Source organism: Paraburkholderia sp. BL10I2N1 (assembly GCF_004361815.1).
GTDB lineage: Bacteria > Pseudomonadota > Gammaproteobacteria > Burkholderiales > Burkholderiaceae > Paraburkholderia.
On record NZ_SNWA01000001.1, the window covers coordinates 2,338,275 to 2,452,141 of the forward strand.

Annotated in this window: 101 protein-coding genes, 1 other RNA gene and 2 pseudogenes (2 of these 104 cut by a window edge); 59 read left to right on the plus strand and 45 right to left on the minus strand. The window is 62.8% G+C overall.

Annotation, left to right across the window (positions count from 1 at the left end; translation table 11 throughout):
- From B0G77_RS11005 to B0G77_RS11015, 3 genes are all read left to right on the plus strand, one after another.
- Positions 1-1,208: the 3' portion of a beta-ketoacyl-ACP synthase gene (locus B0G77_RS11005; RefSeq protein WP_133662157.1), read on the plus strand. Its footprint begins 19 nt before the window's first position; the window shows 1,208 of its 1,227 coding nt (coding positions 20-1,227); its start codon lies beyond the left edge, outside the window; it ends in the stop codon at positions 1,206-1,208.
- A gap of 20 nt (positions 1,209-1,228) precedes the next feature.
- Complete coding sequence (locus tag B0G77_RS11010) at positions 1,229-2,452, plus strand: beta-ketoacyl synthase N-terminal-like domain-containing protein (protein ID WP_208116459.1); 1,224 nt, start codon at positions 1,229-1,231, stop codon at positions 2,450-2,452.
- A 115-nt stretch (positions 2,453-2,567) separates the two neighbouring features.
- Entirely contained in the window at positions 2,568-3,002 is a 435-nt protein-coding gene (locus B0G77_RS11015; protein WP_133662159.1) for an excinuclease ABC subunit A, read from the plus strand.
- A 104-nt stretch (positions 3,003-3,106) separates the two neighbouring features.
- Here the strand turns inward: B0G77_RS11015 and B0G77_RS11020 are convergent, their stop codons facing one another.
- Positions 3,107-3,832 (minus strand): class I SAM-dependent methyltransferase, encoded by a 726-nt coding sequence (locus B0G77_RS11020; protein WP_133662160.1) that lies wholly within the window; start codon positions 3,830-3,832, stop codon positions 3,107-3,109.
- A gap of 130 nt (positions 3,833-3,962) precedes the next feature.
- Here B0G77_RS11020 and B0G77_RS11025 point away from each other — a divergent pair, with 130 nt between their 5' ends.
- Entirely contained in the window at positions 3,963-5,210 is a 1,248-nt protein-coding gene (locus B0G77_RS11025; RefSeq protein WP_133662161.1) for an NAD(P)/FAD-dependent oxidoreductase, read from the plus strand.
- Between the two features lie 136 nt (positions 5,211-5,346).
- Here the strand turns inward: B0G77_RS11025 and guaD are convergent, their stop codons facing one another.
- From guaD to B0G77_RS11060, 7 genes are all read right to left on the minus strand, one after another.
- A complete protein-coding gene (gene guaD, locus B0G77_RS11030) occupies positions 5,347-6,678 on the minus strand; it encodes a guanine deaminase (protein ID WP_133662162.1) in 1,332 nt (443 codons plus the stop codon).
- 73 nt (positions 6,679-6,751) lie between these two features.
- Complete coding sequence (locus B0G77_RS11035; RefSeq protein ID WP_133662163.1) at positions 6,752-7,801, minus strand: adenosine deaminase; 1,050 nt, start codon at positions 7,799-7,801, stop codon at positions 6,752-6,754.
- Positions 7,802-7,869: 68 nt separating this feature from the next.
- On the minus strand, positions 7,870-8,877 hold the full coding sequence (xdhC, locus tag B0G77_RS11040; RefSeq protein WP_133662164.1) for a xanthine dehydrogenase accessory protein XdhC: 1,008 nt from the start codon (positions 8,875-8,877) through the stop codon (positions 7,870-7,872).
- Positions 8,878-8,974: 97 nt separating this feature from the next.
- The gene (gene xdhB / locus B0G77_RS11045) at positions 8,975-11,392 is read right to left on the minus strand and encodes a xanthine dehydrogenase molybdopterin binding subunit (RefSeq protein WP_133662165.1); all 2,418 of its coding nucleotides are present in this window, start codon (positions 11,390-11,392) and stop codon (positions 8,975-8,977) included.
- Positions 11,389-12,939: a xanthine dehydrogenase small subunit gene (gene xdhA, locus B0G77_RS11050; RefSeq protein WP_208116416.1), complete on the minus strand. Its 1,551-nt coding sequence runs from the start codon at positions 12,937-12,939 to the stop codon at positions 11,389-11,391. The genes xdhB and xdhA overlap by 4 nt, the downstream gene beginning before the upstream one ends.
- Before the next feature lie 369 nt (positions 12,940-13,308).
- Entirely contained in the window at positions 13,309-13,815 is a 507-nt protein-coding gene (locus B0G77_RS11055) for a disulfide bond formation protein B (RefSeq protein ID WP_133662167.1), read from the minus strand.
- A gap of 93 nt (positions 13,816-13,908) precedes the next feature.
- Entirely contained in the window at positions 13,909-15,285 is a 1,377-nt protein-coding gene (locus B0G77_RS11060; protein ID WP_133662168.1) for an amidase, read from the minus strand.
- A gap of 241 nt (positions 15,286-15,526) precedes the next feature.
- Here B0G77_RS11060 and B0G77_RS11065 point away from each other — a divergent pair, with 241 nt between their 5' ends.
- From B0G77_RS11065 to B0G77_RS11075, 3 genes are all read left to right on the plus strand, one after another.
- The gene (locus tag B0G77_RS11065; protein WP_133662169.1) at positions 15,527-17,284 is read left to right on the plus strand and encodes a cation:proton antiporter; all 1,758 of its coding nucleotides are present in this window, start codon (positions 15,527-15,529) and stop codon (positions 17,282-17,284) included.
- Between the two features lie 126 nt (positions 17,285-17,410).
- Complete coding sequence (locus B0G77_RS11070) at positions 17,411-18,793, plus strand: type 1 glutamine amidotransferase (RefSeq protein WP_133662170.1); 1,383 nt, start codon at positions 17,411-17,413, stop codon at positions 18,791-18,793.
- Between the two features lie 280 nt (positions 18,794-19,073).
- Entirely contained in the window at positions 19,074-19,793 is a 720-nt protein-coding gene (locus B0G77_RS11075; protein ID WP_133662171.1) for a DUF2968 domain-containing protein, read from the plus strand.
- Between the two features lie 70 nt (positions 19,794-19,863).
- Here the strand turns inward: B0G77_RS11075 and B0G77_RS11080 are convergent, their stop codons facing one another.
- Entirely contained in the window at positions 19,864-20,787 is a 924-nt protein-coding gene (locus B0G77_RS11080) for a hypothetical protein (protein ID WP_133662172.1), read from the minus strand.
- A gap of 236 nt (positions 20,788-21,023) precedes the next feature.
- A complete protein-coding gene (locus tag B0G77_RS11085) occupies positions 21,024-21,566 on the minus strand; it encodes a GNAT family N-acetyltransferase (RefSeq protein WP_133662173.1) in 543 nt (180 codons plus the stop codon).
- A 298-nt stretch (positions 21,567-21,864) separates the two neighbouring features.
- On the opposite strand from B0G77_RS11085, the gene B0G77_RS11090 reads away from it, so the two are divergent.
- Entirely contained in the window at positions 21,865-23,163 is a 1,299-nt protein-coding gene (locus B0G77_RS11090) for an MFS transporter (protein WP_133662174.1), read from the plus strand.
- A 95-nt stretch (positions 23,164-23,258) separates the two neighbouring features.
- Here the strand turns inward: B0G77_RS11090 and B0G77_RS11095 are convergent, their stop codons facing one another.
- From B0G77_RS11095 to B0G77_RS11110, 4 genes are all read right to left on the minus strand, one after another.
- The gene (locus B0G77_RS11095) at positions 23,259-24,821 is read right to left on the minus strand and encodes a SulP family inorganic anion transporter (protein WP_133662175.1); all 1,563 of its coding nucleotides are present in this window, start codon (positions 24,819-24,821) and stop codon (positions 23,259-23,261) included.
- A gap of 73 nt (positions 24,822-24,894) precedes the next feature.
- Complete coding sequence (locus B0G77_RS11100) at positions 24,895-25,497, minus strand: carbonic anhydrase (RefSeq protein WP_133662176.1); 603 nt, start codon at positions 25,495-25,497, stop codon at positions 24,895-24,897.
- 47 nt (positions 25,498-25,544) lie between these two features.
- Positions 25,545-27,059, minus strand: coding sequence for a winged helix-turn-helix domain-containing protein (locus B0G77_RS11105; RefSeq protein ID WP_133660315.1), 1,515 nt, complete (start codon positions 27,057-27,059; stop codon positions 25,545-25,547).
- Positions 27,060-27,912: 853 nt separating this feature from the next.
- The gene (locus B0G77_RS11110; RefSeq protein WP_133664100.1) at positions 27,913-29,760 is read right to left on the minus strand and encodes a tetratricopeptide repeat protein; all 1,848 of its coding nucleotides are present in this window, start codon (positions 29,758-29,760) and stop codon (positions 27,913-27,915) included.
- Between the two features lie 139 nt (positions 29,761-29,899).
- Between B0G77_RS11110 and B0G77_RS11115 the strand changes: the two genes are divergently transcribed.
- The 3 genes from B0G77_RS11115 to B0G77_RS11125 all read left to right on the plus strand — a co-directional run bounded on the left by B0G77_RS11115 (position 29,900) and on the right by B0G77_RS11125 (position 33,221).
- Complete coding sequence (locus B0G77_RS11115; protein WP_133662177.1) at positions 29,900-30,223, plus strand: metalloregulator ArsR/SmtB family transcription factor; 324 nt, start codon at positions 29,900-29,902, stop codon at positions 30,221-30,223.
- Complete coding sequence (locus B0G77_RS11120; RefSeq protein WP_243750969.1) at positions 30,220-31,410, plus strand: cation diffusion facilitator family transporter; 1,191 nt, start codon at positions 30,220-30,222, stop codon at positions 31,408-31,410. Before B0G77_RS11115 ends, B0G77_RS11120 begins: the two co-directional genes overlap by 4 nt.
- 77 nt (positions 31,411-31,487) lie before the next feature.
- Positions 31,488-33,221, plus strand: coding sequence for an FAD-dependent monooxygenase (locus tag B0G77_RS11125; RefSeq protein WP_133662178.1), 1,734 nt, complete (start codon positions 31,488-31,490; stop codon positions 33,219-33,221).
- A 66-nt stretch (positions 33,222-33,287) separates the two neighbouring features.
- Here B0G77_RS11125 and B0G77_RS11130 read toward each other — a convergent pair whose 3' ends face one another.
- The 4 genes from B0G77_RS11130 to B0G77_RS11145 are packed head-to-tail and all read right to left on the minus strand — an operon-like array spanning position 33,288 to position 38,550.
- Positions 33,288-33,530: a formate dehydrogenase subunit delta gene (locus B0G77_RS11130; RefSeq protein WP_133662179.1), complete on the minus strand. Its 243-nt coding sequence runs from the start codon at positions 33,528-33,530 to the stop codon at positions 33,288-33,290.
- A gap of 9 nt (positions 33,531-33,539) precedes the next feature.
- A complete protein-coding gene (gene fdhF / locus B0G77_RS11135; protein WP_133662180.1) occupies positions 33,540-36,497 on the minus strand; it encodes a formate dehydrogenase subunit alpha in 2,958 nt (985 codons plus the stop codon).
- A gap of 14 nt (positions 36,498-36,511) precedes the next feature.
- On the minus strand, positions 36,512-38,068 hold the full coding sequence (locus B0G77_RS11140) for a formate dehydrogenase beta subunit (protein WP_133662181.1): 1,557 nt from the start codon (positions 38,066-38,068) through the stop codon (positions 36,512-36,514).
- On the minus strand, positions 38,065-38,550 hold the full coding sequence (locus tag B0G77_RS11145) for an NAD(P)H-dependent oxidoreductase subunit E (RefSeq protein ID WP_133662182.1): 486 nt from the start codon (positions 38,548-38,550) through the stop codon (positions 38,065-38,067). Before B0G77_RS11145 ends, B0G77_RS11140 begins: the two co-directional genes overlap by 4 nt.
- Positions 38,551-38,691: 141 nt before the next feature.
- Here B0G77_RS11145 and B0G77_RS11150 point away from each other — a divergent pair, with 141 nt between their 5' ends.
- Together B0G77_RS11150 and B0G77_RS11155 are read left to right on the plus strand one after the other, a co-directional pair.
- Positions 38,692-39,771 carry a substrate-binding domain-containing protein gene (locus B0G77_RS11150; protein WP_133662183.1) on the plus strand — a complete coding sequence of 360 codons (1,080 nt, stop codon included), beginning with the start codon at positions 38,692-38,694 and terminating at the stop codon, positions 39,769-39,771.
- Positions 39,772-39,880: 109 nt separating this feature from the next.
- Positions 39,881-40,147 carry a hypothetical protein gene (locus B0G77_RS11155; protein WP_133662184.1) on the plus strand — a complete coding sequence of 89 codons (267 nt, stop codon included), beginning with the start codon at positions 39,881-39,883 and terminating at the stop codon, positions 40,145-40,147.
- Positions 40,148-40,171: 24 nt separating this feature from the next.
- Here B0G77_RS11155 and B0G77_RS11160 read toward each other — a convergent pair whose 3' ends face one another.
- A complete protein-coding gene (locus B0G77_RS11160; RefSeq protein ID WP_133662185.1) occupies positions 40,172-40,522 on the minus strand; it encodes a hypothetical protein in 351 nt (116 codons plus the stop codon).
- Positions 40,523-41,455: 933 nt separating this feature from the next.
- Here B0G77_RS11160 and B0G77_RS11165 point away from each other — a divergent pair.
- From B0G77_RS11165 to B0G77_RS11180, 4 genes are all read left to right on the plus strand, one after another.
- A complete protein-coding gene (locus B0G77_RS11165; protein WP_243750970.1) occupies positions 41,456-42,238 on the plus strand; it encodes a hypothetical protein in 783 nt (260 codons plus the stop codon).
- Between the two features lie 88 nt (positions 42,239-42,326).
- Positions 42,327-43,520 (plus strand): HlyD family efflux transporter periplasmic adaptor subunit, encoded by a 1,194-nt coding sequence (locus tag B0G77_RS11170; protein WP_133662186.1) that lies wholly within the window; start codon positions 42,327-42,329, stop codon positions 43,518-43,520.
- Between the two features lie 2 nt (positions 43,521-43,522).
- Positions 43,523-45,640 (plus strand): peptidase domain-containing ABC transporter, encoded by a 2,118-nt coding sequence (locus B0G77_RS11175; RefSeq protein WP_133664103.1) that lies wholly within the window; start codon positions 43,523-43,525, stop codon positions 45,638-45,640.
- Positions 45,633-46,997: a TolC family outer membrane protein gene (locus B0G77_RS11180; RefSeq protein WP_133662187.1), complete on the plus strand. Its 1,365-nt coding sequence runs from the start codon at positions 45,633-45,635 to the stop codon at positions 46,995-46,997. The genes B0G77_RS11175 and B0G77_RS11180 overlap by 8 nt, the downstream gene beginning before the upstream one ends.
- A 113-nt stretch (positions 46,998-47,110) precedes the next feature.
- Here the strand turns inward: B0G77_RS11180 and ssrA are convergent.
- The 4 genes from ssrA to ompA form a co-directional block, all read right to left on the minus strand.
- Positions 47,111-47,469, minus strand: a transfer-messenger RNA (tmRNA) gene (ssrA, locus tag B0G77_RS11185).
- Positions 47,470-47,554: 85 nt separating this feature from the next.
- A complete protein-coding gene (locus tag B0G77_RS11190; protein ID WP_133662188.1) occupies positions 47,555-48,268 on the minus strand; it encodes an HAD-IA family hydrolase in 714 nt (237 codons plus the stop codon).
- A 37-nt stretch (positions 48,269-48,305) separates the two neighbouring features.
- The gene (ubiG, locus tag B0G77_RS11195) at positions 48,306-49,004 is read right to left on the minus strand and encodes a bifunctional 2-polyprenyl-6-hydroxyphenol methylase/3-demethylubiquinol 3-O-methyltransferase UbiG (protein WP_133662189.1); all 699 of its coding nucleotides are present in this window, start codon (positions 49,002-49,004) and stop codon (positions 48,306-48,308) included.
- 225 nt (positions 49,005-49,229) lie between these two features.
- Complete coding sequence (gene ompA / locus B0G77_RS11200) at positions 49,230-49,877, minus strand: outer membrane protein OmpA (protein ID WP_133662190.1); 648 nt, start codon at positions 49,875-49,877, stop codon at positions 49,230-49,232.
- Between the two features lie 566 nt (positions 49,878-50,443).
- Between ompA and gyrA the strand changes: the two genes are divergently transcribed.
- Complete coding sequence (gene gyrA, locus B0G77_RS11205; protein ID WP_243750971.1) at positions 50,444-53,035, plus strand: DNA gyrase subunit A; 2,592 nt, start codon at positions 50,444-50,446, stop codon at positions 53,033-53,035.
- A gap of 118 nt (positions 53,036-53,153) precedes the next feature.
- Positions 53,154-53,753 carry a DUF2059 domain-containing protein gene (locus tag B0G77_RS11210; RefSeq protein WP_133662192.1) on the plus strand — a complete coding sequence of 200 codons (600 nt, stop codon included), beginning with the start codon at positions 53,154-53,156 and terminating at the stop codon, positions 53,751-53,753.
- A gap of 27 nt (positions 53,754-53,780) precedes the next feature.
- On the opposite strand, the gene B0G77_RS43150 is transcribed toward B0G77_RS11210, so the two are convergent.
- Complete coding sequence (locus B0G77_RS43150; RefSeq protein ID WP_166656085.1) at positions 53,781-53,999, minus strand: hypothetical protein; 219 nt, start codon at positions 53,997-53,999, stop codon at positions 53,781-53,783.
- On the opposite strand from B0G77_RS43150, the gene serC reads away from it, so the two are divergent.
- The 15 genes from serC (at position 53,962) to cysM (ending at position 69,593) form a co-directional block, all read left to right on the plus strand.
- The gene (gene serC / locus B0G77_RS11215) at positions 53,962-55,044 is read left to right on the plus strand and encodes a 3-phosphoserine/phosphohydroxythreonine transaminase (RefSeq protein WP_133662193.1); all 1,083 of its coding nucleotides are present in this window, start codon (positions 53,962-53,964) and stop codon (positions 55,042-55,044) included. The two genes, B0G77_RS43150 and serC, sit on opposite strands and share 38 nt — an antisense overlap.
- Before the next feature lie 56 nt (positions 55,045-55,100).
- Positions 55,101-56,183, plus strand: a complete 1,083-nt coding sequence (gene pheA, locus B0G77_RS11220) for a prephenate dehydratase (protein WP_133662194.1) — start codon at positions 55,101-55,103, stop codon at positions 56,181-56,183.
- Positions 56,184-56,245: 62 nt separating this feature from the next.
- Positions 56,246-57,364: a histidinol-phosphate transaminase gene (gene hisC, locus B0G77_RS11225; protein ID WP_133662195.1), complete on the plus strand. Its 1,119-nt coding sequence runs from the start codon at positions 56,246-56,248 to the stop codon at positions 57,362-57,364.
- 44 nt (positions 57,365-57,408) lie between these two features.
- Positions 57,409-58,347: a prephenate dehydrogenase/arogenate dehydrogenase family protein gene (locus B0G77_RS11230; protein WP_133662196.1), complete on the plus strand. Its 939-nt coding sequence runs from the start codon at positions 57,409-57,411 to the stop codon at positions 58,345-58,347.
- 12 nt (positions 58,348-58,359) lie between these two features.
- Positions 58,360-59,664, plus strand: a complete 1,305-nt coding sequence (aroA, locus tag B0G77_RS11235) for a 3-phosphoshikimate 1-carboxyvinyltransferase (protein ID WP_133662197.1) — start codon at positions 58,360-58,362, stop codon at positions 59,662-59,664.
- Between the two features lie 39 nt (positions 59,665-59,703).
- Positions 59,704-60,390, plus strand: coding sequence for a (d)CMP kinase (cmk, locus tag B0G77_RS11240; protein ID WP_133662198.1), 687 nt, complete (start codon positions 59,704-59,706; stop codon positions 60,388-60,390).
- A gap of 171 nt (positions 60,391-60,561) precedes the next feature.
- Positions 60,562-62,292, plus strand: a complete 1,731-nt coding sequence (gene rpsA, locus B0G77_RS11245) for a 30S ribosomal protein S1 (protein ID WP_133662199.1) — start codon at positions 60,562-60,564, stop codon at positions 62,290-62,292.
- A gap of 22 nt (positions 62,293-62,314) precedes the next feature.
- Entirely contained in the window at positions 62,315-62,638 is a 324-nt protein-coding gene (locus B0G77_RS11250; RefSeq protein ID WP_090528992.1) for an integration host factor subunit beta, read from the plus strand.
- Positions 62,639-62,853: 215 nt separating this feature from the next.
- Positions 62,854-63,147, plus strand: coding sequence for a LapA family protein (locus B0G77_RS11255; RefSeq protein WP_133662200.1), 294 nt, complete (start codon positions 62,854-62,856; stop codon positions 63,145-63,147).
- A gap of 63 nt (positions 63,148-63,210) precedes the next feature.
- Complete coding sequence (lapB, locus tag B0G77_RS11260; RefSeq protein WP_133662201.1) at positions 63,211-64,386, plus strand: lipopolysaccharide assembly protein LapB; 1,176 nt, start codon at positions 63,211-63,213, stop codon at positions 64,384-64,386.
- Positions 64,387-64,548: 162 nt separating this feature from the next.
- Entirely contained in the window at positions 64,549-65,964 is a 1,416-nt protein-coding gene (locus tag B0G77_RS11265) for a UDP-glucose/GDP-mannose dehydrogenase family protein (RefSeq protein ID WP_133662202.1), read from the plus strand.
- On the plus strand, positions 65,957-66,919 hold the full coding sequence (gene rfaE1, locus B0G77_RS11270) for a D-glycero-beta-D-manno-heptose-7-phosphate kinase (protein ID WP_133664104.1): 963 nt from the start codon (positions 65,957-65,959) through the stop codon (positions 66,917-66,919). Before B0G77_RS11265 ends, rfaE1 begins: the two co-directional genes overlap by 8 nt.
- A 75-nt stretch (positions 66,920-66,994) precedes the next feature.
- A complete protein-coding gene (gene rfaD / locus B0G77_RS11275) occupies positions 66,995-67,987 on the plus strand; it encodes an ADP-glyceromanno-heptose 6-epimerase (RefSeq protein WP_133662203.1) in 993 nt (330 codons plus the stop codon).
- A gap of 77 nt (positions 67,988-68,064) precedes the next feature.
- Entirely contained in the window at positions 68,065-68,421 is a 357-nt protein-coding gene (locus B0G77_RS11280) for a helix-hairpin-helix domain-containing protein (RefSeq protein WP_133662204.1), read from the plus strand.
- Positions 68,422-68,690: 269 nt separating this feature from the next.
- On the plus strand, positions 68,691-69,593 hold the full coding sequence (gene cysM / locus B0G77_RS11285) for a cysteine synthase CysM (RefSeq protein ID WP_133662205.1): 903 nt from the start codon (positions 68,691-68,693) through the stop codon (positions 69,591-69,593).
- 97 nt (positions 69,594-69,690) lie between these two features.
- On the opposite strand, the gene mltB is transcribed toward cysM, so the two are convergent.
- Positions 69,691-70,917, minus strand: coding sequence for a lytic murein transglycosylase B (mltB, locus tag B0G77_RS11290; protein WP_133662206.1), 1,227 nt, complete (start codon positions 70,915-70,917; stop codon positions 69,691-69,693).
- A gap of 197 nt (positions 70,918-71,114) precedes the next feature.
- Here mltB and B0G77_RS11295 point away from each other — a divergent pair, with 197 nt between their 5' ends.
- The 9 genes and pseudogenes from B0G77_RS11295 (at position 71,115) to B0G77_RS43155 (ending at position 77,948) form a co-directional block, all read left to right on the plus strand.
- Positions 71,115-72,038: a histone deacetylase family protein gene (locus B0G77_RS11295; RefSeq protein ID WP_133662207.1), complete on the plus strand. Its 924-nt coding sequence runs from the start codon at positions 71,115-71,117 to the stop codon at positions 72,036-72,038.
- A gap of 28 nt (positions 72,039-72,066) precedes the next feature.
- Positions 72,067-72,891: an enoyl-CoA hydratase gene (locus B0G77_RS11300; RefSeq protein WP_133662208.1), complete on the plus strand. Its 825-nt coding sequence runs from the start codon at positions 72,067-72,069 to the stop codon at positions 72,889-72,891.
- A gap of 210 nt (positions 72,892-73,101) precedes the next feature.
- On the plus strand, positions 73,102-74,136 hold the full coding sequence (locus tag B0G77_RS11305) for a methionine ABC transporter ATP-binding protein (RefSeq protein WP_133662209.1): 1,035 nt from the start codon (positions 73,102-73,104) through the stop codon (positions 74,134-74,136).
- Positions 74,126-74,779, plus strand: a complete 654-nt coding sequence (locus B0G77_RS11310) for a methionine ABC transporter permease (RefSeq protein WP_133662210.1) — start codon at positions 74,126-74,128, stop codon at positions 74,777-74,779. Before B0G77_RS11305 ends, B0G77_RS11310 begins: the two co-directional genes overlap by 11 nt.
- A gap of 51 nt (positions 74,780-74,830) precedes the next feature.
- Positions 74,831-75,625 carry a MetQ/NlpA family ABC transporter substrate-binding protein gene (locus tag B0G77_RS11315; RefSeq protein WP_133662211.1) on the plus strand — a complete coding sequence of 265 codons (795 nt, stop codon included), beginning with the start codon at positions 74,831-74,833 and terminating at the stop codon, positions 75,623-75,625.
- Positions 75,626-75,863: 238 nt separating this feature from the next.
- A complete protein-coding gene (locus B0G77_RS11320) occupies positions 75,864-76,613 on the plus strand; it encodes an electron transfer flavoprotein subunit beta/FixA family protein (protein ID WP_133662212.1) in 750 nt (249 codons plus the stop codon).
- Positions 76,614-76,626: 13 nt separating this feature from the next.
- Positions 76,627-77,562 (plus strand): FAD-binding protein, encoded by a 936-nt coding sequence (locus B0G77_RS11325; RefSeq protein WP_133662213.1) that lies wholly within the window; start codon positions 76,627-76,629, stop codon positions 77,560-77,562.
- A 33-nt stretch (positions 77,563-77,595) separates the two neighbouring features.
- Positions 77,596-77,827 (plus strand): annotated as a pseudogene (locus B0G77_RS43810) (hypothetical protein); the annotation flags it as partial.
- Positions 77,808-77,948 carry a hypothetical protein gene (locus tag B0G77_RS43155; RefSeq protein ID WP_166656086.1) on the plus strand — a complete coding sequence of 47 codons (141 nt, stop codon included), beginning with the start codon at positions 77,808-77,810 and terminating at the stop codon, positions 77,946-77,948. The pseudogene B0G77_RS43810 and the gene B0G77_RS43155, both read left to right, overlap by 20 nt.
- Positions 77,949-78,088: 140 nt before the next feature.
- Here B0G77_RS43155 and B0G77_RS11335 read toward each other — a convergent pair whose 3' ends face one another.
- Entirely contained in the window at positions 78,089-79,375 is a 1,287-nt protein-coding gene (locus tag B0G77_RS11335; RefSeq protein ID WP_133662214.1) for a D-amino acid dehydrogenase, read from the minus strand.
- Positions 79,376-79,519: 144 nt separating this feature from the next.
- On the opposite strand from B0G77_RS11335, the gene B0G77_RS11340 reads away from it, so the two are divergent.
- Positions 79,520-80,008: an Lrp/AsnC ligand binding domain-containing protein gene (locus tag B0G77_RS11340; RefSeq protein ID WP_133662215.1), complete on the plus strand. Its 489-nt coding sequence runs from the start codon at positions 79,520-79,522 to the stop codon at positions 80,006-80,008.
- Positions 80,009-80,061: 53 nt separating this feature from the next.
- On the plus strand, positions 80,062-81,222 hold the full coding sequence (locus tag B0G77_RS11345) for a PA0069 family radical SAM protein (RefSeq protein WP_133662216.1): 1,161 nt from the start codon (positions 80,062-80,064) through the stop codon (positions 81,220-81,222).
- 24 nt (positions 81,223-81,246) lie between these two features.
- Here the strand turns inward: B0G77_RS11345 and B0G77_RS11350 are convergent, their stop codons facing one another.
- Entirely contained in the window at positions 81,247-81,714 is a 468-nt protein-coding gene (locus B0G77_RS11350; RefSeq protein ID WP_133662217.1) for a TM2 domain-containing protein, read from the minus strand.
- A gap of 173 nt (positions 81,715-81,887) precedes the next feature.
- The gene (locus B0G77_RS11355; RefSeq protein WP_243751119.1) at positions 81,888-82,973 is read right to left on the minus strand and encodes a PQQ-dependent sugar dehydrogenase; all 1,086 of its coding nucleotides are present in this window, start codon (positions 82,971-82,973) and stop codon (positions 81,888-81,890) included.
- A 257-nt stretch (positions 82,974-83,230) separates the two neighbouring features.
- Here B0G77_RS11355 and rpsP point away from each other — a divergent pair, with 257 nt between their 5' ends.
- The 6 genes and pseudogenes from rpsP to B0G77_RS11385 all read left to right on the plus strand — a co-directional run bounded on the left by rpsP (position 83,231) and on the right by B0G77_RS11385 (position 87,436).
- A complete protein-coding gene (gene rpsP, locus B0G77_RS11360) occupies positions 83,231-83,485 on the plus strand; it encodes a 30S ribosomal protein S16 (protein WP_006050280.1) in 255 nt (84 codons plus the stop codon).
- Positions 83,486-83,578: 93 nt separating this feature from the next.
- Entirely contained in the window at positions 83,579-84,274 is a 696-nt protein-coding gene (gene rimM, locus B0G77_RS11365; RefSeq protein ID WP_133662219.1) for a ribosome maturation factor RimM, read from the plus strand.
- Between the two features lie 26 nt (positions 84,275-84,300).
- The gene (gene trmD, locus B0G77_RS11370) at positions 84,301-85,068 is read left to right on the plus strand and encodes a tRNA (guanosine(37)-N1)-methyltransferase TrmD (RefSeq protein WP_133662220.1); all 768 of its coding nucleotides are present in this window, start codon (positions 84,301-84,303) and stop codon (positions 85,066-85,068) included.
- 146 nt (positions 85,069-85,214) lie between these two features.
- The gene (gene rplS / locus B0G77_RS11375; RefSeq protein ID WP_133662221.1) at positions 85,215-85,601 is read left to right on the plus strand and encodes a 50S ribosomal protein L19; all 387 of its coding nucleotides are present in this window, start codon (positions 85,215-85,217) and stop codon (positions 85,599-85,601) included.
- Between the two features lie 96 nt (positions 85,602-85,697).
- Positions 85,698-86,379: pseudogene (locus B0G77_RS11380) on the plus strand (CoA pyrophosphatase).
- Between the two features lie 118 nt (positions 86,380-86,497).
- On the plus strand, positions 86,498-87,436 hold the full coding sequence (locus B0G77_RS11385) for a CobD/CbiB family protein (protein ID WP_133662222.1): 939 nt from the start codon (positions 86,498-86,500) through the stop codon (positions 87,434-87,436).
- 88 nt (positions 87,437-87,524) lie between these two features.
- Here the strand turns inward: B0G77_RS11385 and B0G77_RS11390 are convergent, their stop codons facing one another.
- From B0G77_RS11390 to B0G77_RS11400, 3 genes are read right to left on the minus strand one after another with little or no spacing between them, the layout of a single operon-like run.
- Positions 87,525-87,845, minus strand: a complete 321-nt coding sequence (locus B0G77_RS11390; RefSeq protein WP_133664105.1) for a DUF2007 domain-containing protein — start codon at positions 87,843-87,845, stop codon at positions 87,525-87,527.
- A 27-nt stretch (positions 87,846-87,872) separates the two neighbouring features.
- Complete coding sequence (rsgA, locus tag B0G77_RS11395; RefSeq protein WP_133662223.1) at positions 87,873-88,814, minus strand: ribosome small subunit-dependent GTPase A; 942 nt, start codon at positions 88,812-88,814, stop codon at positions 87,873-87,875.
- On the minus strand, positions 88,811-90,070 hold the full coding sequence (locus B0G77_RS11400; protein ID WP_133662224.1) for a M48 family metallopeptidase: 1,260 nt from the start codon (positions 90,068-90,070) through the stop codon (positions 88,811-88,813). Before B0G77_RS11400 ends, rsgA begins: the two co-directional genes overlap by 4 nt.
- Before the next feature lie 185 nt (positions 90,071-90,255).
- Between B0G77_RS11400 and orn the strand changes: the two genes are divergently transcribed.
- The gene (gene orn / locus B0G77_RS11405) at positions 90,256-90,873 is read left to right on the plus strand and encodes an oligoribonuclease (protein WP_133662225.1); all 618 of its coding nucleotides are present in this window, start codon (positions 90,256-90,258) and stop codon (positions 90,871-90,873) included.
- Positions 90,874-90,885: 12 nt separating this feature from the next.
- On the opposite strand, the gene mog is transcribed toward orn, so the two are convergent.
- Both mog and yjgA read right to left on the minus strand, forming a co-directional pair.
- Positions 90,886-91,506, minus strand: coding sequence for a molybdopterin adenylyltransferase (gene mog, locus B0G77_RS11410; RefSeq protein WP_133662226.1), 621 nt, complete (start codon positions 91,504-91,506; stop codon positions 90,886-90,888).
- Complete coding sequence (gene yjgA / locus B0G77_RS11415; protein ID WP_133662227.1) at positions 91,487-92,098, minus strand: ribosome biogenesis factor YjgA; 612 nt, start codon at positions 92,096-92,098, stop codon at positions 91,487-91,489. Before yjgA ends, mog begins: the two co-directional genes overlap by 20 nt.
- A 207-nt stretch (positions 92,099-92,305) precedes the next feature.
- Here yjgA and pmbA point away from each other — a divergent pair, with 207 nt between their 5' ends.
- Positions 92,306-93,682: a metalloprotease PmbA gene (gene pmbA, locus B0G77_RS11420; RefSeq protein ID WP_133662228.1), complete on the plus strand. Its 1,377-nt coding sequence runs from the start codon at positions 92,306-92,308 to the stop codon at positions 93,680-93,682.
- A 139-nt stretch (positions 93,683-93,821) separates the two neighbouring features.
- On the opposite strand, the gene B0G77_RS11425 is transcribed toward pmbA, so the two are convergent.
- The 9 genes from B0G77_RS11425 to B0G77_RS11465 all read right to left on the minus strand — a co-directional run bounded on the left by B0G77_RS11425 (position 93,822) and on the right by B0G77_RS11465 (position 102,490).
- Positions 93,822-94,322, minus strand: a complete 501-nt coding sequence (locus B0G77_RS11425; protein WP_133662229.1) for a dihydrofolate reductase — start codon at positions 94,320-94,322, stop codon at positions 93,822-93,824.
- Between the two features lie 89 nt (positions 94,323-94,411).
- Complete coding sequence (locus B0G77_RS11430) at positions 94,412-95,962, minus strand: sigma-54 dependent transcriptional regulator (protein ID WP_133662230.1); 1,551 nt, start codon at positions 95,960-95,962, stop codon at positions 94,412-94,414.
- A 24-nt stretch (positions 95,963-95,986) separates the two neighbouring features.
- Positions 95,987-97,441, minus strand: a complete 1,455-nt coding sequence (locus B0G77_RS11435) for a hypothetical protein (protein ID WP_133662231.1) — start codon at positions 97,439-97,441, stop codon at positions 95,987-95,989.
- Positions 97,442-97,545: 104 nt separating this feature from the next.
- Positions 97,546-98,382 (minus strand): peptidase C39, encoded by an 837-nt coding sequence (locus tag B0G77_RS11440; protein WP_133662232.1) that lies wholly within the window; start codon positions 98,380-98,382, stop codon positions 97,546-97,548.
- Between the two features lie 7 nt (positions 98,383-98,389).
- Positions 98,390-99,100 carry a C39 family peptidase gene (locus B0G77_RS11445; protein ID WP_133664106.1) on the minus strand — a complete coding sequence of 237 codons (711 nt, stop codon included), beginning with the start codon at positions 99,098-99,100 and terminating at the stop codon, positions 98,390-98,392.
- Between the two features lie 67 nt (positions 99,101-99,167).
- On the minus strand, positions 99,168-100,751 hold the full coding sequence (locus B0G77_RS11450) for a hypothetical protein (protein ID WP_133662233.1): 1,584 nt from the start codon (positions 100,749-100,751) through the stop codon (positions 99,168-99,170).
- A 28-nt stretch (positions 100,752-100,779) separates the two neighbouring features.
- Positions 100,780-101,427 carry a hypothetical protein gene (locus B0G77_RS11455; RefSeq protein ID WP_243750972.1) on the minus strand — a complete coding sequence of 216 codons (648 nt, stop codon included), beginning with the start codon at positions 101,425-101,427 and terminating at the stop codon, positions 100,780-100,782.
- A complete protein-coding gene (locus B0G77_RS11460; protein WP_133662234.1) occupies positions 101,424-101,927 on the minus strand; it encodes a hypothetical protein in 504 nt (167 codons plus the stop codon). The genes B0G77_RS11455 and B0G77_RS11460 overlap by 4 nt, the downstream gene beginning before the upstream one ends.
- Positions 101,928-102,010: 83 nt before the next feature.
- On the minus strand, positions 102,011-102,490 hold the full coding sequence (locus B0G77_RS11465; RefSeq protein ID WP_133662235.1) for a hypothetical protein: 480 nt from the start codon (positions 102,488-102,490) through the stop codon (positions 102,011-102,013).
- Positions 102,491-103,028: 538 nt separating this feature from the next.
- Between B0G77_RS11465 and B0G77_RS11470 the strand changes: the two genes are divergently transcribed.
- On the plus strand, positions 103,029-104,423 hold the full coding sequence (locus B0G77_RS11470; protein ID WP_133662236.1) for a sigma-54 dependent transcriptional regulator: 1,395 nt from the start codon (positions 103,029-103,031) through the stop codon (positions 104,421-104,423).
- A gap of 161 nt (positions 104,424-104,584) precedes the next feature.
- Positions 104,585-105,556 carry a thymidylate synthase gene (locus B0G77_RS11475; RefSeq protein ID WP_133662237.1) on the plus strand — a complete coding sequence of 324 codons (972 nt, stop codon included), beginning with the start codon at positions 104,585-104,587 and terminating at the stop codon, positions 105,554-105,556.
- 85 nt (positions 105,557-105,641) lie between these two features.
- On the opposite strand, the gene B0G77_RS11480 is transcribed toward B0G77_RS11475, so the two are convergent.
- Positions 105,642-108,251: a DUF6600 domain-containing protein gene (locus B0G77_RS11480; protein WP_133662238.1), complete on the minus strand. Its 2,610-nt coding sequence runs from the start codon at positions 108,249-108,251 to the stop codon at positions 105,642-105,644.
- 182 nt (positions 108,252-108,433) lie between these two features.
- Positions 108,434-109,153 carry a helix-turn-helix transcriptional regulator gene (locus B0G77_RS11485; RefSeq protein WP_133662239.1) on the minus strand — a complete coding sequence of 240 codons (720 nt, stop codon included), beginning with the start codon at positions 109,151-109,153 and terminating at the stop codon, positions 108,434-108,436.
- A gap of 203 nt (positions 109,154-109,356) precedes the next feature.
- On the opposite strand from B0G77_RS11485, the gene B0G77_RS43160 reads away from it, so the two are divergent.
- The 4 genes from B0G77_RS43160 to B0G77_RS11500 all read left to right on the plus strand — a co-directional run bounded on the left by B0G77_RS43160 (position 109,357) and on the right by B0G77_RS11500 (position 112,661).
- Positions 109,357-109,500: a hypothetical protein gene (locus tag B0G77_RS43160; RefSeq protein ID WP_166656144.1), complete on the plus strand. Its 144-nt coding sequence runs from the start codon at positions 109,357-109,359 to the stop codon at positions 109,498-109,500.
- Between the two features lie 108 nt (positions 109,501-109,608).
- Positions 109,609-110,853 (plus strand): MFS transporter, encoded by a 1,245-nt coding sequence (locus tag B0G77_RS11490; RefSeq protein ID WP_133662240.1) that lies wholly within the window; start codon positions 109,609-109,611, stop codon positions 110,851-110,853.
- Between the two features lie 28 nt (positions 110,854-110,881).
- The gene (locus B0G77_RS11495) at positions 110,882-111,928 is read left to right on the plus strand and encodes a helix-turn-helix domain-containing protein (protein WP_133662241.1); all 1,047 of its coding nucleotides are present in this window, start codon (positions 110,882-110,884) and stop codon (positions 111,926-111,928) included.
- Positions 111,929-112,142: 214 nt separating this feature from the next.
- A complete protein-coding gene (locus tag B0G77_RS11500) occupies positions 112,143-112,661 on the plus strand; it encodes an acyl-CoA thioesterase (protein WP_133662242.1) in 519 nt (172 codons plus the stop codon).
- A 96-nt stretch (positions 112,662-112,757) separates the two neighbouring features.
- Here B0G77_RS11500 and fumC read toward each other — a convergent pair whose 3' ends face one another.
- A protein-coding gene (gene fumC, locus B0G77_RS11505) for a class II fumarate hydratase (protein ID WP_133662243.1) crosses the window boundary here: on the minus strand, positions 112,758-113,867 show its 3' portion. The gene runs 291 nt beyond the window's last position; only the last 1,110 of its 1,401 coding nucleotides appear in the window; the start codon falls outside the window, past its right edge; its stop codon occupies positions 112,758-112,760.

Sequence of the window (113,867 nt, forward strand, 5' to 3'; positions counted from 1 at the left end):
CCGGCATGGGCGGCGTCACGGCGTTCGGCAGCGACTGGAGCGACATCGAGGCCAGGCTGAAGAGCGGCCGCAACGCCGTGCGGCGCATGCCCGAATGGGATTACTTCACGTCCCTGCATACGCGGCTTGCGTGTCCGTTGCCGGAATTCACGCTGCCCGCGCACTATCCGCGCAAGAAGACGCGCTCGATGGGACCCGTCTCGATGTACTCGGTGCGCGCGAGCGAATTCGCGCTGGCCGATGCCGGCCTGCTCGACGATGCCTCCATCAGCGATGGCCGCATGGGCGTCGCATACGGATCGTCGTCGGGATCCGTGCAGCCGATCCGCGCCTTTGGAAGCATGCTCGAAACCGGCTCGATGAGTGAGGTGACGTCGAACAGCTACGTGCAGATGATGCCGCACACCGCCGCGGTCAACGTCAGTCTCTTCTGGGATCTGAAAGGCCGCATCGTGCCGACGTCGTGTGCGTGCGCGTCCGGCAGCCAGGCAATCGGCTACGCGTACGAGACGATCGCGACCGGCAGGCAGACGCTGATGCTCGCGGGCGGCGCGGAGGAACTGTCGGGGCCGGCGGTGGCCGTATTCGACACGCTCTATGCGACCAGCACGCGCAACGACGCACCGCATCTGACGCCGCGTCCGTTCGACGTTGCGCGTGACGGGCTCGTGGTGGGCGAAGGCGCGGCGACGCTGGTGCTGGAAGACTACGACCACGCGATTGCGCGTGGCGCGAAGATTCACGCGGAGATCGTCGGGTTCGGCTGCAATTCGGATGGCGCGCACATGACGCAGCCGACCGCTGCAACGATGGCGCATGCGATGCAGCTTGCCTTGCGCGATGCGCAACTCTCACCCGAAGCGATCGCGTACGTGAATGCACACGGCACGTCGACCGATCGCGGCGATGTCGCTGAAAGCCAGGCGACCGCACAGACTTTCGGCGCACGGATGCCGATCAGTTCGCTGAAGAGTTACGTCGGCCACACGCTCGGCGCGTGTGGCGCGCTCGAAGCATGGTGGACCATCGAGATGATGAAGCGCAACTGGTATGCACCCACGCTCAACCTGACCGAGGTCGATCCCGCCTGCGCAACCCTCGACTACATCATGGGCGAAGGCCGCGTGATCGACGCGGAATACGTGATGAGCAATAACTTCGCGTTCGGCGGAATCAACACATCGCTGATTTTCAGGCGCGCACCGTGAGTGAGTTGAAGGGGCGCGGCATGTCACGTGTGGTCGTCACCGGGATGGGCATCGTGTCGTGCCTGGGCAACTCGCTCGACGACGTGTCGGCCGCGCTACGTGCGGGGCGCGGCGGCATCACGCGGATCGATGCGTGGCGTGAGCGCGGTTTCGAAACCCAGGTAGCGGGGGTTGCATCGGTGGCCGGCGAGACGCACTTCGACCGAAAGCTCGAGCGTTTCATGGGCGATACGGCGCGTTTCGCGGCACATGCGGCCCGCAAGGCGCTCGACGACGCCGCGCTCGATCCGGCCGCGCTTCGCTCGCCGCGCGCAGGCGCGGTGATCGGCTCGGGCGTCGGCACGATGTCGGCCTATGATGCAGCGATGGCGATCGCCAATGCACGCGGTGTCGAGAAAACCCCGCCGTACACGGTGCCGCAGGCAATGAGCAGCACCGCTTCGGCGAACGTCGCCCAGGTGTTCGGGGTGGAGGGCGTGACGTATTCGCCTTCGTCCGCGTGCACGACTTCATCGCTGGCGATCGGGCAGGCGATGCAGCTGATCCAGACCGGCCGCCAGGACATCGTACTGGCCGGCGGCAGCGAAGCGCTGCACGACAACATGACGCTGATGTTCGATGCGATGGGCGCGTTGTCGCGGCGCTTCAACGACACGCCTTCGCGCGCGTCGCGCCCCTACGACGTCGCGCGCGACGGCTTCGTGATCGCTTCGGGGGCTGGCGTGCTGGTGCTGGAGTCGCTCGCGCACGCGCTGGCGCGCGGTGCGCGCATATACGCGGAACTGACCGGCTTCGGCCATTGCACCGACGGCGCCGGCATGGTGACGCCGCACGCAGAGGGCATTGCGCGCGCGATACGCGGTGCGCTCGAAGAAGCAGGTACGCAGCCGGACTACATCAACACCCATGCGCCGTCGACGCCACGCGGCGATGCAGAAGAATTGCTCGCGCTGCAGACGGTCTTCGGCGAACAGTTGCCGGCGTTTTCGTCGACGAAAGGATTGACCGGGCATCCTCTTGGCGCGTGCGGCGCACACGAAGCGATCTATGCGTTGCTGATGATGCGCGACGGGTTCATCGCAGGCGCGACGGGAATCGAGACGGACGATCCCGATCTGGGCATTGAGCGTATGCCGCTCGTGAGGGCGTCGCGGGATGCGACGATCGAAGCGGCGATGTCGGTTTCATTCGGGTTTGGCGGCAGTTGCTCCAGCCTGATGTTTAGCGCCTGGAAGGGCGTTTGAAGTACAGAAGAAGACCGTAACCATAACGAGGGAAATAATAATGAAGTTTGGCCACACACTCGGCGCGCTGGCTGTCGCCGTACTCGAAGCAAAATAATCAATACGAGGAGAGACCATGAAACGCCAACTGATGCTTGCGACCCTGTTCGCCACACTTGCTACCTCGCACGCCTTTGCGCGCGATACCGTGCATGACTATCCGGTCGACGAAGCGCTGCAGAGTGAGCCGGGCAAGGTAAGCGACGATATTCCGTTATATTTCGCCGGTCAGCGTCATCCGGCTGTCGTGAAATCGCAGGGCGAATTCGCGACAAACAAGAAGACCAACGCGTTCGGCAAGAGCGATGAGGTAGCCTGCAAGCACGTGTTCCTGTCGGCCGTAATCGAGTTGCAGGAGCGCGCACGCAAGGAAGGCGGCAATGCCGTCATCAACATCAAGAGCAACTACCGGAACGAACTGCGCGAGAGCGCAACCCAGTACACGTGCGGCGCCGGTGCCGTCATCGCCGGCGTGGCGCTGATTGGCGATGTGGTTACGCTGAAGAAGTAACGACCTGCGGCAACCTGGGCGGCGACACACCGGGAGTCGGTGTTGCCGCCTCAGCGGTTTTATTGGCGCGTTGCGTCAGGTAACCCGGGACGTTTCAGGCCGCCTCAGGTCGATCGGATCGCGGCGACATTGACGAGCGTTTCGCGACGCTTGCCAGGTTGCGGACGATGCAGGCCGAGCCGTTCGAAAAGGCCGAAATCCTTCGCCCGGCTCCACCAGAGATAAGGCAGGGAAATGTTCCGCGAAGAGAACGTAAAGCCCGCATGACGGATCATGTCGAGGTAACCATCGGCGCTTTTCTGCACATGCATCGGATGGCGGAACAGCAGGCGGATGACCCACGACTTGATGTACGCATCGGTCGATTCGGCGAACAGCAGCACGCCGCCCGGTTTCAGCACACGGCGGAATTCCGCGAGTGCGCGTTCCTGTTCGACGAGGTGATGGAACGTTTGGTGACAGAACACGATGTCCGCGCTGGCGTCGGCGAGCGGCAACTGCGCGCAGTCGGCATGCATGACTTCGATAGTGGTCTGCGGCGGGCAGGCGCGGCCCGCATGTTCTGCAAGCGCCAGCGACGGCTTGTGAAAGTCGATGCCGACGATGCGCTCGGGCTTGAATGCTTCGGCCAGAAGGCGAAACGAGATACCCTGGCCGCAGCCGACGTCCACGATGACGGGTGCGACGGGCAGTGGTGCGTCGATCAGTCGTTTGAGGTCGTTGATTGCGACGCGCAGGACGTGGTGTTCCCAGGTACGGGTACGCAGAAACCAGATGCCGAAGGCCGTTTCCGGCACGAAAGGCACGTGGGATGTTTCTGATGGCGACATGTGATCTCCTCGCCGGGATAGTGTTGTTGATTATTGATCCGCGCGCCATTGTAATGGCAAGCGGATGTATCGTGGGCGAAGAGATAGAGCGCAGGAAGCTGTCGAGTGAAGGCAACTAGAAGAGGGTGTGTTGAATACGATATCAGGCTCATCAGATAACGACGTCGATGTGGCTATCATTGGCGCGGGACCATCGGGTGCTGTTGCGGCGGCGTTACTCAGGCAAGCGGGGCGTTCGGTGCTGGTGCTCGAGCGCCAGCATTTTCCGCGTTTCTCCATTGGCGAGAGCTTGCTGCCGCAAAGCATGGCTTACCTCGAAGAGGCGGGCATGTTGCAGGCTGTGGTTGAAGCGGGCTTTCAGCACAAGAATGGAGCGCACTTCATTCACAGGGAGCGCTCATCCGCATTCGATTTCCGCGACAAGCATTCCGCCGGGTGGGGCACGACCTATCAGGTAGACCGCGCGACCTTCGATGACCTGCTGATTCGCTGTGCCGCGCAGCAGGGCGCCGATGTACGCTTTGGCCACTCTGTGCGTGCGATGCAGGCGGGCGATGCACCGGTGCTCGATGTCGAAGATGAGGCGGGCCACGTCTATCAGGTGCGTGCGCGGTTCGTGCTGGACGCGAGCGGATTTGGGCGCGTGCTGCCACGGCTGCTGAATCTCGAAGCGCCGACGCGGATGCCCACACGGGCCGCGATTTTTACGCACGTGTGCGATGGGATTCCCTTTGGCGCGATTGACCGCAACAAGATCGTGGTTGCTGTTCATCCCGAGCGGCGGGACGTCTGGTACTGGATGATTCCGCTAGCGGGAGGGCGATCTTCAGTGGGATGCGTGGCTGAGGCGAGCTTTCTTGATTGCCCCGATGAAGAGCGCGACGCGCGGTTGCGGGAGTTGATCCTGGAGGAGCCTACGCTGGGGGCTTTGATCGGCACTGCGCCGTTCTTGATGCCTGTGCGGCATATCGGTGGTTATGCGGCCAATGTGGCGCAGCTGCATGGACCTGGATATGCGTTGCTTGGCAATGCCGGGGAGTTTCTTGATCCTGTTTTTTCTTCCGGTGTGACTATTGCGATGCGGTCTGCGCATCTTGCCGTGCAGACTTTGTTGCGGCAGTTTGCGGGTGGTTCTGTTGACTGGCGGGTTGATTATGATTTGCCGCTGCGTAAAGGGATCGATACGTTTCGGGCTTTTGTCGAGCGGTGGTACACCGGCGAATTGCAGGAGATCATTTTTTATCCAGAGCAGACGGCTTCTATTCGGCGCATGATCAGCGCTGTGCTTGCTGGGTATGCCTGGGATGAGAGTAATCCTTATGTTGCTGATCCACAGCGGCGGTTGAATGCTTTGTATCAGGTTTGTGTGCAAGGGTGACGGGTGAGTTTGCTTCTGTTTTCGCGGTTCCTTGTTTTGTTAGTGGTTTATTGGCGTTGCCCCTGTGCGGGGCGACGCTAATAAACCAGAAGCAAATCAAGAAAAGGCAACTACAAAATCAAACAGAAGAAAAAACTCAAACAGCAGCAATACGAACAACCTGCTCCTTAACGACATCCCTCTGATGCACCCGCTTGCCAGCGGCATAAGTCTCGAACACAGTCCGATCATCCCCAAGCAACGCAAACGAAAACAACAGCTCCTCGAGCGACTCACATCGCGCATTCCGCCTTGCAAGCAAAGGCGTCGCCGCCGGATCGAGCACGACAAAATCCGCCTCCGCGCCGGCGCGAAGCGTCCCAACCTTGTCGGCAAGATCAAGCGCCTCCGCCGCGCCGGCGGTCGCAAGCCAGAACATGCGCGTCGCCGTCAGATGATGCCCATTGAGCCGGGCAACCTTATGCGCTTCGTTCATCGTCTGCAGCATCGAGAACGACGTGCCGCCACCGACGTCGGTAGCCAGCGCAACCGGCATTCCCGCTTCACCGGCCTTGTCGAAATCGAACAGCCCGCTGCCAAGAAACAGATTCGACGTCGGGCAATGCGACGCAACCGCGCCAGTCTGCGCCATCCGCCTGCGGTCCTCGTCGTCGAGATAGATGCAGTGCCCGTACACCGCGCGACGACGCAGCAAGCCGTAGTGATCGTAAATGTCGAGATAACTGCGATGCCCTGGGAACAGATCCGCGACCCATTTCACTTCGTCGGTGTTCTCGGCGACGTGGCTCTGGACAAACACATCCTGATGCTCGCGCGCGAGGACACCGCACGCTTCCAGCTGCGCTTCGGTCGAAGTGGGCGCAAAGCGCGGCGTCAACGCGTACATCTGCCGGCCGCGGTTGTGCCAGCGGTCAATCAGCTCCCTGCTGTCGTCGTATCCCGACTGCGCGGTGTCGCGCAGGAACTCAGGACAGTTGCGGTCCATCAACACCTTGCCCGCCACCATCCGCAGATTGCGCAGTTCGCTTTCGGCAAACAGCGCATCCGCCGACTGTTTGTGCACCGTGCAGTAGACCAGCGCGGTCGTCGTGCCGCACGCGAGCAGCTCGTCGACGAAGAACATCGCCGTGTCCCGCGCATAGGCCATGTCCTCGAACCGACGCTCGGTTGGGAACGTATAGGTGTCCAGCCACGGCAGAAGCCCGGGCGCCGGCGACGCAATCATGTCCGTCTGCGGATAGTGGATGTGCGTGTCGATAAAGCCCGGCACGATCAGCTTGCCGCGCATCTCTGTTACCTGCGTGTCCGGCGCGAGCTGCTTCGACAGGGCCGCATACGCGCCGCTCGCGACTACGTGTCCGTCCTCGACGATCAGCAGGCCGTCTTCGTTGAAGACCGCTGCGTTGGACGATTGCGCGGGATCGCCATTGAAGGTCAGCAGTTGTGCGCGGTAAGCCGTCTGATTCATGAGAAACACTGTCTCCGTAATAGCCTGGGATCGAGAGGCCGGCTGGCCTCCCCGTCACCTTCGATGCCTGCTGTCAGGCAGGCAATGCAGCACCGGCGGCATGCCAGTGCGCGTCGAGTCTTGCGATGAGCGCATCGCGCTCCGCCTGCGTGACGAACGACGCCTCGAAGCTGTTGCGCAAAATGGTGTAGACCTCCGCGTCGGTCAGCTTCAGCGCGTCGATGGTTGCCAGATAGTTCGCGTTGACGTAGCCGCCGAAATACGCCGGGTCGTCCGAATTCACCGTGACGGCCACGCCGTGGTCGAGCAGGTCCTTCAGCGTGTGCTTCGTCAGATCGTCGAACACGCATAGCTTGAGGTTCGACAGCGGGCACACGGTCAGCGCGACGCGCGTATCGGCGAGTCGCGTCACAAGTGCGGGATCTTCGATGCTGCGTACGCCGTGATCGACCCGGTCGACCTTCAGCAGATCGAGCGCTTCGTAGATGTACGACGGCGGTCCTTCCTCGCCGGCATGGGCGACGAGCTTCAGCCCCTTCGCACGCGCCCTGGCGAATACACGTTCGAACTTCGACGGCGGGTGGCCGCGCTCAGACGAATCCAGACCGACACCAATCAGGCGATGGCTGTACTGATCGAAAAGCGGCAACGCGGCGTCGAACGTCGCGAGCGCATCTTCTTCTGACAGGTGGCGCAGGAAGCACAGAATCAGCTTGCTCGTCAGGCCACGTTTTTCCGCGTCCGCCAGTGCGCGTTCGATCCCGGCGACCGCCGTCGCGATCGAAACACCACGCTCGGTATGGGTCTGCGGATCGAAGAAGATCTCGGTGTGCACGACGTTATCGGCAAGCGCGCGTTCGGCGTACGCCATCGTCATGTCGTAGAAATCGTGCTCGGTCAGGAGCACGCTTGCGCCCGCGTAGTAGATGTCGAGGAACGATTGCAGATCGGTAAAGGCGTAGGCGGCCCGCAGCGCGTCGATCGAGTCGTACGCGAGCGTCACGCCGTTGCGCTCCGCGAGCTTGAAGATCAGCTCGGGTTCGAGCGAGCCTTCGATGTGGATATGCAGTTCTGCCTTCGGTGCGCCTGCCACCTTGCTGGCGAGAGAGGAAGTAGTCGTCATGGCTGGTATTTTGCTGGTTATGGTTTGAGGGAGCGAGTCTCGCTCCGGAGGTTCGAGGTGCTGCCGCGCTATGCAAGCTGCGCTGCATGGGCGTTGGCTTCGACAGCCTGCAGCAGTTGCGCGGCCGCCGAGATCGCGATGATCTCGGGCGACTTGTCGACGATGCCCTCGACGCCGAGCGGGCACCTCATCCGCGCGATCTGCGCCGGATCGATGCCGCGTGCGGCGAGCCGGTGCTCGAACTGCTTGCGCTTCGTGTGCGAGCCGATCATGCCGAAGAACGCATAGTCGCCGCGCCGCAGGATGCGTTCCGCGAGTGCGAGATCGACCCGGTGATCGTGCGTCATCACGATGAAATACGTGTTCGGCGCAGCCTGATCGACGGCTTCGTCAGGAGCGTCGTTGGCGTCGATCGTGAGGTTCGGCGCAGCGAGCGTGGCGGGTGGAGGAAACTGCGCGTCACGTTCGTCGACCCAGCGTACGTGGCACGGCAAGGTGGCCAGTACCCGCACGAGCGCGGCACCGACATGGCCTGCGCCGAACAGCACGACGGCGAAGTCGCGCGGCGCGATGGTCTCGGTGAGGAGTGCGCTGCTTTCGTCGAAACCGGCGCCATCCCATAGCAGGCAGTCGGCGCTTTCGACGCCGGGCTCCGGGTCGGACAGCATCACGGCATCCGGGGCGGGCCCGAATGATACGCTACGGACCGTCGAAAGACCGGCGGCATTGCGCTTCGCAAGCGACGTCACCCAGCCGAGATCGCCGACATCGAGCCGCTCGAACGCGAGCACGACTGCACCACCGCAGCACTGTCCAAGGCTTGGGCCCAGCGCGAACCGTTCGAGACGCCGCATACGCGGTGTGCGCATGCCGTCCCTCAGCACCTGACGCGCGCTTTCGATGGCTTTCCATTCGAGATGTCCGCCGCCGATGGTATGCCGCGCCGAGTCGCGCGTCACGATCATCTTGGTGCCGGCCTCGCGGGGCGCGGAGCCTTCGACGCGCGCGACCGTCACGAGCACCGCGGCGTCGCCGTGAACGAGCAGTTGTTGCAGATCGGGTAGCCAGGCTTGCATCCGGCGTTTCTCCATACAGGGCCTCACGGGATCGCCGTGCGGCTGGTTGATCGTGGCGGCCTGCGCGCTTCATGTGCGCGCAGGCCGCCTGTGTAATCTAGGCAGTCGTATCGGCGGCTGCGGGCGCGGGAGCGGTTCCCGCAGCCGCCTTTGCGTCCGTCGCAGCCTGCAGTGTCTCGAGCGCGTCGAGAATCGCCTCGGGTGTCGCCGGCGCGCGCAATGACGGTGCGCTCGGCGCATCGGGCACGGCGGCCGCGATCGCATCGCGCAGCGCCAGAAACACCGAGAACGGCAACAGCAATGGAGGCTCGCCGACAGCCTTCGAACGGAACACGGTTGGCTCGGCGTTTTCGTTGCGATACAACTGGACGTGGAACGCGGCCGGTGTGTCGCTGATCGCCGGAATCTTGTACGTCGATGGCGCATGCGTCATCAGACGGCCATCGCGATTCCACCAGAGTTCTTCGGTGGTGAGCCAGCCCATGCCCTGGATGAATCCTCCTTCCACCTGGCCGATATCGATGGCCGGATTGATCGACTGCCCGACATCGTGCAGGGCGTCGGCGCGTATGAGCTTCCATTCGCCTGTCAGTGTATCGATCACAACCTCCGACACCGCAGCGCCATAGGCGAAATAGTAGAACGGATGACCGGTCAGCGTCTTGGCGTCCCAGTGGACTTTGGGTGTCGTATAGAAACCGTCGGACCACAGTTGCACGCGGGCCAGATACGCGGCGCCCGTCAGCTGTTCAAACGGCATGGCCGCGCCGTTGACGCTCACCATGCCGTCAGCGAACTGCACGTCTTCGGCCGCGCCGCTGAGTTCTTTCGCAGCGAGTGCCGCGAGCCGCTCGCGTATCGTGCGCGCGGCCGCTTCGGCGGCCTTGCCGTTCAGGTCGCTGCCCGTCGACGCCGCCGTCGCCGATGTGTTCGCGACTTTCGACGTATCGGTCGCGGTCACGCGCACACGGGACAGCGCCACGCCGAATTCGCCGGCGACGACCTGGGCGACCTTCGTGTTGAGTCCCTGGCCCATCTCGGTGCCGCCGTGATTGACGAGGATCGAGCCATCCTTGTAGATGTGCACGAGCGCGCCCGCCTGATTCAGGAACGGCACGTTGAACGAGATGCCGAACTTCACAGGCGTCAAGGCTATCCCGCGCTTGAGCACCGGGCTTGCCGCGTTGAATGCGGCAAGGGCGGCACGCCGCGCACGATAGTCGCTGGTTGCGAGGAGTTTGTCGGTGAGCGGCGCGATGATGTTGTCCTCGACGCGTTGTCCATACGGTGTCACGTCGCGCTCACCGACGCCGTAGAAGTTGGCAAGTCGCACGTCGAGTGGATCGCATTTCAGCTGCCGCGCGATGCTGTCGAGCATCACCTCCATCACGAGCGCGCCCTGCGGGCCGCCGAAGCCGCGAAAGGCGGTGTTCGACTGCGTATTCGTCTTGCAGCACAGCGCGACGATGTCGACGTCGGACAGGTAATACGCATTGTCGAAGTGACATACGGCGCGTGTCGCTACGGCACCCGACAGGTCCGCCGAATAGCCGGCCCGCAACGCGATTTCGACGCGTGCGCCGAGAATCCGGCCGGTGTCGTCGAACCCGGCTTCGTATTCGTAGAAGGCGTCATGGCGCTTGCCGGTGATCATGAAGTCGTCGTCGCGGTCGGCGCGCAGTTTCACCGGACGCCGCAGCTTGTGCGCTGCGAGCGCCGCGACGCAGGCGAACAGCGCCGACTGCGATTCCTTGCCGCCGAACCCCCCGCCCATCCGCCGACATTCGCAGATCACGTTGTGCGTCGGCCAGCCGAGCATGTGCGCGACGACGTGCTGCATTTCGCTGGGATGTTGCGTCGAGCTGTAGACGAGCATGCCGTCCATCTCTTTCGGCAGCGCGTACGCGACCTGTCCTTCGAGATAGAACTGCTCCTGGCCACCGACCTCGAACGTGTCCTTGATCCGGTGCGGCGCTGAGGCGATCTTCTCGACAGGCGCGCCGCGCGTCAGATGCAGTGGCGGCAGTACGAACTGCTTTTTCGCTTTGGCTTCGGCCGGCGTAAGCACGACTTCGAGTGGCTCATAGCGAATCACATCGTCGCTCCTTGCGAGCGATGCGGCGCGGCGCGCGAGTTCATGGCTCTGTGCGATCACGGCGAACACCGGTTGGCCGAGATACAACACTTCGTCGGTGGCGAGGATCGGATCGTCGTGCAGCACCGGACCGCAATTGTTTTCGCCGGGGATGTCGGCGGCGGTCAGGACCGCGATCACGCCAGGGGCATTGCGCACAGCGTCGAGATCGAGCGAGACGATGCGCGCATGCGCATGGCGCGAAAGACCGAGCGCGGCGTGCAGCGTGTCCTGGAGTTCGGGGATATCGTCGGTGTAGGTGGCTTCGCCACTCACATGCAGCGCCGCCGATTCGTGCGGCAATGCCGCGCCGATCGCAGTCGCGGCCGTTGTGTTGCGACCGCTGGCCTCGACGATGAATGCATCGGTCTGCCTGTTCATGGCGACGGCTCCTGTGCGGTTGCGGCCTTAGCCTGGTCTGCTTCAAATGCGAAGGCATTCACGTCGCACAGAGCGAGCGGCGCAGTGTCGCGCGTTTCAAGATGGAAGCGCCACAGCAGATTGCGCGCGACCTTCAACCGGTATCCGCTCGATGCCCGCATATCGGTCAGCGGCTGATAGTCGGCGGCGAGTGCATCCATTGCGTGGCGCACGGTTGCTTCATTCCAGATCGCGCCGCTGAGGGCCGCTTCGGCGTGACCGGCCCGTTGCGGAATCGCCGCCATGCCGCCGAATGCGATACGTGCATCGATGATCGCGCCGCGATCATCGATGCGCAGCGCGAACGCCGCGCATACGGCCGAGATGTCCTGATCGTACCGCTTCGAGACCTTGTAGGTGCGAAAGCGCAGATCGCGCGCGGGGCGCGGCACGCGGATGGCCGCGACGAATTCGCCCACGTGCAGCGCGCTTTTCTGATATCCCAGATAGAACGCGTCGAGCGGCAGCGTGCGTGTTCGGTCTGCCTGCCGCAGGACGACCTCGGCGCCGAGCGCGATCAACGCAGGCATCGAGTCGCCGATCGGCGACCCGTTCGCGACGTTGCCGCCGAGTGTGCCGGCATTGCGGATCGGCAGCGAAGCGAAGCGGGTCCACAGTTCGGCGAGTTCGGGGTAGTCGACGGCGAGCGCCGCATAGGCATCTTCAAGCGATGCCGCCGCGCCGATCGTCAGCGTCTGCGCATCCCGTTCGATGGTTTTGAGTTCGGCGACGTTGCCGGTGTACAGGATGTCGCCGAGATCGCGAAACTGCTTCGTCACCCACAGGCCGACGTCGGTGCTGCCCGCGAGAATGCGCGCGTGCGGATGCAGCGCGCGCAACATGGCAAAAGTGTTGATGTCGACTGGCGCGTAAAACGTCGACGCGTCGAATTCAGCGCCGCGTGCATCGGGCGCGGTGTACTCGAACGTGTCATGACGCTGGATGGCCTGCAGCGTTTCGGCGATCTTCGCGCGGTCGAACGGCACGCGCGGATATTGCCGGTAGTCGAACATTTTCTGCGCGGCTTCGACGATCGGCCGGTAGCCAGTGCAGCGGCACAGGTTGCCGGACAGGGCGGTGTTGATTTCATCGCGTGTCGGCAGGCCGGCCGCGGCCGGCTGGTTCTCATAGAGCGCCCACATCGACATGACGAAACCAGGCGTACAGAACCCGCATTGCGAACCGTGGCAGTCGACCATCGCCTGCTGGACCGGATGTAGCGCGCCGTCCGTATCGCGCAGGTCTTCGACGGTGAAGAGCGCGCGGCCGTCGAGCGTCGGCAGGAACTGGATGCACGCGTTGACCGCTTTCAGCTGGAGCGCGCCGTGCGCGTCGCATTCGCCGACCACGACCGTGCATGCGCCGCAATCGCCTTCCGCGCAGCCTTCCTTAGTGCCTGTGCAATGGAGATCCTCACGCAGATGCTGGAGCACCGTGCGCGACGCAGGCACGTCGCGTATTTCACGGACGGACCCACGGTAATAGAAACGGATGGTTTGCGTTGTCATGGCCAATCCAGAAGACATTGCGGACCGGGCGCGCGTTACGCTTGGGGTCGCGCCGTAGCCGGCCTCGCGCACGTAGATCGCCATCCATGACCGAAGATAGCACTGACGGGCTCCGGAAAGTATTTCCCGGCGATGATGCGGGTTATCAGCACGCAATCATGACAATCGTACGATTCGCGTGCGGCGCGGAAGTTGCGCGCCGGGGGAGATGGCGCGGGAGTGAGGCGGGACGGGGCACACAGCCTGTGTGGCTGGACCCCGTACCGGACGCAGAGGCGGGAATCGCAGCGACCGGGTATGCACACCCCCGGCCAGGTGTTTACGCGCAGGCGGCCCGGAGCCAGGCCTGCCTGCGCGATGTCGTTGCGCTTATCCGCGTCGGCGGTTGCGCAGCAGGCTCAGCGCGAGCGGCACAAAGGCGACCACGAACGCGATCAGCGACCAGCCCGGCAGCGAGATGCCGAAGATCGGCGGGTAGGGCGTTTCGCACAGGCCCGCCACCTTGAATACGCTGGGCAGCCAGTGCGCGGGAGGCAGGTTGTCGACGACGGGCTGCAACGCGTCGAAGCCGCAGCTGAAGCCAGGGTGGGCCTGCACATAGACATGGCGCGCGGCGGTGACGATGCCGCCGAGTGCCGACAGCGCAGCGAGGAATTCCAGCAGGCGTACACCGCGCCAGCTTTGGAAGCGCGCGCCGAGGAATGCGAAGATGGCGATCAGCAGGAAGAAATAACGCTGGATGATGCACAGCGGACAGGGATCCTGGTGCTCGACGAATTGCAGATACAACGCGCCGGCGACCAGCGCTACGCAGATCAGGCCAAGCAGGACCAGCAGGGTGCGCTCACGACGCAGCACGGGGTCGTGGTTCTTCATCAGATGGGTCAGGGCCATATATTTAATTTAGGGCTGAATTAGCGTGGTGGTGAGCGCGATTCTAGCGCGAACCCCGGTTGCATCGCGTTTTGTCTAGCGGATCGTGTTGAGGACGGCTTCAGTCGCCCGGCCGATGGCGAGCAGGGCATCGTCAGCGTGCGGCGCGCCGGCGAGCATCAGCCCGACGGGTGCACTGCTGCGCGGATGGCACGGCAGCGACAGGGCGCACGAATCGAGGAAATTGAACGCGCTCGGATTCCGCAGGATCAATGCGTTGACCCGGCCGAAAGCGTCGTCGTCGTGTTCCAGATCGGCGACGCGCGGCGGCAAGACCGGCACCGTCGGCGCGACGATCGCGTCGAAACGTTGCCACAGTGCGCGCGCAGCCTCGAGCAGCGCGTTGCGTTCGGCGACGAGGTCAAGATAGTCGGCTGCGCTGGCTGGCTGGCCTTTGAGAATCCGCGCCAGTACGCGCGGGTCGTACTCGTCACGGTGTTTCTCGAGCAACGGACGGTGCCATGCATAGGCCTCGATCGGCGAAAAGCCGAAGCGGTTAATCTCTGGCAGCCGGTCGAGCGGTGCGAAGCGAACCTCGCTGACAATCGCGCCGGCCGCTTCCAGATGCTTGAGCGCGGTATCGATTGCCTCGGCCACGGCGGGCTCCACGCCGTCCGTGACATGGTTCGTGAGCACGCCGAGCCGCACGCCTTCGAGCGGCCGCGCGGCTGGAATGCGCGGCTCGAGCCCGGCCAGCACCCGGTCGATCAGCGCGCAGCACGCCACCGAAACGCCGATCGGGCCGAACGAATCGAGCGTCGGCGAGAGCGGCACGCCGCCCTGTTTTGGAATGCGGTCGGCGGTCGGCTTGAAGCCGGTCAGGCCGCAGAGCGCAGCCGGAATGCGGATCGAGCCGCCGGTGTCCGTGCCGAGCGCGACCGCGGCCATGCCGTCCGCAACCGACGCCGCCGCGCCCGACGACGAACCGCCCGAGATGCGTTCGTCGCCTTTCACCCCGCGCCGGTAGGGCGACAGCGGGTTGCCGTAATGCGGATTGAGGCCGAGACCGGAGAACGCAAATTCGCTCATGTTGGTGCGGCCGACGATGACTGCGCCCGCCCGCTTCAGCCGGGCGACCGCCACTGCATCGGCGATTGCCGGGGCGGCGTTTTCGAGCGCGCGTGAACCGGCGCGCGTCACCTGGCCCTGAATGTCGAACAGGTCCTTCACCGAGACGGGGATGCCGGCGAGCGGCGACAGCACGGTGCCGGCGGCGCGCAGGCGGTCGTGCGCGTCGGCAGCGGCGCGGGCGCTGTCGGCATCGACGTGCATGAAGGCAATGGCGCCTTGGCCTGCCGGATCGGCGATCCTGTCGAGTGCGGCTTCGACGAGTGCGCGGCTGGTGGTGCGTCCGGCGGCCAGATCGGCGGCGAGTTGGGCGAGCGGCGGGAAGGGCGTGAATTCGGTGGCCATGGCAGTCCGGGTCGGTTGCATGATGCGTGGACCGGCTTCGCTACGTGCCGCGGGGCTGTCTCAATGACGTGGTACCAAGGGACAGGACAGGCGGGCGGCGGCGAAACCGTCAGGCGATATCGTCCGCATTGTAGATCGGCTCCCGCCAGCTGGCGGATGACTGAACCGTAACCGGCTGAAATCGATCCGCCGAGGGGATGGGTTACCATTCAAGTTTTACATATTGTAAGGATTCTCGCGCATGCATCACGGCATCGGCTTCATTCAGGACCTGGCGGTGGTGATGGCGATCGCGGGCGTCGTCACCGTGCTGTTTCATCGCCTGAAACAGCCGGTGGTGCTCGGATACATCGCAGCGGGCGTGATCATCGGGCCATACACGCCGCCGTTCCAGCTGATCCACGACGAGCAGACGATCCAGACCCTGGGCGAGCTCGGCGTGGTATTCCTGATGTTCTCGCTCGGGCTCGAGTTCAGTCTGCGCAAGCTTTTTCGCGTGGGGGCGACAGCGGTTGTCGCGGCCTTGTCCGAGATCGTCTTGATGCTGTGGCTGGGCTATGAAATCGGCAGCGCGTTCGGCTGGAACCCGATGGATTCGCTGTTCCTCGGCGCGATCCTCGCGGTATCGTCGACGACGATCATCGTCAAGGCGCTCTCGGATCTCGGTCTCAAGCGCGAGCGTTTCGCGCAGCTCGTCTTCGGCATCCTGATCGTCGAGGATATTCTCGCGATTGCGATGCTCGTCCTGCTCTCCGGCATCGCGCAGACGGGCCAGTTGAGCCCGGGCATCGCGTTCATCACGCTCGGCAAGCTGCTGCTGTTCATGACGGTGTCGTTAGTGGTCGGGATTCTCGTCGTACCGCGGGCGCTCAATTATGTCGCGCGTTCGAACAGCGACGAGATGCTGCTCGTGTCGGTGCTCGGCTTTTGCTTCGGCTTCTGTCTGCTCGTCGTGAAGCTCGACTACAGCATTGCGCTTGGCGCCTTCATGATCGGTGCGATCATGGCCGAGTCGCGTCATCTGCATCGCATCGAGCATCTGATCGCGCCGCTGCGCGATGCGTTCTCCGCGATTTTCTTCGTCACGATCGGGCTGATGCTGAATCCGGCCGTGCTGGTCGACTACGCATGGCCGATCGCCGTGATCACGGCCGCGGTAGTCCTGGGCAAAATCGTCTCGTGCGGGCTCGGCGCCTTTCTCGCCGGCAGGGACGGGCGCACGGCGATGCGGGTCGGCATGACCGTCTCGCAGATCGGCGAGTTCTCGTTCATCATCGCGTCGCTCGGCCTCACGCTGAAGGTGACGAGCGCGTTTCTCTATCCGATCGCGGTCGCCGTCTCGGCGCTCACGACACTCTTCACGCCCTACCTGATCCGCGCCGCAGACCCGCTGACGCGCCGCCTCGGCGCGGCGCTGCCGTCCACTGTCGTGAACGTCTTCGGCATGTACGGGCAATGGCTCGACAGCTTGCGGCCGGAGAGCGGCGGTCCGACCGTGTTCAGCATCACGCGACATATCGTCCTGCAGATCGCGGTGAATCTTGCGCTCGTCGCGGCGATCTTCCTGGCCGCTTCGTATGGCGCGCCGTATGCCGGGGCGTGGCTCGCGCGCTGGGTGCCATCCGAGCCGATCCAGCACGTCGTGCTGTGGAGCGCGGCGCTCGTCGTGTCGATACCGTTTCTTGTCGCGGTCTATCGCAAGACCAAGTCGCTTGCCTTGCTGCTCGCCGAAGTCAGCGTGCAGCCCGCGAAGGCGGGGCGCTTCACCAGTGCGCTTCGTTATGCGATCTCGGACCTCGTGCCGGTGGTCTCGATGATCGGCGTGTTTCTGCTCGTCGCGGCGCTCTCCGGCGCGATCCTGCCGCCGACTGGCCTGCTCGTCGCCGTGCTGGTCTGCGCGGCATTGCTGGTGGCGCTGCTGTGGCGCTGGTGCGTGAAGATCCACGCCTCGATGCAGATCGCGCTGCGCGAAACGCTCGACGAACAGCCCGACCCGTGATCCGGCGACGCCGAAAAAAACGCAACAATGTGAGTAATTGTTTGGAGGTTTGCCCGCCATCGCCCGGTGGCGGATAATCAGGGCTGGTCCATTCGTTCGCGTGCCCGGCGCGCCTGCCCCACAGTCATGAGCGAAAACAAGTCAGCCAATCCCGGCACACCCGGCGCTTCTCCGGCAACCGACCTGCCTGGCGTTTCGACGTCTGCCTCGACGTCTGAAACACAGCAGGGATCGACGGGGCCTTCCAGCGAAACCAGCGAGGCGGCGGCACGCGCCTCGACCGATGCGCCCGCAAGCGCATCGACCGTGACGCCAGCCGATCCTCCCAGGACCCAGCAACAGCTCGATGCAGCACGGGCCCGCGCCGCCGCCGTGGAGGCGACCGCGAAGCAGGAAGCCGAAGTGCATGAGCGGGACCGGGACAAGGCTGCGAGGCATGGCAGCCCGGCGTCGCCGGCTTCAGCCGCTCCGGCTGCGCAACAGGCTCACAAGGCAGCGGCGGACACCACCGAGGCAGCGGCGGACGCTTCGGCGAAACCCGCGCCTGGGTCGCCGCCCCCGGGCTTTACGTCGCAACCCGATTTCACTGCCTTCAACCCGCCGCCGGCCAGTGCGCTGCCGCCGTCAACGCCGCGCTATCTGCGGCAGAGCGATTCGGCCTGGTCGGTGTTCGGCCGGATCATCGCGGCACGTGCCCGGCAGCTGTTCGATCGCGCCGGTCAGAGGATTACCCAGCGCACGCTGCGCATCGGCGTGTCCGCGCGGATCTTTCACCCGGAACCGGGTGCGAGAGGGCTGCGCGGCAAGACGTTGCAGTACCTGGAAGAATCGATTGCCCACTGGGTGATGTCACGCGACGTGATCGTCTTCATGATCCCGACGGTCGGGCATCAAGGCATGCTGCATCCGAGCAACATCCGGCTGCGCGACTATGCAAAGCATCTCGACGGGCTGTTGCTGCAGGGTGGCGCGGACGTGTCGCCGCAGTCGTACGAGGAAGTCGCAACGCGGCCGGAATGGCCCGGCGACCGTGTCCGGGACATGTACGAACTCGAGCTGCTGCATGAATTCGTCGAGTCAGGCAAACCGGTGCTCGGCGTTTGCCGCGGTTGCCAGCTGATCAACGTCGCGTTCGGCGGCACGCTGTACCAGGACATCGCCACCGATGTGCCGACTGCCGGCGTGCACGTCAGCGAACATTACGACCAGCACCGTCACGCGATCCACTTCCCGGACGGCTCCACGCTGGCGAACATGTTCCCCGGGCGCCGCGAGGCGATCGTCAATTCGATCCACCACCAGGCGGTGAAGTCGCTCGGACGCGACCTGAACATCGAGGCGGTGTCAGCCGCGGACGGCATCATCGAAGCCGTGCGCTATCGTCGCGCTCCGTTCGTGATGGGCGTGCAGTGGCACCCTGAGTTTCACCGCGCCGGTGGTCCGGAACTGCTCGATTGCACGCCGTTGCTCGATACCTTCCTGCGGGTGGCGCGCGAGACCCGCTTCTAGCGTATGCCTTCCCGGGCGTTTCCGAGGCACCTGAAAAAGCCGGCTTCAAGCCGGTTTTTTCTTGTCGTTGTCCGTGATAGTTCAGCCGCTCGGCGCGGCGAAATTTCTATGCATCGCGGCGACGGCCGAGTGGGGCGGATCAATCGACAGCACCGCCGACATCACCGGTCTTTATCTTGATTTAAAGTCCCGCCGCGCGACTGTAGAACGCTTCGCTTTGCTACGAATCCGCGCGATAATAAGCGGCTCTACTGGAATTGTTTCGCTTGGAGCGTGCACGATGAAGTACTCCTTATCTCTGCGGCGCGTGGCATTGCTTGCCATGGCGGGCGCCTCGCTGCATGGCGCGTTGGCGCTGGCGCAGGAGAGCGAGGCGACGGTGCCCGTCGTCGGCACGCGGCCTGCGATGAGTGCACTGACGGCGCAGCCCGCCACGTCCGCGCCCGCACCGCAGGCCGCATCGGGCGTCGTAGCGGGAAATGACGCGGACGTGCAAGGCTACGTTGCCGAACTGATCCAGATGATCCACGACGCGAAGCTGGTCGAGTTGCGTACGACGTACAACGGCAGCTTCGGTGCGAGTCTCTTTTTCCATCCTGACGAAGTGACGTACTACGTCGCGCTGTTTCAGGACCGTCATTTCTGGCGCGTAATCAAGTCCCAGGACGAGGCGCGTGCCGAAGCGATCTATGCGGGCTTCGTGCAGCAAACGTCGCAGCTGGCTGAAATCGAGATTCACCGCACGCAGTTGCAGGCACAAAACGCGTTTCTCGATCGCGTGATTGCGTCGTCGGCAGATCGCGCACGGCGTCTGCAGGCTGATCTCGAAGTCGCTCGCACGCAACAGGCGCAGGTCAGCGATCGTCAGCGTCAGATGCAGGCCGAGGCCGTCGCGTTGCGTGTCGAGAAAGAGAAGGCCCAGGCACAGTTGCGCGATCTGCAGCGCCAGGTTCAGATGCTGCAACGTCAGAATGAGGCGGGTTTGCCTGCGACCAAGTAGCCACGCGCAATCGCGTGATCAAAAGAGAACAGCCCTGTGCGTACAGGGCTGTTCTGTTTTGCGCTGTCGGCTATGGTGCGAAGCGCTCAGGCACCTCGGTAACCCGACGTTGCTTCATGTGGTCCATCCAGCTGGTGTCGTCAGTTCGCGCTGCATGGTGCGACGGTGCAATATCGCCGCCGTGCGGGCGTGCCCACATCGTAATGGAAGCGTACTCGTCAGTGACAGCCGGCGTGTTTTCGCGCGATGAAAAGCGCCCCGCCGCCGACGGCATCGCGGTGGAACGATAGGTCGTTGAGCCTGCCGATGCGGTGTGGCGGCGAGTATCAACATTGTGGGCCGTGGCGCGATACTCTGCATTTCGCGCGTGAGCCGTGGGGTGGCGATTGCTGCGACGGGTGGGTTTGTCGGTGGCCTTTGCGTTTACGTGTGCGACGGTATTGTGCGCCTTCCGTACGTCGACTTCTGAATGTGCGCCCTGAGAGGTCGCTGCGGCTGTTTGCGCTTCAGGTTGCAACGGTTGTGCGACAGGGCGCGCTGTGGTGTCGGGTCTGGCAACGTCCTGTACCAGGTGAACCGGCGTGTTTTTCAATGCGATCCATGTCAGCAGCGCGATGCCTCCCGCTGCTGCGGCGCCGCCTGCGAGGGCGGCACGCTTGCGTGTCGACGGGGATGGTGCGACCGACGCCACGACAGTTTCCGTCGATGTGACCAGCCTGTCGCCCGTCGACACTAAAACAGCTGCTTGAGCGCCAACATTGGCTTGGTCGGCTGCGGGGTGCGACTCCCAGCGACACAGCGAACGTATCGCATCTGCGCTCAGACAGAACGTGCGCAGCATCGCGGCATAGAGCGCCTTGAGCTGCGGGCGAACGCTGAAGTTGGGCGGCAGGAGTGCCCATTCGCGTCCGAACGGAACCGGCAGGCCATCGAACGGGCGCGCTCTCGGGAGGGCTATGTGGCCTTCGATCAGGGTGAGGGGGATAGTCGACATCGACGTTTTAGCGACTCCTCGCAGCGGGATCCTGGAGCTTCACGGCGACGTGCGAAGCGGTATTGTTCAACGTGCGCATACCCGTTCAAGCGGCCACTGACAACTCACGCCAAGAGCCATATAGGAAGCAATGGATGATGCACCCAGCGAGGGGGCGTCAGCGATCAGACGCGTCTTAAAATGGCGGTCAAGTGAGCAGGAGTGCTGATATTCATAAAGGCATCAACTTCGCGGCATTAGCCGTCAACGCTGGTGCCTTCATTCCCCGCGTCGAGGCGGTACACATAGCGCAGCGCTGTAATGTCGACGCCACCCATGTGATCGGGCTCGGCGCCCGCGGGTTGCCAGCCTTGCCGTTCGTAGAACGCGATCGCTTGTGCATTGCCTTCGAGCACATACAGATAGACCTGCGCTTCGCCGTGCGCACGGGCCCAGTCGAATGCAGCGCGCATCAGCAGCTTGCCGACGCCGATGCCCTGATGGCCCGGCAGCGTATGCAGATTGTCGAGTAGCACGCCCCACGGCGAATCGACCTGCCGTTCGACGCACGCGAAGCCGATCGCTTCTCCCGCACGTTCGGCGATGACGACGAGGCGCCTGTCTGCGCCCGGGGCATTCAGGCGTGCCTGCCAGTGGGCCGCACGTTCAGTGACGACATCGTTGTCAAGAAACGCAGCGGGCAGCAGGCCACGGTAGGTCTCCCGCCAACTGGTGGCATGAATGGTCGCGATGAGCGCTGCGTCGTCGGTCGAGGCAGGACGCAGGTTGAGTTCGGACATTGCAAAAAGCTTTTAAAAGAGATCAGGCAGTTAGTGTACTGCTCGCGTACACAGCTGGTTTCGTAAGTATTTTGTATGAAATGCGAGTTGACAGCAGTGGCGGTAAGATCCTGCCAGGCGGGCGCTTCGAGCCCGCTCCTGGTATTGCCCGGATATCGCGTCGATGCCCGGCGCATCAAGATCAATTGCCTCTCTGCGCATTCGTCCTGATGTCTCGCCGCGCGCATCGACTTGCCGACGCCGTGGATTGTTTCAACTGCGCTTCGCCGGCACAGCGAAGCGCCAATCAGAGAATGTCATGTCTACTGCGTCCCACGCATCTTCGCCCAACGAATCAAAGGTCAAGACAGTATTCCGCGTTGTCAGCGGCAACTTTCTTGAAATGTATGACTTCATGGTCTACGGCTATTTCGCATCCGCGATCGCCAAGACCTACTTCCCGAGCGGCAGCGAGTTTGCCTCGCTGATGCTGTCGCTGTCCGTGTTCGGCGCGGGTTTCCTGATGCGCCCGATTGGTGCGATCGTGCTTGGCGCATACATCGACCATCACGGCCGTCGCAAGGGGCTGATTCTCACGCTCGGGCTGATGGCGCTCGGCACGCTCACGGTGGCCTCGGTACCAGGTTACGCGACAATCGGACTGCTCGCACCCGTGATGGTCCTGTTCGGCCGGCTGTTGCAGGGCTTTTCGGCTGGCGTCGAACTTGGCGGTGTGTCTGTGTATCTGTCCGAGATCGCGACGAAGGGCAACAAGGGTTTCTATTGCGCATGGCAGTCGGGTAGCCAGCAGGTGGCCGTCGTGTTCGCAGCACTGATCGGCGTGATCCTGAATAGCGTGCTGCCCGCCGAGCAGATGACGGCGTGGGGCTGGCGTGTGCCGTTCCTGATCGGCTGCCTGATCGTCCCGTTCCTCTTTCTGATCCGCCGCTCGCTGAAGGAAACGGATGAGTTCCTCGCGCGCAAGCATCATCCTTCGATGGGCGAGATCATGAAGACGATGGCGCAGAACTGGGGCATCGTACTGGCCGGCATGGGCATGGTCATCATGACGACGGTGTCGTTCTACATGATCACCGCCTACACGCCGACCTTCGGCAAGGAAGTGCTGAAGCTGTCCGCGATCGATGTGCTGGCGGTTACCGTATGCGTGGGCGTGTCGAACCTGATCTGGCTGCCGCTCGCGGGGGCCTTATCGGATCGGATCGGGCGTCGACCGGTGCTGCTGACGTTTACGATTCTCACGATCCTCACGTCGTATCCGGCGGTGCAGTGGCTGGTTGCCGATCCTTCGTTCCTGCGCCTGCTCGGCGTGCTGCTGTGGCTCTCATTCCTGTACGGCAGCTATAACGGTGCGATGGTCGTCTCGCTGACGGAAGTCATGCCGGTCGAAGTGCGTACCGCTGGCTTCTCGCTGGCGTACAGCCTCGCAACGACGGTTGGCGGCTTCACGCCGGCGATCTCCACGCTGCTGATTCATACCACCGGCAACAAGGCTGCGCCTGGGCTGTGGCTGGGCGTCGCGGCGATCATCGGCCTGATCTCGACGCTCGTGCTGTACCGCACGCCGGAGGCGCGCAATCAATACCGCACCGCCTGATGACGGGCACGCGCGGCGTCGCGCGATGACGTGCGCAGCCGCGTATGCAACTGGAGTCGAGTCGAATAGGGGCCGAAGGGCCCCTTCTTGAGCTCTTACCTGCTCTCGACGCCGGCGACCGCCGCCGCTGCGTCCACACGGCTTTCACGCGCCGGGCTTTGCAGTTGCCGGCATTCCACCGCGATACCCCTGCGCGGTGCGTCGAGAACAAACCGGTCGATCAGTTCGCGCACGTCCGGATCGATAAAGTCGGCGCGCGTCGCATCGACGATCACGAATGCATTGTCCGGAATCTGCTGCAGGTGTTGCCGCAGCGATACCTTGCCGAGGAACGACACGTCCTTACGAAACGACAGCAGAAAATGGTCGCCGTGTTGCGCGATAGTGATGGGACGCTGCAGATTGGCGCGGATCGCGAGCGCGATGCTGCATGCAATGCCTAGCAGGATGCCGATCAGCAGATCGGTCAGCAGCACACCGACGACCGTCACGACGAACGGCGCAAAACGCTCGACACCCTGTCGGGCAATCGAGGTAAACAGCGAAGGGCTGGCGAGTTTCAAACCCGTGAAAATGAGAATCGCGGCCAGGCAGGCAAGTGGAATCAGATTGAGCACACTCGTGAGCACGAACACGCTGCACAACAGCAGCATGCCATGCACCACCGCCGACCAGCGGCTTTGCGCGCCCGCGTGAACATTCGCGGAGCTACGCACGATCACCGAAGTGATGGGCAACGCGCCGATCGCACCCGCCATCATGTTGCCGATACCCTGCGCCTTCAGTTCGCGATCGGGATAGACGGGTCGTTTCTTCGGATCGATCTGCTCGACCGCTTCAAGACTCAGCAGCGTTTCGAGACTCGCGACGATAGCCAGCGTCATCGCCAGACGCCAGACGTCGGGGTTCATCAGCTGGGCGAACGCAGGAAATCTGAACATGTCGCTCACTGCATCGAGCGAATCGAGCGAAGGTAACGCGACGCGATGTTCGACCGGAGGCGCAAACGCCGGCGCGAAGGCATCGAGGACCAGCGTCGCCGCGATGCCCAGCATGACAACCACGAGAGGGGCCGGCATCGCCCGGACCGCCGCGAAGCGGCGCAGGGCCTTCGATTCCCAGCCCGCGAGTACCGCAAGCGAAAGCACTGCAATCAGGCTGGCCGCGATCGACATCGAACCGATCGGCGTATGAAGCACGCCGGCGTTCGCGCCGCCGACCGCTGCGCCGTCGTTCGCCAGGCCGGCCGCGAGAGGCAACTGCTTGATGATGAGCATCAGGCCGATCGCGGCGAGCATGCCCTTGATCACCGACGACGGCACATAGGCGGCAAAGCGCCCCGCTTTCAACATTCCGAAACCGAACTGGATGACACCCGACAACAGCACGGCGATCAGAAAAGCGGAAAAACCCCCGAGCCGGGCAATGCCTTCGACGACGATCACGACAAGCCCTGCCGCCGGTCCGCTCACGCTCAGCTGGGAGCCGCTCAAGAGCGCCACGACCAGCCCGCCGACGATGCCGGACAACAGACCCGCAAACGGTTCGACGCCGGAAGCATTCGCGATGCCAAGACAAAGCGGCATCGCGACCAGAAAGACAACGGTGCCGGCAAACAGATCGCGCGGCAAGGTCATAAAGGTTTCACGTAGGCTCATGTTTTTCCGGAGAGGTGAGAGTTCGCGGCGGCGGGCACCGCGCGGGTAGATTGATACGCGGCCGGTGGACGGCTTACGAGGCCGCGGCTATTTGACCGGATTCCCCGGTGAAGCCGGAGGCAAGGACCTTGATCAGTCCGTTGTGCAGGCCGAAGATCCAGCCATGCACGCGTGGCGCAGACTCGGCATCACACACGATCGGCGTTCTGCGCAGCTCACGGACCTGTTCCAGTACACTCAACTCGGCCAGGCGGTTGACCCGCGACTCGCCTTCGGGCAAGCCATCCAGTTCCCGCCGGTGTCGCGACGCCAGCGCACATAGCGGCGCAATCCGCCGGGTCACGTGCGGCAAATCCGGCGAGGGCATCAGCAGCGACGCGCGCACCCCGCCGCAACCGTAGTGGCCGCAAACAATCACGTCGTCGACCTTGAGTACGCGCACGGCATATTCGAGGACGCTCATCACGTTGTCGTCGGACGAAGAGAAGAGATTGGCGATATTCCGATGCACGAAGAGATCGCCGGGATTGGCGTGAGTGACCGTTTCAGCCGGCACGCGGCTATCCGAACAGCCGATCCAAAGCACCTTCGGATTCTGGCCTTGCGTGAGGCCGGAGAAGAATTGCGGATCGCTATCGGCGGTCTCACGCGCCCAGGCGACATTCTCGACGAGCATGCGTTTAGTAACTAAAAAGTTAAGTCTTCGCGATTTGTGAGAAGACTTCAGTGTGCTGCGGCCAGAATTGGAACGATGTTGAAACGGGTGAGAGAACAGGCAGCAGCGATGGCGGCGCGGCCCAGACGCGTGAGGTAGTAGCGGTAGGTATGGGCCACCTTCTTGATCAAGCCGAGTGTGCGCAGTCGCGAGAGCTGTCGGGACAGCACCGGGGCGCTCATGTCCACATGCCTGGCCAGATCGGCACGGCGCAGGCCATGCACGTTGAACTCGCCGCGCTGCAAGGCACGCAGCAGTGCTTGCTCGCCGCCGTTGAAGAAGTTGAGTCCTTTGACCCTGCGCTCATTACTGCCCACGCGGGACTGGCTCAAACGTTGAAGGTCGCGCTCACCTGCGCTGGGGTCATCCAGACTCGACAAAAACGCGAGGTAGCGCTGGTTGCAGCCCAGCATGATCTCGCGCAGGTCGAACAGGCTGTAGATGGTTTTCCTCAACGCTGCGAGTTCGTAGGTGCTTTGGCCATTCCTGTGTTCCACCTTGCGGTGGTGTTTGAAGAAGCTCACGTCGTTGATGGTGGTTTCTATCCGCAACACATGGGAGAACTTGTCGTAAACCTTGACGCTGGCAACGCCCATATGGTGCTTGATGCAGCGTCCCTCGATGCGGGTGGACAGCCGCGAGCCGATCTCCTGCGCCAATTGCGGCGTGACCTTCTTGCCCAGGAAGCCGGCTACTTTCCCGGCGTGCGCGGCCAGCACCGCCTGACGCGACAGCACGTCGTACAGCGGCACCAGCGTCTGTTGGCTGCGGAACATCAGGTCAGTGGAATACTCGGCCTGCCGCAGGCTCCAGTGGTAGGTCTGGCCGAACACGTCGAGCACCGGGCACAGCCACTGCGCGTAGCGGTCCAGTCGCTCATGCAGCATATCGGGGCTCAGCGCGTCGGCGATGGCCTGTGCACGGTCCATATCGGCAATGCGCAAAAAGGCGTTGTCGGCCTGCACGAACCCGATGCCCTCGCGCTTGAGCGCACGGGCCACGGCGCCGTGGCCATTGCAGTAGAACTGCAAGCCGAACGGTGCCCAGGTCGGGACCCTGAGGTAGCACAGCCCGAGTTCGTCATCGATGAAGTAGAAGTAGTAGTGCAGACACTTGCCCGTCTCGGGGCGCAGGTAGGTCTTGCCGCTGCTCTTGTCGTGCCACGGCTTGTAGCTCGGGCAGGCCTCCATCGCCGAGATGACGTGCACCAGCCCGGGTGCATCGCCACGCCCCTGCAGCACGCGTGCCACCAGATCTTCCTTGCGGATGTGGCTCTTGTTGACGTGCTCAATCTCGATGCCGGCGGCAGCGCAGACCTCTTGCGCGCGCACACGGATGCGTTCGCGCAGCGGTTCGGCGAACCTGGCGTAGTCGAATAGGCGAATGCCGTTGGCGTTCAGAAAACTCGTCATGCCCGCTGCGTAGCACGCGCCAGGCAGCGTGCCCGTGATCAGGATTCGGTCAAAGCACGACAGCACGCCGTGCAAATTCGCCGCGTAACGCTCAATCAGATCGGCCTTCATGGTTCACTTCGGCATCGGCTGGCTATATGGCTACGCATCGTACTACCTGTTTGGTTCCGGCTCGTCCGGCTTAGGATGATTCATCGACAGGCACTCCAGCGGAGAAAAGAACGGGCGTTATTGATCGTGCGTTTGCTGTTCGACGGACGGGGTTTTGTTGCAAATAACTAAATTCTTGTGAATTGCTTTGTAAAAGAGAGTTTCATCATTCTCAAATATGAAGAGCAATACCGTGTTTTATATAACCTGGTTCGCAAGTGGACTTACTCGTGCGTAATCGTCACCGCCTTCTCGATTTCCCGCTAGTCCCAAACACCAGGATTTGAAATTAGCCCTACGCCTCCACGAGGTAGGCGTGTGACGTCTTCTGAGGCTAGCTCGGCGGTCAATACACGTCGTGCGGCGCACAATGCTTGAACTCTGCAAGTGCTGGCTGGCAATCGTCAAACGCGCTTCAGCGCTGACGCTGTTGATATGTGATCCATTTTCTTCATATTAACAGCTTATACGCGGCAAAGTGTTGCACTTCGCATTTAAAAACAAATTTGACAATTACTTTATTTATTTGGGAATAATCCTATATTCACGCGCTCTATAAAAACAATTTAGGTGTTGAGTGTCCGCTATTGTTTAATCTGTGAAGCGGGGCTGTTGACTTGAAACGTTTTTATTTGGGCAGGTTATGAAATTTGCGTGCTCAATCGCATTTGTGCTCGCCGCTGCGATGTGATTCCGGCTGCTTCGTTTGCTGCTGACGGTTCAGTCACCAATGAACCGAGCTTGCCAAACCGGGGAAGTTCTTATAGGCGGTGTGTGAGGGGCGAGCCGCGAGCCCTGCCCCTATCCCGATTTTTCAGGCGTCGCGCAATGCGAGCGCAACGGATTCGATCACCTCGTCCCAGGCTCCCGGTTCCGGCTGGCGAACGAGTTGCACGCCCGGATACCACGGGCTGCGCGCATCACCGACGAACCAGCGCCAGTCGGCGGCGAACGGGAGCATCAGCCAGAGCGGCTTGCGCAACGCGCCGGCGAGGTGGGCAATCGACGTATCGGTCGACACGACCGCATCGAGCCGCTCGATGATCGCAGCGGTATCCGCAAAGTCTCCGATACGCTGCTCGAAGCGATGGATCGACGCGCTGCGCGGATGCGCGTCCAGCGCAGCCCGATCCGCTGCGCTGAGCTCGGGTTGCAGCACGATCCAGTCGATGCCCTCGAGCGCGAACAGCGGGTCGAGCGCGGCGAGCGACATCGTGCGGTTTTCGTGCTGCTGGATGCGGCCGGACCAGGCGAGCCCGATCTTGCGCTTCGCCTGCCCGCCGATCGACCCGCGCCACTTGCGTAGATAGGCCGGCGGCACAGTGAGATACGGCGTGCGCGCCGGAATGCTCTCGAGCGTCAGGCCGAGCGCGAGCGGCAGGCTCAACAGGGGACATTGCAGGTCCGCACGGGGCCGCGGGGCGCCCTGGGCAATCAGCATCACGCGCCAGTCTTGCGCCGCTGGAGCAAGGATCGGTAGCACTTGAGGCTGCACCTCGAGCACGATACGGACGGCTTGCTGCGCAACGAGCGGCACGAAACGCACGAATTGCAGCGTGTCGCCGAAACCCTGTTCGGCGTGAATGAAGAGGGTCTTGCCTTTGATCGGCTCGCCGCGCCAGCGGGGCAGCGTTTGCGTGCCAGGCTGTGCGGAGATTTCGAGCCGCCATTCGTATTCGGGCAGACCGCGCGCGAAGTCACCGAGCGTGAGCCACACGAGCGCGCGATTCATATGTGCGGACGCGAGTTCGGGGCGCAGCCGCAGGGCCTGGTCGAACGCGCGCACTGCTGCCTCATGCGCGCCGAGCGCATGGCGTGCGGTGCCAAGGCTAAGCCATGCCAGTGCGAATCCTGGATCGAGGCCGACAGCGCGCTCGAAATGTTGCGTGGCTTGCGCATGCCGCCCGTGTGCAGCAAGCGCATTGCCAAGACCGAATAGCGCAGGCACCAGATGTGGCTGCAACGAGAGCGTCGCTTCGAAAGCGGCGATGGCTTCCTCATGCCGGCCGACAGCGTCGAGCGTGTTGGCAAGATTGAATTGCGCAGCGACAAAGCGCGGTTGCGCGGCGAGCGCGGCCTGAAACTGCGCGATGGCGTCGTCGGCCCGGTTCAGCGCATTGAGCCCCATCCCGAGATTGTTGTGCGCGCCCGCATGACCCGGACGCAGTTCAAGGGCCCGCCGGAACTCGGCGATCGCATCCTCGTGCTGGCCGAGCGCGTGCAACGCGTTGCCGAGATTATTGTGCGACGACGCGTCGGCTGGTTGCAGGTGCAGGGATTTCCGGAACGCGTCGGCGGCATCTTCGTGCCTCCCAGCGGCCGCATACGCGTTGCCCAGGTTGTAATGCGCCATCGGAAAGGCCGGCGAGAGCGACAGCGCATTGCGAAAGCGCTCGATTGCGCCGTCCAGCTGGCCGAGCGCCTTCAACGCGTTGCCGAGATTCAGGTGCAACGCCGCATCGTTGGGGCGCAGGTCGACAGCGCGCCGGACGAGATCGGCGGCAGCGGCGTGCTGGCCTTGCTGGTGGCGCAGGACGCCCAGCAGGTGCAGGGCGTCTACATGGACGGGGTCGGCGGCGAGCGTCGCGAGATATTCGCGCTCGGCGTCGTCGAGCCGACCGTCGCGATGAGCCGTCCAGGCGCGGGAAAAAGCAGGTTCCATGACGGTGGGAAGACGGTTCGGGTGAGACAGACCGCGCATTTTCCCACACTCGGCGTGCCACACCCGGATTGACGCGGTCGGGGGCGAGATATAACATTTGAACAACTGTTCATATGTATGTCGATTTTGCGGATCGAAGATGACACCTTTGACCAACGATGACCGTGTCGTGCCGCTCGCGGACCTGTTCCGGCTGCTGGGTGACCCGACGCGTCTGCGGATCGTCCTCGCCTGCGTCGACGGGCCGCGCGCCGTGGGGGCGATTGCCGGATCGCTTGGCCTGTCGCCTTCGCTCGTGAGCCATCACCTGCGGCTCTTGCGGGCGGCGCGCATTGTGCGGGCAGAGCGGCAGGGCAAGCAGGTGTTCTATCTTGCCGCCGACCGTCATATCAGCGGGATGCTGGCGGAGATGCTCGAACACGTGGCAGAGCCGGTCACCGAATTTTCCCTGGATCAAGAATGATGAAAAACCGCAAGGGCGGCCAGCTTGCCGTGGAGCGTGAAGACGACCACGCGCCGGTATGGCCTGGCGGCGTCGGCGCCTGCGATGAAAAAGGCGCTTACCTGGGCGCACACGGTCGCGCGCAAGGGCACGCCGGGCATGGCCACGATCATGCGGATGGTCACGACGCAGGCTGCGGCCACGATCATGACCACGGCCATGACCAATACGACCATCACGATCACGGCAATCAGGCGCGGGACGCCCAAAGCCACGCCGGCCATCAGCATGGGCATGGCCACGGTCACCATCACCACCACGCCCCGGCGGCCGGACACGGCCGCTCATTCGCGCTGGCCGTCGCGCTGAACGTCGTGATCGTCGTTGTTCAGGGCATCTACGGCGTGCTCGCGAATTCCACGGCGCTGCTCGCGGACGCCGGCCACAATCTGTCGGACGTGCTCGGCCTGCTGTTTGCGTGGGGCGCGACGTGGCTCGCAACACGCCGGCCGTCGGCGCGCTATACCTTCGGGTTCGGCAGTTCGTCGATCCTCGCTTCGCTGGCCAACGCAGGGCTGCTGCTGTTCGCGTGCGGCGTGATCGTCGCGGAGGCGATCACGCGCTTGTTCAATCCGGAGCCGGTGGGGGGTCTCGACGTGTTCATCGTCGCGACGCTCGGAATTGTCGTGAACGGCTTTTCCGCGTGGCTTTTCATGCGTGGTCAGAAAGAAGATCTCAACGTTCGCGGGGCCTTCCTGCACATGGCTGCCGATGCGTTGATCTCGGCCGCGGTCGCCGTTAGCGGTCTGGTGATTCTCTTCACCAACTGGACATGGCTCGACCCGGTGATGAGCATCGTGGTGGTCGCGGTAATCCTGTATGGCACGTGGGGACTCGCGCGCGACTCGCTGCGGCTTGCGCTCGACGCCGTGCCGCCCGGTGTCGACATGCAGCGCATCCGCGACTACCTCACGTCCCAACCAGGCGTCATCGACGTGCATGACCTGCACGTGTGGGCGCTGTCGACCACCGGCAACGCGCTCAGCGTGCATCTCGTGATGCCGGACGGGCATCCGGGCGACGTGGTCGTCGACGGTATTGTCGCGACGCTGCGCGCGCGCTTCGCGATGCACCACGCGACGTTGCAGGTCGACCTCGGCACCTCGAACCATCGCTGCGTGCTCGACCATCCTCCGCACGGCCATTGAACGCATTGGATGCACCGCATGCCGGACAAAAAAACGGCGGCGTACACTAGGCGGCATGTCTGTGTCTGGAGCCCTGCATGCCCGCCGCTTTTCTCGACGCACCTGCGGTCCTCATCGTCGGCGCTGGTCCGACCGGACTCGCTGCGGCGATGAGCCTCGCACGCGCGCATATTCCGGTACGTCTGATCGACAAGGCGTTGCATCCTGCACCGTACTCGCGCGCGATTGGCATCCAGGCGCGCACGCTCGAACTGCTCGAACAACATCGCATCGTCGAGCCGTTTCTCGAACTCGGGCATCGGGCGCGTGCGGCCAATCTCTACTCGAACGGACAGCGGCGCGCGCGGCTCGATTTCGATCCGCTGCAGACGCGTTATCCGTATCTGCTGTTTCTCGATCAGTCGGTCACGGAACGCCTGATGACGGAGCATCTCGCGACTCTCGGTGTGACGGTCGAGCGCGGCGTCGAACTGGCCGCGTTCACGCAGGGGTCGGCGGGCATCAATGCGACACTTCAGCGCGCCGACGGTCGCACGGAGACGTTGCATCCATCGTATCTGGTCGCCGCCGACGGCGCGCACAGTGCGATCCGTCACCGGCTCGGCGCAGCCTTCGACGGCAAGACATTCGAGCAGACGTTCCTGCTCGCGGACGTACGGGCGGAGACCGACTGGCCCGACGATGAGTTTCATATCTTCGCGTCCGGCGACGGGCTTGCAGCGCTGTTCCCGATGGGTAACGAGCGTTACCGGCTGATTGCGGATCACCCGGCACCGCAGCTTGTCGTCGCCGCAGCGCAGAGCGCTGCGGCGACGCCCGTCTCGTTGCCGGGCGCGACGCTCTCTTCAGCGACACCTTCGCTCGATGAATGCAGGGCGATTGTCGGGCGTCGCGTGCAGCATCCGGTCGCCCTGTCGGGCATGACGTGGGCAGCGTACTTTCATCTGAACAGCCGGATGGTCGAGCAGTTGCGCGTCGACCGTGTGTTTCTTGCCGGAGATGCCGCGCATGTCCACAGTCCAGTCGGCGCCCAGGGGATGAACACGGGCATTCAGGAAGCGTTCAATCTTGGCTGGAAGATCGCGCGGGTTCTCTCCGGCGGCGCGCCCGACCGGCTGCTCGACACCTATCACATGGAGCGTCATCCGATCGAACGCGATGTGCTGCGGCAGACGAGCTTCGTCATGCACCTCGCGGAAGCCGATCACGGGCCGCTCAAGCTGCTGCGCGAACGGGTGATGCCGGTGCTGGCCGCACTCGGGCCGTTGCGCGATGCCGCACGGCGCACGGTCAGTGAGCTGTCGATCCAGTATCGCCGCAGTCCGTTGACGCTCGAGCGCGTGCTCGATGGCGGTCCGCGCGCAGGCGAGCGGGCCCCCGATGCGTGGGTGCACGTGCTCGATGGACCGCTCGGCAGGGCGCCGGGCATCGGTTGTCTGTTCGATCTGCACGACCCGGCGTTCTTTTCGCTGCTGGTGCTGGTCGCGCCGGATGCGCTGGACGAAGCGGCCACGCACGACCCGGTCACGGCGCGCCGGGCCGTCCGCGATGCCGATCTGAAGCGGTTTGTCGAAGAGGTCGAGCAGCTCTTGCCGGGCGCGGTGCGTGTCTGGCGTCTGACCGACGTGGAGGGCGAGGGCCGTCCGTCACTGACCGATGCATACGGGCGCACACGTCCGGCCTTTTATCTCGTGCGGCCGGATGGCTATATCGCCGCGCGGGGCCGCCCCGCATCCGACCTGAACGGACTGCTGCGTCACTGCGAGTCATGGTTCACCAAAAGCACGCAGCCGGAGCGGGAGATGGAGTGAAGGCGGCAAGAAAAAACGCCGACGCGATTCACGCGTTCGGCGTTGGTGCCTGGCTTCTCCTGCCGGTCAGGCCGCGACGGGTGTCAGTTCGTCCCGGTGCTTCAGCACGGCTTCCCTGACGATCGCGGACATCTCCACCTGAGTCGCGCCGGGTGTATCGAGCGCCACCAGCAACGCGCGCCGCATGCGCGGTTCCCAGAAACGGCGAATGTGGTCGGCGATACCGCTCAGCGCCTCTTCGTGGTCCGGCATCGATTCGAAGAAATCGCCGATCCGGTTCGCCATGTCGACCAGATTGTCTTTATCCATGGATCATCCTCACTTGCCAGCCGTTGCGTTGGCGGCTTCGTTGGCCGTCTCGCGCCGTTTCAGCAGATCGAGCTGCTCTGCGTTGAAGCGCGAATAGTTCTGTTGCCATTCCGACGGCTGAGCGACCGGCATCACCTGGACCGCCGTAACCTTGTACTCCGGACAGTTGGTCGCCCAGTCGGAGCTGTCGGTGGTAATCACGTTCGCGCCGGATTCGGGGAAGTGGAACGTCGTGTACACGACGCCCGGCTGCATCCGTTCCGTCACCTTCGCGCGCAGTACGGTCTGGCCTGCCCGCGATTCGATGCCCACCCAGTCGCCCGTCTTGATGCCGCGTTCCTCCGCGTCGTGCGGATGCACTTCGAGGCGGTCCTCATCGTGCCAGCGCGAGTTTTCCGTACGGCGCGTTTGCGCGCCGACGTTGTACTGCGACAGGATGCGGCCCGTGGTCAGCAGCAGCGGGAACTTGCGCGTGACCTTTTCCGGCGAAGCGACGAACTTCGTGATGACGAACTTGCCCTTGCCGCGCACGAACGTATCGATATGCATGGTCGGCGTGCCGTCAGGCGCGTTCTCGTTGCACGGCCACTGGATGCTGCCCAGCTGGTCGAGCTTGCGGTACGAGACGCCATGGAAGGTCGGAGTGAGACGCGCGATTTCGTCCATGATTTCCGACGGATGCGCGTAGTCCATCTCATAGCCGAGCGCGCGGGCGAGCAGCACCGTGACTTCCCAGTCCGCGTAGCCCGGCACCGGCGGCATCACCTTGCGCACACGCGAGATGCGGCGCTCTGCATTGGTGAACGTGCCGTCCTTTTCGAGGAAGGACGAACCCGGTAGCAGCACATGCGCATATTTCGCGGTCTCGTTCAGGAAGATGTCCTGCACGACGATGCATTCCATCGACGACAGTGCGGCCGACACGTGATGCGTGTTCGGGTCCGACTGCACGATGTCTTCGCCCTGGCAGTACAGGCCCTTGAAGGAGCCATCGAGCGCGGCTTCGAACATGTTCGGAATGCGCAGGCCGGGTTCCGGCTGCAGCGTGACGTGCCAGGCGTCTTCGAAGAGCGTGCGCGTAGTCGTGTCGCTGATATGGCGATAGCCCGGCAGTTCGTGCGGGAACGAGCCCATGTCGCACGAGCCCTGCACGTTGTTCTGGCCGCGCAGCGGGTTCACGCCGACGCCTTCGCGACCGATGTTGCCCGTTGCCATCGCAAGATTCGCGATGCCCATCACGGTGGTCGAGCCCTGTGCGTGCTCGGTGACGCCGAGGCCATAGTAGATCGCTGCGTTGCCACCCGTTGCATAGATGCGGGCGGCTTCGCGCACGGTTTGCGCAGGCACGCCGGTCACATCGGCGGTCGCTTCCGGCGCGTTTTCCGGCAGCGCCACGAACGCGCGCCACTGCTCGAACGCACGCGATTCGCAGCGTTCGGCAATGAACGCTTCGTCGAGCAGGCCTTCGGTGACGATCACATGCGCAAGCGCATTGACGATCGCGACGTTCGTGCCCGGACGCAGTTGCAGATGATGAACCGCCTTCACGTGCGGCGAGTTGACGATATCGATCACACGCGGATCGATGACGATCAGCTTCGCGCCTTCCCGCACGCGGCGCTTCAGACGCGAGCCGAACACCGGGTGGCCATCGGTCGGATTGGCGCCCATCACGACGATCACATCGGCCTTGTCCACCGACGCGAACGTCTGCGTGCCGGCCGACTCACCGAGCGTCGTCTTGAGCCCGTAGCCGGTCGGCGAATGGCAGACGCGTGCGCAGGTGTCGACGTTGTTGTTGCCGAACGCGGCACGTACGAGCTTCTGCACGAGGTAGGTTTCCTCATTCGTGCAGCGCGACGAGGTGATGCCGCCGATCGAGTCGCGACCGTATCTGGCCTGAATACGGCGGAATTCCGACGCGGCGTAATTGAGTGCTTCCTCCCAGCTGACTTCGCGCCACGGATCGGTGATCTTCGCGCGGATCATCGGCTTCGTGATGCGGTCCTTGTGCGTCGCATAGCCCCAGGCGAAGCGGCCTTTGACGCACGCGTGGCCTTCATTCGCGCCGCCGTTCTTGTACGGCACCATGCGGATCACCTGGTTGCCCTTCATCTCGGCCTTGAACGAGCAGCCGACGCCGCAATACGCGCATGTCGTCACGACCGAATGTTCAGGCTGGCCGAGCATCACGACGCTCTTTTCCTGCAAGGTCGCGGTCGGGCAGGCTGCGACGCAGGCGCCGCACGAGACGCATTCCGATTCCATGAACGGCACGTTTTCGCTGGCAGCGACGCGCGATTCGAAGCCGCGGCCTGCGATCGTCAGTGCGAATGTGCCCTGCGTTTCTTCGCACGCGCGCACGCAGCGGTTGCAGACGATGCACTTCGACGGGTCGTACGTGAAGTACGGGTTCGACTCGTCCTTTTTGTCCTTCAGATGGTTCGCGCCGTCAAAGCCGTAGCGCACCTCGCGCAGGCCCGTGACGCCCGCCATGTCCTGCAGTTCGCAGTCGCCGTTGGCGGGGCAGGTCAGGCAGTCGAGCGGGTGATCGGAGATGTAGAGCTCCATCACGTTACGGCGCAGCGACTGCAGGCGGTCGGTCTGCGTGCTGACCTTCATGCCGGCTTCGACCGGTGTCGTGCATGAGGCAGGATAGCCGCGCCGGCCTTCGATCTCGACGAGACACAGGCGGCACGAGCCGAACGGTTCGAGCGAATCGGTGGCGCACAGCTTCGGCACGTTGACGCCGACTTCGGCCGCGGCGCGCATCACCGACGTGCCGGCCGGCACCGTGACCGCCTGGCCGTCGATCTCGAGCGTTACATCGACGTCGGCGTGACGCAGCGGTGTGCCATAGTCGGTCTCGTCATAAGGATCACGCGCGGCCCGCTGCACAGCCTGCGACTTGCACGCACAGTTGCCGGAGCCGCAGCCGCCAGCTTTGGAGTTGAGAACATCAGACATGTGGTGCTCCATCGTCAGGCCGCTGCCGCTTTGGGCGCGGTGTCGAGACCGAAGTCTTCAGGGAAGTGGTCGAGTGCGGACAGCACCGGGAAGGGCGTCATGCCGCCCATTGCGCAGAGCGAACCGGACACCATCGTGTCGCACAGGTCACGCAGCAGTTGCACCTGCTTCGTCGATGTATCGCCGTTGCGGATACGGCCGATAACCTCGACGCCGCGCGTCGAGCCGATCCGGCACGGCGTGCATTTGCCGCACGATTCGAGCGCACAGAAGTGCATCGCATACTGGGCAAGTTCGGCGAGATTGGACGTATCGTCGTGCACGACGAGCCCGCCGTGACCCACCACTGCGCCGACAGCGGCGTACGCCTCGTAGTCCATCGGAATGTCCCACTGGCTTTCGGGCAGATACGTGCCGAGCGGGCCACCGACCTGCACCGCGCGTGCCGGCCGGCCGCTTGCCGTGCCGCCGCCGAAGTCGTAGAGCAGTTCGCGCAGCGTCACACCGAATGCGAGTTCGACCAGGCCACCCTGTTTCACGTTGCCGGCCAGCTGGAACGGCAGTGTGCCGCGCGAGCGGCCCATGCCGAAGTCCTTATAGAACGCCGCGCCTTTCGCGAAGATGATCGGCACGGTCGCGAGCGTAATGACATTGTTGATGACCGTCGGCTTGCCGAAGAGCCCGGAGAGTGCCGGCAGCGGCGGTTTCGCGCGCACGATGCCGCGCTTGCCTTCGAGCGATTCGAGCAGCGCTGTTTCCTCGCCGCAGACGTAGGCGCCCGCGCCTTTCGCGACGAACAGTTCGAAGCGATGCGGCGAGCCGAGCACGCTATCGCCCAGCCAGCCTGCAGCACGCGCTGTCTGGATGGCGGCTTCGAGCGTTGCGATCGAGTGCGGATACTCGCTGCGCACGTAAATGTGGCCGACCGTTGCGCCCGTCACAATCCCCGCGATGATCATCCCTTCGATCAGCACGAAGGGATCGCTTTCCATGACGAGACGATCGGAGAAGGTGCCCGAATCGCCTTCGTCCGCGTTGCAGACGATGTATTTCTGATCGGCCTGAGCCGCCCGCACCGTCCGCCATTTGATGCCTGCCGGGAACGCCGCACCGCCGCGACCGCGCAGACCGGATTCGATGAGCGCGTCGCAGGCCGCGGCGCCGTCGATGGCCAGAGCCTGCTTCAAGCCTTCGATGCCGCCATGAGCGACGTAGTCGTCGATCGAAAGCGGATCGGTGATGCCGATGCGGGCAAATGTCAGCCGCTGCTGCTTCTTCAGATACGGAATTTCATCGACCACGCCGACGCTGCGTGCGTGGTCTTTACCTTCGATAAAGCCCGCGTCGAAGAGCGCTGCGACATCCGTGCCCTCGACGTTCGCGTAGCCGATGCGGCCCGCGGCCGTTTCGACTTCGACGAGCGGCTCGAGCCAGAGCAGGCCGCGCGTGCCGTTGCGAACCAGTTCGATTGGAATGCCGCGGCGGGCGGCTTCGCTGACGATCGCGTCAGCGAGGGCGTCGGCGCCGAGCGCGAGCGCGGAAGAATCGCGAGGGACGTAGATGCGCGTCATGCTGTTTCCTCCACGCGTTTCATGGCTGCGGCGAGCAGCGCGTCGAATTTTTGCGGCGTGACTTTCGCGTGCAGCGTGTCGTTGATCATCATTGCCGGCGACAACGCGCACTGCCCCAGGCAATACACCGATTCGAGGCCGACTGCGTCAGCATGACCGTGAGGTTCATCGAAGCGGCAACCGGTGTGCGCTTCGATATGCTGCGCCAGCGCTTCCGTGCCCATGCTGCGGCACGCTTCTGCGCGACATAGCTGGACCGTCACGCGGGCAGCGGGCTGCGTGCGGAAATGGTGGTAGTAGGTGATCACGCCATGCACTTCGGCCCGCGACAGACCGCTCGCCCGCGCGAGCGGGGCGACGACCTCCGGTGGGACGAAGCCGGCTTCGTCCTGGATCGCGTGAAGGATCGCTAGCAGCGACATGCCCGGGCGCGCGTGGCGCTGCACGAGCTGTTCCGGATCAGCGACTTTTGTATTGTCCAAGCTGGGGCTCCTCCAAAGTCAAATATGCACTTGTTATTCATAATGTGTGCATCTATGCTTCGTCTTTACATGGGTCTTGAGCGAACAATAGGCGGCTCGCTCACCTGCTGCAATAGGAAATCTAATTTCATATATGAGCCGATGATCAGGATCGAATGCCAGGCGCAGCTGGTCGTGCGCGACGTGGACGGCCGGGAGGCCAGCCTGACGGATGTCGTGCCGCTGCTGGCGCTCGTCGACGAATCGGGCAGCATTGCGCAGGCCGCGACGCTTAAGGGTTTGTCCTACCGTCACGCATGGGGTTTGCTGCGCGCAATCGAGGATCGTCTCGGCGGCGCCTTGATCGCCAAGGAGCGCGGCCGCGGGTCGGTGCTGTCCGAACTCGGGCAGGCCGTGCTGCGCGCGCAGCGTCTGTGTGGCGAGCGGCTCGACGGCAACATGCAGGCCCTCGCGAGCGAAGTGGCGAGCGAACTGAACCGCTGGCTCGTGCCACCCACCGACGATCTGCGTATTCACGCGTCGCACGGCTATGCGGTCGCGGCACTCGTGACCGAGCTGGTGGCACGCGACATTCCCGTCGACATCAAATACCGCGATAGCGCCGAAGCCGTGACTGCGCTCGCACGGGGCGAGTGCGATCTCGCAGGCTTCCATTTGCCGCGAGGGGCCTTTCGCGAAGCCTGTGCGCACATCTATCGGCGCTGGCTCGATCCGCAGCATCACGTGCTCATCCACCTGACGCGCCGCAAACAGGGGCTCTTCCTCGCGAAGGGCAATCCGAAGCGGATCGCGGGTTTGAGCGACCTGTCGCGCGGCGACATCCGCTTCGTCAATCGACAGCCCGGGTCCGGCACGCGGATGTTGCTCGATCTCGCGTTGCGCCGCATCGGCATCGATCCGGACCGGGTGAACGGCTACGCGTCGGCGGAATTGACGCACTCCGCGATTGCCGCGTTCGTCGCCAGCGGGATGGCGGATGTGGGGTTCGGTGTCCAGCCGGCGGCGCATCACTTCGGGCTCGACTTCATTCCGGTGGTTGATGAAGACTATTACTTCGCGTGCGACCGCCAGGCGCTGGAGCGTGCGCCGCTAGCGTCGGTGGTCGCGTCGCTGCGCAGCGACGCGTTCCGTGCCGGCGTCGCGCGGCTCGCAGGATATGATCCGCTGCACTGCGGCGAAGTCGTCGATCTCGACCACGGTCTGGCAAGCATGGCGGAGTAAGCGCGCGTAATAAGTCAGCGAGCCCGTGGCGCTGCAGCGCGGTACGGATTGCGATACTCTCTACGCTTCGCACCAGCCTCAACGGCGCGCCAGGCCGCGCCGAATCGACATGAAATTCCTTCTCAACGCATGCGCAGCAGCCGTTACGGCTGGCGCGCTTCTCGGCACCGTCTCCATCGCGTTCGCACAAAATTCCCCCGGCGTGCCGGGCGGCATCCTGCAGGACGAATTCCGCCTGCGGGAGCATCCGCAGTTGCCATTCGCCGCGTCGGCGCCGTCGAAGAAGTATCAGAAGGACACGCCGTCGGCACGCCGCCGCAAGGGTGACGACGGGGATCCGAATGGCTGCAACCTTCAGTGCCCTGAAGATCAGTAAGCGCTTTCCGGCGTTACCGCCCGGCTACGGCTTCGCGATGTGCCATACGTCCTTGAAGCCGTCGCCTTTCATGTCTCCTGGGCTCGTGTCTTTCGCAAAGCGATAGAGCGGATGGCCCTTGTACGTCCACTGCTGCTTGCCGTCCGCAGACGGAATCACGCTCCAGGCTCCCGACGGCTTGTCATACGAATCCGCTGTGGCTGCGGGCCAGGCTTCCGCGCAACCACCCGTGCAGGCGCTCTTGCCGTCCTTGTCGAAGACATAGAGGGACATGCCTTTTTCGTCGACCAGATGGCCGCCGACCGTTTTGGGCATTTCGGCGAATGCCGTCTGCTGGATGGCGAGGACAGTGAGGAAAAGAATAGCCTTGCGCATGATGGTCGCTCCTGTCCTGGATGTTCTGTCTAAAAGCACACGATACGCAGGGTCGCGTGCGTGGAATAAACGGCTGAAAACATTGGTTTATTCCGCGCGGCCTCTTGTTTGCTGCGGGTTTTTTAATCGCGGGTCGGGTGCGGGCCGTACTTCTTATATCTCTGGATGCTGATTTTAACGTCATGGCGTCATGGAGCGATTGCGGCTGTCCGGAGTGTCTTTGTCGATCAGATAGTATCTCGCGGTCCCGTCGTGGATTTTTCCCGCGCGGTATTTTGGTTCAAGTCGTAAATTCCATATCGGATGTCCATCCTTCATCGATGAATCTGGCCCAGGCGGAGGCTTCCGGGAGATCTCCTTGCTCCGTGTTGTCGGTAGTGATTTGCGGGTCTGAATTAAATATGACTATTCCTAAAAGCAGATTCGAGGTGAAGTTTCATGGCATATTTAATTCCTGATTTTTATAGAATGGATGGTCGTAAAACAAGGTAAAGATATCTCATCCTGAAAAATATGGGTGCTACGATTTGCATCGCCTTGGGTAGTGTCATTATCCTGGGCTAAATCCGGTCAACCTCTTATTCAGAGCAATTCAATATGCAAAAAATCGATCGCAATGAACTGGCCCAATCCGCTGTCGCAGGTGGTTGCTGCAAGGGCTCCAGCGCTCCGGTCAACCCGCCGCCAACCAAGCCGGTCGCTTAACGGCTAGGTGTCTCGAGACGGCCCCGGCATGGGGCCGTCTTTCGCGCATCGATGAATATGTTCTTGAACAAAACCGTGCACCTGTTCCTTGCGTCGCTTCGCAGCGTGGTCATGCGGCAGGGGAATCGATTGAAGGGAGCCTTGATCGCACGGACGCCGCCAGAAGCGATCGAGCCATTCGCAATGGCGGGTTGTCGGCTATGGAGTCTTCTTGATATCAGGATGCGCATGAGGGCCGAGGAGCGCTGTGAAACCGGTCGACATATGCTGGCGCATGCTTCGTTCGACTCGTGGCGCGTGTCTGCTGGCGTCTTGCTCGAAAGCCTCATCGACCAGCGAATCTACTTTGGCAGACTGCTGCGCGGCAGTGAGGCGTGGCCCGATCTGCAGGCCGTGGCTGCGGCCCTCGCCGACAGCATTCGGCAACTGCGAGTCGACGAACCGGGACGTCCGGTTATTGTGTCGCCGTTTCACTATGTATCGCAGTACGCGAACATTTACGTCGTCGACGAATTGCGCGCATTGCTTGGGCTGGAGTCGATTGCGGTTGTGTCGGGGGTCCCGCGCGACCTGTATGGAGACGATCACGCGCAGATACCGGGCGTGAGCGTGCTTTACACGTACGACGACCACAACCGGAACGGACTCGGACTGCGCGTCGCCCGGGCGTTGAAGCGTAGCGGCGTGGTGGTGGTCTTCGCCGATGTGCCGCCGTTCACGATGCACCGGTTCCCGATGGAGACCGTCGGCGTCTCGATGTTCGGCCGCCGCGCGCGCATTCACCACGGCGTGTTCCGCCTCGGTAAACAGTTCGATGCGTTGTTGATGCCGTTCTATCTGCGCTTCGAGCAGGGGCGCTTCAGCGCCGAATTGCTGAAGCCGATGCCGCTTGCAGATCCGGGCGCACCTCAGCAGCTGGCTCACTACATCGAGGCAGCGCTGACTGACAACTATCCCCGCTGCCTGGTCGTCGGCCATCCCGCAATGTACGCGTTCGCGCCTGCCCGATAGGCGAGCGAATGCACGTCGCGCCGGCAGGTCATGCGCGCCAGTTCAGGCAGCCAGAGAGGGCCGGCTCGAACCCGGCACAAACGACGCTATGGAACCGATCAATCTCCCGCAATTCCACGACATTTCGTGGCGCTGGATCGCTTATGCGACGTCGGCGCTTGTCACCATTGGCATCGCTTTCGCGTTCTTTCACGAAGTCGAACTCAAGCAGGACGTGCGCGCCGAAATCGTGTCTCCCGCTGAAATCAAGATTCAGGGGCTGAGTGGTCTCGTGTCGGATGTCTACGTTCACCCGTCTACACCGGTAACGCCTGGGGCGCCGCTTTTCCGGCTCGAGCGCAACCTGTCGCTTGCGAGCGACGGCCGGCCGCGTCCGGTATTCGACGAGCGCATGCGAGACGAACAGGTCGGCGCGACGAAGTTGCAATACAAACAGCGTCGGGCCGAACTAGCCGCGCAACTGGAAACGTCCCGTCTGACGGAACAGAGCCGCCGCGCGGAAATAGCCGCGCTCGATGAGCAGACCGCCCAGAACCGGCAACTGATGGAAGAAGCCGGACAAAAGCTGGCTCGGCTGGAATCGGTCTCCGGGTATGTGACCGCGGACCGGATCGAACAGGCGAGGGCGGATACGCATCAGGCGAGAGTCGCGGTCGCGCAGGGCATGGCCCGGCGTCAGCAATTGCAGGCGGCACGGGGTGCTGCACGGAGCACACAAGCCGAACTCGATGCGCAACTGAAGCAGCTCGAGGCGAAGCAAGCGCGCGATCTGCAGGACATCCACATGCGCTTCGAAGAGAACAGACAGAACGCAACAATCTCCGCGCCGAAGGCGGGCGTCGTCACTTTTTCCGGACTGGTACCGGGCCGCACGCTGGCACCCACAGATGTGGCGCTCGTGATTGCCACTGGTTCCGGCGGCCCACTGCGCGCCGCGCTGCGCATTCCATCACGGCGGCGCGGTTTCGTGCGCGAAGGGCAGATCATCCGGCTCAAGTTCGACGCGTTCCCGTACGCAAAATTCGGCAGTTATGAGGCCCGTATCGATTCGATTTCGCGTACGACGGTCCGCTCGCCGATTTCGCCGTCGGGCGCCTCGGAGCCGGCCAATCCGGAAGGCGACTATATGGCATGGGCCACGCTGGCGGGCAACCAGTTCAATTTCGAGCGGCGGCATTTTGACATCCTGCCCGGCATGGGAGCGACGGCGAGCATCGTCATCGAACGCAGAACGATTGCCGAATGGGTGCTCGCGCCGTTGTACCGCATGGTGAGGGGCTGACGATGCGCGCCATCTATCAAAACGAAGTCGCCGAATGCGGCTACGCATGTCTGGCGATGGTGTTGTCGCACTTCGGACGCGCCACCGAAGTATGCGAACTGCAGGCCTTCAGAGCGATCTCGTCGAACGGCCTCACGCTGATGGATCTGTATGACGTTGCAATCGAGTTCGGTCTGGCCGTACAGGCGTACCGGTTCGATGCTGCCGATCTTCCCGGCGTCAAACGCGGATCCATCCTGCATTTCGGCGGTGCGCACTTCGTCGTCTTCGAAAAGTGCGGCCGCGGCTATGTGCAGGTGATCGATCCCGCCAGCGGCCGGCGGCGGGTTTCAATGGACACCTTCGTGGCCAACGTCTCCGGCTATCTGCTAGAGTGCGCGCCGACGCCTGCCATGCCGCGCATGCGCGACCGCTCGCGCGTGCCGGCAGCGCTCGCGCGCGTGCGGGCGCTCAACCCGGAACTGAACGCGCAGATCCTGAAGGTGATGTTCGTCGCACTGGGCAGCCAGTTCGCGATTCTGGCGATGCCGTATCTCGGCAACCTCGTGCTCGACGACGTCGTGGCGGCGGACAACGTGAATCTGCTGAACGTGCTGATCGTCACGTTCTCCGGTATTTTCTTCGTCGGTGCATTCAGTCAGTACGTACAGAGCTACCTGGTCGAGCTTTTGCACGGACTCGCTCAGGCAAACATGACAGAAGGTCTTCTCAGCCATCTGCTGCGCAATCCCATTCCGTACTTTGAAAAGCGCCATGTCGGCGATCTGTTCGCGCGGATCAAAGCGCAGGACGAGATCAGCATCTTCGCGACGCGCACAATGATTTCGCTGGGCATCGATGTCGTGGTGGGCACGCTCGCTCTGGCCTTGATGCTGGTGCAAAGCCCGCAATTGACGGTCGTCGCGTTGCTGATCTTCGGGGTCTACGTAGCGGTCTCGTTTCTTTTGTTCGCACGTATGCGCGACACGCACGCGCTCGTGATGGAGAAGTCGGCGCGCTGCGACGACACGCTCATCGAAACGATCCGCGCGGCATCGCTGATCAAGCTCTCCCAGGGCGAAACGAGGCGCACCGCAATATTCATGTCGAAGTACCGCGCCTATATCGCGGCGCTTGTGCAAAGCGGACGGCTTGGGAGCGCGCGTGATGCAATTCTCAAACTCTTGAATTACGCGGACATGATCGCCATTACCTGGCTGGCGGCGCGCTTGATGCTGCGCGGTGTTGTCTCGGTCGGCGTGTTTTATTCGTTTCTGATCTACAAATCGCTGCTGTCGGAACGCTTCGCGCGCTCGATCAATGCCGCGTTCGAGTACTTCATGCTGAGCGTACCGGTCGCTCGGGTTGGCGATATCGTCGACTGCGAAGGCGAGCGCTATACGCCCGCGCGGGACGTCCACAAGACCGTCGAAGTGCGGTCGTTCGAGCAGATCGACGTGCTTGACGTGACGTTCCGCTATGGCGTGTCTGATCAACCGGTGCTCAAAGGGGCGAGTCTCACCATCCGGAAGGGCGACAAGATCGTCATCACCGGTTCTTCCGGGAGCGGGAAATCCACGCTGTTCAAATTGCTCGCCGCGGCCGAACCGCTTCAGGAAGGGCAGGTCATGCTGAACGGGATCGCGTGGCCGAACCTCACCGTCGATGAAATCCGGCGCCACGCGGTCCACATGCGGCAAGGCGACCTGATCCTGCACGGCTCGATTGCCGAAAACGTGTCACTCTTCGCAGGTAACGCGGACGAAGCACGAATTCACGCGCTGCTCGACGACGTCGGATTGCTCACCGACGTGATGCGTCTGCCGATGCGCACACGCACCGTGATCAGCGACACGATCGCCAACATCTCCGCCGGCCAGCGCCAACGGCTCCTGCTCGCGCGCGCGTTGTATCAGCAGCGTGGGCTGATGTTGCTCGACGAGCCGACCTCGAACCTGGACCCCGTGTCGGTCCGCCATATCGTGGCGTTGCTTCAACGGCTCGACTGCACGATCGTGGTGATTACACATGACATGTCGCTGGCTGCGGCATTCGATACGCGTTATCGGCTGGTCGATGGTGCGCTGGTGCGGGAAGTGTCCCGCGACGAGACGGACACCGAGGTTGCCGCTCATGAATAAATACGCGCTATCGATCTGGGTGGCGCTGGTGTGTTTCGCTCATGCAGGCAGCGCAGTCGCAGTCGATCTGTTGACGGTCGTCGAACAGACGCTCGACCGTGACGCGGATCTCTCCGCCTTCCGTGCCGGTTCCAGAGCGGCGCAACAGGCTGTCCCCAAAGCACGCGCGGCGTTGCTTCCACAACTGGAGGGCGGATGGGGGCGGGCGTATAACAGCACCGTCACGGAGGGCGTGCCGCGCAGTACATATTGGCAGAACGGCTGGACGGTCAGCCTCACACAGCCGCTTTTTGACTGGAGCCGTTGGACGACGTACAAACAGGCGAAATTTGTCGAAGCGCGCGGCGTTGTCGAAGTAGCGCACGTGCAGCAGATCACGATTCTGCGCGCGGTGCGCGCCTTTTTCGACGAACTGGCCGCGGAGGACGAACTGGCGAGAGCGAGCGATTACAGACAGGCGCTCGATTCTCACCTGGATCAGCTTCGTCGCAGGCAGGCGGCGGGCGAGGCGACCGTAATCGACCTGCGCGAAGCCGAGGCAGCCCGGGAGCAGGCCGGCTTGCAGCAACTGGATGTGCTCAACGATCTGCGACTCAAGCGGCTTACCCTGGAAGAGCTGACTGGGCAGCCCTTTTCGGCGCTTTCGCGGATGTCGAGCGCGGCGACCATGCCGCGCCTCGATCCTGATGACATGGAGATCTGGGCGGCCGAGGCAGAGGCGCATGACTATCGGGTGCAATCAAGGCAGATCGACTGGCGGATCGCGAAGCTGGATATCGAGAAGGCGCGCACCGGGAATTTTCCGGTGGTGAGCATGACCGCGAGTCACACGCCCGCCGGTGCAGCAGCCGGGTACGTCCGTCCGACAACTACCAGCACGGCGATGCTGTCGGTGACCATTCCCATTTTTGAGGGGGGTGAAACGCAGGCGCGCGTAGACGAGGCGGTTGCGCTAGAGGAGAAGGCGCAGAACGATCTGCTGTCGGCGACCCGTCGGGCGGGCGCGACGGCACGGGAAAGCTGGTCGCGTTTTCACTCGGGCGTCGAGCGAACCGGCTCGCTGACGCGGCTGATGCAAACGTCGCGCGCGGCGCTTGCCGCGACGCAGGTGGGCTACAAGGTGGGCAGCCGCGCGAGTACCGACGTGCTGCGGGCATCGGACGTTTTTTACACGAATCGTCGTGACCAGATCCGGGCGCGGTACGAGACCGTCGTGGCGCTCCTGCAACTGAAGGCGGCGACGGCGGCGCTGAACGTCGACGAGGTGGCGCGAGTGAACACGCTGCTGGTTCCAGCCGGAAATGCGCCGGCGCCTGAGGAGGCGCGGCCCGTGCTGCGGGTGCACCCAGTGAAATGAACGGGAATACTGACGGGATACAAGCCGCAGCAACAAAAAGCCCCGCGAAGCATAAGCTGGGCGGGGCGTTCTGTTCAGATGCTGCAAGGTGCTGCTACTGCCAGGGTGTGTTCTGGTGGAGCCGGCGGGAATCGAACCCGCGTCCGTAAGTACTCCACAACCAGTTCTACATACTTAGTCCTGTCATTTGATTTAACCGCACCGACGCGGACGAACACGCTTCGTGACGGCGAGTCACTAGATTTTAGGCCCTGGCGTCGTGACACCACCAGGGATTAACTGACGTGAATGACCTTGCCGGGTCTTGCGACCCCTAACCCGTCAGTGAGTTAGTGCAAGGCTGGCGGGGTTAAGCCGCCAGTGCGTACGTTTCGTCGTTCGCAGTTACTAAAGTCCCATTGATTTACGAGGTGACGGGTCCTCGGTATGCCCTGAGTTGCTTTGCTACCCACGTCGAAACCAGGTCGGCCCCATGTGGAGAAATGATTATCCCATAGAACCCAAAATGAGGCTAACGCCGCGCGGAATCAAGGGCCGCGGCGTGGTGACCGGGTGATTCAGACGATGTCGCGCAGCAACTTCCGCAGTTCGGCCGTCGACTGGACGACGTGTTTCGCGTGCCACTTCGTGGGCGGCAGATCGTTGCCGCAATAGCCGTATGCCGCTGCGACGGTCACCATGCCGGCGGCGAAACCGGCCTGCACATCGCGCAGATCGTCTCCGACGTAGACGATGCGCTCCGGCGGCACCGCCAGTTCCTTCGCTGCGTGCAGCAGCGGTGCAGGGTGCGGTTTCGAATGTGGGGTCGTGTCGCCGCTGACCACGCATCCCGCGCGTTCATCCAGTGCCAACTGGGCGACGAGCGGTTCGGTCAGGCGTGCCGCCTTGTTGGTTACGATGCCCCAACGGACGCCGCGTGCGTCCAGTTCGTCCAGCACGGCATCGATACCTTGAAACAGCGTCGTCTCGATGCACAGGTCGGCTTCATAGTTCGCCAGGAATTCCTCGCGCATCGACGCGAATTCGTGATCGTCAGGGCCGATACCGAACGCGCCGCCGATCAGGCCACGGGCACCCGCTGAGGCCAACGGGCGGAGATCGTCGAGCGGCACCATCGAGAGGCCGCGCTCGTGGCGCATCTTGTTCACGGCGGCGGCGAGGTCAGGCGCCGTGTCGGCCAACGTGCCGTCAAGGTCAAACAGGACGGCCTGGCAGAGGCCGATCGACGTTTCGTCGTCTTCGCGTTGGGGCAGGGGCGTAGGGTCGCTCATGGGTACGGGCTTGGGAGGGAAGGCGAGGCCGGGCCAGTCAGACGTCGCGCCGGCAGGCGAGCATGTAATTGACGCTCGTGTCGTCGGACAGCGCGAAGTGCTTGCTGATCGGGTGGTAGACGATGCCCTTGATGTCGGCGGTGCGCAGGTCGGCGGCGCGCACGAAGCCGGCAAGTTCCGACGGACGGATGAAGCGCGCGTAGTCGTGCGTCCCCTTCGGCAGCATGCGCGCGATATATTCGGCGCCGATCACCGCAAACAGGTACGCCTTGAGGTTACGGTTAAGCGTCGAGAAAAAAACCCAGCCGCCAGGTTTGACGAGCGTCGCGCATGCGGCGACCACGGCTGCCGGCTCGGGCACGTGCTCGAGCATTTCCATGCAGGTGACTACGTCATAAGTGCCCGGTTCGCGGGCGGCGAGCGGCTCCGCGGCGATTTCTTCGTAATCGACGGTTACACCGCTTTCAAGGCTGTGAAGGTCGGCGACGCCAAGTGCCTCTCGTGAGAGGTCGATGCCCTTCACATCGGCGCCGAGTCCGGCCATCGACTCCGACAGGATCCCGCCGCCGCAGCCAATGTCCAGCACGCGTTTGCCCGGCAGGTGGGCATGCGCATCGATCCACTTGAGCCGTACCGGATTCAGTTCATGAAGCGGCTTGAACTCGGCGTTCGGGTCCCACCAGCGATGGGCGAGATCGCTGAATTTCTGCAGTTCGTGGGGGTCGGCATTGGTCATGTCGGTTACGGACCTTGAGGAAAGCGGGTGAACGGGCAGGCGAGGATAAACCCTGAGTATATAGGCCGTCTGAGACAGCGGCAAAATGGCGCGCACTCGTGGTGCGGCTGAGCCGCAGCCCGGCCTCGTAAGGGGATTTTCCGGTTGTGCGGGCGACACGAATGCGCATCGCACATAAAAAAAGCCCCGCCGAAGCGGGGCTTTGACACTGCGGTAACTCGTGGCTTACTGCTTTGCCGTACCCACAACCTCGACTTCCACGCGACGATCCGGTGCGAGGCAGGCGATGAGTTGCTTGTGGTTCTTCTGGTTGCAGCCCGTCGTGACCGGGTTGCGCTTGCCCTTGCCTTCCGTGTAGATACGGTTGGCTTCGACGCCCTTGCTGACGAGGTATGCCTTGACAGCTTGAGCACGGCGCATCGACAGACGGTCGTTGTAAGCCACCGAACCGATACGGTCCGTGTAACCCGTCGCAACCACAACTTCCAGGTTCAGAGCCTGGATTCGCGAAACGAGTTCGTCCAGCTTTTCCTTGCCAGCCGGCTTCAGGACAGCCTTGTCGAAGTCGAACAGCGTGTCAGCTTGATACGTAACCTTTTGGCTGGTGATGGCCGGAGCGACCGGCGCCGGTGCCGGCGGGGTCGGAGCCTGGGCTACCAGGGCGCCATCGCACTTCGCGTTAGCCGTTGCCGGCGTCCAGAACGCATCGCGCCAGCAAAGCTCGTTCGTGCCGTTCATCCACACGTATTCGCCGGTGCCGTTCACCCAGTTGTCGTTCGTGGCTTGTCGCGACGCCGGCACCGATTGTGCCGAAGCGGATGCAGCCATTACTGCGGTAGCTGCAATGAACGCGAGCTTTGAAAGTTTATTCATATTTCTCCTCTCGAAATTGAGATTACCGCAGGTTTACTGCGAGCCTGTTGACAGAACACAAGTCATACATTGCTCGAAGTATAACATTGGTGCGGAACAAAAGACGTGCTGTGTAGACTTCGAGCAGTGTCTAACTCTTTGTGCGTTGGCATTTTGCCATATCGTTCCCCTCGTACGATAAAAAAATCCTCCCCCGTTTCCCGCCCCTGGCCAATTGTGGTGCATGCGCAACAAAGAACCGTCAAGCCTTTTGCGCACGTCCGTTTTATTCCGACGGAAGGGGTGTCTCCGGAAAAATCTACCGCGGGATTGATCGCAAGATTGATCGACGGACTGACCGCCTGGCCGATCGCGTACGTCCACGCAGGAGCCGTTCCCGGCCATCCCTCTAGTAGGTATACGGACCCCGGTCGGGAGCGGATGCCGCGCATGTTAGAATCGCGGGATGCGTTGCGCCTGCAGCGTCTACGCGAGGTCGGGGTCTTGTTGCCGTCTTCGCATGTAAAAAGATACGGATAATGGATCAATTCGCCAAAGAGACTCTGCCAATCTCCCTTGAGGAGGAAATGCGCCGTTCGTATCTGGATTACGCGATGAGCGTGATTGTGGGGCGTGCGCTTCCCGATGTCCGCGACGGCCTGAAGCCGGTCCACCGGCGCGTGCTTTACGCGATGCACGAACTGAACAACGACTGGAACCGCGCCTACAAGAAGTCCGCGCGTATCGTTGGCGACGTGATCGGTAAATACCATCCACACGGTGACACCGCGGTGTACGACACGATCGTCCGGATGGCCCAGGACTTCTCGTTGCGATACATGCTGGTCGACGGGCAGGGTAATTTCGGTTCGGTCGACGGCGACAATGCCGCGGCGATGCGGTACACCGAAATCCGCATGGCGAAGATCGGCCACGAACTGCTCGCCGACATCGACAAGGAAACCGTCGACTTCCAGCCCAACTACGACGGCAGCGAAAATGAACCTGCGATCCTCCCCGCGCGCATTCCCAATCTGCTGATCAATGGCTCGTCGGGCATCGCGGTGGGGATGGCGACCAACATTCCGCCGCACAACCTGAACGAAGTCGTCGACGCCTGTCACCACCTCCTGAAAAACCCGGAAGCTACGATCGACGAGCTGATCGAGATCGTCCCGGCGCCCGATTTCCCGACGGCCGGCATCATCTATGGCGTCGCCGGCGTGCGCGACGGCTATCGGACCGGCCGCGGCCGTGTCGTGATGCGCGCGTTGACGCACTTCGAGGAAATCGACCGCGGCCAGCGGATGGCGATCATCGTCGACGAACTGCCGTATCAGGTGAACAAGCGTTCGCTGCTGGAGCGCATCGCCGAGCTGGTCAACGAGAAGAAGCTGGAAGGCATCTCCGACATTCGCGACGAATCCGACAAGAGCGGCATGCGCGTCGTGATCGAGCTGAAGCGCGGCGAAGTGCCGGAGGTCATCCTCAACAATCTGTATAAGGCAACGCAGCTGCAGGACACGTTCGGCATGAACATGGTCGCACTGGTCGACGGCCAGCCGAAACTGCTGAACCTGAAGGAAATGCTCACGTGTTTCCTGTCGCATCGGCGGGAGGTGCTAACTCGGCGCACTGTATACGAACTGCGCAAGGCCCGCGAACGGGGTCACGTGCTGGAAGGTCTGGCGGTTGCGCTCGCCAACATCGACGACTTCATCGCGATCATCAAGGCCGCGCCGACGCCGCCGATCGCGAAGCAGGAGTTGATGGCGCGTCCGTGGGATTCGTCGCTTGTGCGTGAAATGCTCGCGCGCGCCGAATCCGGGAACGCGTCTGCGGGCGGCCGCGAAGCGTATCGTCCGGATGGCCTGAATCCGGCGTTCGGCATGCAGGCCGACGGTCTGTACCGCCTGTCCGACGTTCAGGCGCAGGAAATCCTGCAGATGCGTCTGCAGCGCCTGACGGGCCTCGAGCAGGACAAGATCATCGGCGAGTACCGCGAAGTGATGGTCCAGATCGCCGATCTGCTGGATATTCTCGCCCGCCCGGAGCGCATTACGGCCATCATCGTCGACGAACTGACGTCGATCAAGACCGAATTCGGTGACGCGCGTCGCTCGAAAATCGAGCTGAATGCGACCGAACTGAACACCGAAGACCTGATCACGCCGCAAGACATGGTGGTCACCATGTCGCATGCCGGTTACGTGAAATCGCAGCCGTTGTCCGAATATCGCGCCCAGAAGCGCGGAGGTCGCGGCAAGCAGGCGACGTCGATGAAGGAAGACGACTGGATCGACACGCTCTTCATTGCGAACACGCACGACCATATCCTCTGCTTCTCGAACCGCGGCCGCGTGTACTGGGTCAAGGTGTACGAGGTGCCACAGGGTTCGCGCAATTCGCGCGGCCGTCCGATCGTCAACATGTTCCCGTTGCAGGACGGCGAGAAGATCACGGTCGTGTTGCCGGTGAAGGAGTTCTCGGCCGACAAGTTCGTCTTCATGGCGACCTCGTCAGGAACGGTAAAGAAGACGCCGCTGGAAGCCTTCAGCCGGCCGCTGCGCAAGGGTATTATTGCGGTCGGTCTGGACGAAGGTGATTATCTGATCGGCGCGGCCATCACCGATGGCCAGCATGACGTCATGTTGTTCTCGGATTCGGGCAAGGCCGTGCGTTTCGATGAGAACGACGTCCGTCCGATGGGCCGCGAAGCGCGCGGCGTGCGCGGCATGCAACTTGAGGACGGCCAGCAGGTCATAGCTCTCCTCGTCGCCGGCGACGAACAGCAATCGGTGCTGACCGCGACCGAAAACGGCTATGGCAAGCGCACGCCGATCACGGAGTACACGCGTCACGGACGCGGTACGAAGGGCATGATCGCCATCCAGACGTCCGAACGTAACGGTCGTGTGGTCGCCGCCATCCTGGTCGATCCCGAAGCCCAGATCATGCTGATTACCAATACCGGTGTGCTGATCCGCACGCGTGTGTCGGAGATCCGCGAAATGGGGCGTGCCACGCAAGGTGTTACACTCATCAGCCTCGATGAAGGCACGAAGCTCTCCGGCCTGCAGCAGGTAGCGGAAGCCGAGGCGGAGGGTGAGGGCGACGCCGAAGGTCCCGCAGACGGTGCCGATAGCGACACGAACGGCGAAGATGGCGGCACTGCCTGAACCATGTTCGCGGTTTGCAGGTGATGAGTGAAAGCCGCGTGAATTCTGTGTGCACGTTAGAACGTAGCAGCGCGACTCACGCGGCGGGTAGTTCGATAATTTCTCTTAGGGAGTAATGATGCAAAAACGATTCAAGCAGTTGATGTTGCTGGCAGCTTTCGTACCGACCTTTGCGATGGCGCAGGCACTTCAGACCCAGCAGGAAGCACCGGCCGCAGCGGCGGCACCGGCAGATCCGGCGAAGCAGGCTGCGATCAAGGAACTGCTGGAAGCGATAGACGCGCAAAAGCTCGTCGGCGCGATCGGCAACAGCGCACAGATGCAGGCAAAGCAACTCGTTCCGGCGATCCTGTCGGACGCACTCACCGAAAACAAGTCGCTGACGGACAAGCAGAAGCAGGCTTCCGTCCCGACGCTGCAGAAGACCGCCGTGCCGAAGCTGGTTGACTCGGCAGGCCAGGTGTTCGCGACGGACGCATTCCGCCAGGACGCCATGCAGGCTCAGTACGACGCGTACGCCAAGTACTACAGCACGCAGGAAATCAAGGACCTGACCACTTTCTACAAGAGCCCAACCGGCCGCAAGTTCATCCAGGTGCAAGACCAGGTGGGCCGCGACGTGGTGAATGGTCTGATGCAGAAGTACATGCCGCAATCGATCAAGGCAACGCGTGACCAGGCCGACAAGGAAGTCGCTTCGGTGAAGGCTCCAAAGTAATCTGGTCGAACGGGCTTTGCGGCATAGCTAGCCCGCCGGACGGGGCGTCGCGGAGTTTCCGCGAAGTTTGATCAAGGCGCCCGGGTTTGGCGGGTTGCCGGTGTCAGTGCGATAATGGTCGTTTGCGCGCACGCGCAGACGGCCATTTTCTTTTTGGGCGCGGATCCGGGCTTTTTTCTCCGCTGCGCCTGCTTCCGGGGTTTTCACGATGCGCGTCTTTAATTTCTCCGCCGGACCGGCGGCCATGCCCGAAGAAGTACTGCGCCAGGCGGCAGATGAAATGCTCGACTGGAACGGTAGCGGCATGAGCGTGATGGAAATGAGTCATCGCGGGAAAGAATTCATGTCGATCCACGAGGAAGCGCTTGTCGACCTGCGCGAACTCCTCGCAGTGCCGGCGAGCCACCGCATCCTGTTCCTGCAGGGCGGCGGTCTCGGAGAGAATGCGATCGTGCCGATGAACATGCTCGGCAGGAAGCAGAGCATCGATTTCGTGATTACCGGTTCATGGTCGCAGAAGTCCTTCAAGGAAGCGCAGAAATACGGCACCGCGCACATCGCCGCGACTGGCCAGACGGCTGATGGCTTTACGCGTGCGCCGTCGCGCGCGGAATGGCAGTTGTCGGACGATCCAGCCTACGTGCATTTGTGCACGAACGAGACGATCCACGGCGTCGAAACCTTCGAAATTCCCGATCTCGGCGATATTCCGCTTGTCGCGGACGCGTCGTCGCATATCCTGTCGCGCCCGATGGACATCGCCAAATATGGGGTCCTGTTTGGCGGTGCGCAGAAGAATATCGGCATGGCGGGCGTGACGGTCGTGATCGTGCGCGAGGACATGTTGAACCGCGCGCTCGCGATGTGCCCATCGGCATTCGAATGGAAGACCGTCGCCGAGAACAATTCGATGTACAACACGCCGCCCACGTATGCGATCTACATCGCCGGGCTCGTGTTCAAGTGGCTCAAGAAGCAGGGCGGCCTCGCGGCCATGGAAGCACGCAACCTCGAAAAGTCGAAGCTGCTCTACGAGGCGATCGATGCGAGCCGCTTCTATCTGAACAAAGTCGAGCACAAAGCGCGGTCGCGGATGAACGTACCGTTTTTTCTCGCCGACGAGTCGCGTAACGAAGATTTCCTGGCTGGCGCAAAAGCGCGCGGGCTGGTGCAGCTGAAGGGCCACAAGTCCGTCGGCGGCATGCGGGCGTCGATTTACAACGCGGTGCCGCTCGAAGGCGTTAAAGCGCTCGTCGAGTACATGAAGGAATTCGAACAGCGCAGTGCCTGATAGATCGGCGCGCGCATCCTTTTCCGCAGTTTTTTCGGCAGGGCCGTTTTTCACGCATGGACGACGAACTCAACTCACGACTCAAACCGCTGCGCGATCGCATCGATGCGATCGACGCGCAACTGATTGCGCTCCTCAACCAGCGGGCGGCTGTCGCGCTCGAGGTGGGCGAGGTCAAGAAGCATTTCAACGCACCGGTGTTTCGCCCGGAACGCGAACAGCAGGTCATCGCGCGTTTGCAGGGCATGAGTGATGGCCCGCTCGCCGACGACCACATCAGCGCGATCTGGCGCGAAATCATGGCAGCCAGCCGCGCGCTCGAAAAGCCGATTCGCGCGGCGTATCTGGGGCCGGTAGGTACCTATAGCGAGCAGGCGATGCACGAATACTTCGGTCAGTCGATCGAAGGTCTGCCGTGTCCGTCGATCGACGAAGTATTCCGTTCGGTCGAAGCCGGCGCAGCCGAATTCGGTGTGGTGCCGGTCGAGAATTCGACCGAAGGTGCGGTCTCGCGCACCCTGGATCTTTTGCTGCAGACGCAGCTTGTGATCGGCGGCGAGCTTGCCCTGCCGATCCATCACAACCTGCTGACACTCAACGGGGGGCTGACGGGCGTGACGCGCGTCTGCGCGCATGCCCAGGCGCTCGCACAATGCCAGCGCTGGTTGTCGACGCATGCGCCGCATCTCGAGCGCCAGGCCGTGTCCAGCAACGCCGAAGCCGCGCGCATGGCCGCGGAAGATCCCACCGTTGCAGCCATTGCCGGCGATCGCGCTGCGACGCACTACGGCTTGCAGGTCGCGTACTCGCTGATCCAGGATGACCCGCATAACCGCACGCGCTTCGTGATGATCGGCAAGGAGCCGTCTGGCGTGAGCGGCTACGACCAGACGTCGCTGATCCTGTCGGTGAAGAACGAGCCCGGCGCGCTCGTCAAGCTGCTCGAGCCGCTCGCGCGGCACGGCGTGTCGATGACGCGTTTCGAGTCCCGTCCGGCGCGTGTCGGGACTTGGGAGTACTACTTCTACATCGATATCGAAGGCCATCGCGACGATGCGGCAGTGGCCGTTGCACTGGCCGATCTCGAGAAGAAGGCGGCCTTTCTGAAGATTCTCGGCTCGTATCCGCGCGCGCGTTGATACGAAGCCGGTCCAACGCTCAATCCCATACGCCAACTGGCATCGTCGATCTGGAGTCACTCATGACAGCGCAATTCGGTCCTTCCTATGTCCGCGCAATCGCGCCTTACGTCGCCGGCAAGCCGATTTCGGAAGTTGCCCGCGAGTTTGGCCTCGATGAAGCGAACATCGTGAAGCTCGCGTCGAACGAAAATCCGCTCGGCATGCCCGAGTCGGCGAAGCGGGCGATCGCGCAGGCGGCGAGCGAACTGGGCCGTTATCCGGATTCGAACGCATTTGAACTGAAGGCTGCGCTCGCTGAGCGCTACGACGTGCCGGCCGACTGGATCACACTCGGCAACGGCAGCAACGACATTCTCGAAATCGCGGCACACGCGTTTGTCGAGAAAAACCAGGCGATCATCTATTCACAGTATTCGTTTGCTGTCTATGCGCTCGCTACGCAAGGTCTGGGCGCGCGCGCGATCGTTGTGCCCGCCGTGAAGTACGGCCATGACCTCGACGCAATGCTGGCCGCCATCACGCCGGACGCGCGTCTCATCTTCGTCGCGAATCCGAATAATCCGACCGGCACGTTCATCGATGGCCCGTCGCTCGAGGCGTTCCTCGACAAGGTGCCGCGCGATGTCGTCGTCGTCCTCGACGAGGCCTATACGGAATATCTGGCACCGGAAAAGCGCTACGACTCTATTGCGTGGGTGCGGCGTTATCCGAATCTGCTCGTGTCGCGTACGTTCTCCAAGGCGTATGGTCTGGCCGGATTGCGTGTCGGGTTCGCGATTGCCCAGCCTGAGCTGACCGATCTCCTGAACCGTCTGCGTCAGCCGTTCAATGTGAACACATTGGCCCAGGCCGCGGCGGTCGCTGCGCTCAATGACAAGGCGTTCCTCGAAAACAGCGCTGAACTCAATGCGCAGGGCTATCGTCTTCTGACTGACGCGTTCGACCGGCTCGGCCTCGAGTATGTGGCTTCCGGCGGCAACTTCGTGCTGGTGCGCGTCGGCAATGAGGACGGCGCGGGCAACCGCGTCAACGTCGAATTGCTGAGACAGGGCGTGATCGTGCGGCCGGTCGGTAACTATGGTTTACCGCAGTGGCTGCGTGTCACGATTGGCCTGCCTGCCGAGAACGCGGCGTTCCTCGCGGCGCTCGAAAAAACGCTGGCGACTGCATCGGCCTGAACGGCCGGACCCAATAACGCGCGCTGTAGAGGCGCGCTTTTTCTGTGACCGCTGTGGCCGCATTCTCTTTCAACAAGCTGGTGATTCTTGGGGTCGGGCTGATCGGCGGATCGCTCGCCCGCGCGTTGCGTGAGCGGGACGGCGTGGCGGGTGCCCGTGAGGTGATCGGCGTCGGTCGCTCGCCTGCGTCGACCGCGCGGGCGCTCGAACTCGGCGTCGTCGACGGCGCGGCGTCGCCAGGCGACGACGCGGCAATGCGCGCCGCGCTGAGCGGGGCGGACCTCGTGCTGCTCGCGGCTCCCGTTGCGCAGACCCTTGCGTTGCTGGAGCGTATCGCGCCGTTTCTCGATGACGCCACTATCGTGACCGATGCTGGCAGCACGAAGTCCGATGTCGTCGCGGCGGCTCGCACGGCGCTTGGCGCGCGAGTGAGGCAGTTCGTGCCGGGGCACCCGATCGCGGGCCGCGAATCGAGTGGCGTCGATGCCGCGCTGCCCGACCTGTACGTCGATCGCAATGTCGTGCTGTGCGCGTTGCCTGAGAATCCTCCGGAGGCCGTCCGGCGTATTGCCGCCATGTGGGAGGCAGCCGGTGCCTGTGTGCACGAGATGTCGGCGGAGCAGCATGATCGCGTGTTCGCAGCGGTGAGCCATTTGCCGCACGTGCTGTCGTTCGCGCTGGTCGAACAGATTCTCAATTCGCCGGATGCCGCACTGAAGTTTTCGTTTGCTGCGGGCGGATTTCGCGATTTCACGCGGATCGCGGCATCGAGCCCTGAAATGTGGCGCGACGTCTGCGTGGCCAACCGGGCTGCGTTACTCGATGAACTCGACGCCTATACAGCGGTGCTCGCGCGCCTGCGCGCGTCGATCGAAGCCGCCGACGGCGCCGCGCTCGAAGCCGTCTTCGCCCGTTCGCGCGTGGCGCGCACGGAATGGCAGGAGCGCGGCGCGAAGATGTCTGCCGGCGACGCCTCGAAATAACAGGACACACTCATGGACTACCTCGATCTCGGACCTTATACCCGTGCGTCCGGCACGGTCCGCCTGCCCGGTTCGAAGAGCATTTCGAACCGCGTGTTGCTGCTCGCTGCGCTCGCTGAGGGCGAAACGACGATCACCAACCTGCTTGATTCCGACGACACCCGCGTGATGCTCGCCGCTCTCGAACAACTCGGCGTGAAGCTGAAACGTGACGGCGACACCTGCGTCGTGTCCGGCACGCGGGGCGCGTTTACTGCGCGCACCGCCGACCTGTTTCTCGGCAACGCCGGTACAGCGGTCCGTCCGCTGACGGCGGCGTTGGCGGTGAACGGCGGCGACTATCGTGTGCACGGCGTGCCGCGGATGCATGAACGGCCGATTGGCGATCTGGTCGACGGCTTGCGGCAGATCGGCGCGAAGATCGACTACGAGGCGAACGAAGGCTATCCGCCGTTGCGGATCCGCCCCGCGAAGATTGCCGTCGACGCGCCGATTCGCGTGCGCGGCGACGTCTCGAGCCAGTTTCTGACGGCGTTGCTGATGACCCTGCCGCTCGTCAAGACGGAAAGCGGCGTGACGACGGTCGAAGTGGCCGGCGAACTGATCTCGAAGCCGTACATCGACATCACGATCAAGCTGATGGCGCGCTTCGGCATTGAGGTGGAACGCATCGGTTGGGAGCGTTTCACCGTCCCGGCTGGGCAGCGTTATAAATCGCCCGGCCAGATCATGGTTGAGGGCGACGCGTCGTCGGCATCGTATTTTCTGGCTGCCGGGGCGCTGGGTGGTGGCCCGTTGCGCGTCGAAGGCGTCGGACGGGCGAGCATCCAGGGCGACGTTGGCTTCGCGACGGCGCTCATGAAAATGGGGGCGAATGTCTCGATGGGTGACGACTGGATCGAGGTGCGCGGCGTGGGCCATGATCACGGCAAGCTTGAACCGGTCGACATGGACTTCAACCTGATCCCGGACGCTGCCATGACGATCGCTGTTGCCGCGCTCTTCGCGGATGGCACCACGCGACTGCGCAACATTGCGAGCTGGCGAGTCAAGGAAACCGACCGGATTGCCGCGATGGCGACCGAACTGCGCAAGGTCGGCGCGAAGGTGGAGGAGGGCGAAGACTACCTCGTCGTCACGCCGCCCGCCAGGCTGACGCCGGGCGCCGCTATCGATACCTACGACGACCACCGGATGGCCATGTGCTTCTCGCTGGTGAGCCTGGGTGGCGTGTCCGTGCGGATCAACGATCCGAAATGTGTCGGGAAGACCTTCCCCGACTATTTCGATCGATTTACCGCGCTTGCGAAACCCTGAACCTGATTTGACCTACCTGATTCGACGCGCGACTTTTAGATGAAACCGATCCGTCCCTTTCACCAGACGCCCGTCATCACGATCGACGGCCCGACTGCCTCCGGCAAAGGCACCGTGGCCGCTCTGGTCGCCGCGCATCTCGGCTTCCACCTGCTGGATAGCGGCGCGCTGTACCGGCTGGCTGCACTCGCCAGCCTGCGCTACAACATCCCCGCGGACGACCCAGAAGCGCTTGCAAATCTGATCAACGATCTGCATATCACATTCCGCGAGGGCCTCGCGCAACTCGACGGCGTTGATGTATCGACGGAAATCCGTCAGGAGGAGATCGGGAATCGGGCCTCGGCGATCGCCGTCCATGCACCCGTGCGGGCCGCGCTGGTGGCTCGTCAGCGGGCCTTTCGCAAGGAACCGGGGCTTGTCGCCGACGGCCGCGACATGGGGACGGTGATCTTTCAGGACGCCGTGCTGAAGGTGTTTTTGACGGCCAGCGTCGAGGCTCGCGCCGCCCGGCGGCATAAGCAATTGATCCAAAAAGGTTTTTCTGCTAATATAGATGACTTGCTTCGGGATTTGCGTGAGCGCGACGAACGCGATAGTCAACGGGCGGCCGCGCCGCTCAAACCCGCAGCGGATGCGAAGCTTCTCGATACCTCGGCGCTATCGGTCGACCAGGCGGTCGACCAGGTTGTTCAGTGGTTCCAGACCGTCAGTGTCAAAGCGTGATTGAAATCAGTGCGATTGAAGTCAGGCAGTAGATGTACAAGCTGTAGTGAAGTTATACCGTAGGTGCTCCGCGATGGTTGTGGAGCGTGTTTTAACCCCTTAACCCCGCGTGGTATTTGTTCCCTTGCCGAACTCGCTGGCCATTTCGGTCAGCCTGGCAGCGCGAACACCATGCAAATTCTGATTTTTATGTCCGACCTGCAAACCTCTACCCCGAATACCGAATCTTTTGCGGCTCTGTTCGAAGAGTCGCTGACCAAGCAGGACATGCGCGCTGGCGAAGTGATCTCCGCCGAAGTCGTGCGTGTCGACCACAACTTCGTGGTTGTTAACGCTGGTCTCAAGTCCGAAGCCTACATCCCGCTCGAAGAGTTCCTGAATGACGCGGGCGAGGTAGAAGTGCAGGCGGGCGACTTCGTTTCCGTGGCGATCGACGCGCTGGAAAACGGCTATGGCGACACCATCCTGTCGCGTGACAAGGCGAAGCGCCTGGCTTCGTGGCTGTCGCTGGAAAAGGCCCTCGACAACAACGAACTCGTGACCGGCACGATCACGGGCAAGGTCAAGGGCGGCATGACCGTCATGGTCAACGGCATCCGCGCGTTCCTGCCGGGCTCCCTCGTCGACACGCGTCCGGTCAAGGACACGACGCCGTACGAAGGCAAGACCCTGGAATTCCGCGTCATCAAGCTCGACCGCAAGCGTAACAACGTCGTGCTGTCGCGACGTGCCGTGATCGAAGCCACCCAGGGCGAAGAGCGCGCAAAGCTGCTCGAAACGCTGAAGGAAGGCGCGATCGTCGAAGGCGTGGTCAAGAACATCACCGACTACGGCGCGTTCGTGGACCTCGGCGGTATCGATGGCCTGCTGCACATCACCGACATCGCATGGCGTCGTGTGCGTCACCCGAGCGAAGTGCTGTCGGTTGGCCAGGAAGTTACCGCGAAGATCCTCAAGTTCGACCAGGAAAAGAACCGCGTTTCGCTTGGTATCAAGCAACTGGGCGACGATCCGTGGGAAGGCATCTCGCGCCGTTATCCGTCGGGCACGCGCCTGTTCGGCAAGGTCACCAACATCACCGACTACGGCGCATTCGTCGAAGTTGAATCGGGCATCGAAGGCCTCGTTCACGTGTCGGAAATGGACTGGACGAACAAAAACGTTGCACCATCGAAGGTTGTGCAACTGGGCGACGAAGTCGAAGTCATGGTTCTCGAAATTGACGAAGACCGCCGCCGTATCAGCCTCGGCATGAAGCAGTGCAAGCCGAATCCGTGGGACGACTTCAGCCGCAACTTCAAGAAGGGCGACAAGCTGCAAGGCGCAATCAAGTCGATCACCGACTTCGGCGTCTTCATCGGTCTGCCTGGCGGCATCGACGGTCTGGTTCACCTGTCGGACTTGTCGTGGAGCGAAACCGGCGAAGAAGCTGTTCGCAAGTACAAGAAGGGCGACGAAGTGGAAGCGATCGTGCTCGGCATCGATGTCGAGAAGGAACGCATTTCGCTGGGTATCAAGCAGCTCGAAGGCGACCCGTTCAGCAACTTCGTTGCAATGAACGACAAGGGTTCGATCGTCGACGGCGTGGTCAAGTCGGTGGACGCGAAGGGTGCAGTGGTTACGCTGTCGGCTGACGTCGAAGGCTACCTGCGCGCTTCGGAAATTGCACAAGACCGCGTGGAAGATGCGCGCAACGTGCTGAAGGAAGGCGACAAGGTCAATGCGATGATTATCAACATCGACCGCAAGTCGCGCGGCATCAACCTGTCGATCAAGGCCAAGGATTCGGCCGAACAACAGGAAGCGATCCGCGGCCTCGCAGCCGACACGAGCTCGGCAGCAACTGGCACGACGAACCTCGGCGCGCTGCTGAAGGCCAAGCTTGACGGCCAGAACCAGTAAGCCTTAAGGGGTCTGCTGCAGTATGACCAAATCGGAATTGGTCGCCCAGCTGGCTACGCGATTTCCGCAGCTTGTTCTTAAAGATGCGGATTTCGCGGTGAAGACGATGCTTGACGCGATGTCGGAGGCGCTTGCCAACGGTCATCGCATCGAAATTCGTGGCTTCGGCAGCTTCGGCCTGAACCGTCGTCCTTCCCGCGTCGGGCGTAATCCGAAGTCGGGTGAGAAGGTACTGGTACCGGAGAAGTACGTACCGCACTTCAAGCCAGGCAAGGAATTGCGCGAGCGTGTTGATGGCCGTGCGGGCGAGCCGTTGAAAGCCGAGTCGCCGGACGACGATCTGTGAGATTGAGCAGCGTCGTCGGCGGCCAGTGCCAGACGGCAAAAAAGACCAGAAAAGCGCCTGCGGGCGCTTTTTTTTTCGCCTTTCGCTTTTTCCCCGTTCGCGCCTCACGGGGAACGCTTCATTTACAATACGGGTCACTTCGGCGCGGGCAACACCGTGGCGCGACGCGCCATCAGGCCGGCGTCATCCCGCAACTGCCGTCAAGAGACCTATACATGAAATTTATCGTCTGGTTGATCCGCGTTCTGGTGTTCGTGCTGCTGCTGGTGCTCGCGTTCGCCAATACGCAACCCGCTACGCTGAATTTCGTCGGTGGTTTCGTCTGGACAGCGCCATTGATCATGATCGGCCTCGCATTTTTCGTGGTGGGGTTACTCGCCGGGCTGGCTTCGTCGATTCCGGCGATGTTTCGGTTGCGGCTCGAAAATGGCCGCCTGAAGCGTGAGCTACGTGTCGCGCGCGAGACGCCGGTGGTTGTCGAAGAACCGCCGCTGCCTCCGCTGATCTAATTTTCTTCCTGCCGCGCGTATTCGTGCCCGCCGGCGCCTGCCTCTTACTTCCGAACAAATCGCATGGATCTGGATTTCTGGTGGCTGCTCGTCATACCCGTCGCGTTCGCTTTCGGCTGGATGGCGGCGCGTTACGACCTCAAGGCGCTGCTGTCCGAAAGCGCAAGTCTGCCGCGCTCGTATTTTCGCGGGTTGAATTTTCTGCTCAACGAGCAGCCGGACCAGGCCATCGATGCGTTCATCGAAGTCGTCAAGCTCGATCCCGAAACGATCGAACTGCATTTTGCGCTGGGTAACCTGTTCAGGCGTCGCGGCGAGACTGACCGGGCAATTCGCGTTCATCAGAACCTGCTGGGCCGGGCGGATCTGCCGGTCAACGCGCGCGACCACGCATTGTTCGAATTGGGGCAGGACTTTCTAAAGGCGGGTCTGCTCGATCGCGCCGAGGAAACGTATCGCTTGCTCGAGTCGGGCGACTACGCGCTCGGCGCGCAACGCGCACTGTTGACGATCTACGAGATCGAAAAGGACTGGAACAAGTCGATCGATACCGCTCGACGCCTTGAAACGATGGGCGCGGCTTCACTGGAGAAGGAAGTCGCCCAGTTCCATTGCGAGCTGGCTCAGGAAGCGTTGCAGCAGAAGAATCCGGATGAAGCGCGCCGGCAGCTCGAACTGGCGCTGAAGGCGAATCCGCAGAGCGTGCGCGCGACGATCCTGTCCGGCGATGTCGATACTGCGGGCGGCGCGCAGGAAGCGGCCATCGTCCAGTGGCGACACGTCGAGGAGCAGAATTCAGCCTACCTGCCGCTCGTCGCAGAGAAGCTGATGAAAGCGTATCAGGCACTCGGTCGCGCGGAAGAAGGTGCGGATCTGCTGACGACATGGGTTGACCGCTATCCGTCGAACGATCTGCTGGACGTCGCCTATCAGTATGTTGCGTCGCTGCGCGGGTCGGACGCGGCGCATACCCTGGCGCGTACGCAGATGCAAAAGTCGCCGAATCTGGCGGGGATGACGCGGCTGCTGGAGGCGCAGCAGGCGACTGCGGAAGAACCGCGTCGCAGTGAGCTGGAACTGATGCGCACGCTGATCCGCCAGCGAACCAAGAATCTGCCGCGCTACACGTGCCAGAATTGTGGTTTTCGGGCGCGTCTTTTCTACTGGCAGTGTCCGGGCTGCAGCGGTTGGGAAACCTATGCTCCGCGCCGGGTCGAGCCGATTACCGCGTCGAACTGAGGGTGACATGCAGCATTTGATGACTAGTGCTGCGTCGATATGTGCCTTGCGCGGCGCTTAGCACTTGTTCAGCCGCTGCCAGCCTGTCGACGCACCGCATAGAACCATAACTACCGGATTCGCCAACCGAGTCCATTACCGGAACACACTACCGGAGCGCGTATGAAAATCACTATTATCGGCACGGGCTACGTTGGCCTCGTCACGGGCGCGTGCCTTGCCGAAATCGGCAACGACGTTTTCTGTCTCGACGTCGATCCGCATAAGATCGAAATTCTCAACAACGGCGGCGTGCCGATCCACGAACCGGGTCTGCAGGAAATCATCGCGCGTACCCGGGCGGCGGGCCGCATCACGTTTTCGACCGACGTCGAAGCGAGCGTCGCGCACGGAGAAGTTCAGTTCATTGCGGTCGGTACGCCGCCCGACGAAGACGGCTCCGCGGATCTGCAATACGTGCTCGAGGCGGCACGCAAGATCGGCCGCTTCATGACCGACTACAAGGTGATCGTCGATAAATCGACGGTGCCGGTCGGGACGGCGCAGCGCGTGCGCGCCGTAATCGACGAAGAACTCGCAAGGCGTGGTCTCCCCGACAGTGCGCAACATGCGTTTTCCGTGGTTTCGAATCCCGAGTTCCTGAAGGAAGGCGCGGCGGTCGACGACTTCATGCGCCCGGATCGCATCGTTCTCGGTAGCGACGACGACGAAGCCGGCATGCGTGCCCGCGAAAAGATGAAGCGCCTGTACGCGCCGTTCAACCGCAATCACGAACGCACGCTGTACATGGATGTCCGTTCGGCCGAATTCACGAAGTATGCGGCCAACGCCATGCTGGCCACGCGTATCTCGTTCATGAACGAGATGGCGAACCTCGCGGATCGCGTCGGTGCGGATATCGAAGCAGTGCGTCGCGGTATTGGCTCGGATCCGCGCATCGGCTACCACTTCCTCTACGCCGGTTGCGGCTATGGCGGTTCGTGTTTCCCGAAGGACGTACAGGCGCTGATACGCACCGCAAGCGAAACGGGCCCGGGGCTGCGCATCCTCGAAGCGGTCGAGGAAGTGAACCACGAGCAGAAGGAAGTGCTCGTGCGCAAGATTGCGAAGAAGCTCGGCGACGATCTGACTGGTCGCACCTTCGCTGTGTGGGGTCTCTCATTCAAGCCGAACACCGACGACATGCGCGAGGCCCCGAGCCGGTGCGTGATTGCGGATCTGCTTGCACGCGGCGCGACCGTGCGCGCGTATGACCCGGTCGCGGTCGACGAAGCACGTCGCGTCTTCAGGCTCGATCTGGCTGACGCGCCTGAGCAGATCGCGCGTCTGCATTTCGCCAGCACGCAGGATGAGACGCTCATCGGTTCCGACGCACTGGTGATCGTCACCGAGTGGAAAGAGTTCAAGAGTCCGGATTTCGTGCATCTAAAATCGGTGCTAAAGTCGCCGTTGATCTTCGATGGCCGCAACCTTTACGAACCCGAGGCGATGACCGAACTGGGCATCGACTACCACTCGATTGGACGTCCGCATGTCGAACTTTCCGAATCTGCGCTCAGCGCCTCAGCCAATGCCTGAGATTGCACCGCCGATCCCCGAGGTTGGAGCTGTGCCGCGCGCGCGGCTCGCAGGCGCGCGCGTTCTGGTTGTCGGCGACGTGATGCTGGACCGTTACTGGTTCGGCGACGTGAACCGCATTTCCCCCGAAGCACCGGTGCCGGTCGTGCATGTGCAGAGGCAGGAAGACCGTCTCGGCGGCGCGGCGAATGTCGCACGAAACGCCGTGGCGCTTGGTGCGCGGACGGGGCTGCTGTGCGTGGTCGGTTATGACGAACCGGGCGAGAGCATCGTCAAGCTGCTTGGCGAAAGTGGCGTGCACGCGCACCTCGAACGCGATCCCGCATTGCTCACCACGATCAAGCTGCGCGTGCTGTCGCGCCAGCAGCAGCTGCTGCGCGTGGATTTTGAAAACACCCCGGCACACGAGATCCTGCTGGCGGGCCTTGCCCGTTTCGATCAGCTGCTTCCGTCGCACGACGTGATCCTGATGTCGGATTATGCGAAGGGCGGTCTCACACACGTCACGCGGATGATCGCGAAAGCGCATGAGGCCGGCAAGCCGGTGCTGGTCGATCCGAAGGGTGACGACTGGGAGCGCTACCGTGGCGCAACGCTTATCACACCCAACCGCGCCGAGTTGCGCGAAGTGGTCGGCCAGTGGAAATCGGAAGAAGACCTGCACGCCCGTGTGGCGAAGCTGCGTGAGTCGCTTGCGTTCAAGGCGCTTCTCCTGACGCGCTCGGAAGAGGGCATGACGCTCTTCTCCGACGAGGGCGTTCTACACGCCTCGGCCGTTGCGCGCGAAGTGTACGATGTGTCGGGCGCGGGTGACACCGTGATCGCCACGCTCGCCGTGATGCTCGGCGCCGGACTGTCGCTCGTCGAGGCGGTCGCGCTGGCGAATCGCGCGGCCGGCATCGTGGTCGGCAAGCTCGGTACCGCCACCGTCGACTACGACGAACTTTTCCAGTGATATCGCGCGCCGCTTCGCGTTCCTTCGCGACGCGAGCGGTGTGCACCCGTTGAACCCCATTACCGCAGGACGACCATGACCATCATCGTCACCGGCGCAGCCGGCTTTATCGGCAGCAACCTCGTCAAGGCGCTCAACGATCGCGGCGAACAGCGCATCATCGCCGTCGACAACCTGACCCGCGCGGACAAGTTCAGGAATCTCGTCGACTGTGAAATCGACGACTACGTCGACAAGACCGAATTCGTCGAGCGCTTTGCGCGTGGCGACTTCGGCAAGGTGCGAGCGATCTTTCATGAAGGCGCGTGTTCGGACACGATGGAGACCGACGGCCGCTACATGATGGACAACAATTTCCGCTACAGCCGTGCAGTGCTCGACGCGTGCCTCGCTCGGGGGGGGCAGTTTCTGTATGCATCGTCGGCGGCTACTTACGGCGGCTCGAGCCGCTTCGTCGAAGAGCGCGAAGTGGAAAAGCCGCTCAACGTCTATGGCTATTCGAAGTTCCTGTTCGACCAGGTGATTCGCCGCGTGCTGCCCACCGCCAAAACGCAGATCGCCGGGTTCCGCTACTTCAATGTGTACGGCCAGCGCGAGACGCACAAGGCGCGCATGGCATCGGTCGCATTTCACAACTTCAACCAGTTCCGCGCCGAGGGCAAGGTCAAGCTGTTCGGCGAATACAACGGCTACGCCGCCGGCGAGCAGACGCGCGATTTCGTCTCCGTCGAAGATGTGGTGAAGGTCAACCTGTTCTTCTTCGATCATCCGGAGAAGTCGGGCATCTTCAATCTCGGCAGCGGCCGGGCGCAACCTTTCAACGACATCGCATCGACCGTCGTCAACACGCTGCGCGCACTGAAGAACGAGCCGGCATTGTCGCTCGCGGAGCAGGTTCAGCGCGGCTTGATCGAATACATTCCGTTCCCTGACGCGCTGCGCGGCAAGTATCAGTGCTTCACGCAAGCTGATCTCACCAGACTGCGTGCGGCCGGCTACGACGCGCCGTTCCTGAGCGTGCAAGAAGGTGTCGATCGCTACGTGCGTTGGCTATCTGGCCAGCTATAAAGCATTCGCGCGCGTCAATACACTGGAGTCTCCTGGTTGGCGGTCGTCGCTGGCCGGTTGTTCAAGGGAGATTCCATATGTTCAAAAAATTGCTTGTCGCGGCGGCGATGCTCGCCGCCTTCGGTCAGGTCTTCGCAGCGGTTGACGTCAACACGGCTAACGAAGACGCCCTTCGCGGCGTCAAGGGCGTCGGTCCGGCGCGCGCAAAGGCGATCCTCGACGAGCGCAACGCGCACGGTCCATTCAAGGACGCGGCCGATCTCAGCAAGCGCGTGAAAGGCCTCGGCGGGCACACCCTCGAGCGGCTGCAGGGTGAAGGCCTCGCGATTGGACCGGCCGGCGCGCAGACCACGGCTTCCGCGCAGGGTAAATCGACCCCTGCTGGAGCAACGGGCGCAAAGAAAGACAATTCAACCGTAGTGGTGAAGAAATAGCGTGACGTGGGTGGTCGCGTGCGTAAGCGGCCGCCCGAGAGTTCAGCGCAAGGTTCCCGTTCTGGTTGAGGCGTCAAGCGACACCCCTTCAGCCGTCATTCGGATGACTGGCTCCCGCGGTTTGTGCCGCGGGCTTTTTGCCTGAGCGGAGCGAAGTACCGGCAAAGCCGGAACTGCGTGCGTCCACACCGTAAAGAGGGGTGCGCGGCAGGGCCGAGCGTCGTAGTTTAGAATCAATGGATTCCGCGCACCGTTTACACGCATTCGATATGGCTTACAAAACTATTGAAGACACGATCGGTAACACGCCGCTCGTGCAACTCGTTCGCCTTCCCGACGACGAAATACGCAGTCGCAACAATGTGATTCTCGGCAAGCTCGAAGGGAACAACCCAGCCGGCTCGGTGAAGGACCGTCCGGCACTATCGATGATCAAGAAGGCCGAAGAGCGTGGGCGTATCAGGCCTGGCGATACGCTGATCGAAGCGACGAGCGGCAACACGGGTATCGCGCTGGCCATGGCGGCGGCGATCCGCGGCTACAAGATGGTGTTGATCATGCCGGAAGACCTGTCGGTCGAACGTCGTCAGAGCATGGCGGCGTACGGTGCGCAGATCATGCTCACGCCAGTTACGGGCGGCATGGAATACGCGCGCGACCTCGCCGAACAGATGCAGCGTGAAGGCAAGGGCACCATCCTCGACCAGTTCGGCAATCCCGACAATCCGCTCGCACACTACGAGACGACGGGCCCGGAAATCTGGAACGACACCGAAGGCCGCATCACCCACTTCGTCTCCGCGATGGGCACGACCGGCACGATCATGGGCGTGTCGCAGTACCTGAAGGAAAAGAACCAGGCGATCGAGATCATCGGCGCGCAGCCGGAGGAAGGTTCGCGCATTCCCGGCATCCGTAAATGGCCTGAAGCGTATCTACCGAAAATTTTCGATCGCAGTCGTGTGGACCGCGTCGAGAACGTCAGCCAGGCAGCATCGGAAGCGATGGCGCGGCGGATGGCCGCCGTCGAGGGCATCTTCTGCGGGATCTCATCCGCCGGCGCCTGCGAAGTGGCATTGCGTATCGCGCGTCAGGTTGAGAACGCGACGATCGTGTTCGTCGTGTGCGATCGCGGCGACCGTTACCTGTCGACGGGCGTGTTCCCCGCCTAAGGGGCAGGAGCGCTCACTGAAACGAAAAAGCGCCGGGTATTGCCGGCGCTTTTTTTATCTCACTGCGTGATCTGCATTGCAGATTACGTCCTCATGCTTACTCCGCGTTGTTATCCGGCGCTGCAGGCGGTGCGCTGCCCGCGGCGGCATCGGCAGCCACTTGCGCCTTGATTTTCTGGCCCAGTTGATACACCGCGAGCGCGTAGAAGAAGCTGCGGTTATAACGCGTCAACACGTAGAAGTTCTTCAGCCCCAGCATGTATTCGGTAGCGCGGCCCGGCGTCGGCAGATCGACTACCGTGACAGGTGTGCCGGCTTCGGACGCGACGTTCAGCTCCGGCTCGTTCATCAGCATCCCGGCGCGCAGTAGCTGCGCGAGCGGCCAGTGCGGTTCTGGCTGGCCGTCCGCGGCAGCCTGGGCGACGCCCTGGCTGCCGGTGTCCGGCGCAATCCTCCACACGACGGGCCTGCCGTTCTCCCAGCCGTTCTGTTTCAGATAGTTCGCCACACTGCCGATCGCGTCGGCCTGGCTCGTGCGCAAATCGATCTGCTTGTTGCCCTCGAAATCAACTGCATACCGGACGATGCTGCTCGGCAGGAACTGTGGAATGCCGATTGCGCCCGTGTAAGAACCGAGCACCGAGTTCGGATCGAGCTGCGCGTCGCGAGTCCAGACGAGGAAGTCTTCGAGGTTCTTGCGGAACGTCGCCTGGCGGTCGGCGCGATTGGGCGTGTTCGGGTAATCGAAGGTCAGCGTCGTGAGCGCATCGAGCACACGGAAATTGCCCATGTAGCGTCCATAAATCGTCTCGACGCCGATGATGCCGACGATCATCTCGGGCGGTACACCGAACTGCTCATAGGCGCGCTGCAGCGTGGCCTGGTTGGCGCGCCAGAACTTCACGCCCGCAGCGACGCGCACCGGATCGAGGAAGCGCGCCTGATAGGCCCGCCAGTTCTTGATCGAGGGCGACGGCGATGGCGTGACGAGCTTCACCGCCGTCGCCGAATAGCTCGCGCGCGCGAACAGCGCGTGCAGTGCGGCTGGATCGAAATCGTAGCGCGCGACCATGTCATCGATGAAGGCATTGACGTTTGGGTTGTTCGCGTAGCGCTGCGGGATGATTTCCTCTTCGAACGTCTGTCCCTGTGGCACGGCCTGCTGCGGCTGGTCTTGCGCGACGATGAGCGGCGGTCTTGCGGGCGCGGTCTGGGCCACGGCGGCATTGGCCGCAGCGAAGGCGCAGACCGCTACGGACAGTGCGGCGGCAAAGGACGTTACGCGCAGCCGGTTTCGTGCAGACAGAGCAAGCTTGACGGTCATAAGGGAGAGGAGCGGGTACGGTGCGAAGGGATTCGGCGCAGTATACCCGAGGCCATAGGCGGAACCATGACCAGAGCGCGTTTCGGCGTCCTGATGTGGTAACTTGATGGCTGGCTGGCGCACTATCCAGGGTGCGCTCATATGGAAGGAGACATGCTGCGCACGCTCGACGCGTCGTGTGGCAAAAGAACACGCTTATGGCAACTGGCTTCTATTCCCACGCTGACTGTCTGCTGCACGAGATGGGGCAATGGCATCCCGAATGTCCAGCGCGCCTGCAGGCAATCGAGGATCAACTGATCGCAAGCCGTATCGACTCGCTGATCGAACGCGAGTCGCCGCCGCTCGCCAATGAGGCCGCGCTGCTGCGCGTGCATACCCAGGCGCACGTCGATTACATCCGCAGCCGGTCTCCAGTCAAGGGGTATGCGGAGATCGATCCGGACACGTCGATGAATCCGCATACCTTGCAGGCGGCATTGCGCGCGGCAGGCGCGGTGGTCGCGGCCACCGATGCCGTGATCGAAGGTCGCTACGACAACGCGTTCTGCAGCGTGCGGCCGCCCGGGCACCACGCGGAACCGGCCCGCGCAATGGGCTTCTGCTTTTTCAACAACGTGGCGATCGCCGCGCGACATGCGCTGGAAGTTCACGGCCTGCAGCGCGTCGCGATCATCGACTTCGACGTGCATCACGGCAATGGCACCGAGGCCGCCTTCGCGGGCGATCCGCGCGTACTGATGTGCAGCTTTTTCCAGCATCCGTTCTATCCGTTCACGGGCGCGGACAATCAGGGGACCAACATGGTCAACGTGCCGCTCGCCGCGCGCACGACGGGCATGGTCATGCGCGAAGCCGTCGACCTCATGTGGCTGCCGCGTCTGCTCGCATTCAAACCGGAGATGCTGTTCGTGTCGGCGGGCTTCGATGCGCATCGCGAGGACGATCTCGGCAACATGGGACTCGTCGAGGACGACTACGCGTGGCTGACGGGGCAGATACGCGACATCGCCGAACGCTATGCCAAAGGGCGGATTGTGAGCACGCTGGAAGGCGGGTACAACCTGTCGGCGCTGGGGCGCAGCGTGGTCGCGCACGTACGCGCGCTCGCCGGTATCTGATACAGGGCGGTGAGAGAAGGGGCACGTCATGAGCAATGGGAACCCACAGGCTTCGCAGACAGCGAATGAGAGTGTGGAGCTTGTTGAAATCACGCACGATGCCTTTGGTGTTCCGGGCACCACGTGCTTGACGCTCAACCGTCCTGACGCGTTCAACGCACTGTCGGAGGCGTTGCTCGACGCGTTGCAGTCTGCATTGGCGTCGCTCGCGCAAACGGAGGTGCGCGTGATCGTCATTGCCGGTGCCGGCCGTGCGTTCTGCGCCGGGCACGATCTCAAGGAGATGCGTGCGGCGCCGTCGCTTGCGTATTACCAGGAACTCTTCGCACGCTGCACGAAGATGATGCTGACGATCCATCGGCTACCGCAGCCGGTGATCGCGCGGGTGCAGGGCATTGCGACGGCTGCCGGTTGTCAGCTCGTCGCGATGTGCGATCTGGCCGTGGCCGCCGATACCGCGCGCTTCGCGGTATCGGGCGTCAATCTCGGGCTCTTTTGTGCGACGCCGTCGGTGCCGTTGTCGCGCAATCTGTCGCGTAAGGCCGCGTTCGAGATGCTCGTCACCGGTGAATTTGTCGATGCGCACAAGGCGCAGTCGCTGGGTCTGGTGAATCGTGTCGTGGCCGCCGACGATCTCGACGCCGAAGTCGCAGCGCTCGCGGCCAGCATCTGCGCGAAATCGGCGCAAGCCGTGTTCGCGGGCAAGGGGCTCTTCTATCGCCAGCTCGAAATGGGCGTGGAAGCGGCCTACCAGCTGGCAGGCCAGACGATGGCCTGCAACATGATGGACAATTCCGCGCTCGAAGGCGTCGAGGCGTTCATCGAGAAACGCGCGCCGAAATGGCGTCGCTGATCTTGCGCTGCTTCTAGCCGGTGCGAGCCAGAATCCAGGCGGTCGAGAGCATGCCTCTAATTCTCTCAGGTTATAAAAAAGTCAAAATTGATTATTAAAGAGAATGTCGACGATGCGGTAGAATCGCGCTCCAAATCCCAATAAAAGCAACGGCGGCCGAGTGTCGGAGCGCAAAACGCTCGTCGGACAAGCCCGCCGTTTCGTTTTTTCATGATCGAACTACGCAATATTTCCCAGCGTTTCGAAGGTCCCCGGGGCTGGGTCGAAGCGCTGCATAACATTAATCTGTCGATTCCGGCGGGCGAGGTGTTCGGCATTATCGGGCGCAGTGGCGCGGGCAAGAGTACGCTCGTGCGCACCATCAACCTGCTGACCCGTCCTTCCGAAGGCAACATCGTCGTCAACGGCCGCGATCTCACAACGCTGTCCGCGGCGCAGTTGCGCGAAGCGCGGCGCGAGATCGGCATGATCTTCCAGCATTTCAATCTGCTCTCGTCGCGCACCGTCTACGAGAACGTCGCGCTGCCGCTCGAACTCGCCGGCATGAAGCGCGCCGACATCGAGGCGGCCGTGTTGCCGTTGCTCGATCTCGTCGGCCTGTCGGCGCAGAAGGACCGCTATCCGGCGCAGATCAGCGGCGGACAAAAGCAGCGCGTCGGCATTGCGCGGGCGCTGGCGAGCAAGCCAAAGGTGTTGCTGTCGGATGAAGCGACGTCCGCGCTCGACCCTGAAACCACCCGCGCAATTCTCGACCTGCTCAGGCGCATCAACCGTGAACTCGGCTTGACCGTCGTGCTCATCACGCACCAGATGGACGTGATCAAGCAGATCTGCGACCGCGTTGCGGTACTCGATGCCGGGCGCGTCGTCGAGGAGGGGAGGCTCATCGATGTGTTCCTCCAACCACACCATGAAGTCACGCGCGCGCTGATCGGTGACGTGATCGCGCAGGAACTGCCTCCCGCGATGAAGGCGCGCGTCGCCGAGCGTTTGAAGACGGGCCGCAGTCATCTGCTGCGTCTCGCGTTCACGGGCTCAGGTGTCGACCAGCCGATCCTGTCGGAGACGATTCGCCGCTACGAACTGGACTTCAACATCCTGCACGGCCAGATCGACGAGATCCAGGGGCAGGCGTTTGGCTCGCTTGCGGTGCTGGCGGGCGGCGAACCGCTGAAGGTCGCGCAGGCGCTCACGTATCTGCGCGAACAAGGTGTGGTGGTCGAGGAGATGTCGTATGTTGAGTGAAATGTTCGATATGTTCGTCCAGTCGTTCTGGGAAACGCTCGTGATGGTGGGCATTTCCGGACTGGTCGGCGCGGCGGTGGGTTTGCCGCTAGGCGTCCTGCTCTATCTGACGGACCGCAACGGCGTCCTGCAGAACATCGCCGTGAATCGCGTGATGGGCGTGATCGTGAACGCGGTGCGCTCGACACCGTTCATCATCCTGCTGGTCGCGGTAATTCCGTTCACGCGGCTGGTCGTGGGCTCTTCGATCGGTACGGCCGCCGCAGTGGTGCCGCTGACGATCGCCGCCGCGCCGTTCATCGCGCGTCTTGTCGAGACGGCGCTGCGCGAAGTGGACCGCGGCCTGATCGAAGCCGCGCAGGCGATGGGTGCGACAACCAGCCAGATCGTCTTCAAGGTGTTGCTGCCGGAATCGCTGCCGGGCGTGGTGGCCGGGCTGACGATCACCTTTGTTTCGCTGGTCGGTTATTCGGCGATGGCCGGAGCGATCGGCGGTGGCGGGCTCGGCGATCTGGGCATCCGCTACGGCTATCAACGTTTTTTGCCGGAAGTGATGCTGACGGTCGTCGTGATCCTGATCGTTTTCGTGCAACTGGTGCAGTCGTTTGGGGATTGGCTCGTGCGTCGTCTGAGCCATAAATAACAAGGGTTCCGTCAACGGACCCCGCTTGAACAGGTTGGAGAAAGGTTACTCATGCAACGTCGTTCTATTCTCAGGTTTGCGGCCCTGCTTGGCGCCGCGTCGCTCTTCGCTTCCGTGGCGCAAGCCGATGAAACGATCAAGGTCGGTGTTACCGGCGGTCCGCATGCGCAGATCATGGAAGTCGTGAAATCGGTAGCGGCAAAGAATGGCCTGAACATCAAGATCGTCGAATTCTCGGATTATGTGCAGCCCAACGCGGCACTTGCTGGCGGCGATCTCGATGCGAACAGCTACCAGCACGACCCGTATCTGCAGGCGCAGGTGAAGGACCGAGGCTATAAGCTCATCAAGGTTGCCGACACCGTGACTTACCCGATGGGCATCTATTCGAAGAAGGTGAAGTCGCTTGCCGAACTGCAACCGGGCGCGAAGATCGCGGTGCCGAACGATCCGACCAACGGCGGCCGTGCATTGTTGCTGCTGCAGAAGCAGGGTCTGCTGAAGCTGCGTGCCGATGCCGGCCTGAAGGCTACGCCGCTCGACATCGTCGACAACCCGAAGAAGCTGAAGATCGTCGAGCTCGACGCCGCGCAGATTCCGCGTTCGCTCGGCGACGTGGACGCGGCCGCGATCAACACGAACTTCGCGATGGAAGCGGGCCTGAAGCCGAAGCAGGACGCGATCGCCATCGAGGACGCGAACGGTCCGTATGTAAACATCATTGCGATCCGTGAAGCCGATCGCAACAAACCGTGGGTCGCGAAGCTCGTCGCGGCGTATCGCTCCGCGCAAGTGAAGCAGTTTATTGAAGGTAAGTTCGGCGGCGCGGTGATCACGGCGTGGTAAGCCGTGACGCCCGAATTCGTATGCTGAGCAAGCGCAATCTTGAAATTAGGGCGTCAGTAGGAACCCGGGCTTGTCGTCCGGGTTTTTTCGCCGTTAAAATAGTACGATCGTTCGATATTTCCGAGCCGCTGCAAAAGCGCGCTATCTTCGATGCAAACAGCCGGCGGGCGCGGTTGCCGCGAGGGCAGTCGTTATAATGTCCGTTGGGTTGACGTATTCGTAACTTTGGAGCGTGTGCATGAAAATCCTGGTGCCTGTGAAGAGAGTGGTCGATTACAACGTGAAAGTCCGGGTGAAGTCGGACGGCACGGGCGTCGACATTGCCAATGTGAAGATGTCGATGAACCCGTTCGACGAGATCGCGGTTGAGGAAGCCGTGCGCCTGAAGGAAGCGGGCGTGGCGACCGAAGTGATCGCGGTGTCCTGCGGTGTCACGCAGTCGCAGGAAACGCTGCGCACGGCGCTGGCGATCGGCGCGGACCGCGCGATCCTGATCGAGTCGAACGAAGACCTGCAGCCGCTGGCGGTGGCCAAACTGCTGAAGGCGCTGGTCGACAAGGAACAGCCTTCGCTCGTGATTCTCGGCAAGCAGGCCATCGACGACGACTCGAACCAGACCGGCCAGATGCTCGCCGCGCTGGCGAACCTGCCGCAGGCGACGTTTGCCTCGAAGGTGGTGGTGGCGGATGGCAAGGCGACGGTGTCGCGCGAAGTGGATGGCGGCGCGGAAACGCTGTCGCTGACGCTGCCGGCGGTGATCACCACCGACCTGCGCCTCAATGAGCCGCGCTACGTGACGCTGCCCAACATCATGAAGGCGAAGAAGAAGCCGCTGGAGACGCTCAAGCCTGAGGACCTCGGTGTCGATGTGACGCCGCGCCTGAAGACGCTGAAGGTGGTGGAGCCGCCGAAACGCAGTGCCGGCGTGAAGGTGGCCGACGTGAAGACGCTGGTCGAGAAGCTGAAGACCGAAGCCAAGGTGCTGTGAGGAGACGGACGAAATGACGAATCTGGTAATAGCGGAACACGACGGTGCATCGATCAAGGCGGCGACGCTGAACACGATCGCAGCGGCACAGAAGATTGGCGGTGATATCCACGTGCTGGTCGCCGGTCACAACGCGCAGGGCGCGGCTGAAGCGGCAGCGAGAATCGCGGGCGTATCAAAAGTGCTGCTGGCCGATGCGCCGCAACTGGAAGCGGGTCTGGCGGAGAACGTCGAAGCGACGGTGCTAAACATCGCAAAGGGTTACACGCACATCCTCGCGCCGGCCACGGCTTCGGGCAAGAACATCGCGCCGCGAATTGCGGCGAAGCTGGATGTCGCGCAGATCAGCGACATCACCGCCGTGGATTCCGCTGACACGTTTGAACGCCCGATCTATGCGGGCAACGCGATCGCCACGGTGCAATCCGCTGACCCGATCAAGGTCATCACGGTGCGCACGACCGGTTTCGACCCGGTTGCGGCAGAAGGCGGCAGCGCAGCGGTCGAGAAGATCGACGCGGCGGCAGACAGCGGCCTGTCGCAGTTCGTGAGCCGTGAAGTGACGAAGCTGGACCGTCCGGAGCTGACTGCAGCGCACATCATCGTGTCGGGTGGTCGTGGCCTGGGCAGCGGCGAGAACTATACGAAAGTGCTGGAGCCGCTGGCGGACAAGCTGAACGCAGCGCTGGGCGCCTCACGCGCCGCAGTGGACGCGGGCTTCGTGCCGAACGACTACCAGGTGGGCCAGACGGGAAAGATCGTGGCGCCCCAACTGTACCTCGCGGTGGGCATCTCGGGCGCGATCCAGCATCTGGCCGGGATGAAGGACTCGAAGGTGATCGTAGCGATCAACAAGGACCCGGAAGCGCCGATCTTCAGCGTGGCTGATTACGGCCTGGTGGGCGATCTGTTTACCGTTGTACCCGAACTCGTGAGCGAGCTCGGATGATGCAGCATCAGCGCCGCAGATAAGGCGTCAGGCAGCAAACGAAAGGGGCGCGCAGCGCCCCTTTTTTACACTGCAGGCAGGAGGCAGCCGGTGTCGATCATCCATCATCCGGACGTGCGCCGGATGCTCGCGACGATGCGCGCGCTCACCGAAGGCTCGCGCGGTGGCCTACGTGGCAGCCGCGCATTGCGACATCGCACACCGTCATGCGGATAGGGCGAAGCGCGCCGAACATCAGGCCATCTATGAATTCCTCGTGCCGGTCGATCGCGACCGCGCAGTTCTTCGCCGAACACGTGTTGCCGCAGGCGACGGCGCTCGAAGCGTCGATCGTGACAGGGAAAGGCGGCGAGAGGGTGCTGGCGCTGGCGGAAGATCAGTTCTGATGGCGCAAGTCGGTTCGCGTCGGCCACGCATCCGCGTCAGAAGAAGGCTGGTAATACAAACGGCGCCTTACAAGGCGCCGTTTGTATTGATCGACCTGGCCGGGAAATCTCCCCGACCGACGCAGACAACGAGATGACCGTCAGGCGTATGCCGGCCGACGCGTTTCTCCGGTCTCGCCAAGATAGCGATGCACCGACAGATCGCCTGACTGGATCGCGGGCTGTTTGCCAGATATCAGATCGGCGAGCAGTTGGCCCGAACCGCATGACATCGTCCAGCCAAGCGTGCCGTGACCCGTATTCAGGAACAGGTTCGAGACTGGCGTGCGGCCGACGATCGGCGTGCCGTCCGGCGTCATCGGGCGCAGGCCCGTCCAGAAAGTCGCCTTCGCTGTATCGCCACCGCCAGGGAACAGGTCGTTGACGCACATTTCGAGCGTCTCGCGACGCGCCTGGCGCAGCGTCTGGTCGAAGCCCACAATCTCCGCCATGCCGCCGACGCGAATCCGGTCGTCAAAGCGCGTGATGGCGATCTTGTAGGTTTCGTCGAGCACCGTCGACACAGGAGCCGAAGCTGCGTCGACGATCGGCGCGGTGATCGAATAACCCTTGAGCGGGTACACCGGAATCTTCACTATGCCGGACAGGAAGCGCGTGGAATACGAACCGAGCGCGACGACATACGCATCGGCACGTACCATTTCGCTGGCGCACTGCACGCCCACGATGCGGTCATGGGCCATGGCCAGTGCGTCGATCGGGGTGTTGTAGCGGAACTTCACGCCAAGCGCTTCGGCCATCGCCGCGAGGCGAGTCGTGAAGAGCTGGCAGTCGCCCGTTTCGTCGCCCGGCAGGCGCAGACCACCCGTCAGCTTGTGCGACGTCGCAGCGAGCGCCGGTTCGACGCGCGCGAGTTCAGCGGGCGTCAGCAGTTCATAAGCCACGTTGGCATCTTTGAGCACGGCGATATCTTTCGCGGCGCCGTCGAGTTGCTGTTGCGTGCGGAACAATTGCAGCGTGCCGCCCGTACGGCCTTCGTACTGGATACCGGCATCGGCGCGCAGCGCCTGCAGGCAGTCGCGGCTATATTCGGCGAGACGGACCATACGGCCCTTGTTCACTGCATAGCGCTCGGTAGTGCAGTTTTGCAGCATCTGCCACATCCACTTCAACTGGAATTGCGTGCCGTCGAGACGGATCGCGAGCGGCGCGTGCTTCTGGAACATCCATTTGACGGCCTTCAGCGGAACGCCAGGCGCCGCCCACGGTGCGGCATAGCCGGGCGAAATCTGCCCCGCGTTGGCAAAGCTGGTTTCGAGCGCCGGACCGGCCTCACGGTCGATCACGGTCACTTCGTGACCCGCGCGCGCAAGATAATAGGCGCTCGTTACCCCGACGACGCCACTGCCCAAAACGACGACTCGCATAGCTGCTCCAGAAAGGTCGAAAGGCTGACGGCGTCGGAATGTTCGATTAATGATGAATTACGCGGTCAACCCAGTGTTAACCGCTATACTATTGAGCTTCAGGTAGGTTTTGTTATTGTATTTTTTCGATTTTCAGTAAAAACCATGCGAACCCAACGTCAACCGGTCCGTGCTCTCGACAGGCTCGATCACAAGATCCTGAAACTGCTTCAGCAGGACGGCAGGATGGCGATGAAGGACCTGGCCGAGCAGGTCGGATTGTCGGTTACGCCGTGTATTGAGCGGGTCAAGCGCATGGAGCGCGACGGCGTCATCATGGGCTATTACGCGCGGGTCAATCCTGCTGAGCTTGGCGCGGCGTTGCTGGTGTTCGTGGAGATCACGCTCGACCACAAGAGCGGCAATATGTTCGACCAGTTTCGCCGCGAGGTTCAGAAGATCCCGGAAGTGCTCGAGTGCCACCTGGTGTCCGGCGACTTCGACTATCTGATCAAGGCGCGTATCGGCGAGATGGCCGACTACCGGAAGCTGCTCGGCGACATCCTCCTGCAATTGCCGGGCGCGGTGCAGTCGAAAAGCTATGTGGTGATGGAAGAAATCAAGGAAACGTTGACGATTGCGGTCGATGAATAGGCTGTTCGGACAGTCTCGACAAACGGCCCATATACTGTATATTTATACAGTATATGGGCCGTTTGATTTATCTTTCAGTGACCGATTCCGCCGACGAATTCCCCATCGCACCGCCTGCGCCCCACAAAGGGCGCGGTGCCGTCACGAATCTTCAGGGCCGCTATGAAGTCGACCAGCGCGAAGCATTCGACGATGGCTGGATCCTGTCGCCCGCCGATGACGATGGCGGTGTGTCCGCTTTGCGTACGCAGGTCTTCGAGGAGCGCGCGAAAAGCATCCTGACCCATAACGCGTCGCCGGATATTCCTTTTGGCGTGTCGTTGAATCCGTACCGGGGCTGCGAACACGGTTGCATCTATTGCTTTGCGCGGCCAACGCACAGCTATCTCGGTCTATCGCCCGGGCTCGATTTCGAGAGCCGGATCTACGCGAAGGTCAACGCGCCGGAATTGCTCGTGCGCGAACTGTCGAAGAAATCCTACGTGCCAGAGCCGATTGCGCTTGGCGTCAATACGGATGCGTGGCAGCCCGTCGAGCGCGATCTGCGTCTCACGCGGCGGGTAATCGAGGTATTGCACGAGCGCGGGCACCCGTTTGCAGCCATCACGAAGTCGTCGTTGATCGAGCGCGATCTTGATCTTCTGGCGCCGATGGCCGCTCGCGGTCAGGTCATGGCAGCCATTACGATTACCACGCTCGATGCCGACATCGCCCGCACGCTGGAACCGCGTGCGGCAACGCCCGCGCGGCGGCTGCGTACCATCAGGACATTGAGTGAAGCTGGCGTGCCGGTCGGCGTGAGCATCGCGCCGGTGATTCCGTTCGTCACCGAACCCGACATGGAGCGCTTGCTCGAAGCGTGCGCCGAGGCGGGCGCTTCGAGCGCGAGCTATATCGTCCTGCGCCTCCCATGGGAAGTGGCGCCGCTATTCAAGGACTGGCTTGCCGCTCATTTCCCGGATCGAGCCGATCGCGTGATGAGCCGCGTGCGTGATATGCGGGGCGGCAAAGACTACGACTCTTCTTTTGCGACGCGCATGAAGGGCGAAGGTCCGTGGGCGGATCTGCTCAAGCAGCGTTTTCACAAGGCTGTCCGGCGGCTCGGGTTGAACGAGCGCCGGCACGGAATTCTGGATATGTCGCAATTCCGTCATCCGGAGTTGGCGCCACGGCCAGCGCCGGGCGACCCGCAACTGGACCTGTTCCAGGACTAATGCCGTCCGGGCGTCGAAGGGTCGTTATTGCGACAGTTCCCTGGCCGCCTGAACCTGAGATTCGAAGTAGGTTTGAAACGACAGCGCAAGTCCGGTCATCAGCAAGAAAGCGCCAATCAGCAGCGAGAAAATCACAACGAAGATGACGGTCCAGCCGGAACGGCTGTGCTCCTGTGTCTGGGCATTGAACTGTGCATCCCACTTTTCATCGGGACGCAGTCCGTAGACGATCGCGGCAAGAAAGGCCGCCAGCAGCGATATCGCACCCGGAATGACGAGCACCCATCCGAGCGCCGATGCGCGTTCGGTTGCAGCGAGCAGAAGGAAGCCAGGGATGCCGACGATCGTGCCGAGCAGATGCGCCCAACCGTAGACGTCGCGCAGACCGTACAGATAGAAGCGATGTGCGCCGAGGCTACCGAAGAAGAACGCGAGTGCGCCGGCAAGGGTCTTGGATCGGAAGCGCGGGGAAGTCGAAGCAGCGGTGGACATGAGCGAAAGCAGGTGAGAGGCAGCGGTTTGACGCTTGCGGCGTGTGGGACACAGGGCGCGACGTGAGCGCGCGCGGGCCGACGCGCATTCTACGCCGGTCGCGCGGCGGTGGTCACGTGGCCCGGGGCCACATTGGCGCGTCTCTCGACTACTCGGTCCGATCGTGCGGGTGCTTAGGGCGCGGCATATGTCACGCGGTAGATCGCGCCGGCGTAGTCGTCGCTGATCAGCAGCGAGCCGTCGGGCATCGGCAGAACATCAGCGGGCCGGCCCCACACGCTATCGTCGGGCATCAGCCAGCCCTGGACGAAAACTTCTTGTCGCGGATTGCTGCCGTCAGCATTCACCATGACGCGGACGACCCGATAGCCCACCTTCCTGCTCCGGTTCCACGAACCGTGTTCGGCGATAAAAATATTGTCGCGGTAGCTGGCGGGGAACATTGAGCCTGTATAAAAACGCATGCCCAGCGACGCGACGTGCGCGCCGAGCCTGGCTACCGGCGGTGTGAATGTGCTGCAAGGGTGATCTTTTCCGTATTCGGGGTCGGATACTTCGCCGCCGTGGCAGAACGGGTAGCCGAAGTCCATGCCGGCGCTCGGTGCGCGGTTGAGCTTGTCGTCGGGAGTGTCGTCGCCGAGCAAGTCGCGGCCGTTGTCGGTGAACCACAATTCGTGGGTCGTCGGATGCCACGCAAATCCAACCGTATTGCGGATGCCACGGGCGATCGTTTGGTAGTGGCTGCCGTCGGCGTCCATGCGCCCAATCATTGCGTAGCGGTCGCGATCGGGCAGGCAGATATTGCAGGGTGCGCCTTGTGGTACGTACAGCTTGCCATCGGGCCCGAACGCAATGAATTTCCAGCCGTGGTGGCGGTCGGTAGGCAGGGCATCGGTGACGACCGTGGGTGTCGGAGGCTGGGCCAGATGGTCATCGATGGCATCGAAGCGCAAGATCTTCGAGACTGCCGAAACGTACAGCGCGCCGTCATGCCATGCCACACCAACCGGCATTTCCAGCCCCGACGCGATCACATGATGGGCGACGGCTTGCCCATCACGCAGTTCGAGCGCATAGACATGGCCGCCCATGCTGCCGATATACAGGATGCCTTTCGGCGAGAGCGCCATTTCTCGGGCAGCCGGTACGCCGTCGGACACGACTTCGATGCGGAAGCCCGGCGGCAATTTGAGGCGGTCAATGGGAAGTGCTGCCAGCGCGGGGGCCGCGGTCGCAACAAACAGAAAAAACGAGAACAGCGGACGGATCCAGCGGGGTGGGATCCCAAGCACCCTGTGGGCGGCTGGAATGGTTGCAAAAGCAGGTTTCACGAGATTCCTGACGCACATTGATCGACGGCTGGGTGGGCGGTTGCGGAGCCCTGTGGATGAAGAAATGATGGGCCTGCGCAACTACGCTTTCCAGATTATCCCGGTAAGTGTTTGTTATGGCGTTGCTTTCGGGCTATAATTGCCTGTTTCAGTGGTCCCGAACCCCGGTTTTCAAGGATTCTAGTATGGTCATCATCCGCTTGGCTCGTGGCGGCTCCAAGAAGCGCCCGTTCTACAACATCGTCGCAACCGATTCGCGTAACCGTCGTGACGGTCGCTTCATCGAACGCGTTGGCTTCTACAACCCGGTCGCTACGAAGGGTGAGTCGCTGCGTATCGCTCAAGACCGCCTGACGTACTGGCAAGGCGTTGGCGCGCAGCTGTCGCCGACTGTCGAGCGTCTCGTGAAGGAAGCGCAAAAGGCGCAGCCGGCTGCCTGATGGTAGCTTGTGTGCACATTGCGGGCGGGTCGCGTGAATGTTGCGGCGTGCCGGGTGCGCAGGTTTTTCTGAAGTTGGCTGCGAGGTCTGCTGATGTCCGCGAGTGATTCCGGCGGCTCAGGCCGCGCCAAGACTGCAAATCGCAGTCAGGCGTCGTTTGGCGCGTTCGTCCGTAAACCGGTCGAACGGGTCGCAGCCAAAGAAGTCGAGTCGAGTGCTGCAGAAATGCGTGCTGAGTCGGCGGAAAGCTGGCCGGACGACGCCGTCGAAGTTGGTGCGATTGTCGATGCGTACGGTCTCAAAGGCTGGGTAAAGGTGGCGGCACATGCGGACGCCGGGCGGGGAGGCGACGCCCTGCTGAGCGCGAAGCGCTGGTGGCTCATGAAGGGCCGCGAGAGGCGTTCTGCTCCAGTACTGCACTCCAAGGTCCACAGTAACAGCATCGTTGCCCACATGGGTGGCGTTGCCGATCGTGATGTGGCGCTATCGATACGCGGTTACACCGTGTACATTCGCCGCAGCGATTTCCCGACGCTCGACGCCGATGAATTTTACTGGGTTGACCTGCTCGGCCTGGGTGTCGTCAACGAAGCGGGCGTCGCACTCGGCACGGTTGCTGACATGATCGACAACGGTGCGCATTCAGTGCTGCGCGTCGAGTATCCGTCGACAGGCAAGGATGGCAAGCCGGTAACCGGTGAACGTTTGATCCCGTTCGTCGGTGTCTATGTCAAAACGGTGGATCAGGCGGCGAAGCAGATCATCGTCGACTGGGAAGCCGATTATTAAACACAATTCGCTGAACGGAGAGAGCGATGCAGTTCGATGTCGTTACGCTCTTTCCTGAGATGTTTCGTGCGCTGACCGATTGGGGCATCACAAGCCGAGCGGCGAAGCAGCAACGCTACGGTCTACGCACGTGGAATCCCCGCGATTTCACAACGGACAGCTACCGTACCATCGATGATCGCCCGTACGGTGGTGGCCCCGGCATGGTGATGCTGGCGAAGCCGCTGGAAGATGCGATCGGCGCGGCGAAAGCGGCGCAGGCAGAGCAGGGCGTGACCGGTTCGCGTGTTGTGATGATGTCTCCGCAAGGTGCGACGCTCAATCATGACCGGGTGATGCGATTTGCGCAGGAGCCTGGCCTCATTGTGTTGTGCGGCCGGTATGAAGCAATCGATCAGCGTCTGATCGATCGTTGCGTCGATGAAGAGGTCAGTCTTGGCGATTTCGTGTTGTCAGGCGGCGAATTGCCTGCGATGGCGCTAATGGATGCAGTTGTGCGCCAGTTGCCGGGTGTGCTGAACGACTCGCAATCGGCCGTGCAGGACAGTTTCGTCGACGTGTTGCTTGATTGTCCGCACTACACCCGGCCGGAAGAATACGACGGCGTGCGCGTCCCCGATGTGCTGCTTGGCGGCCACCATGCGGAGATCGAGCAGTGGCGTCGTCGTGAAGCATTGCGCAATACACTGGCGAAGCGCCCCGATCTGATCGAGCGCGCCAGAAAGTACAAGATGTTGAGCCGCGCCGATGAGGCGTGGCTTGCAAGTCTCGCGAAGGAAGCGTCGAAGGCGTAAAGCCTACGTCATTCCGGGCGAGCACCAGGCGGCGTCGTACATGCGTGTGCGGTGCCAGATGTGAACCCATCCTCTATCGGGGCCGTCGCCGCGCGTGAAACGCAAGGCAGGTACGAACGCCGACAAGATGGACTTAGGAGTCAGTGATGAATCTAATTGCAAAACTCGAGCAGGAAGAAATCGAGCGCGCGCTCGCAGGCAAGACCATCCCCGAATTCGCCCCTGGCGACACGGTGATCGTGAGCGTGAACGTCGTCGAAGGTACGCGTAAGCGTGTTCAGGCCTACGAAGGCGTCGTGATTGCCAAGCGCAACCGCGGCCTCAACTCGTCGTTCATCGTCCGCAAGATTTCGTCGGGCGAAGGCGTTGAGCGTACGTTCCAGACGTACTCGCCGCTTTTGGCAAGCATCGTCGTGAAGCGTCGTGGCGATGTGCGTCGCGCGAAGCTGTACTACCTGCGCGATCGTTCGGGCAAGTCGGCCCGGATCAAGGAAAAGCTGGTCTCGAAAGACCGCGCTGCTTCCCAGGCGTAAAAGCTGTAAGAAAAAGCACCCCTCGCGGGTGCTTTTTTCTTTGGTCAGTCAGAATAGCGGTATGTCTAATGCCACTCGCCAGTTCCGGGAATCCCGTTGATCCGCCCTGTTTTTGAACCCGAGGCCCTGCCTGTTGAATCGACGGGCGCCGATCTGCCGCCAGTTGCGCCCGAACGTCTGACGCCAGACGGGTTGCGCGCGCGGTTCGAGCAGCGTTTGCAGTGGGCGCCGGAGCCGATCGTCGAATCCCGTCTACGAGAGGGGGATCCGCGGCTCGCGGCTGTGTTGATGCCGCTTGTCGTGCGCGAAGAGGGTCTCACGGTGCTGCTTACACAGCGAGCCGACCACCTGAACGACCACGCCGGCCAGGTTAGTTTCCCGGGGGGGCGTCAGGAGCCGTACGACGCCGATGCGACCGCCACCGCATTGCGCGAGGCGCAAGAGGAAGTCGCACTGGATCCGGCGCGCGTCGAGATACTCGGGTCCTTACCGGACTATCTGACTGGCACGGGTTTTCGGGTCACGCCCGTGGTCGGTCTCGTCCACCCGCCATTTACCGTCGAAGCGGACACGCTCGAGGTCGCGGAAATCTTCGAAGTGCCGCTCAGCTTTCTGATGGATCCTGCCTGTCACGAGGTGCGTGTGTTTCGCTGGGAAGGCGGCGAGCGTCGTTTTTTTTGCGATGCCGTACCCGCGCGCTGAATCACAGGGTCATCACTTCATCTGGGGGGCAACGGCGGGCATGTTGCGCAATTTCTATCGCTTTCTCGTCGCCTGAGTTCCGGGGCTGGCCAACACGCCGGCAGTTTGCGGCCGCCGCACGCTCAGGCTCATCCGACCCTGTGCTATCGTTATAAAACAAAACCGAAATAAACTCGAAAAGCACGGCGCATCGCATGACTTTTTTCTCTGTATTGCTGGCTCTCATCATCGAACAGCTGCGCGCGCTGTCGCCGAACAACCCGGTGTCGGCGTTGCTTCAATACCATGCGGAATCGGCCGCGCAGGGCTTCGATGCGGGCAAGCAGAAGCACGGCGTTCTCGCCTGGCTGGTCGTCGTGTTGCCCTGGACGCTTTTCGTCGGTCTCGTCTACTACGTGCTGTACGAGATCAACTTCGTGCTGGCGTTCCTGTGGAACGTGGTAGTGGTGTATTTCACCCTCGGTTTCCGGCAGTTCAGTCACTACTTCACTGATATCCACCTGTCGCTCAACAACGACGACGTGCCGCGTGCACGTGAGATTCTCAATGAGTGGACAGGCCTCGATACCGTCGACATGCCGGTCAGCGAGATCGTGCGCCACACCTTGATTCATGCTGTCGTGGCTTCGCATCGTCACGTGTTTGGGGTGTTCTTCTGGTTCCTGATACCGGTGGGGCCGGCGGGTGCAGTGCTGTATCGCATCGCCGAGTATCTGGCCCGCACGTGGTCCAAACCCGCTGACAATCGCACGCCTGCGTTTGCCACGTTCGCGCAGCGTGCCTTCTTCGTGATCGACTGGGTGCCGGCGAGGCTGACGTCGCTGGGCTTTGCGATTGTCGGCAACTTCGAAGATGCGATTTATGCGTGGCGTAACCACGCGCGTCAGTGGCCAGATGCAAACGACGGCGTTTTGCTGGCCGCAGGCAGCGGTGCCCTGGGTGCGCGTCTGAGCGGGCCGCTCGCCGAGCCATCGAGCCTCGACGCATTGTCCACCGGCGACGGTGGTCCAATGTCTGTGGGTGACGACTGCACGCCGCGCACGCTGCAATCGGCCGTTGGCCTCGTGTGGCGTGCCGTGATCCTGTGGATGATTCTGCTGTTGATGCTGACGATTGCCGTCTGGCTCGCGTGACTGACTCGCCGGAGCGTTGATCCGTGGTACTGCGAAAAGCCGGCAATGCCGGCTTTCTCTTTTGTGCGACTCGCTCCGTGAGGGAGCGTCAGCCGTCCAGCGGATCCCGAGCGGTGCCGCACTGCCAGCACACGGTGAACTGCGCCTCGAGGATCTCGCCGCATTGATGACACCGCCACGGCGGCGTGCCGGCGGCCGGTCCGTTGGAAGCCGCGTCGATCAACTTTCTCGCCAGCATCTCGTCCCGCTCGTCGACGAGCCATAGCTCTGGCGCGCATTGCTCCGCCGGGATCTCGCCGAGCGCGCCGTTCAGATATCGGTTATGCAATTCGCATGAAATACCCGCTGCCGACAGCACATTGATCCAATGCTGTCCGATCAGCACATTCGGCGCACGCATCAGTTTCATCATGGTCGGGGAAGGGCGCGTTGATTGTCAGCGGACAATCTGGCCCGCCTCGTGAACGAGTTGCGCATACAGCGCTTGCCGCTCGCGCGCGATGCGGCCGTCTTCAACGGCTGCGAGAATCGCGCAGCCCGGTTCTTGAAGATGATGGCAGTTGTAGAAGCGGCAGTCAGCCAGCAGCGGACGAAACTCCGGGAATGCCCGTTCGAGACGACCTTCTGTCAGGTGATGCAGGCCGAATTCCTGAAAACCCGGCGAATCGGTCAGCGAGCCGCCCTCGGGCAGCGGATAGAGCCGGGTATAGGTGGTCGTGTGACGGCCACTGTTGAGCGCCGTGGATATTTCGCGTGTCGCAACTTCCGCATCCGGCACGAGCAGATTCACGAGCGTCGACTTGCCCATGCCTGACTGGCCCAGCAACAGCGTCGAATGACCATGCAGATGTTCAGAGAGTGCTGCGCGGGCGGCGTCGGGCTGCATCTTGATCGACACTTCGACCACCGGATACCCCAGCTCGCGATATTGCGCAAGCCGCGCCCGCGCGCCGGGTAACGCTGCTTCGACGTCGATCTTGTTCAGCACGATCAGCGGTTTGAGTTCGTTCGCTTCGGCGGCGACCAGCGCGCGACCGAGCAGATCCTCGCTGAAGTGCGGCACGGTGGCGAGTACGATCAGCAACTGATCGAGATTCGCGGCAAAGAGCTTCGACTTGTACTGATCCGATCGATAGAGCAGATTGCGCCGCTCGTCGATTGCGACGATCACGCCCTGGTCAGCGGAAGCCGCTTCATAGGTCACGCGATCGCCGACCGCCACCTCGCTGCGCTTGCCCCGCGGGAAGCACTGCAATGGGGCGCCGCCATCGTCTGGCACGACCAGGTAGTGGCGCCCATGCGCGGCGACGACGAGTCCGTGCACCCGCGCGAGCGCGCTGGCCGCGGCGCGCGCTGCCTTCGGCGAGCGGCCGCTCATGCGTGCCGCAGCAAGCGGTCGATCCGCTGCGACGCCGGCGGATGCGAGTAGTAGAACGCAGTGTAGAGTGGATCGGGCGTGAGCGTCGACGCATTGTCTTCATACAGCTTGACGAGCGCGTTGACGAGATCCTGGGCGTCGGTTTGGGTGGCGGCGAAGGCGTCGGCTTCAAATTCGTGCTTGCGCGAGCTGAGGCTGCCGAGCGGCGTCACGAAGAACAGAAACACGGGGACGGCGAGAAAGAACAGCACGAGCGCGAGCCCGCTGTTACCGCCGATGAGCGACGGCCGCACCCCCAGGCCTTCATAGAACCACGCGCGCTGCGACAGCCAGCCGAGCAGCGCCAGCATCGCGAGGCTGATCGCGAACGTGACGATCATCCGCTTGATCACGTGACGCCGCTTGAAGTGACCGAGTTCGTGGGCAAGCACCGCCTCGATTTCATTGCCCGACAGGCGTGCGAGCAGCGTGTCGAAGAACACGATGCGCTTTGCTGCGCCAAATCCGGTGAAATAGGCGTTGCCGTGCGCGGAGCGACGGCTGCCGTCCATCACGAAGAGACCTTTGGCGGCGAACCCGCAACGCTTCATCAGCGCCTCGATACGGTTTTTCAGAGCTTCGTCCTTGAGCGGCTCGAACTTGTTGAAGAGCGGCGCGATGAACGACGGATACAGCACCAGCACCAGCATCTGGAACACAACCCACACGACCCACGTCCACAGCCACCACAGGCTGCCGGCCTGATTCATCAGCCACAGCACGACGAACAGCAGCGGCAGGCCGAACGCCACACCGAGCAGCGTGCCCTTGATGCGGTCCACGAAAAAGATGCGCTTGCTCATCCGGTTGAAGCCAAACCGCTCTTCGATGACGAACTGCCGGTAGTACTCGAACGGCAGGTCGAGCACGCTCGTGATCGCGATCACCGCTGCCACCAGCGCGATCTGGCCGGCGTAGCCGCGGCCGAGCCAGTCGGAGACGGCCAGATCGAGCGCCTGCACGCCGCCGAGCAGCGTCAGCCCGATCAGCACCACGGCGCTGACGACGATTTCCATCATCGTGAGCCGGGTGCGTTCGACGGTGTAATCGGCGGCCCGCTGATGCGCCGCGAGCGGGATCGTCCCGGAAAACTGCGAGGGCACCTGATTGCGGTGCGCTGCAACGAAGCGGGTCTGCCGCGACGCGAGCCAGAGTTTGGTCGCGACCATCGCGACAACGGCGATGACGAACAGAACGGTGAAGTACAGGGTAGGCATCCGGGGAATCCGTGGTATCTATGCGAGAATTATATGTTTCTTCCGACGCGTGGGCGGGATGCGCTCATTCGAACTGTTTCAACGGCATTCGGGCGTGCCGCGGACCGCGAACGACGGCACGACGGCCTGGCCCTATGCCGCTCCTTATCCGACAACCCGTCCCGACCAAAGCAAGGTTGCCTTTCATGACTGACACCCTCGACCCCATCGATCAGCCGACGCTCGTACGCAGCGACATGAACCTCATCTGGCTCGACATGGAAATGACAGGTCTCGAGCCCGACACCGACCGTATCATCGAGATCGCCGTGGTGGTGACCAATTCAACGCTCGACAGGCTGGTCGAAGGGCCGGTGATCGCGATCCATCAGAGCGATGAAACGCTCGACAGGATGGATCAATGGAACAAAAACACGCATGGCCGCTCGGGTCTCATCGACCGGGTGCGCGCGTCGACGGTCAGCGAAGCCGAAGCCACCGAGCAGATCCGGGCGTTTCTCGGCGAATACGTGCCGCCGGGCAAGTCGCCGATGTGCGGCAACTCGATCTGTCAGGACCGCCGCTTCATGGCGCGCTGGATGCCGGAACTGGAGCAATTCTTCCACTACCGCAATCTCGACGTCAGCACGCTGAAGGAACTGTGCCGCCGCTGGCAGCCGACGATCTACAAGGGCTTCCAGAAGCGCGCAATGCATACCGCGCTCGCTGACATTCACGAATCGATCGACGAACTGAAATACTACCGCCAGCATTTCCTGATCCCCGAAGCCAGCGCCCCAGGTGCAGCGGCGGTGGCGATCTGAAGCAAGGTGCCGTTACCGGGGAGCGCGCTGCGCGCTCTTCGGCCGGAATGCCGTGACGACGGCGGTGTTCGTTTCCACGTACGGCCCGCCGATCAGGTCGATGCAATACGGCACCGCAGCAAAGATACCGGGCACTTTCACGTTGCCCGTTTCGTCGCGCAACCCTTCCAGCGTTTCACGAATCGACTTCGGCTGACCGGGCAGGTTGACGATCAGCGCCGCGCGGCTGGCAGTCTCGCGGATCACGGCGACCTGCCGCGACAGAATCGCGGTCGGCACGAAATTCAGGCTGATCTGCCGCATCTGTTCGCCAAATCCCGGCATTTCCTTCGTTCCCACCGCCAGCGTTGCCTCGGGCGTGACGTCGCGCCGCGCGGGGCCGGTGCCGCCGGTCGTCAGTACGAGGTCGCAGCCGGCTTCGTCGACCAGTTCGATCAGCGTCGCCGAGATCGTCGCGGCGTCGTCCTGGATCAGCCGGGTTTCAGCGCGCCATGGCGAGATCAAGGCGTTTCCCAGCCACTCCTCAAGCGCCGGAATGCCCTTGTCCTCATAGACGCCGCGACTGGCGCGGTCGCTGATCGACACGAGGCCGATCAGGATTTCGTCGGGATGGTTACGCGTGGGTATTGTCATCATTGTCACCAAGGGCGTCTGCATCGGCTTCGTCGTCGTCTTCGGCGCCTGCCTTGCTGGCGTCCTTGATCCACTGGAACAGCTCACGGAAATAGCGTGGCGGCTTGCCCTGCTCCGACTCCTTGCGCGCGTTGCGGATCAGCGTGCGCCCTTCCTGCGGATCGACGGCCGGGTGCTGGCGGATAAATTCGGTCAGTGCTACATCGTCGGCCAGCAGTTTTTCGCGGGTGCGCTCGATCCAGTGCAGACGCGCCGTTTCGGCCTTGTTGATGCCATGGTAGCTGTCGAGCGCGGTGCGCAGCGCGGCCGTTTCCCCGTCCAGCAGCGATCGCATCACGCGCCCGACATACTGAACCTGGCGCCGTTTGCCCTCGTGATCGGTAATACGGCGCGCTTCGCGGACGGCGTCGCCGAGCGCTTCGGGCATTGGCATGCGCTTGAGCGCGTCTTTCGGCAGCGCGATCAGCGCCTCGCCCAGCTCCTGCAGCGCGTGCATTTCACGCTTGAGCTGGGATTTGCTGGGACGGTCGTACCCGTTTTCGTCGACGACGGGTTCGGGATGGATGGGTTGAGTGCGGGTTTTGCGTGTCATGGCGATATTGTAGCGTGCCGTGCCTGCCGAACCGGCGGGCGGGAAGGCTAAACCTGACGAACGGCTCGCCGCGCGAAGGTGAGCCGAAGACCCGCGGAAGGCCAGGTGCGGCGGCGCGGACCTTGCTATGATCGCGGGATACGTAACTTCACCGATGCAAAAACAAAGCCGGGCCGCTTTTCGGCCCTAAACTGGACGGCAACGACGATGGCAGCAGACACCGACATGGACGTCAAACAGCGCTTTTTCCCGCACACGCAGGACGAACTGAAGCAGATCGCGGAAGACATTCTGCGTCACGCCAAGGCGATCGGCGGCACCGACGCGGCGACCGAAATCTCTGAAGGTGACGGTCTGTCGGTCTCCGTGCGACGTGGCGAAGTCGAAACGATCGAGCACAACCGCGACAAGATGGTCGGCGTGACAGTGTTCATCGGCAACAAGCGCGGCAATGCCAGCACATCCGACTTTTCGTCAGAGGCCTTGAAGGACACGGTGGCGGCCGCGTACAACATCGCCCGCTTTACCGCCGAGGACGATTGCGCCGGTCTCGCCGAACGCGAACTGCTCGAAACCGACCCGCGCGATCTCGACCTGTATCACCCGTGGAATCTCTCCGCCGACGAAGCAGTCGAGATCGCCCGCCGGGCCGAGGACGCCGCATTCGCCACCAGCCCGCAGATCCGCAATTCGGAAGGTGCGAGCGTGTCCGCCCAGCATTCGCAGTTCGTGCTGGCGACGTCGCGCGGGTTCCTCGCCGGCTATCCGTATTCGCGTCACTACATCGCCTGCGCGCCGATCGCGGGCAGCGGCCGCAACATGCAGCGCGACGACTGGTACACCTCGAAGCGCAGCGCCGACGAACTGGCGGATCCGGAAGCCGTCGGCCGCTATGCCGCCGAACGGGCGCTCGCGCGGACGGGCGCGCGCGGTCTGGATACCCGCAAGGTGCCGGTGCTGTTCGAAGCGCCGCTCGCCGCAGGCCTGCTTGGCGCATTTGTCCAGGCGACGAGTGGCGGCGCGCTGTACCGCAAGACGTCGTTCCTCGTCGACAGCCTCGGCAAGCCGGTCTTCGCGCCGCACGTGCAGATCGTCGAGGATCCGCATACGCCGCGCGCAATGGGCAGCGCGCCATTCGACGAGGAAGGCGTGCGCACGCGGCAGCGCTCGGTGGTGAAGGACGGTGTGGTCGAAGGCTATTTCCTGTCGACGTATTCGGCGCGCAAGCTCGGCATGCAGACTACCGGCAATGCCGGCGGCTCTCACAACCTGTCGCTCAGGAGCTCCCAGACCCGCCCGGAAGACGATTTCGAGGCGATGCTCAAGAAGCTCGGTACCGGCCTGCTGCTGACCGAACTGATGGGGCAGGGCGTGAACTACGTGACGGGCGACTATTCACGCGGCGCATCGGGTTTCTGGGTCGAGAACGGCAAGATCCAGTATCCGGTCGAGGAAATCACCGTGGCGGGCACCTTGCAGGAGATGTTCCATCACATAGTCGCCATCGGCTCGGACACGATTGTGCGCGGCACCAAGCAGACCGGTTCGGTGCTGATCGAGCGGATGACGATCGCGGGGCAATAAACGATTGCGCTACCGTCGAAGCTGCAGACGGCAAAAAAACGCCACGGAAAGCCGTGGCGTTTTTTATGCTTCGAGCGGCGCCGCGCGGTTGGGCGCACGCCGCACAGGTAACGTGGGATGCGACGATAAACGTCAAACCTCAAACGCCCCTGCGCCGATACCTGACGAATGCGTAATCGAATTCGTTCGGCGCATGCGCGCGATGCGTTTCGCGTGCGACTTCTTCCCACAAAACCGGATCGGGCGCGGGAAACGTCGCGTCGCCGTGGAAATCGGCGGAAATCTCGGTCATCACCAGCTCGTCGGCGAGCTGGAGTCCTTCGTCATAGAGTTGCGCGCCCCCGATCAGAAACGCCTCGGGCGCCTGATCCTGCGCGGCGAGCGCAAGGGCCTCATCGAGGCTCGTGACGGTGTCGCAGCCGTTGAAGCGCCGCGTGGCGTCGCGCGTGACGACGATGTTGCGGCGTCCCGGCAGCGCGCGGCCGATCGACTCATGGGTCTTGCGGCCCATGATGATGGGCGCGCCCATTGTCGTGCGCTTGAAGAAGGCGAGATCTTCGGGCAGCCGCCAGGGCAGCTGGTTGTCGCGGCCGATCACGCCGTTGCGGGCGCGAGCGACGATCAGGGTGAGCGTCGTCATTGAGTCAAAAGGAAACGTAGTCGATCCGATTCTACCTGACGGGCGCACCCCGTCCCACGGCCACCTGGCACCCCGGTCGTGGATACGCGTCACTCGTGATGCTCGCCGTCGCCAGTGAGCCCCTTGTCGTCCTGGCCGTTTGCTTCGCGCAGACCGTGCGCGCCCATCAGCCGGTATAGCGTGACGCGCGAAATGCCAAGGTCGGCAGCCGCTTCGTTCAGCCGGTGGCGATGACGCAGCAGCGCCGATTCGATCGCCCGCTTCTCGGCTGCTTCGCGCGCCTGCGAAAGGCTCATGGTCTGCTGCTCGGTGAAGTGCGCGAGATCGAGATCCTCCGCTGAAATCAGCTTGTTTTCGGCCATCACGATTGCGCGCCGCACGCGATTGATGAGCTCGCGCACGTTGCCCGGCCAGTTGTAGTTGTACATCGCCTCGATGGCCGACGGCGTGAAGCCGCGAATCTTGCGCCCGCTGTCGGTCTTGAACTTGTGCAGGATGTGATGCGCAAGAATCTCGATGTCCTTGCCGCGTGCGCGCAGCGGCGGCTCGTCCACGCGCAGCACGCACAGGCGGTGAAACAGGTCCGCGCGGAACCGTCCTTCGCGCATCGCATTTTCGAGGTCGATGTGGGTGGCGGAAATGATCCGCACATCGACTGCAATCGACTCGCGGCCGCCAAGCCGTTCGATCTTGCCTTCCTGCAGAAAGCGCAACAGGCTTGCCTGGCTTTCCATCGGCAGGTCGCCGATTTCGTCGAGAAAGAGCGTTCCGCCATTGGCCGCTTCGACGCGCCCGATCTTGCGCTGGTTGGCGCCCGTGAACGCGCCGCGCTCGTAGCCGAACAGTTCGGATTGCAGCAGATGGTGCGGAATCGAGCCGCAGTTGATCGGCACGAACGGCGCCTTGCGACGCGGTGAGCGTTCATGGATGGCAAGGGCTGTCAGCTCCTTGCCGGTGCCCGACTCGCCGGAGATGAACACGCTCGCGTCGGTATTGGCGACCTTGCGGATCGTGCGGAAGAGCTGTTGCATCGCTTCGCAGGTGCCGACCATTTCGTCGTCGCCGCACACCGGCACGCTCGCAACCATGTCGGGATCGCACAGCGACACCATGCCGAATGCATGACCGACCAGATAGTCGATCGTTGCGTTCGCGACCGGCGTCTTCACGTAATCGAAGCAGTAGTGGCGGATGAGGCGCCGGGCTTCCGGATCGGTGAGACGGTCCGCCGTGGCGAGCGCGATCCAGCCCACCTGCTGCTGCCGCAGACTGCCTTCGAGCGTCGGCAGGTCGCGTATGGCGAAGCTCGTCAGATCGATGATGCCGGCGCAGGCCACGTCGGGCTTCAGCAGCCGGCCGAGTTCGTGTGCGGAACGCGCGACCACCACCGTCCAGCCGCGGCCTTTCAGATGGGCGTTCAGCGTTTCGTCCGGCACCCGCGCGACATACACCAGCGTGCGTTCCAACGGGGCGCCCAGGCGTTCCGTACCGTTCATGAATTCCTGTCGGCCTTCCGTCTCTCGTCCGACCGGCGTTTCCTCTGGGCGTCCCGGCGGCGTCTCGTTCGGGATGGCCAACGACAGGCGCGTGCCGGCGCCTGAAAGCGGGGTGACGGTAGTCAGATGGGGTGATTCGCGCACGATCGGCCTCGTATCGTTGGCACGTCAGAAAGTGTAGGGAAAACGCACGCCGACAACAAAGTTCGGCGCGTCGGGTGTCATGCCCACCGATACCGCACCGTTGATCGTCAGATGCTTGTTCACTACGTGGTTCAAGCCAAAATTCAATACCGCTGCGGTGGTTTCGCTGCCCGGCACCTTCACGTAGTCGCCGCCCGGCGCTCTCGTTTTCGAAGCCGGTTGAATCGCCATCGTGTAGGAAATGCTCGCTGAATCCTTGTCCGAGAACGCGAGCGCGACGCCGCCGCCGAATTGCCAGATGTCGCCGAGCTTGACGGTCGCCGGTTCGGTCTGGCCAACCACCGACGAGATATCCGCAAACGAACGGGCGATGTTGTACGTGTAAGAGAGACTGCCGAACAGCACGACCGGATCGTACGTCTTCAGCACCGACATCCCGGCTGTCAGGTTCCAGAAGCCGGTGCCCGTGGGCAGCTTGCTCGGCGCGACGAGATTCGTGTTGTCCGGTTCAAGCTGGATGACCTTGATGCCAAAGGGCGAGGTACCGGTCGGCGACTTCACGCGCAGGCTGCCGACGATGTCCGGAATATCGTTGGTTTCCTTTACGAACTGATAGTAGACCCCGAAGTTTACGTCTCCAATCGCGTGCGAACTGACCGATGCGTCCGACAGCGTATTGGCCGCTCCGCCCGCACCCCCGACGATAAAGTTGCTGTAGCGATAGATATACGGCACGTCGACGTCGACGCTGATCCGGTCGGTCAGGCCGTAGCGCGTGTCGAGGTCGGCCATCACCTGGTGCGACTTCGTCTGTCCCAGGTTGATGTTGCCGAGGAAGATCGCGTCGAGCGCGAGGAACCCGGACAGCTGCAGCTGACGGCGGTCGTAGTACGTGTCGCTGATGCCCCAGTCGAGAGTCAGTTTGCGGTCGAAGAGCGGTGCATGTTCGCGCTGCACGACGGCCTGTTCTGCCTGCGTACGAACAGGCTCGGCTGCCCGCTGCGTCTGGCCGATCGTGCCGTCGGGATTTTCCGGCGCGCCAGGCGCGCCCGGTGCGCCGGTGGCGGCGGAACTGCCGGCCTCCGGTGAAGGGGGATTGACCGGCACGCCGGTTGCCGTGCCCGTGGCGCCGCCCGGCGCGGGTGCGCCCGGGGTCACCTGCGCGAGCGGCGGCAACGGCACTGGCAGGCCATCCTCGCCCGGCTGGTCGGCGACGGCCTCCGAGCCAGCGGGCGCGCCGTTGCCAGGTGCGCCGCGCCCGCGCTGGGCCATTTCCAGGTTCGTGACCTGGCGTTCTAGTGAACGGATCTGCTTCTGCTGCTCGTCGACGACGCGCATCAGCGTGTTCAGCCGGTCTTCGACCGACTGGCCTGCAAGCGCCTGCGCGCCGGCCCCCTGCGAAAGCGCGAATAGCATCACGGCGGTCGGAATGGCCGCGAGGGCACTACGCGGCCCTCTGGTCCATGAATAGTTCGTCATTCTTGTGTCCCCCGGTAAAACAGCCGCGCGGTGCCGGTCTCCTTGTGCATCGCGCGGTAGTCAAAGCCTTTTCGGCGGTCTCCTGTAGCGGGTGGCTGCCCGCCTTATCTCCTTGAGTTTTGCAGGGCTTGCAGAACGCCAAGCTGCTGCTGCATGAGTGGCGACATCTGCCGTGTCTGCAGATGCAGCTGCAACTGGTTGGCGACCTGCTGGTTGTTACCTGCGATCTGCAGCAGTTGCGCGATCGAGCCGACCTGTTGTGCGTTATTTGGCGCGATCGTCTGCGTGGCAAGACCAGCGGGCGTCTGCAAGGCGACTGTCACGCCGCCGCTGCTGAACGAAATGCCGGCTTTGATGGTGCCGGTCGAATTGGAGGTGCTCGCAGCCGGTGCATTCGTGCCTCCTGCGACGTTGGCGAGCTGCGCCGCGTTGTTGTTGAAATCGATCTGCGCAGCATTGACGCCGACGTTGCCGTCACCTGCCACCTGGGTGACCTGCGATACCCCGTTCACCGAAACGCCCTGTCCGCCGGTTGCGTGGGCGGCCGGACTGGCGCCGTTGTTGTGTCGGGCGGCGGCCACCCTGTCTTCTGTGACCTTCACCATCGTGTTCACCTTCGCGGTGATCTCGTTTTCCATGTTCTGCGCGACGGTGAGGGCGCCTTGCGCGATTGCGCTCGCGCCGTTGGGCATCTTCCATTGAGAAAGGACGCTCAGCACGAACCCGGAGATCATCGTTGCGCCGGCATATTTGCCGGTCTGATGAGCGAGGACGTCGTCGTCCACCGATTGCCAGCTGAGTTGTTGTGGGGCTACGTCATGCGCGGACAAAAAGTCGGGCACCGGCGGTCCACCGGTGCCGTCGGCGGCAAAAGCCCCGCTCGCGAATGCGCATGTCGAGGCGCAAAACGCAAAGCCGAACTGTGTGAAGATATGCTTCATGGTCGGGTCAGAACAGGTCTGCCTTGGACAAGCCGTATTCCACAAATGGAGTCGCCGCCGTCCCGTTCGCCAGCGCGTTCGCGCGCAGCTTCAAGGCCAGCGACTCGTTGTTCTGCAACAGCGGTGAATCCTCCAGAAACGGTTTTCCGAGGACCGCAAACACGAGACCGTTCCAGGTCTGCGCGAAGTCCTCTTCGAGCACGATGCGATTGCCGAGGGCAGGGTCCGCAATGAAAATGCGGCCGTCCTGCGCGTGCTTGACGATCACGAAATGCTCGTACCCTCCGATATTCATCAGAACCATGACGGGAATCTGCAAGTGGTACAGCGCCTCCGTATTGACCCGATATCCTCTCCCCCGCAAACCGATCGTCTCGACGAACTTCTTCATGTCGAGCATCGAGAAGCCGTTCTTCACAACGACGTCTGGCGATGAAAACACCATCATCCGGCGGATCAGTTCCGTCTCGGGGATGTCGATGCCGTAGCCGTACTTGAGAAGGGTGGCGAGCGCCGCTGCGCCGCAGCTGTAGTCGAACTGCTGGCTGACGATGTGGCCGTAGCGGATGTCCTTCATCGAGCGAACCGTTTTGGTGAGCGGAACGCCGGTCAGAGTAGACGTATCGATGACCGCCTGTGCGTGGGCTGCCGCACACAAGGTGCAAGTTCCCAGCGCAATGGCAAATCGTGATGCGAGAGGTGGGACAAGCCCGGACATGCTGGTCTCCTGCTGATGCGCGCCGGCCGCTTCGGTGGCGGCCGGCGCGTTTCCCGCTGTGATTCGATCAGTGACCGCTGTTAAGCGCGGCGATCGCCAGGCCGTTGTGCTGCAGGTTGCCAGCGCCACCGGCGATGTTCACACCGATGTTCCCCGTCGAATTGTTCAGTGCGCCGGCGCCCAGCATGGCGGTGCCCTGGAACTGACCTTTTACCGACATCGTTGCCGATTGCGAGTCTTCGTCCGTGGCGACCATGGCCGTCGTCTTCGCGGCGCCCGGGCTCGTCGTCGTGACCGCGCCCGCGAGGCTGTTGTTCTGGCCGTTGCCAATACCGGACGCGACGTTCACGCCGACATTGCCCGACACGTTTTGCAGCGAGTTATCGCCGATCGACGCGTTCAGATTGAAGTTGTTGATCTTCGCCTTGCCCGAAGTCGACTGCTTGTTGAAGATCTGCGCATTGCCGAACACGTTGCCGACGTCCACCGAAGCGAGCGACGTGTCGTTGCTTTGGGCGTTGTCGATGCCTTCGGCGATGTTGATGCCGAGATTGCCCGATACGCCTGAAGCCGCGCCGGCGCCCGTCGTGGCATTCAGCGTGCCGGCGACGCGCGTGTCATAGACCTGCGTGATATGACCCGTGGTCTTCTCGTCGGTGGTTGTCAGCGTGTCGTTGACGCTATAGCCCCAGGCATGCGAGGACTGCGTCTGCCTTGCGTACGAAGACGAACTGGTGCTTGCTTCACTGCGCGTTGACGAGTCGTTATGCGCGTACGTCCTGGTGGAGTTCTTCGACTTGTTGCCCGAGCCGCTATCAGACGCGGTTGCACTCCAGCTTTGAGTGGCATCCGCGTAGGCCGCGTGGTTGGCATCGGCGCTCTTCGTCGAGTTCGATGTGCTGTTCGAGTTGTAGCCCTCGGAAGCAGTGGTCGAACTGCCGTTGTTATGCTGCTTGTCGTAGCCCTTCGAAGTCTGCTCTGAACCGCTCAGCGTCACACTGGCGGAGCCGTTCTGGAAGTCGCCGCTGCTCGAAGTAGAGATGCCTACAGTCACGGTTCCCGATCCGTTTTGATTGTCGTGGCCGTTCGCATAGCTGGAATGGGCGTCGGTGCTCGCGTAGTTGCTGTTTTGCGATTTCGACTTGTTGCTCGACGACGCGCTGTTGCTGGCCCAGCCGGAGTCGCTCGTCATGTGCGCCTGGCTCGATTCCGACGCGCTCTCCGTATTGCCGTACGCGTAGTTGCTGGAGTAGCTCTTCGTCGTGGTCGAGTTGGACATGTCCGACGATGTCGACATGTGCGAGTGGGCCGACTGATGCGCCGTCGTGAACGAGCTGTTGTTGTAGGAACTGTTCGTGCCGGTGCCCACTACACTCTTATTGCTGTCGTTATAGGTCGTCGTGACGGCGCCCTTTACGTAGCTCTGCGCCTGCGGATCGAGCGAAGCATAGGTGTGGATGCTCTGGTTGTTATTGACTACCGCGCCGGCCGTGCTCGACACCCGCACGCAACCGAACAGCGTCACCCAGCCTTCGATGCCGACCTCCTCGCCCACGATCGTCGCATTGAAGATGTAAGGATTGTGTGGCGAAGCAAAGGCGGAACCCGTAGCTGCCGCAAAGACTGCCGCTGCAATAATAGTGCGTTTCATTTTTTCGCTCCGATACGAGTGTGGCTATTTAGAAAAGAGTGCCCGCCGGGGGACGGAGCACAAAACTGTTTGCCGTTGCATTACCGGCACCGGCAGTCTGGTTGATCTGGACGATCCCGCTGGCGTTCTTGAAGGCGTCACTGGAAATGTTTGCCTCGCGAACCCTCTCAACCCCGATGGATTGACCCCGACCACCGTTTTTCGGGGCCGCTGCGGATAACACCCCATCCGAGACGGTCTCGACTCCGAGCGCCGCGGTGCCGAGCTGCACACTGTTTTGCTGGAGATTCCCTGCGCCCGCAGACTGGTTCAGCATCACCGCTCCGGACGTGCTGGAAAACGCATTGCCTTCGATCGTGGCGCGCGCGGCCTTCACCTTCGCCGCGCCTGTCGCACCCTGCGCGCTCGCGTTGTCATTCGCTGTTGCGCCGCCTGTGGTGATCGTCATCTGGTTCGCCTGAACGTTATCGAGGCCGGCGGCTTCGTTGACCGCGATCGCGCCGTGCACGTTTGCCGCGGCGCCGTTGGCGATCGTCGCGTCGGCGCTGACTTGTGGAACGCGTGGAACGGCCTGCGCGTGCGCGGCCTGCGGCAAGAAGGCGGCGGCTGCGGTCCCCGCCACGCAGGCGCACGCGAGCACCGCACGCCGCAGGCTGGGAGTGTGGCGCGGGCTCATTTCAGGCCTCCCAGCGCGCCACCGAGAGCGGTTGACAGCGGTGCGAGCGCCCCCGATACCGACGAGGAAATCGTGCCGCCAATTCCTGGTGCCGCTTGCCCGATGCCGCCGTTGCCGAGCGCGACGTTGTTGCCCGTGGTATTGCCGCTCAGGATGCGCGTGACCGCCTGCAGTCCGGCTGACCCGACGCTGCCGTCAGCAAGGCCGGTCGAGCCGTGCGCGCCTGTCAGCTCCGCGTCGGACACCAGCATCGCGATCGCCGGATTGAAGCTGTTGGCCGGGAAGGTGGTCGCCCGCACCATCACCGGGTCGTCGCTCTTCGGGACGCTGTCGTAGGCGATGCGCGGGGTGACCTGACGCTCGACGATGATGTCGCCGGGATTGACGCTTTGCTGGGCGTTTGCCAGCGTCGCGGCGCTGGCCGCCAGCATGCCGACGAGCGCGGCGACGAATGGCGCGTACAGACTGCGCGCACGCATCGTCCGGATTGAAGCGGTCATGACAGTGCCCCCGTTAGTGAACCGAAGTGCCAAGTCAGGTGCTGTGGCGATCCGGACCATCATTCATTTACTTGCCGCTCAAATCACTTCCTGACATAACTTGCGACGTTGCTCTGCTGGGCGCGCGCCGCATCCACCGGAATCGGCAATGGCGTCGGCGGAGCGATCTCGTCCCACAACGTGACGGAGCCGCCGCGCAACTGCGGGGCCGCTGCGACCATCACCATGCCGGCGGCACCGCCGCGCTGCCGGGACAGCATCTGGTCGTCGAGCACAACATCGTTCACGGATGCAGCATCGGCGGGGACGCTTTGCGCCTCTTCGGTCGAGTCACCGCTTTGCGCAGACGTATCCACTGCCGCAGTGCTATCTGCCGAGGCTTTGAGAGCAGGTGCGGCTGCGAGCGCTGGGTCTGCAAGACTGGCCGATGGGACACTCGTGGCGGGCACGGAAGCCGCGTCGGCGGCGAACACGTCGATCGGCAATGCCATCGACGCCACCGCAACGCAAAGGGCGGCACCAAGCGCAGTAAAGTTAGGGTCGATGCGGAAAGGGAGTCGCATGATGTGTCTCCTTGGTGGAGGACATTTAGCGAAACGTGTGCCATCAGCCGCAATCCATTGGTACATCTGGACTGCTCTGTGTCGGACTCAGGTCAGAAAAGGCAAAACGCCTAAAAATGTTTCAGGCCTGAAACGAACGGAAGAAAATACCTGTATTTCTGAAAAAAGCGGTATCGGGGAAAAGTCGGACCAAAGGAGTGAGTGGTCTGTGAAAACGATTTATTAACAGTTTGCAGACAACGGCAACCGCCCGAGGAGCCTTATCTGTGGCGGATTTGCAGATTTAATTTGCATAAATGTTTTCCGGCGAGCGCGCGTATAGTAAGCTCTCGAAAAACAGCATCACTTTAAAAAAGCCCCATCGAGGGCCGTCTCAATACACACACGCCGCTTTTCGGGGATCCGCTGTCCGCACGGAATGGAATGGCCGTTCGGTTTTTGCCACACGGCGAAATCCCAACATAAGTCAGCGTGTCTGGAAACTGTTCAGGTGCGTGCCGTCATCCTTAACGTGTACGTTGACGAGAGGATCTGAATAATGGAACCCGCAACGCGGCAATTGATTTACGTTACTCGCGATCCCAGCGCGGATCTGAACACGCGCTTTCACCAGCGTGGCTGGCATGTCGAAGTCGTCACTTCGGCTCGTGATGTCCGTCGTGCCGTGCGTGCCGGGTCGGCGGCGGGTGGCTTGCTGGATCTGTCGAGCCGTTTCCAGCCACATGAGATTGTCGGTTTCGAAGCCTGTCTCACGATGCCCAACGTCGGCTGGGTCGCCGCGACCACGCCCGGGCAACTGCAGGATGCGGCGCTCCGCCGCCTTGTGCGCGACTACTGTTTCGATTACGTAACGGTCCCTTACTCCGGCGACAGGATCGTCGATTCGGTGGGCCACGCCTACGGCATGATCTCGCTCGGCGAGCCTGCCTCGAATGATTCGGGCACGACCGGCAACGAAGGCGAGATGGTCGGTTCGTGCGACGCGATGCTGGCGCTGTTCCGCTCGATCCGCAAGGTTGCCATGACCGACGCGCCGGTTTTCATCTCGGGCGAGTCGGGCACGGGCAAGGAGTTGACGGCGGTCGCCATTCACGAGCGCTCGGCCCGCCGCAGCGCGCCCTTTGTGCCGATCAACTGCGGTGCGATTCCGCCTCATTTGCTGCAATCGGAACTGTTCGGTTACGAGCGCGGCGCGTTCACGGGCGCCAACCAGCGCAAGATCGGACGCGTCGAAGCAGCCAACGGCGGAACGCTCTTTCTCGACGAAATTGGTGACCTGCCGATGGAAAGCCAGGCGAGCCTGTTGCGCTTTCTGCAGGAGGGCAAGGTCGAACGGCTTGGTGGCCACGGGTCGACTGCCGTCGATGTACGGATCATTTCCGCGACCCACGTCGATATGCATACAGCGATGATCGAAGGGCGCTTCCGCGCGGACCTTTATCACCGTCTGTGCGTCCTGCAGATCGACGAGCCGCCGCTGCGCGCGCGGGGCAAGGATATCGAGCTGCTGGCGCGCCACATGCTCGAACGCTTCCGCAAGGACGCGAGCCGGCGTCTGCGCGGTTTCTCACCGGACGCGATTGCCGCGCTGCATAACTACAGCTGGCCCGGCAATGTGCGCGAGCTGATCAACCGGGTGAGGCGCGCGATCGTGATGTCTGAAGGACGCGCGATCACGGCCCGCGATCTCGAACTCGCCGACTATGTCGAGATCGTGCCGGTATCGCTCGCGCAGGCCCGTGAAGCGGCTGAACGGCAGGCGATCGAACTGGCGCTGTTGCGGCATCGAGGTCGTCTTGGCGATGCAGCCCAGGAGCTCGGCATTTCGCGCGTGACGCTGTACCGGTTGTTGTGTTCGCACGGCATGCGGCACATGGACGGCGAGCCGCTCACGGGGCATCCCGACCTGCCCGCTACGATTCCGCATCTCTGAGCTTCTGCAGGCGCAGCCTGTACCTTCATCGGGTTCCGGACGGCTGGCTCATCTCCGATGATAAAAACGCGCGGCGCGGCGAGAGCCCGCCGCGCTTGCTAGAATCGGGGATTGTCGCCAGAAAATCCGGTGCGCATCGCGCCCGGCTGAAGGGAACCCGAATGAAACAATACCTCGACCTCGTCCGCCAGATCCTGGATACCGGCACGTGGCAGGAAAACCGCACGGGCATCCGCACGATCAGCATGCCCGGCGCGATGATGCGCTTCGATCTGCAGCAGGGTTTCCCTGCCGTCACCACCAAAAAGCTGGCTTTCAAATCGGCCGTGGGCGAACTGGTCGGGTTTCTGCGCGCATCGCGCAGCGCGGCGGAGTTTCGGGCGCTCGGCTGCAAGGTCTGGGACGCGAACGCAAACGACAATCCCCACTGGCTTGCGAATCCCTATCGCGAGGGTCCCGACGACCTCGGCGACGTTTATGGCGTGCAATGGCGCAAGTGGCCTGCCTACAAGGTGCTGGATGCGAGCAAGGCGGCGCAGATCGACGACGCGACTGCGCGCGGTTTTCACGTGATCACGGAGTTCGCGGAAGAGGGCGGCCGCAAGGTGCTGCTCTACAAGGCGATCGACCAATTGCGGCAGTGCCTCGATACGATCATGCAGAACCCGTCGGACCGCCGCATTCTGTTTCATGCGTGGAATCCGGCGGTGCTCGACCAGATTGCGCTGCCCGCGTGCCATCTGCTGTATCAGTTCCTGCCGAATGTGACGAAGCGGGAGATTTCCCTATGCCTGTATATACGCAGTAACGATGTGGGACTCGGCACGCCGTTCAATCTGACCGAAGGCGCGGCGCTGCTGCACCTCGTGGGCCGTCTGACGGGTTACACGCCGCGCTGGTTCACGTATTTCATCGGTGACGCGCACATCTACGAAAACCAGCTCGACATGCTGCAACAGCAGCTCACGCGGAAGCCGTTCGAGAGCCCGTCGTTTGCGATTTCAGACCGCGTGCCTGCCTATGCGCAGACCGGCGTCTATGAGCCGGAGTGGCTGGAGAAGATCGAGCCGTCGGACTTTTCGCTTGTCGGCTACCGGCACCACGAGCCGCTGACCGCGCCAATGGCCGTGTAGGCCGGTTGTGTCGAAATAAGAAAGCCCGCAGTTCACAGTTGAACTGCGGGCTTTTTTTCGTCCTGCTGCCATTAAAGGCCCGCGGTTAGCTCTTGCGGTGCTCTTCGTGACCGCCGTTCGCATGCTGATCCTGATGAGGCTGGGGCTGGGGATGCGGCTGCTGTACCTGCGGCGGCTGGGGATGCGGCTGTGGCTGAGGCGCCGGTTGCGGGCGCGGCTCGGGTCTCGGCTGTTGCGCCTGTTGCACCGGTTGCGGATGGAACTCGGGGCGCGGTTGAGGCTGCGGGCGCGGTTCCGGCCGTGGTTGCGCCTGCACCTGAGGCTGCGGGCGCGGTTCCGGCCGTGGTTGCGCCTGCACCTGAGGCTGCGGGCGCGGTTCCGGCCGTGGTTGCGCCTGCACCTGAGGTTGCGGGCGCGGTTCCGTCCGTGGTTGCGCTTGCGCCTGAGGTTGCGGACGGAATTCCTGCGCACGCGGCTCCGGCTGCGCGTGGACTTCCGGCGCGCGTGGCGCTTGCTGGGCTGACTGGGGCACGGGTGGTTGATGCGGTACCTCGCGTACCTGTTGGGGCTGCTGCGGGTGCAACTCCTGCTGGGGCTGCGGATGCAACTCCTGCCGCGGTTGTTGCGCAAAGGGCTGATTACCCGGCTGCTGAGGCGCACCACGCTGCTGCGGTTGCCCTTGCGCCTGGAGGGCCATGGGCGTGTGCTGCTGCGTCCAGACCGGCTCTCGACGCGGCTGACCCTGCCCATCCGGGTGCTGTCCTACAACGGCCGCCTGTCCGGCGTGTTCTGGTCCGCCGTTCTGAATGCCGCCGCCGGTCTGCGGCGGACGCGGCACACCGTTGCCCGGCTGTGGCCGCGCATTGGCCATCTGTGCCGGCGCCTCTGGACGCGGCTGTCCCGAAGCGCCTTGCTCGCGGGGCGCGCCGTTGGGTGCGCCGGCAAACGGCAGATGCCCGCCGTTCGGCCCAGCTTCGACTGGCCGCTGTGCAGCCTGGTCGTTGCGGCCCGGCATCGCGCCCGGCGCGTGCGACTGAACTACCCGCACGTTTTGCGCCGGTACGCCCGGCACGCCATGCGGCTGACCGTAATCGACGTGTGCTGGCATCGAAGTCCGCACAACGGGATTGCCAGCGCCCGGCACCCGGCCACCGCTCTGCGCAAAATGCTGCGCGAGATTATCGCGATACGCCGCAGGCACAACTGGATTACGCGTCGCGACGACCGTGCGAGCCGTTACGTTTGCCGGCGGCCGGTAATTGGCGTTGCGCATGCCCGGCCCGAAGCTTTCACGCACCGGTGCAATGCCCGGGGCGCCCGGATTGATCTGCGGGTTACGCCACTGGCGGGGGTCGACCTTTTGCGCATAGCGACCGGTTGGCTGGCCATGCACGAACGCGGTCGCCGGGACGGCCGTCACCGCGCCCGGCGCGCGGTAGTTGATGTACGTGTTGTTGTGGACGTTGATGTTGGTGATGTTCACCTGGCGGTTATAGCTGTTCGCCACGATCGACTGGTTGACGCGCTCGTAATAGTGCGGACTCCAGTCGCCGCCGCGCGGGTGCCACGGCTCGCCGGGGCCGAGCGGGAACCACGCGACACCTGCCGCGGCCACCGCGCCGCCGATCGCCAGATTGACGCCCCAGTTGTCGCCGTCGCCGACGAACGCCACGAGCGCGGGCGCATACACCGGCGGCTCGCTGACTTCAACCGGCCCGGGAGCCCAGGCCCATGTGTCGTCTACATAGGCCCAGCGGCCATAGTGGTAGGGCGCGAAGCCCCACGGGGCGTCGTCGACCCACGTCCAGCCCCACGGCGCCTGCCATACCCAGTGGCCGTCGTGATACGGCGCCCAGCCCTCCGGCACCGCGTTCGGCACCCACACCTCGCCGTATTGCGGGCTGCTGCGCCATGTGCCGTTCGCGTCGAGATCCTGATAGCCTGGCACGTCGCGCGACACGTAGCGCGCGGAGATCGAGCGGTCTTCGGCGGCGTCGCGGTTGGCGGCCCACTGGTCGAAGGCGTCGGCGCGCGGCGCGCCGTTGTCGGCGGCCTGTTGCAGGCTGGTGCCCGCGAACGTGATCTGTTGACCCGCCTGAAGCGGCACCTGCCCGCTGTCGCCATAGGCGGTTGCACTGCCGCTGCGCACGGTCACTGTGGTGCTGCTGCCGTCGGGGGCGACATCGACGCGGTAATCGCCCGGCGCCGTGATACCGAGGGCGAGATTCGGGGTGTCGAGTTCATATGACGAGCCCGGCTGCAGCGAGCGCACGCGCGTCGACAGGGTGCCTTGAGCGACTTTCAGCTGGGTGTTGCTGTCGTCGAGGTTGAGAACGTCGAGGCTCGTGGACTGGCCAAGCCGCACGGCTGTCGAGCCGATGTGCATTTCCGAGCGCGCGCCTTTGTCGTTCCAGAGCTGGTCGCCGGTCGTGAGCGGACGGTTGACCTGCGCGTAGGACCAGTCGCTTGCGCCGGCCGGCTCGGTCGTCACGGCGCCCGACGTGTAGTTCAGCCGCGCGACGCGCCCCGGCGGATCCGTGTTCCGCGAGGCCGCCGCCGATGCGTCAGGTGCCATGTCGGGCGGCGCGGCCTGTGCGAAAGCAGTCTGGGCGGCGAGCGTGAACGGGGCCACTGCAAGGAGGGCGTAGCCTGTAAGACGACGGAATGTCAGCAGAGACGTAGTGTGTGTTTTCATGTTTTCTCTCCATCGGGCGCGGCCGTCCGGCGGCGTCCCTGTGAGATCACTCTACCTGCCAGGTCTGTATCCAGGCTCGCTGATTTGTAAGCCCACCGGGCCGCGGTGTAACAAAAGTTATCCCGCGGGTCGCCGGTGAGCCATTGTCGGGCATGTGAAGTGTCGACGTACGTCTGCCGCGATCAGGCGGCAAGAAATCCGTCGAAATGACGATGCCCGGTGGGCGTAATCCTCAGGATGCGCGGCCGCTCGGTCCGCTCGACCCAGCCCTGCGTCGTCCACGCGTCGAGCAGTGCCGCGCCGAGCGCACCGCCAAGGTGCGGCCGTCGCTCGCTCCAGTCCGGGCAGGTACACGCGAAGCGTCGCCGGCGCGTTTGCAGGGCGTCGACCTCGATGCCCCAGTCGGCAAAGCGGGTGGCGCCTTCGGGTGTCGCATCGAGGGTATCTCCGCGCAGCGTCAGCATGCCATGGCCGACCATTCGCTCGAACACGCGCACGGCCAGTTCGCCGGCCATATGGTCGTAGCAGGTGCGCGCGTAGCGCATCTCGACCGGCACCGTGCGAGCGGGGCGCGGCACCGGCCGTTGCGGGGCGGTGGCCTGCGCGACATTGGCGAGCGCTTCGATGGAAGCGGCGATATCGGGCGACGCGATGCGGAAATAGCGATGTCGGCCGCGGACTTCCAGCGCCAGCAGGCCGCCGTCGGTCAGACGGGCGAGATGCGCGCTGGCGGCGGACGGCGACAGGCCCGCGATCAGCGTCAATTCGCCCGCAGGCCGCGCGCTGCCGTCCATCAGTGCCCACAGCATCGCGGCGCGGCCCGGGTCGGCAAGCAGGGCGCCAATGCGGCTCAGGCCGGGAAAGTGGCTTTGGTCCAGATCGTCGGGAAGCGAAGCGGGCATGGGCGTCTCCGTGTAAGGTGGTCTCGACGGCGGCTATGTTGGCGCGCCATGACGCCACTGTAGACCGCACTCACCATTCCATGTTTCATCCTGACGTGAAATATCGAGTGCAGCGTGTAGCGCCGCGGGACCGTCGTTTCGCGGCCAGAACCGGCGCCAGGCTAGAATCGAAATCCCCTTTAGCTACATCGCAAAGAGTGGTCATGAGATTTTTGCTCGCTGTTAGCGCGTTTGCCCTTGCCATGCTGTGTGCAGCTTGCGCGCAGGGCGGCGCCCCGTCGGAGACGGGATCGAACGGCATCACGATGTACGGCACCATCGACGAAGGCGTCACTTTCCACAAGTAGAGAGGGAACGCCCGGAAAATGGCGGAAATTGATGCATGATTGTCATTTCTGCCATAAGCGGTCATGTGACGATGTCGACATCGCCACTTTTGCCGCGTGAGGCCCCTCATGTCGTCGACCGCCGTTCCTCCCACCGCCATTTCCGCCGATGATCCGTCGGGCCGCCGTGCGGCGCGCGTGCTGGCCGTATGTCAGGCGCTCTACACGTCGTCGGTCTCGATCGACCTGACCTTGACCGGTCTTGTCGGCTACACGCTCGCCGATGACAAGGCGCTCGCAACGCTCCCGTTCTCGCTGATCACCATCGCCGCTGCACTGACGACGATCTTCGCGTCGTTCCTGATGGCGCGGATCGGACGGCGCGCGGGATTTGTCGTGGGCGCGGCCGTCGGCGCTGCGGGCGGCGCGATCTCGGTGTACGCGATTATTCATCACAGCTTCTGGGCATTCTGTGCCGGCACCGCGACCGTGGGCGTATTCCAGGCGTTCGCGCAGTACTACCGGCTCGCCGCTGCAGACGCCGTCGGCGTCCACGCCAAAAGCCGTGCGATCTCGACTGTGCTGGCCGGGGGCGTGGTCGCCGCAGTGCTCGGTCCGGCGCTCGCTGCCTGGAGCCGCGACTGGCTCGCACCGGTTGCGTTCGCGGGCTCATATGCGCTGGTGACGGTCTTCGGGCTGGCGTCGATCGTTCTGCTCGCGCTGCTGTATCGCGATGTCGCGCTGCCAGCGAATGTTGCCGCCGCGGTGGAGCCGGCGCGTCCGCTTGGCCGGATCGTCCGGCAGCCGATCTTCATTGCCGCGCTCGCCAACAATGCACTCGGCTATGCCGTGATGATGTTCGTCATGACCGCGACGCCAATCGCGGCGCTCGCCTGCGGACACACCATCGGCGACGGTGCACAGATCATCCAGTGGCACCTCGTCGGTATGTTCGCGCCGTCGTTTTTTTCCGCGCGTCTGATCCACCGGTTTGGGGTGCTGCGCGTGATCGGCGCCGGCATTGCGCTGTCCGCCATGTGTGGCGTGCTCGCGCTGCGTTCGACCGATCTGCCGCACTTTTATGTCGCGCTCGCCTGCCTCGGCGTCGGTTGGAATTTCATGTTCGTCGGTGGCACCACGTTGCTGTCCCAGGCATACCAGCCGTCTGAGCGCGCAAAGACACAGGCCGCGAGCGAGTTCACCACGTTCGCGTTTTCCGCACTCGGTTCGCTCTTCGCGGGACAACTGCTGGTCCGCTTCGGCTGGCAGACCATCAACGCGGCGATCTTTGCGCCGCTCGCGGTCGCTGCCATGGCTACGCTGATTTTTGCCTGGTCGCGCTCGCGTGGTCGCGTAGCTGCGGCCTCTTCCTGATCACCCGCTCTCCATCGATCAAAGATCCATGACCTCCGGCCCCACGGTTTCCGCTGTACGCCACATTGTTATCGCTGTGGCGCCCGATCTTGTGCTGCTCGACGCCTGCGGCCCACTGGAGGCGTTCTGGCGTGCCGAACTGACGATGGCCGAAGCGAGTGGCCAGAGAGGCGTTGCTGCCCGCGCTCCGTGCGAAGCACCGGTTGCCTATCGCGTCACGGTGGCGTCGATCGACGGCGGCGTTGTGCAGACATTTCCCGGCCTGCCGGTCGTCACGCAACGGCTCGACACACTCGACCACGAACCGGTCGACACGCTGATCGTGCCCGGCGTGCCCATTGACGACCGGCTTGCGTTGCAGCCTGAACTGGTCGCGTGGATTGCGCGGCGCGCGCCCGCTGTGCGCCGCGTCTGCTCGGTGTGCACGGGTGCCTTCTATCTCGCGGCGGCGGGCCTGCTCGACGGCCGCCGCGCGACGACGCATTGGCGCGATGTCGAACTGCTCGCGCGCCACTTTCGGGCGATCCATGTCGATGCCGACCCGATCTTCATTCGCGATGCGAGGGATGGCCGCGCCGTGTGGACCTCGGCGGGCGTGACGGCGGGCATCGATCTCGCGCTGGCACTGATCGAAGAGGACCTGGGTCACGCGGTCGCCATGCAGGCGGCGCAGCGGCTCGTGGTCTTCATGAAGCGACCTGGCGGGCAGTCGCAGTTCAGCGCAGCGCTGGCCGCGCAGGCGTCGGCAGGCGGCCCGTTCGACGCGTTGCATAGCTGGATGGCCATGAATCTGCGCGACGACCTGTCGGTGGAGCGGCTCGCCGAGCGCGCGCGGATGAGTGCGCGCACGTTCGCCCGGCGCTACGTCGACGAAGTGGGCCGCACGCCGGCGAAAACCGTCTCGGCGATGCGGCTCGAAGCGGCCGCGCGTTCGCTCGCCGAATCGCGCAACCCGTTGAAGCGGATCGCGCTCGATTGCGGCTTTGGCAGCGAGCAGAATCTGCGACGCGCATTCGTTCGACGTTTCGGGGTGTTGCCGCTCGACTATCGTGAGCGGTTTGCCTCAGCGGTGTGAAAGAGGGCTGCCGTCGCGCCCGCGGAAGTGACTATGCCCGTGCGGGCCAAGGCATTCCACTTCCGAACGGCGCGTTTCTGCATCCTCCCGGCGCGGCTTGCGCGCCTGCACGCGGGCCTGCAAGGCCAGCATGCCAGCGTCAGGCTCACGGACACCGGTTTCTGGCGCTCGTATAATCGGCTCCTTTCGATATCTCTGTCCGACCGGAGTCAAGATGAGCAGAGTCAAGACAAGCCCCCCCTCGGCCCCGCTGGACCGGTCCGAAACCACGTTCCGTTTTCTCGCCGAGCCGACCTCCGTCAACTTCGGCGGCAAGGTGCACGGCGGCGCGCTGATGAAGTGGATCGACGAAACGGCGTACGCGTGCGCAGCCGTCTGGTCGGGCCGGTACTGCGTGACCGTCAGCGTCGGCAACATCCGCTTCCGGCGGCCGATCCTCGTCGGCAATCTGGTCGAACTGCGCGCGCGCGTCGTCGCGACGGGGCGCACCAGCATGCATATCCACGTGTCCGTGCAGGCAGGCGACCCGAAGGGCGGCGAACTGCTGCAGACAACCGACTGCCTCGTCGTGATGGTTGCGGTCAACGAGAACGGCCATCCAGTGCCGGTGCCGGCGTTCGTGCCGGAAACCGAAGAGCAGAAGCGTCTCGCCAGGTACGCGATGGACGTGAAGGAAGCGCTCGACGCGATCGTCGAACTCAAGCCCGAAGAAGTGGTGAAAGGCGAGGTCTGAGATTGCCCGTGGCTCCTGATGTGCGAGGAGCCGACGCTACGAAAAAACGCTGCCCCGGAGACTCCCGGCGCAGCGTTTTTTATTGCCACTCTTGCATCACACTTTCACGGTGCCGACCATGTCGCCGGGCTTGACCCATTCGTCGAACTGCTGCTCCGTGACGTAACCGAGCGCAAGGGCCGCTGCCTTCAACGTTGTACCCTCCTTGTGCGCTTTCTTCGCGATCTTTGCGGCCTTGTCGTAGCCGATGTGCGGGTTGAGCGCCGTCACCAGCATCAGCGATTCGTTCAGCAACGTTTCGATGCGCTCGCGGTTCGGCTCGATGCCGACCGCGCAGTTGTCGTTGAAGCTGTGTGCGCCGTCGGCGAGCAGGCGGATCGATTGCAGCACATTGTGCGCAATCATCGGACGGAATACGTTCAGTTCGAAATTGCCGCTCGCGCCGCCGAAATTCACGGCGGCGTCGTTGCCGAACACCTGGCAGCACAGCATCGTGAGCGCTTCGGACTGCGTCGGGTTGACCTTGCCCGGCATGATCGAGCTACCGGGTTCGTTCTCCGGAATCGACAGTTCGCCAAGGCCGCAGCGTGGGCCGCTGGCTAACCAGCGTATGTCGTTGGCGATCTTCATCAGGCTTGCCGCCACGGTCTTCAACGCGCCGTGCGCGAACACGAGCGCGTCGGCGGCGGCCATCACCTCGAACTTGTTTGGCGCGGATACGAACGGCAGGCCGGTCAGCCTGCCGATCGCCGCCGCGACCTGGTCGGCGAACTGCGGATGCGCGTTGAGACCCGTGCCGACCGCCGTGCCGCCCTGAGCGAGTTCATACAGATGAGGCAACGCCGATTCGACGTGTTTGATGCCCTGGTCGAGTTGGGCCACGTAGCCGGAGAACTCCTGGCCGAGCGTGAGGGGCGTGGCGTCCTGCAGGTGCGTGCGGCCAATCTTCACGATATCGGCAAACGCTTTCGCTTTCGTATCGAGCGTATCGCGCAGGGTTGTCAACGCAGGCAGCAGATGTTTGACGATGCCATAGGCGGCCGCGATATGCATTGCGGTCGGGAATACGTCGTTCGACGACTGTCCGCGGTTCACGTCGTCATTCGGGTGCACCTTGCGCGCTTCGCCGCGCTCGCCGCCCAGCAGCTCGCTCGCGCGGTTCGCGATCACCTCGTTGAGGTTCATGTTGGTCTGCGTGCCGGAACC

Bases quoted from the DNA above. Each gene is read 5' to 3' on its own strand.
- rsgA (WP_133662223.1), bottom strand. From the start codon at position 88,814: ATGAGCGGCCGCTCGCCGAAGGCAGCGCGCGCCGCGGCCAGCGCGCTC.
- B0G77_RS11065 (WP_133662169.1), top strand. From the start codon at position 15,527: ATGCATCACGGCATCGGCTTCATTCAGGACCTGGCGGTGGTGATGGCG.
- B0G77_RS11320 (WP_133662212.1), top strand. From the start codon at position 75,864: ATGAAAATCCTGGTGCCTGTGAAGAGAGTGGTCGATTACAACGTGAAA.
- B0G77_RS11095 (WP_133662175.1), bottom strand. From the start codon at position 24,821: ATGAGCCTACGTGAAACCTTTATGACCTTGCCGCGCGATCTGTTTGCC.
- B0G77_RS11210 (WP_133662192.1), top strand. From the start codon at position 53,154: ATGCAAAAACGATTCAAGCAGTTGATGTTGCTGGCAGCTTTCGTACCG.
- B0G77_RS11450 (WP_133662233.1), bottom strand. From the start codon at position 100,751: ATGAAACGCACTATTATTGCAGCGGCAGTCTTTGCGGCAGCTACGGGT.
- B0G77_RS11250 (WP_090528992.1), top strand. From the start codon at position 62,315: ATGACCAAATCGGAATTGGTCGCCCAGCTGGCTACGCGATTTCCGCAG.
- rpsP (WP_006050280.1), top strand. From the start codon at position 83,231: ATGGTCATCATCCGCTTGGCTCGTGGCGGCTCCAAGAAGCGCCCGTTC.
- guaD (WP_133662162.1), bottom strand. From the start codon at position 6,678: ATGAATCAGACGGCTTACCGCGCACAACTGCTGACCTTCAATGGCGAT.
- B0G77_RS11385 (WP_133662222.1), top strand. From the start codon at position 86,498: ATGACTTTTTTCTCTGTATTGCTGGCTCTCATCATCGAACAGCTGCGC.
- fdhF (WP_133662180.1), bottom strand. From the start codon at position 36,497: ATGTCTGATGTTCTCAACTCCAAAGCTGGCGGCTGCGGCTCCGGCAAC.
- B0G77_RS11160 (WP_133662185.1), bottom strand. From the start codon at position 40,522: ATGCGCAAGGCTATTCTTTTCCTCACTGTCCTCGCCATCCAGCAGACG.
- rimM (WP_133662219.1), top strand. From the start codon at position 83,579: ATGTCCGCGAGTGATTCCGGCGGCTCAGGCCGCGCCAAGACTGCAAAT.
- B0G77_RS11150 (WP_133662183.1), top strand. From the start codon at position 38,692: ATGATCAGGATCGAATGCCAGGCGCAGCTGGTCGTGCGCGACGTGGAC.
- B0G77_RS11115 (WP_133662177.1), top strand. From the start codon at position 29,900: ATGACACCTTTGACCAACGATGACCGTGTCGTGCCGCTCGCGGACCTG.
- B0G77_RS43160 (WP_166656144.1), top strand. From the start codon at position 109,357: ATGAGATTTTTGCTCGCTGTTAGCGCGTTTGCCCTTGCCATGCTGTGT.
- B0G77_RS11280 (WP_133662204.1), top strand. From the start codon at position 68,065: ATGTTCAAAAAATTGCTTGTCGCGGCGGCGATGCTCGCCGCCTTCGGT.
- B0G77_RS11105 (WP_133660315.1), bottom strand. From the start codon at position 27,059: ATGAAGGCCGATCTGATTGAGCGTTACGCGGCGAATTTGCACGGCGTG.
- B0G77_RS11010 (WP_208116459.1), top strand. From the start codon at position 1,229: ATGTCACGTGTGGTCGTCACCGGGATGGGCATCGTGTCGTGCCTGGGC.
- xdhA (WP_208116416.1), bottom strand. From the start codon at position 12,939: ATGACAACGCAAACCATCCGTTTCTATTACCGTGGGTCCGTCCGTGAA.
- rfaD (WP_133662203.1), top strand. From the start codon at position 66,995: ATGACCATCATCGTCACCGGCGCAGCCGGCTTTATCGGCAGCAACCTC.
- rplS (WP_133662221.1), top strand. From the start codon at position 85,215: ATGAATCTAATTGCAAAACTCGAGCAGGAAGAAATCGAGCGCGCGCTC.
- B0G77_RS11480 (WP_133662238.1), bottom strand. From the start codon at position 108,251: ATGAAAACACACACTACGTCTCTGCTGACATTCCGTCGTCTTACAGGC.
- B0G77_RS11500 (WP_133662242.1), top strand. From the start codon at position 112,143: ATGAGCAGAGTCAAGACAAGCCCCCCCTCGGCCCCGCTGGACCGGTCC.
- B0G77_RS11140 (WP_133662181.1), bottom strand. From the start codon at position 38,068: ATGACGCGCATCTACGTCCCTCGCGATTCTTCCGCGCTCGCGCTCGGC.
- B0G77_RS11340 (WP_133662215.1), top strand. From the start codon at position 79,520: ATGCGAACCCAACGTCAACCGGTCCGTGCTCTCGACAGGCTCGATCAC.
- B0G77_RS11070 (WP_133662170.1), top strand. From the start codon at position 17,411: ATGAGCGAAAACAAGTCAGCCAATCCCGGCACACCCGGCGCTTCTCCG.
- xdhB (WP_133662165.1), bottom strand. From the start codon at position 11,392: ATGAACAGGCAGACCGATGCATTCATCGTCGAGGCCAGCGGTCGCAAC.
- B0G77_RS11170 (WP_133662186.1), top strand. From the start codon at position 42,327: ATGGAACCGATCAATCTCCCGCAATTCCACGACATTTCGTGGCGCTGG.
- B0G77_RS11440 (WP_133662232.1), bottom strand. From the start codon at position 98,382: ATGAAGCATATCTTCACACAGTTCGGCTTTGCGTTTTGCGCCTCGACA.
- B0G77_RS11305 (WP_133662209.1), top strand. From the start codon at position 73,102: ATGATCGAACTACGCAATATTTCCCAGCGTTTCGAAGGTCCCCGGGGC.
- B0G77_RS11100 (WP_133662176.1), bottom strand. From the start codon at position 25,497: ATGCTCGTCGAGAATGTCGCCTGGGCGCGTGAGACCGCCGATAGCGAT.
- B0G77_RS11080 (WP_133662172.1), bottom strand. From the start codon at position 20,787: ATGTCGACTATCCCCCTCACCCTGATCGAAGGCCACATAGCCCTCCCG.
- gyrA (WP_243750971.1), top strand. From the start codon at position 50,444: ATGCGCCGTTCGTATCTGGATTACGCGATGAGCGTGATTGTGGGGCGT.
- B0G77_RS11060 (WP_133662168.1), bottom strand. From the start codon at position 15,285: ATGGCCACCGAATTCACGCCCTTCCCGCCGCTCGCCCAACTCGCCGCC.
- xdhC (WP_133662164.1), bottom strand. From the start codon at position 8,877: ATGCAAGCCTGGCTACCCGATCTGCAACAACTGCTCGTTCACGGCGAC.
- mog (WP_133662226.1), bottom strand. From the start codon at position 91,506: ATGACAATACCCACGCGTAACCATCCCGACGAAATCCTGATCGGCCTC.
- B0G77_RS11155 (WP_133662184.1), top strand. From the start codon at position 39,881: ATGAAATTCCTTCTCAACGCATGCGCAGCAGCCGTTACGGCTGGCGCG.
- B0G77_RS11495 (WP_133662241.1), top strand. From the start codon at position 110,882: ATGACCTCCGGCCCCACGGTTTCCGCTGTACGCCACATTGTTATCGCT.
- aroA (WP_133662197.1), top strand. From the start codon at position 58,360: ATGGACTACCTCGATCTCGGACCTTATACCCGTGCGTCCGGCACGGTC.
- ompA (WP_133662190.1), bottom strand. From the start codon at position 49,877: ATGAATAAACTTTCAAAGCTCGCGTTCATTGCAGCTACCGCAGTAATG.
- B0G77_RS11295 (WP_133662207.1), top strand. From the start codon at position 71,115: ATGGCAACTGGCTTCTATTCCCACGCTGACTGTCTGCTGCACGAGATG.
- B0G77_RS11180 (WP_133662187.1), top strand. From the start codon at position 45,633: ATGAATAAATACGCGCTATCGATCTGGGTGGCGCTGGTGTGTTTCGCT.
- rpsA (WP_133662199.1), top strand. From the start codon at position 60,562: ATGCAAATTCTGATTTTTATGTCCGACCTGCAAACCTCTACCCCGAAT.
- B0G77_RS11485 (WP_133662239.1), bottom strand. From the start codon at position 109,153: ATGCCCGCTTCGCTTCCCGACGATCTGGACCAAAGCCACTTTCCCGGC.
- B0G77_RS11055 (WP_133662167.1), bottom strand. From the start codon at position 13,815: ATGAAGAACCACGACCCCGTGCTGCGTCGTGAGCGCACCCTGCTGGTC.
- B0G77_RS11470 (WP_133662236.1), top strand. From the start codon at position 103,029: ATGGAACCCGCAACGCGGCAATTGATTTACGTTACTCGCGATCCCAGC.
- B0G77_RS11015 (WP_133662159.1), top strand. From the start codon at position 2,568: ATGAAACGCCAACTGATGCTTGCGACCCTGTTCGCCACACTTGCTACC.
- B0G77_RS43150 (WP_166656085.1), bottom strand. From the start codon at position 53,999: ATGGCCGCCGGTCCGGCGGAGAAATTAAAGACGCGCATCGTGAAAACC.
- B0G77_RS11315 (WP_133662211.1), top strand. From the start codon at position 74,831: ATGCAACGTCGTTCTATTCTCAGGTTTGCGGCCCTGCTTGGCGCCGCG.
- B0G77_RS11390 (WP_133664105.1), bottom strand. From the start codon at position 87,845: ATGAAACTGATGCGTGCGCCGAATGTGCTGATCGGACAGCATTGGATC.
- B0G77_RS11325 (WP_133662213.1), top strand. From the start codon at position 76,627: ATGACGAATCTGGTAATAGCGGAACACGACGGTGCATCGATCAAGGCG.
- B0G77_RS11475 (WP_133662237.1), top strand. From the start codon at position 104,585: ATGAAACAATACCTCGACCTCGTCCGCCAGATCCTGGATACCGGCACG.
- lapB (WP_133662201.1), top strand. From the start codon at position 63,211: ATGGATCTGGATTTCTGGTGGCTGCTCGTCATACCCGTCGCGTTCGCT.
- B0G77_RS43155 (WP_166656086.1), top strand. From the start codon at position 77,808: ATGAATTCCTCGTGCCGGTCGATCGCGACCGCGCAGTTCTTCGCCGAA.
- B0G77_RS11350 (WP_133662217.1), bottom strand. From the start codon at position 81,714: ATGTCCACCGCTGCTTCGACTTCCCCGCGCTTCCGATCCAAGACCCTT.
- B0G77_RS11255 (WP_133662200.1), top strand. From the start codon at position 62,854: ATGAAATTTATCGTCTGGTTGATCCGCGTTCTGGTGTTCGTGCTGCTG.
- B0G77_RS11400 (WP_133662224.1), bottom strand. From the start codon at position 90,070: ATGCCTACCCTGTACTTCACCGTTCTGTTCGTCATCGCCGTTGTCGCG.
- B0G77_RS11425 (WP_133662229.1), bottom strand. From the start codon at position 94,322: ATGACGACGCTCACCCTGATCGTCGCTCGCGCCCGCAACGGCGTGATC.
- B0G77_RS11345 (WP_133662216.1), top strand. From the start codon at position 80,062: ATGGGCCGTTTGATTTATCTTTCAGTGACCGATTCCGCCGACGAATTC.
- orn (WP_133662225.1), top strand. From the start codon at position 90,256: ATGACTGACACCCTCGACCCCATCGATCAGCCGACGCTCGTACGCAGC.
- B0G77_RS11310 (WP_133662210.1), top strand. From the start codon at position 74,126: ATGTTGAGTGAAATGTTCGATATGTTCGTCCAGTCGTTCTGGGAAACG.
- B0G77_RS11490 (WP_133662240.1), top strand. From the start codon at position 109,609: ATGTCGTCGACCGCCGTTCCTCCCACCGCCATTTCCGCCGATGATCCG.
- B0G77_RS11265 (WP_133662202.1), top strand. From the start codon at position 64,549: ATGAAAATCACTATTATCGGCACGGGCTACGTTGGCCTCGTCACGGGC.
- B0G77_RS11020 (WP_133662160.1), bottom strand. From the start codon at position 3,832: ATGTCGCCATCAGAAACATCCCACGTGCCTTTCGTGCCGGAAACGGCC.
- rfaE1 (WP_133664104.1), top strand. From the start codon at position 65,957: ATGCCTGAGATTGCACCGCCGATCCCCGAGGTTGGAGCTGTGCCGCGC.
- B0G77_RS11125 (WP_133662178.1), top strand. From the start codon at position 31,488: ATGCCCGCCGCTTTTCTCGACGCACCTGCGGTCCTCATCGTCGGCGCT.
- B0G77_RS11460 (WP_133662234.1), bottom strand. From the start codon at position 101,927: ATGACCGCTTCAATCCGGACGATGCGTGCGCGCAGTCTGTACGCGCCA.
- ubiG (WP_133662189.1), bottom strand. From the start codon at position 49,004: ATGACCAATGCCGACCCCCACGAACTGCAGAAATTCAGCGATCTCGCC.
- B0G77_RS11110 (WP_133664100.1), bottom strand. From the start codon at position 29,760: ATGGAACCTGCTTTTTCCCGCGCCTGGACGGCTCATCGCGACGGTCGG.
- cysM (WP_133662205.1), top strand. From the start codon at position 68,691: ATGGCTTACAAAACTATTGAAGACACGATCGGTAACACGCCGCTCGTG.
- B0G77_RS11190 (WP_133662188.1), bottom strand. From the start codon at position 48,268: ATGAGCGACCCTACGCCCCTGCCCCAACGCGAAGACGACGAAACGTCG.
- trmD (WP_133662220.1), top strand. From the start codon at position 84,301: ATGCAGTTCGATGTCGTTACGCTCTTTCCTGAGATGTTTCGTGCGCTG.
- B0G77_RS11085 (WP_133662173.1), bottom strand. From the start codon at position 21,566: ATGTCCGAACTCAACCTGCGTCCTGCCTCGACCGACGACGCAGCGCTC.
- B0G77_RS11090 (WP_133662174.1), top strand. From the start codon at position 21,865: ATGTCTACTGCGTCCCACGCATCTTCGCCCAACGAATCAAAGGTCAAG.
- B0G77_RS11130 (WP_133662179.1), bottom strand. From the start codon at position 33,530: ATGGATAAAGACAATCTGGTCGACATGGCGAACCGGATCGGCGATTTC.
- serC (WP_133662193.1), top strand. From the start codon at position 53,962: ATGCGCGTCTTTAATTTCTCCGCCGGACCGGCGGCCATGCCCGAAGAA.
- mltB (WP_133662206.1), bottom strand. From the start codon at position 70,917: ATGACCGTCAAGCTTGCTCTGTCTGCACGAAACCGGCTGCGCGTAACG.
- B0G77_RS11455 (WP_243750972.1), bottom strand. From the start codon at position 101,427: ATGAGCCCGCGCCACACTCCCAGCCTGCGGCGTGCGGTGCTCGCGTGC.
- B0G77_RS11035 (WP_133662163.1), bottom strand. From the start codon at position 7,801: ATGACGACTACTTCCTCTCTCGCCAGCAAGGTGGCAGGCGCACCGAAG.
- B0G77_RS11120 (WP_243750969.1), top strand. From the start codon at position 30,220: ATGATGAAAAACCGCAAGGGCGGCCAGCTTGCCGTGGAGCGTGAAGAC.
- yjgA (WP_133662227.1), bottom strand. From the start codon at position 92,098: ATGACACGCAAAACCCGCACTCAACCCATCCATCCCGAACCCGTCGTC.
- B0G77_RS11165 (WP_243750970.1), top strand. From the start codon at position 41,456: ATGAGGGCCGAGGAGCGCTGTGAAACCGGTCGACATATGCTGGCGCAT.
- B0G77_RS11465 (WP_133662235.1), bottom strand. From the start codon at position 102,490: ATGCGACTCCCTTTCCGCATCGACCCTAACTTTACTGCGCTTGGTGCC.
- pheA (WP_133662194.1), top strand. From the start codon at position 55,101: ATGGACGACGAACTCAACTCACGACTCAAACCGCTGCGCGATCGCATC.
- B0G77_RS11175 (WP_133664103.1), top strand. From the start codon at position 43,523: ATGCGCGCCATCTATCAAAACGAAGTCGCCGAATGCGGCTACGCATGT.
- cmk (WP_133662198.1), top strand. From the start codon at position 59,704: ATGAAACCGATCCGTCCCTTTCACCAGACGCCCGTCATCACGATCGAC.
- B0G77_RS11335 (WP_133662214.1), bottom strand. From the start codon at position 79,375: ATGCGAGTCGTCGTTTTGGGCAGTGGCGTCGTCGGGGTAACGAGCGCC.
- hisC (WP_133662195.1), top strand. From the start codon at position 56,246: ATGACAGCGCAATTCGGTCCTTCCTATGTCCGCGCAATCGCGCCTTAC.
- B0G77_RS11445 (WP_133664106.1), bottom strand. From the start codon at position 99,100: ATGTCCGGGCTTGTCCCACCTCTCGCATCACGATTTGCCATTGCGCTG.
- B0G77_RS11300 (WP_133662208.1), top strand. From the start codon at position 72,067: ATGAGCAATGGGAACCCACAGGCTTCGCAGACAGCGAATGAGAGTGTG.
- B0G77_RS11435 (WP_133662231.1), bottom strand. From the start codon at position 97,441: ATGACGAACTATTCATGGACCAGAGGGCCGCGTAGTGCCCTCGCGGCC.
- pmbA (WP_133662228.1), top strand. From the start codon at position 92,306: ATGGCAGCAGACACCGACATGGACGTCAAACAGCGCTTTTTCCCGCAC.
- B0G77_RS11075 (WP_133662171.1), top strand. From the start codon at position 19,074: ATGAAGTACTCCTTATCTCTGCGGCGCGTGGCATTGCTTGCCATGGCG.